Below are 88,756 nucleotides of genomic sequence, written 5' to 3' on the forward strand. Positions count from 1 at the left end.
TTTCGAACAGTCCGCCACCAGCGAGCAGCGGAACGATCGACAGCATCTTGGCGCTGGTGCCGAGTTCGAGGATCGGGAAAAGGTCGGTCAGGTAGTCACGCAGGACGTTACCGGTCACCGAGATGATGTCCTTGCCTTGGCGAATGCGCTCAACGGAGAACTTCATCGCATCGACCGGCGACAGGATCTTGATCTCGAGGCCGCTCGTGTCGTGGTTCTTCAGGTATTTCTCAACCTTGGCAATCACGTTCGCGTCGTGAGCACGATTCTTGTCGAGCCAGAACACGGCCGGCGCGCCGGTTGCACGGGCGCGATTGACCGCCAGCTTGACCCAGTCCTGGACGGGGATATCTTTAACGCGCGACATGCGCCAGATGTCGCCGGCGCCGACCTGATGCTCGATCAGCGTCTTGCCCGCGGCATCCACGACACGAACCGTACCGTCGGCCGGGATAACAAACGTCGTCGGGTGCGAACCGTATTCTTCGGCCTTCTGAGCCATCAAGCCGACGTTCGGCACCGAGCCCATGGTCGCAGGATTGTAGGCGCCGTTCTTCTTGCAGTCCTCGATCATCGCTTGGTACATCTGCGAGTAGCAGCGGTCGGGGACCATCGCCAGCGTTTCCTGCAGCTTGCCCTCCCGGTTCCACATCTTGCCGGAATCGCGAACGACGACTGGCATCGACGCATCCACGATGACGTCACTCGGCACGTGCAGGTTAGTAATGCCCTTGTCGGAATCGACCATGGCCAGCGCTGGGCGCTTGGCATACACGGCCTTGATGTCGGCTTCGATTTCGGCCTGCTTCGCTTCCGGCAGCGTCTTGATCTTGGCATAGAGGTCGCCCAAGCCCATGTTCGGATTGACACCGAGTTGCTTGAAGGTCTCGGCATGCTTGGCGAACACATCCTCGAAGAAGACGGAAACGGCGTGGCCGAAGAGCACCGGGTCGGACACCTTCATCATCGTCGCCTTCAAGTGCAGCGAAAGGAGCAGGCCTTCGCTCTTCGCCTTCTCGATCTGCTCGGCATAGAACTGACGGAGAGCTTTCTTGCTCATGAAGGTGCCGTCGACGATTTCGCCCGCCGATGCCTTCAGTTTGTCCTTGAGCACTTTCACCGCGCCGTCGGCGCCGACGAACTCGATCTTCATCTCGCTGGCTGCTTCAATGACGACGGACTTCTCGTTGCCGTAGAAATCGCCGTTCGACATGAAGACAACGCGCGCCTTCGAGTCGGCCGACCAAGGTCCAAGCTTGTGCGGATTCTTGCGCGCGAAGTTCTTCACGGAGAGCGGCGCGCGCCGGTCGGAGTTGCCTTCGCGCAGGACGGGATTGACGGCGGAGCCCAAGACCTTGGAGTACCGCGCGTTAATCTCCTTCTCCTCGTCGGTCTGGGGATTCTCGGGATAGTCCGGGACGTTGTAGCCCTTGCCCTGCAGTTCCTTGATCGCCTCTTTCAGTTGCGGGACCGAGGCGCTGATGTTCGGCAACTTGATGATGTTGGCTTCGGGACGGAGCGTTAATTCGCCGAGCTGCGTGAGATTGTCGGCAACGCGCTGCGCTTCGGTCAGTCTCTCGGGGAAGTTGGAAAGAATGCGACCGGCCAAGGAAATATCGCTGGTTTCGACCTCGACCCCGGTATTCTTCGTAAAGGCCTGCACGATGGGCAAGAACGAATAAGTCGCCAACGCCGGCGCTTCGTCGATCTTGGTCCAGATGATCTTTGTTTGTGTGGTCATGCTTTAGGTCTCCGAGATAATAAAGATTGCTTATTCGTGGTCGGCCGAACTGCCGCCCAATCGATTGCGATCGAACCGGCAGAGCAACGTCCGGGTTCTCTGACCAGCCGGCCCACGCTTAGTGCGACTCGGACGGATCATCGAAACCACGACCTCATTCTAAATCTTCCTCATACCGTACCGACGGCACGCCAATACGGTTTGCGAGGAACTCAAAAGAGCGCTTCGAGCCGCCACCCGCCTAAAGGCCGATACGTGGCAGTTCGGCATGCCGCCCCCCAAAACCGAGGCAAATTTTTGCAAGGATCACCCAGTGTCACAAACGATGGATTGGCATAAGGTTATGCAGGTTTGGAACGAACCAATCAATGCCAAAATTACGTTTTTGGCATACAAAAGGAAAAGAACGGCGCACCGCTCGCAGATCCATGAAACGCCGCGAGACCCTGCTGTGTCTAGGTTCCAGCCAACCCTCGTGCCACTCGGGATGCCATGGTAAAGACAGCGGGGGCTTCAGCGACGAGGGAGGTTCCTTGTGCGGAAAAAAGCGGCAGTTTCGTCTTCTCCGGAATGAGCACATTGACGGCTCAAAACTTCTGCGCGATATTCATACACTTCGCGCGACTATCGCGCACCCGGAGGGGAAATGACGGAAAAGCGGGAACTCGATAAACGCGACTGGATCGCTGGTCTCGACAAAGGCATCCGCATCATCGAAGCCTTTAACGACGCGCATCCTCGCCTAACTGCCTCGACAGCCGCCCGTCGCACCGGAATCACGCGGACGGCGGCACGCCGTTACCTGCGCACGCTGGAGCACCTCGGATACGTAGAAAGCGACGGCCAAATGTTCTGGCTAACGCCGCGTGTCCTCCGGCTCGGCTGGTCATACTTCGATTCAGCAAAACTCCCACGCGCCGTCCAGCCGTACCTGCAGCGCATCGCTGTTGCGCTCGGCGGGGCGACCTATTACGCCGTGCTCGACGAAACCGATGTCGTATTCGTGGCACGCGACGGATCGAGCCAAATACAGAATGTCGGCTTCGTACTCGGTGCCCGGGTGTCTGCCAACCTCGCCGCGGCCGGCATTGCGATGCTCGCGTACCGCCCCAAGGAAGAGGTCGACGCCTGGCTGGCCGGAAGAAAATTCGTTCCGTACACGCAGCACACGGCTACGACGGCCGACGCCGTGCGTGAGAACATCGACAATGCCCGCGTTCGTGGCTACGCGCTGCTCGAACAGCAACTAGCCCCCTCGGTGCGCGGTATTGCAGTCGCCATCCGCAAGCGCGACGGCACAATGGTTGGCTCGATCAGCGTCAGCTTGCCGATGGGCACCGAGACGTCCGAACGCGCCGTGGCCCGCTCGCTCCCTTATCTGCGCGAAGCCGAATACGCTCTGATGTCCGCTTTCTGACGCGTGCCACGCTGCCAATGGCCCGTGTCCCTTTTGCATCACCGGATGGTGATGCTATACGCCAGGACAATGCGTGCATCATTCCGTTGTTCTACCCGCCATTCCTTCGGTACCCCCCGATCCGGCCGCCTTTACGCGAGCACCGGCCCCTTTTCGCATCCGACGCTTCCGGTTAGGATTGCCGCATGGCTGAAAGAAAAATCCTCGTCGTAGATGACGACCGCCGGCTCCGCGATCTGCTCCAACGCTATCTTGGAGAGCAAGGGTTCGCCGTCAAGACGGCTGAAGCTGCGGAGGCAATGGACAAATGGTTGGCGCGCGAGAGCTTCGACCTGATCGTGCTTGACCTCATGCTACCCGGTGAGGATGGACTCTCGATCTGCCGCCGACTGCGAGCTGCCGAGCCGCTACAGGCAATCATCATGTTGACGGCCAAAGGCGACGAAATCGATCGCATCGTCGGGCTTGAAATGGGTGCCGACGACTATCTGCCCAAGCCATTCAATCCCCGCGAACTCGTTGCGCGCATCCAAGCCGTTTTGCGTCGGAGAGGAAGCTCGGTTCCCGGGGCACCGACATCCGAGGACAAAATCATCGTTTTTGGCGACGTCGAGGTCGACCTCGGAATTCGCACACTAAAGCGCAAAGGGGAAATCCAGCCCTTGACGACCGGCGAGTTCGCGGTGCTCAAAGCACTGCTCGAACACCCGCGTCAGCCGCTCTCGCGCGACCGGCTGATGACTCTGGCGCGGGGACGCGAGCAAGGGCCCTTCGACCGCGCCATCGACGTCCAGGTATCCCGGTTGCGCAAGCTCGTCGAACCCGAGCCATCGACCCCCCGCTACCTGCAAACCGTCTGGGGCTTCGGCTACGTCTTCATCCCCGACGGTCAGGTACAGACAAAGTAAGACTGGCCCGTCAAACGATTGCTCAAAACTTGTTCGTGATCTCCCTGCGCAGATTCGTCCCGAGGACTTTGCTGCTGCGGGCATTTTTGCTCCTCAGTCTGCTTCTCCTGATTTCGGTGGCTACATGGCTCACCTTGTTCAGCCTCGCGGAACAAGAACCGCGCGCACGCCAGGTGGGCGAACTGGCAGCAAGTGTGGTCAACCTCACGCACGCCGCGCTCGTCAATGCGCAGCCCGCAAAGCGTCTCAACCTGTTGCGCGATTTGGCGGAGAGCGAGGGGGTCCATATTTATCCCGCCGAGCAGGACGATGATGTGGACTCGCTGCCGGACACGTTCTTCTTCCGCATCGTGGCCGAAACCATCCGCGACCTCCTCGGTCCCGATACGCGGGTGGTTGGCACGGTGAACGGCCAATCAGGCATCTGGACGAGCTTTTCGATCGGCAACACCGCCGACGACGACTATTGGCTCATGCTCCCCGGCGAACGGGCGGAGACCGCTTTCCCCTGGCAATGGCTCGCCTGGGCGGCCGCCTCCCTGGCCCTGACGCTCGCTGTCGCCTGGGTGATCGTGTCGCATATCACGCGCCCTTTGCGCCGGCTCGTCGGCGCGGCACGCGAAGTCGGCCAAGGACGGCACCCCAAGCCGGTTCCCGAGGAAGGCGCGGCGGAATTATGCGAACTCGCCGAGGCCTTCAATCGCATGTCGGACAGCCTGCAGCGCATCGACGCAGAACGTGCCGAAGTCCTCGCCGGCATCTCGCACGATCTGCGCACCCCGCTCGCGCGATTGCGGCTGGAACTCGAACTGGCCATTTCGGACGACGACGCCCGCGAAGGAATCGCGCAAGACATCGAGCAGATGGACGCCATCATCCGGCAGTTCCTCATCTACGCGCGCGGCGAAGGCAAGGAGGCGCCGGAACGGCTTGACGTGAATGCGCTGATTACGCAGGTGGCAAGCGCGCAGGAACGAAGTGGTCAGCATCCCCAGCTTAACCTCGGGAAACTGCCGCCCGCGTCGGTGCACCGTCAGGCTCTGACACGCGCGGTCACCAACCTGATGGAAAACGCGCGGAAATACGGCGATGGAGAAATCCGGGTCGAAACGCGCCACGAGCAGGGCGACATTCTGATCGACGTACTCGATCGGGGTCCCGGGATTCCGGAGGACGAAGTCGAACGCTTGAAGCGACCGTTCACCCGACTTGAAAACGCGCGCTCGAACGCGAGTGGAACGGGTCTGGGGCTGGCGATCGTCGAACGGATAGCCCGCCTACATGGCGGCCGGCTGGAATTGCTCAATCGGGAAGGCGGCGGACTCATCGCACGCCTGCGTTTTCCTCGCCGTCCGTAGAGATAGCCTAAGCGCAAAAAAAAATCCGCCGACCGAAACGGCCGACGGATCTGCTGCCCCACAACGTCCAGCGCCTATCAGATGGCACTGGACGCCTTATTTGCTTACTTGTTGCTGATCGCTGCTTGCGCCGCCGCCAGACGCGCGATCGGCACACGGAACGGCGAGCAGCTCACGTAGTCGAGACCGACGCGATGGAAGAAATCGATCGACGCCGGGTCGCCGCCATGTTCGCCGCAGACACCGAGCTTGATGTTCGCACGCACCGAGCGGCCCTTCTGGGCAGCCATCTGTACCAACTGGCCGACGCCCTTCTGGTCGATCGACTGGAACGGGTCCTGCTCGTACATGCCGTCCTTCAGATACACCGGCAGGAACTTGCCAATGTCATCACGCGAGAAGCCGAGGGTCATCTGCGTCAGGTCGTTGGTACCGAACGAGAAGAACTCGGCCTGCTTGCCGATGCTGTCGGCGACGAGTGCGCCGCGCGGAGTTTCGATCATCGTGCCGACCATGAAGTCGATCGTCGCCTTACGCTCGGCAAATACCGCTTCCGCTGTACTCCGGATCACTTTTGCCTGGGCGTTGAATTCGCGCACCGTACCGACGAGCGGGATCATGATCTCGACCTTCGGGTTGATACCCTGGGCCTTGCAGTTGAGCGCGGCTTCGATAATTGCGCGAGCCTGCATTTCGGTGATTTCCGGATAGGTGATACCGAGGCGGCAGCCACGGTGTCCCATCATCGGATTGGCTTCGTGCAGATCATCGACGCGATTCTTGATCTCCTCGTACGAGAGGCCCATTTCCTTGGCCATCTCGCGCTGGTTGGTCTCATCATGCGGCAGGAATTCATGCAACGGCGGATCAAGCAGGCGAATGGTGACGGGCAGCCCGTCCATCGCCTTGAAGATGCCTTCGAAGTCGCCACGCTGCATCGGCAGCAGCTTGGCGAGCGCCTTGCGGCGCCCTGCTTCGTCTTGAGCAAGGATCATTTCGCGTACCGACTTGATCCGATCGCCCTCGAAGAACATGTGTTCGGTCCGGCAGAGGCCGATGCCCACGGCGCCGAAATTGCGTGCGACGCGCGCATCTTCAGGCGTATCCGCATTGGCGCGAACAGCGAGGCGCTTGTAACGCTCGGCGAGTTCCATCAGCTTGCCGAAGTCGCCCGAGAGATCCGCGTCCTTGGTCGGAACCTGGCCTTCGTAGACCTGTCCCGTCGACCCGTCGAGTGAAACCCAGTCGCCTTCCTTGTAGACCTTGCCGCCGACCGTCATCGTGCGCGCCTTAGGATCGACGCGTACCGAACCCGCACCGGAGACGCAGCACTTACCCATGCCGCGCGCGACAACCGCCGCGTGCGAAGTCATGCCACCACGCGCCGTCAGGATGCCTTTGGCGACCGCCATACCGCGCAGGTCTTCCGGAGAAGTTTCCTGGCGGACGAGAATCACGGTCTTGCCCTTGGCTACCCATTCTTCGGCTTCATCGGCGAAGAATACGATCTGGCCCGTGGCCGCGCCGGGAGAAGCCGGCAGTCCGTGCGCGATGCTGCGCGCGCTCTTCACGGCCTGGCGATCGAACACCGGATGCAGAAGCTCGTTCAAGCGATCCGGCGTAACACGCAGCAGCGCGGTCTTCTCGTCAATCAATCCCTGCTGCAGCATTTCCATCGCGGCACGCACCATGGCGGCGCCCGTGCGCTTCGCGGAGCGCGTCTGCAGCATCCAGAGCTTGCCTTCCTGGATCGTGAACTCGATGTCCTGCATGTCCTTGTAGTGATTTTCCAGCGCCGTCTCGGTCTTCAAGAGTTGCTGGTAAATCTCGGGCATCAGTTCTTCGAGCGAGGGGAACTTGCTGCGGCGGTCCTCTTCGCTGACCTGCGCCAGTTGCGCCCAGCGGCGTGATCCTTCGAGCGTAATCTGCTGCGGCGTGCGGATACCGGCGACGACGTCCTCGCCCTGAGCGTTGACCAGGAATTCACCATTGAAGATATCTTCGCCCGACGCCGCGTCGCGTGTGAAGGCAACGCCGGTACCGCTGTGGTCGCCCAGGTTGCCGAAGACCATCGACTGAACGTTGACGGCCGTTCCCCAGGAATCGGGGATATCGTTCATCTTGCGATAGAGCTTGGCACGATCGTTGTCCCAGCTCTGGAACACCGCCATGATGGCGCCCCACAGCTGGTCCCACGGATTGTTGGGGAACTCGCGGCCCAAGCGATTGCGGATCAGCGCCTTGAATTCGCTGACCATGTGCTTGAGATCGGCGACCTCGAGTTGAGTGTCGAGCTCAACGCCTTTCTTCTCCTTGATCTCGTCGATGATGACTTCGAACGGATCGTGGTCTTCCTTCGACTCCGGCTTCAAGCCCATGACCACGTCGCCGTACATCTGGATGAAACGGCGGTAGGAATCCCACGCAAAACGCTCGTTGCCAGACTTGTTCGTCAAACCGACGACCGCCTCGTCATTGAGACCGAGGTTGAGGATGGTGTCCATCATTCCAGGCATCGATGCACGCGAGCCTGAACGTACAGAAACCAGCAGCGGATCGGCCGCGTCGCCGAACTTCTTGCCCATTTCTTTCTCGACAAAGGCGACGCCCTGCAGCACTTCAGATTCGATCAGCTTGCGGACGGCATCGGCGCCTTGTTCGGTATATACCGTACACACCTCGGCGCTGATGGTGAGGCCTGGCGGCACCGAAATGCCCAGGCGACACATTTCGGCGAGGTTTGCGCCCTTGCCGCCCAGCCGGTCTTTCATATCGGCCGCGCCTTCAGTCTTCGAGGGGCCAAAGACATAAACGAATTTATTCGACATTTCTACCCCAATCTACGGTCAACAATCATAAAAACGGCAATACCGGGGGCCCTCCGCGAAGCGGCGCCCACCCGTCTTGCCAGCGGTCACTTCGTTCTTTTTTTGAGCCCGCGATTCTAGCAGAAAAACCCTGTGCCAGCCGGCCGCCTTGCCGTGTACCGCTTTGATTTGATTAGAAATTGGATAAGTGGCCAGACCAATTTTCACCTGCCGCTCGACTGATAACGGCTCGCAACAAGGAGAGAAGAAGTGCCTTACCGTATGCAGCGAAGCCGCCAGGAAGGTCAGCGATCGGGAAGCCCGCCTTCGATCAATGCCACGGCATCGCAGGAAATGCCCTCTTCACGACCAACGAAACCCAGGCGTTCGCCAGTTTTGGCTTTGATATTCACGCACCCATACGGAATGCCGAGATCCGCCGCGATGATCTCCACCATGGCGGGGATATGGGGCGCCATCTTCGGGCGCTGGGCATTGATCGTCGCGTCAAGATTGACCACATGCCAGCCCGCCTGTGCGAGCTTCTCACGCGTTGTACGCAAGAGCACGCGACTGTCGGCACCGCGATAACGTTCGTCGGTATCGGGAAAATGACGGCCGATGTCGCCTAGCCCAGCCGCCCCCAGCAAGGCATCGATGATCGCATGCAGCAGGACGTCTGCGTCCGAATGGCCGAGCAAGCCTTTCTCGTGGGCAATCTCGACACCGCCGATGATCAGTTTGCGCCCAGTCACCAGGGCGTGGATGTCCGAACCCTGCCCAACACGAATCATCGGCTTCTCCCGAGAAGGATCAGTTCTGCGAGCCGCAGATCTGCAGCGAAGGTTACCTTGAGGTTGGTGGCATCCGCACGTACGAGCTTCGGTCGAAACCCGGCCGACTCGACCGCGGACGCCTCATCGGTCACGCCGAGGTGCCCGGCCAGAGCATCACAAAGGAGGCCGTAGCGAAACATCTGCGGCGTTTGCGCCTGCCAGAGTCCTTCCCTGGGCTCGGTGGCAACGACGCGCCGCTCTTCGTCGCCACGCTTCAACGTGTCGGCAACCGGAACGGCAAGAAGTCCTCCGATTGGATCGTCGGCCAACTCATCGCACAGAGTATCGAGCATCTCCTGTGTCAAGCATGGGCGGGCCGCGTCGTGCACCAACACCCAGTCGTCATCGGATAGCGCTTCCCGTGCCGCGCACAAGCCGTTCACCACACTCTCCGCGCGCGTCATGCCGCCGCAGCGGACGGGATGCAGTTTGGGACCGAGGTCGTTCCAATCAAAGGTCTCCCACCACTCGTCGCCCCGCGAAAGAACCACCCAGACGCTGTCGATGCGGCGAGATGCGCAGAGAGTTGCCAGCGCGTGATGGATCAACGGCCGCCCCGCGACGGCGAGATACTGTTTGGGGATGTCGGCTCCGAAACGAGCGCCGCTACCTGCGGCGGGAACAATGGCGATATGACGGCGCATCGCGCCATTCTAGCGGAAACGATCCCAGGCGCGGCTCTTGCATTTGCTGGGTCCGTTCCCATAATGGACAGAAGGAGGAAACAGCCATGAGCCACACTGTTCGCCCCGCCGCCGTCGCCGGCAGCTTCTATCCGGATTCCGCGTCGGCACTCGACAGCCTCGTTTCCCACATGCTTGCCGAGGCACCCCGTAGCGCCTCCGCGATGCCCAAGGCGGTTATCGTTCCGCACGCCGGGTACATTTACTCGGGCCCCATCGCCGCGTCGATCTACGCCCCGCTACGGCGCCTTGAGGACATGGTGCGACGGGTCGTGCTCCTTGGTCCGACGCACCGTGTCGCCGTCGACGGCATCGCCGTACCGGCCAGCCGCGCGTTCGCAACGCCGCTCGGCGTAGTGCCCGTAGACGCCGAGGCGATTGCCGCCATCGCCGATCTGCCGCAAATCGTGGTGAGCGAGGCGGCTCATGAACAGGAGCATTCGCTGGAGGTCCAGCTTCCCTTCCTGCAAGTGGCGCTTGGCGACTTTGCGCTGGTGCCACTGGCCGTCGGACGCGTCTCGCCCGAGGCCGTCGCAGAAGTCATCGAGCGTCTGTGGGGCGGCGATGAGACGCTGATCGTCGTCAGTTCGGACCTGTCGCATTACCTGCCTTACAGCGAGGCACGGAGCGTAGACGCGCGTACCGCACAGGAAATCGTCGCCATGCGGCCGGACATCGAGCACCACGAGGCCTGCGGGGCGACACCAGTCAACGGCTTGTTGATCGCCGCCGCCCATCATGGCTTGCATGCAAGGTTGCTCGATCTACGCAATTCGGGCGATACGGCGGGCAACAAGACCCGTGTAGTGGGGTATGGCGCCTTTGCCTTCGACGAGGATGAAAAGCATGCCCATTGATCCACTTGGCTATGCCCTGTTGACGATCGCGCGCAAAGCAATCGAGAAGCGGTTCGGTGCTGCCGTACAGCAGAACGTGGCCTCGCACCCGGACCTCGCGCGCCCCGGTGCAACCTTTGTCACGCTGACGCAGGACGGTCAACTGCGCGGCTGCATCGGCAGCCTGGAAGCGCATCGCCCACTCGCTGCCGACGTCGCCGAGAACGCTGTGGCGGCGGCATTTCGCGACCCGCGCTTCCCACCGCTGCAGGCGGACGAACTGTCGCGGACCCGGGTCGAGGTCTCCCTGCTCGGGGTTTCGGAACCGATGGAATTCGTCGACGAAGCCGACGCGATCGGCCAGCTTCAACCGGGCGTTGATGGGCTGATCCTGTCGCACGGCAGCCGGCGCGCGACCTTTCTGCCGCAAGTTTGGGAATCGCTCCCCGATCCCCGGAACTTCGTCGCCAACCTCAAAGTCAAGGCCGGATTACCTGCCGATTTCTGGGACGACGACATTCGTCTCGCCCGTTACGGCGTTCAGAAATGGAAAGAGAAGTGAAAACCCCCGAATCGATCCATCCCGCGCAGTGGTGGCATACCTTGCCGGCAGAATCGGGCAAGGCGGAACGCATCCAATGCGATCTCTGCCCGCGCGACTGCAAGCTGCATGCGGGACAGCGCGGCGCCTGCTTCGTGCGCCAGAACCTCGGCGGTCATATGGTGCTGACCACGTACGGCCGCTCGTCCGGTTTTTGCATCGACCCGATCGAGAAGAAGCCCCTCAATCACTTCTATCCCGGCTCATCGGTCCTCTCATTCGGAACGGCGGGCTGCAATCTCGCTTGCAAGTTCTGTCAGAACTGGGACATCTCGAAGTCGAAGGACATGGACCGCCTGATGGACGCGGCAAGTCCCGACGGCATTGCCGCGGCGGCGGCGGCTTACGGAGCGGAATCGGTCGCCTTCACATACAACGACCCTGTGGTCTTTGCCGAGTATGCGATCGATACCGCGCTCGCCTGCCGTAAGCAGGGAGTGAAGACCGTGGCCGTGACGGCCGGGTACATTCATCCCGAACCGGCCAAGGTATTCTATGCCGCCATGGACGCCGCCAACGTCGACCTGAAGGGCTTCACCGACGATTTCTACGTCAAGCTTTGTGGCGGCCACCTTCGCCCGGTGCTCGACACACTGGTCTACATCCACCATGAAACGTCGTGCTGGCTGGAAATCACGACCCTGCTGATTCCCGGGCAGAACGACTCCACTGCCGAGATCAAGGCACTCTCCGACTGGGTCCGGCGCGAACTCGGCCCCGACGTCCCGCTACATTTCACCGCCTTCCACCCCGATTGGAAGATGGACGATTTGCCGAGTACGCCGGCCTCGACGCTCAGCCACGCCCGACGCATCGCCCTCGACGCAGGTCTGCACTATGTCTATACCGGCAATGTGCATGATTCCGAGGGAGGAACGACCTTCTGCCCCGCCTGCCACGCGGCGCTGATCGAACGGGATTGGCATACCATCCGGCATTACGACCTGCCCAATGATGGCCGCTGTCCGCATTGCCGGACCGTGATTGCCGGCCACTTCGGGCGTTTCGGCAAGCCGTTCGGCGCTCGCCGGATCCCGGTGCGGCTGGCGCGCCGATGATCGACTTCGCGTCGGACACGTTCGGCATCCCGCTTTCGGTCTCGTCCGAGCACGGCTTGCTGCATGGACGGCTGACCCTGATACCGGGTGCCCCAGGCCTTGTGGTGCTCGTCCATGCGGCATTGGCTCTCGACAAGCGCGACGAGAGGCTGGCGCACATTCTGCGCGATGCCGGACTGTCCACGCTGAACGTCGATCTGCTTGCCCATCAGGAAGAACATTTTCCCGACACGCACAACAACGTCCCACTGCTCGCCAAACGGCTGCTCGACTTCCTCGGACTCATCAAGACCCGCATGATCCTCGGCGAAATCCAGCCGCAACCGCTTGGCCTCTGCGCCGCCAATGCTACGTCCCCGGTCGCCGTGCGGGTGGCCGCATTGCGCGATCATGACATCGCCGGCGTGGTATGCCGAGGCGGGTTGATCGACCTTGCCGGTGTGCTGTATCTGCGTTCCCTCGAATCGCCGCTGCTCATGGTGGCGGAGGAGAACGACTTGCACCAGGTGGCAGCGAGCCGGCGCGCACTGCACGAGATCCCGGGTCTGACCGAGTTCCGCACAATCCCGGAAATCGGTTTGGACTACGCTACATCAGAAGGCTTCGACATCTTCGCTCACGAAGCCGCGCGTTGGTTCCTGAAACGCTTCGCTGCGGCCGCTTCAGGCATTCCGTAATCCAAGGTACTCGCCGGGCAATCTCCGCAACCCGCGTATGACCGAGACGGCCCGGCATTCCGCTATAATCGACTGTTTCCCCGAACCACTCCGAAACACTGCTCGTGCCTCAAAATACGCCCGTTTCAGAGCCCGCCGTCCTCGATGCATTAGCCGCCCTCCAGCATGGACTGCGGCTGCCGATACCGAAGTTCAGAAACGGCGAGCGCACCCAACTCCCTCCATTCGCGGGGTCCGCCGACGCGCTGTACATCGCGCAAATGGCGGACTCTCTCGGTGGACACATGCTGGCCGTACTCACCGCCACCGCCGGCGATGCGCAACGGCTGCTCGACGAGATTCCCTGGTTCGCACCGGGTCTGCGCGTCCGTCAGCTCCCCGACTGGGAAACCCTGCCGTACGATAGCTTCTCGCCCCACCACGACCTCATCTCCGAGCGGCTCGCAACCCTCTACGCCGTCACGCGCGGCGAGTGCGACGTACTGCTCGTGCCGGCGTCGACGGCCATGTACCGGATGGCGCCGCCGGCCTACCTCGCGGCCTACACCTTTTTCCTCAAGAACGGCGAGACACTGGACGCCGAGCGCTTTCGAGCGCAATTGACGCTCGCCGGGTATACGCATGTCACGCAGGTCGTTTCGCCGGGCGAGTACTCGATCCGCGGCGGACTCGTGGATTTGTTCCCGATGGGCTCGGCGCTGCCCTTCCGCCTCGATCTTTTCGGCGACGAAATCGAGAGTATCAAAACGTTCGACGTCGACACGCAGCGCACGCTCTATCCCGTGCCGGAAATCCGGCTGTTGCCAGCACGGGAGTTTCCGCTCGACGACAAAGGACGGGCGCGCTTCCGGCAACGCTTCCGCGAGCGCTTCGAGGGCGACCCGGCAAAGTCCGGGATCTACAAGGACATCTCCGCCGGCATCCCATCGGCGGGTATCGAATACTGGTTGCCGCTCTTCTTCGAAGAAACGGCGACGCTGTTCGATTACTTGCCGCCGGAGACCGTGCTCTGTCTCCATAACGACGTACCGGAGGCGATTCGCGCCTTCTGGAACGACGCCCGATCACGCTACGACATGCTCTCCGGGGAGCGCAGCCGGCCCTTGCTCTCCCCGGCCGAACTCTTTCTCGCGGAAGAACCGTTCTTCGTTGCCGCCAAGCCCTATACGCGGCTAGCCATCGGCGAAGGGGTCGGAGGAGCCACGGTGCCGATACCGGCGATCGCCGTCGACCGCCGCGCCGAAGATCCGTTGGCACGCTTGAAGAGCTTCATCGATACCTTTGATGGGCGAATACTTCTTCTTGCCGAATCGGCGGGTCGCCGCGAAACACTGGCCGAGCTGTTTTCCGAGTATGGCGTCAAAGCCGCGCCCAGCGCCGACATCGGCGGATTCATCGCCAGCGACGCGAAAATCGCCCTGGGTGTCGGTCCGTTGCATCGCGGTTTCGTGTTCGGCAACTTGGCGTTCGTCACCGAGGCCGAGCTGTATGCCGGTAGCCCGACCCGGCGCAGCCGCCAGGCGGCACAACGCAGAGCATCGCTCGACAATTGGCTGCGCGACCTTACCGAACTCAAGATCGGCGACCCGGTCGTCCACGAACAGCATGGCATCGCCCGCTACCAGGGGCTCGTCCACCTCGATCTTGGCGAAGGCGATATGGAGTTTCTCGAACTCCATTATGCAAACGAGGCCAAGCTTTACGTCCCGGTATCGCAGCTTCACGTCATCTCGCGCTATTCGGGCGCCGACCCTGAGGCCGCGCCGCTCCATGCGCTGGGGAGCCAGCAATGGGAGAAGGCCAAGCGCAAAGCCGCGCTGCAGGCGCGCGACACCGCGGCCGAATTGCTCTCCCTGTACGCCATGCGCGCCGCGCGTGAGGGGCATTCTTTCCAGTTCAAAACGCACGATTACGAAGCATTCGCCGACGGCTTCGGCTTTGAGGAAACGCCCGACCAGGCGGCAGCGATCGAAGCCGTAATCAACGACATGAAGTCCGGCAAGCCGATGGACCGCCTTGTGTGCGGCGACGTCGGCTTCGGCAAGACCGAGGTTGCCTTGCGTGCGGCGTTCTGTGCCGTGGCCGGCGGCAAGCAGGTGGCAGTGCTGTGCCCGACGACGCTGCTTTGCGAACAACACTTTCAGACCTTCAGCGATCGCTTTGCGCAGATCGCGCATGTGTGGCCGGTGAGGATCGTCGAGTTGTCGCGTTTCAAGACGGGCAAGGAGACGACGCAGGCACTGAAGGAACTCGCCGAGGGCAAGGTCGACATCGCGATCGGCACGCACAAGCTGCTGCAGAAGGATGTCGAATTCCCCCGCCTTGGGCTCGTCATCATCGATGAGGAACACCGTTTCGGCGTACGTCAGAAGGAGACGCTGAAGGCGCTACGCGCCGAGGTGGACGTGCTTACCCTGACGGCAACGCCGATCCCGCGCACGCTCGGCATGTCGCTCGAAGGCCTGCGCGACTTTTCAGTGATCGCTACGGCTCCGCAGAAGCGGCTGGCGATCAAGACCTTCGTTTCCGGGTACTCGGACGGCATTATCCGCGAGGCGCTGCTGCGCGAATTCAAGCGCGGCGGCCAGGTCTACTTCCTGCATAACGAAGTCGAGACCATCGAGAACATGCGTGACAAGCTCACCAAGTTGCTACCGGAGGCGCGCATCGTCGTCGGTCACGGCCAGATGAGCGAACGGGAGCTCGAGCGCGTGATGCGTGACTTCACGCAGCAGCGCGCCAACTTGCTGTTATGTACGACGATCATCGAAACCGGCATCGACAATCCGCACGCCAACACCATCGTCATCAACCGCGCCGACAAGTTCGGTCTTGCGCAGTTGCATCAGCTGCGCGGGCGCGTCGGGCGTTCGCACCACCAGGCCTACGCCTATCTCCTGACGCCGGGCGGTACCGAAGCCACCGCCGGCCTGAGCAAGCAGGCTCGCCAACGTCTCGATGCCATCCAAATGATGGATGAACTCGGGGCCGGCTTCTACCTCGCCATGCACGATCTCGAGATTCGTGGCGCCGGGGAAGTGCTCGGAGAAAACCAGTCGGGCGAGATGCAGGAAGTCGGCTTCAACCTCTATACCGAGATGCTCAACCGCGCCGTCTCCGCCCTGAAGCAGGGCAAGGAACCGGACCTCACGCAGCCGCTCGGCATTGCCACGGAAATCAATCTGCACATCCCGGCTCTGCTTCCCGACGCCTACGTGCCGGATGTGCACGAGCGGCTGACGCTCTACAAGCGTCTCGCCAATAGCGAGACGATGGACGACATCGCCGCGATGCAAGAGGAATTCGTCGACCGTTTCGGCGACCTGCCGCCGCAGGCGCAATCGCTGCTCGAGAGCCACCGTCTGCGCCTGCTCTGCAAGCCGCTCGGCATCGTCAAGATCGACGCCGGCCTTGAGAATATTCACCTACAGTTCGAACCGAATCCGCCGATCGAGCCGATCCGCATCATCAACCTAATTCAGAAAAACCGGAACTACCGGCTGGCTGGGCAAGATAAGCTCTCGCTCAAACGGCCCACCGCTACGTTGGCCGACCGGGTGGCGGCCATCAAGGATCTGATGCGCCAGCTAAAGGGATGACCCGCGCTCAAGCGGCCCTTGCCGTCGCTTTCCGCAGCATGTCCTTTGTTCCCACATCGCCCGCCGCACTCAACCACGGCGAGCGATGTAAAATCGTTTTCCTTCCACTGCCGACGACAGTCGGCCCCGCACTTTTCGAGGTTGACGCATGAACCATCCGGACAAGACGAACCTGGCCACACCCGATATCGAAAACGTCAACGTCATCGATTTCGAAGTGATGCCATCGCCGGAGGAAATCCACGAACGCGTTCCATTGACGTCCGAGGCCACCCGTACGGTGATGGCGGCACGCGAGACCCTGCGCAACATTCTAGACCGCCGGGACAACCGGCTCTTCGTCGTTCTGGGCCCCTGCTCGATCCACGACCCGGTGGCCGGCCTCGATTATGCGCGACGTTTGAAGAAGCTCGCGGAACAGGTCAGCGATACGCTCTTCCTCGTCATGCGCGTCTACTTCGAAAAGCCGCGCACGACAACGGGATGGAAGGGGTTTATCAACGATCCGGACATGGACGATTCGTTCCGCATCGACAAGGGCATGCAACAGGCGCGGCGCTTCCTGCGCGACGTGGCCGAACTCGGACTAGCCGCAGGCACCGAGGCCCTGGACCCCATCTCGCCGCAGTACCTGGGTGACCTGATCGCGTGGACCGCGATCGGTGCACGCACGACCGAATCGCAAACGCACCGGGAGATTTCGTCGGGACTCTCGACGCCGGTCGGCTTCAAGAACGGCACCAACGGTGACGTCGCGATCGCCATCAACGCGATTCTTTCGGCATCGCAACCGCACAGTTTCCTCGGCATCAACGGCCAGGGACACAGCGCCATCGTGCGCACGCGCGGCAACCGCTATGGACATCTCGTGCTGCGCGGCGGGGATGGACGGCCCAACTACGACACGGTAAGCGTCCAGATGGCCGAGCAGGCGCTGCGCAAAGCCGGGCTGACGCCGAACATCGTCGTCGATTGTTCGCACGCCAACAGTTACAAGAACCCCGAACTGCAGCCCCTCGTGATGGCTGACGTGGTCAACCAGGTGCGCTTCGGTAACCGCTCGCTGATCGGCATGATGATCGAATCGAACATCGTCGCCGGCAATCAAGCGATTCCGCAAGACCGCTCCCAGCTCAAATACGGCTGTTCGGTGACCGACGCTTGCATCGACTGGGATTCGACCGAAGCGATGATACGCAATGCGGCCGAGATCCTGCGCGCGGTCTTGCCGACACGGAACGCGTAAGAGTCACGGGCGGTCTGCCGTAGCTCGATAATCGATTATCACAACACTGCAAGGAGACTCGCTTGACTGCCGCCACCCCTCTGATCCGCCCCTTCACCGGCCTGCGGCCTCGTCCAGAACACGCGAACGCCGTCGCTGCTCCGCCCTACGATGTGCTCTCCAGCGACGAAGCGCGGCAGCGCGCCGCCGGCAAACCGTATTCTTTCCTGCATATTTCCAAGGCGGAAATCGACCTGCCGCCCGATGTCGACCATTACTCGCCCGAGGTGTACGCCAAATCGGCCGAGAACCTGAAAAAGATGATCGCCGGCGGTATCCTTATTCGCGATGCGAAGCCGTGCTATTACGCGTACCGTCTCGTCATGGGATCGCATACGCAGACCGGCCTGATCGCTGCCGCGTCGGTTGCCGCCTACGACGCCAACCGCATTCGCAAACACGAATTCACCCGCCCGGATAAGGAAGACGACCGTGTGCGCCAGATCGAGGCGCTGAATGCGCAAACGGGCCCGGTCCTGCTCGCTCATCCCGATAGCGACGAGGCGGAGCGCTTGATCGCCGCGGCCACGGCCGGCGAACCGATTGCCGATGTCACGGCCGACGACGGTATCCGACACACCGTGTGGCTGATCGACGACGCGACGAGTATCGATCGCATCAGTGTCGTGATCGGCGCCATGCCCAGCCTGTACATCGCTGACGGGCATCACCGCTCTGCCGCGGCCTCGCGGGTCGCTGCCGCCCGGCGCGGCAAAGGACGCCCGGACTCCGCGGAGTACTTCCTGGCCGTCATCTTCCCCGCCCGGCAAATGCGGATCATGGACTACAACCGGGTCGTCCGCGATCTCAATGGCCATAGCGTCGACTCCTTCCTCAAGGCCGTCGCCGAACGTTGCACCGTGACGCCGGCGGCGGATGCGGTCAGGCCCGAGCGAACGGGCACCTTCGGCATGTATCTCGACAAGCGCTGGTACCACCTAGCGATCCGGCCGGAACTCGTGCCAGCGCAAGACCCGGTACGCCGGCTTGATGTCTCGGTCCTCTCCGAACAGGTCCTTGGACCTGTCCTCGGCATCGCCGACCTGCGCCGCGATACGCGGATCGACTTCGTGGGCGGTATTCGCGGTCTCACCGAGCTCGAACGGCGTGTGAACAGCGGCGAGATGGCCGTCGCTTTCGCCATGTTCCCGACGCAAATGTCAGAGCTGATGTCGGTCGCCGACGCCGGGGAAGTCATGCCGCCGAAGTCGACCTGGTTCGAGCCGAAACTCGCCGACGGCATGGCTTCGCACGTACTCGACTGATCCTCGTTTTCTCAGGACGCTTCGGCGCCCTGCTCGATGCCGCGCCCACGCAGAACACCGCGCCGGCGCGGTGTTTGTATTTGCGGTGGCTGTCCTGAATTCGGCAGAACTTTGCCCCATCCGCTCGGTCGATGTTGGTTGCCAACCCATTCGCCGACGCACGACGCCCCTTGCTACGCGAGGCCCTTCCCGAACCGCGCGTGCGATCCTTACTATGCAAAAAGAGGCTACACGCGAAGTTCTGCGCCGTTACACCGACCTCCCGGCGTTGCTCTACATGCTGCGCCACAAAAAGCTGACCCTCGTCGATCCCAAGGACTGGGACGATACCAACGACTCCTACTATCTGCTCACGTACAAGGAGAAGCGGCAGTTGAAGTCTGTCCTCGCCTTGTGCCTGACCGAGTCCGAAGAGACCTACCATCACTGGCGCATCTTTGCGCCCGGGTCCGCGGGCGTCTGCGTGCATTTCGATCGCCCATCGCTCATCAAGGCGCTGGGCAGGGTGCGTGGCATCACGGTGCGTGCCGTCGATTATCAGAAGGTGCATGAGGCACGCCGGCGTCCGCGCCCCCCGAGGATCGACGAGCTGCCGTTTCTCAAGCGCGCCGGTTTCGTCGCCGAAGCCGAATACCGGGCCATCTATGCTTCTGAGGAACGCGAAGCTTCCTATCTCGACGTCCCGATTGCGATCGATTCCATTCTCAAGGTCACGTTGAGCCCCTGGCTCAATCGACGCCTGTCGACGTCTGTGCGCGAGGCGATCGCGGCCATTCCCGGGTGCGAGGATTTGACGGTCGTCCGCTCGACGATCGTCGGCAATGTGGAATGGAAAAAGCTCGGCGATGAGGCAACATAGGCGGCTCGCCGAGAAGACGTCCACAACCTCCCGGCAGTGTTTCCCTCCGCCACATGCTTGGAAGGAGTACGGTAAGTCGATGCCCCCCTATCGAGAGATCGGCCGAAATCCTAGCGACGATCTGCGGCTGAATGCACTTTGCCGCGCGCATCGCTAGCGACCAGTTCGCCGTCGGTACCGCCAGCCTGCTCCTGATTGGTTGGACCACGAACGCCTGATCATCCCTACGCCACTGATGTTGAACTTGCGGTGTAGACTGCGCGTTTTTCCATCCCACTTCTCCATCCCACCTTGGCGTCAGTTGCAGCCAAGGCCGCTAACGACGAGCAAGCAAATGGCGCTATCCCCCTTTCGTTCCGTCATGCCCCGTTTAGGCGACGGGGTTTTTGTCCATACGTCGGCGCAGGTCATCGGCGAGGTTGAGATCGGCGACGACAGTTCGGTTTGGTGCAACGCGGTGCTGCGCGGCGACGTCAATCACATTACGGTCGGGCGCTGTACGAACATTCAGGACCTCACCATGGGCCACGTGACGCACAAGAGCCCGAAGAAGCCCGCTGGATCACCGCTCGTCATCGGCAACTACGTGACCATCGGTCATTCGGTCGTCCTGCATGGATGCTCGATCGGGGACGAGTGTCTGGTCGGGATGGGATCGATCATCATGGACGACGTTGTCGTCGAAGACCACGTGATGATCGGCGCGGGAACGCTCGTACCGCCGGGCAAGCGCCTTGAAAGCGGCTTTCTGTACGTGGGGCAGCCCGCTCAGCCGCTGCGCCCGCTGACGGAGGCCGAACGCGCCTTTCTGCGCTACTCGGCCGAGCACTATGTGACGCTCAAGAAAGCCTATCTCGAAGCCGACGCCGACGACGTTTTGCCCTAAAACGTCTAGAGCATCACAAGGAGATGCGAATGAGTCACCCCTTCGACGAGAAGGTTGCAGCCGAACTTTGGGCTACCGTACGCGCCATGAACGACGCTTGGACCAAAGGCGATCCGGATCGTCTTCGCGACTATTTCCACGACGCCATGGTGGCCGTGACGCCCGTCGACCGGAACCGGCTCGAGGGCGGTGAGGCGTGCGTAGCCGGCTGGAAAAGATTCTGCGACGCGGCGCGCATTCACTACTGGCGGGAAATCGAGCCGTCGATCCAGATCTATGAGGACGCCGCCGTCGTCACCTATTACTTTGATATGTCGTTCGATATGGGCGGCAAGACGGTTCATAGCGAAGGGCGCGAGATGTACTTTTTCGTCCGGGAGAACGGTCGGTGGTGGGCCGTGGCCAACCAGTTCTCGCCCTACCCGGCAAAGTAAGGGCGAAGCAACTCCGTTCGATCCGCGATAGAGAAATCGGAGTATCCTCCCGCAACACTCGGCGACCGCCCCGTGCGGCGCCCATTTCTATTCGAAACGCGGCGTCTGCCGCCAATGGGGGGAAACGAATGGCATCAACAGCCCGTGACGGCTTTACCAGCACCTTCGGCGTCTTTCTTGCCACCGTGGGTTCCGCGGTCGGACTCGGCAACATCTGGAAATTCCCCTCCCTCACCGGCACTAACGGCGGCGCGGGGTTTCTCTTGGTTTATCTGCTCGCCACGCTGCTCGTCGGCCTGCCGGTGATGATCGTCGAGACAATGCTCGGGCGCGCGGCGCGCGCCAACGCGATCACGACCTTCGAACGCGAGGCCCCGAAAGGGCAATGGTGGTGGAAATCGATCGGCTGGATGGGCTTTGCCGCCGCCTTGTTCATCCTCGCCTTCTACTCCGACGTCGCAGGCTGGGTGTACGCCTACGTATTCAAGGCCGCATTCGGAGAGTTGACGACGACCGACCCGAAGGCGGCCGCGAGCATTTTCGGCGGCCTTGTGTCGAGCCCCGGTACCTCGGTGTTCTGGCAAGCGGTGGTGCTCGTGGTGACTGGGGCCATCATCATGCTCGGCGTCGCGCGCGGCATCGAAGCCGTCGCACGCAAACTGATGCCCCTGCTCTTCCTGCTTCTCCTCGTGCTCTGCGTGCGCAGCCTGACGCTGCCCGGCTCGGCCGAAGGACTCGCCTTCCTGTTCAGGCCGGATTTCTCGAAAATCACCCCCGGCGTCATCCTCACGGCACTCGGCCTCGCCTTCTTCAAATTGTCGGTCGGCATGGGGACGATGCTCACCTACGGCAGCTACTTCCGCGAAAACCAGAACATTCCCGGAACGACGGCTCGCGTCATGCTCGCCGACCTGTCGATCTCACTCCTGGCCGGGATTGCGATCTTCCCGGCCGTGTTCGCTTTCGGCTTCGAGCCCGCGTCCGGCCCATCGCTCGTCTTCATGACGATTCCCGCCGTATTCACCTCGATGCCCGGCGGCACGCTGTTCATGACCATCTTTTTCTTCCTGACGGCGATCGCCAGCGTCGGTGCCATGCTTTCACTGCTCGAGGTACCGGTAGCGATCCTCGCCGAACGTTATGGATTCGGCCGCAAGCAGGCCGCCTTATGCACGATTCTCGCGGTAGCCGTGTTCGGTATCCCGGCCGCGCTTTCGAACAGCGTCACCGCCGACCTGAAGCTGTTCGGCCTCAATCCGTTCGACCTCTTCGATTTCCTGAGTTCGAACGTGCTGCTTCCGCTCGGCGGCATCCTCATCTGTCTTTTCGTCGGCTGGATATACGGGCTGCCGCAACTCCGCGATCAGTTGAGCAACCACGGCGACCTCTCCAATGCCCCGGTGATCAACGCGGTTTTCTTCCTCGTCCGCTACGTCACGCCGCTTTCCATCGCCGTCGTCCTGCTGCATGGTTTGAAGGTCTTCTGAAGCGGCGAAATCGTCCCGACGGCGCGGCAGTTTTTGCCGCTTGCCGGCGGGGCCGACGGGTACTGAAGTCCCTTGCACGGACGGCTCACCGACTCCTCTCGTGGCGAAACGCAAGTCGGCTGGACGAGAGGTGTTTCTACACGGCTTCTGGCGCAGATATTGCAGATGAACGAAAGCCGGCAACTGCCGATAGCGCTTTCGGAGTTTCATCATGAATCTGACCTCTGCCCTGGGAATTGCGAGCACCTTATGGAAGCTGCTGCCGTCCGGCGATAGCACCACCGCCAGCCAGTCCAGCAGCGCCGCAAAATCCGCCGGTGACGGACAAAGCACGGATTTCTCGACCTCATTGGCCGTGCGCATGGCGGCACTTCAGGCGCAATCGGTCAACGCACTGCTGGGCTCGGTGGGCCAAACGGGGGCGGCCAATAGTTTCGATTTTCTGGGCAGTACTCAGAACGCGGCCAGTGGGTTGTCCGGCCTGAGCGGCCTGTCCGGTGGACGCAATCTCTCGTTGTTCGACCCCGAGTCGGCTTACCGCATGATGACCGTCGTCAACAACCGGGAAGTGAACTACAAGGCCCAGTACGCCGAGTTGACGGCCATGGGGCAAGGCGTCGCCACCATGGAAGATGCTGGCGAAGCGCTCAACGCGGCGGCCGGAACTGCAACCGTGGACGGCGCCACGATCAAGACTCAACTGCAATCCTTCGTCGATCAGTACAACGCCTGGATCAACCGCTTCGACAAGACAGTGCAAACCGGTGGCGTCCTGGACGGCACGCAGGCAGCGGAAGTGTCGCTCTACGAACTGGAGCAAAGCGTCAAGAACATCTTCAACGGCGCCAAGGACGGTTTTCACGGGCTGGCCGATCTCGGCGTGACAATCGACGACAGCACCAACCTGGCCTCGTTCGACGCCGCGAAATTCGACGCCGCCTTGAGCAAGAACTTCAACGGCGTGGTGAACACGGTCAAGGAGTTCAGCGCCAATTTCGACAAATCCGCCGAACTGCTCAACGCCGACAACAACTTCATCACGAACCGTCTGGCAAACCTCGACCGCGTGATCGATTACATTGGCGACAACAAGGCATCGCTGCAAAGCGAGTTTGGTATGGGGGACCAGGCGGCGATGAACTCGCAAGTACGGCTCGCTCTCGCCGCTTACGCGAAAATGGCCAAAGCCTGACGACGCGAACTTCCTTTACAGAGGCCGAACGCTGACTCCATAGCGTTCCAAACGCCTCGGAACATCGGTTTTCTGTCTGTTCCTTTTCCGCCTTTAGCCGCACGTCGGCCGGCGCTGATTTGCCCCTTGTGCCGGCTTCGCTGCAGCTTATAATCGCTCTCACAAAAACAAAGGGAGCATTCCACGCCACCGGCCACCAAGAGCTGAGGCACGGGATATATCGCGGCCATTGTCAATGCTATCGGCGTATGGCGCGACTGCGGGCAAGAACGAATCCGATGAACGCCCGCAGACAAGTTTCCGACTGAGTAAACGTCCGCATCGGCCACCCGATGAACACGCGGTGGTCATGTTGAAGAAGACCTTTTTCGGAGCCTGACCATGCGCACAGAGAGCCAGCCGGCCTTTCTCGAAAGCCGAACCTTCGACGAGATCAACATCGGCGAAAGCGCGACCCTGACACGAACGCTCGGGGCCGAAGACATTCAGCTGTTCGCCATCATGTCGGGCGACATCAACCCGGCGATCGTCGACCATGAATACGCGACGAGCGGCATGTTCAAGGAAGTCGTTGCTCACGGCATGTGGAGCGCGTCGCTGATCTCCACGACGCTCGGTACGCAGTATCCCGGCCCCGGCACCATTCTCGTTAGTCAGTCCCTGCGCTTCGTCAAACCAGTGACCGTGGGTGACACCATCACGATACGCGTCACCGCTAAAGAAAAGATTCCGCACAACCGGCACATCGTTTTCGATTGCGCCTGTACGAACCAGGCCGGTCAGGACGTTGTTCTCGGCACCGTCGAAGTGCTCGCGCCCAACGAGAAATCGAGAACCCGCCGCATGCAGCTTCCGAACGTGACGATCTCCGACAAGTATGGACGGCTACAGGCGCTCGTGGCACGCGCCAAGGGCTTGGCCGCGATCGACATGGCCGTCGTTCATCCCTGCGACAAGGAGTCGCTGCGTGGCGCGCTGATGGCCGCCGAGAGCAAGCTCATCGACCCGATTCTCATCGGACCGGAGGTGAAAATCCGCTCGGTCGCGGAAGAGAACAATTTCGACATTTCGAAATACCGCATCGTCAACGTCAAGCATAGCCACGAGTCGGCCGCCATGGCCGTTACGCTGATCCGCAACGGCGACGCCGAGGCGATCATGAAAGGCAGCCTGCATACCGACGAACTGATGGCCGAAGTCGTCTCGCGCGCAGCGGGTCTGCGCACCTCTCGCCGCATCAGCCACGTGTTCCTGATGGACGTGCCCACCTATCCGCGTCCGATCATGATTACCGACGCGGCGATCAATATCGCCCCGACGCTTGAAGAGAAAGCCGACATCATTCAGAACGCGATCGATCTCGCACACATCATCGGCATACCACAGCCGAAGGTAGCCATTCTCTCCGCCGTCGAGACGATCAACCCGAAGATCCAGTCCACGCTGGACGCCGCCGCGCTCTGCAAGATGGCCGACCGGCGCCAGATCAAAGGGGGCGTACTCGACGGCCCGCTCGCCTTCGACAATGCCGTGTCGATGGTGGCGGCCACGACAAAGGGAATCGACTCGCCGGTCGCGGGCCGCGCAGAAATCCTGGTTGTTCCGGATCTTGAGTCGGGGAACATGCTGGCCAAGCAGCTGGAGTACTTGGCGAACGCGCTGACAGCCGGCATCGTGCTCGGTGCCAAGGTGCCAATTGTCCTCACGAGCCGTGCGGATACCGCCGAAACACGTCTCGCGTCGTGCGTCATCGCCACGCTGATCGCGCACTACAACCGAACCCACGCGCCAGATTCGGAGTAAGAGCAAGCAACGGCAAAGCCAAAGAAACAAAGGCAGCCGCGGCCGCCTTTGTCATTGGAACCGCCTGAATTATTTGCCGACGATCTCTTTGGTATCGCGTGCGATCACGAGTTCTTCGTTGGTGGGGACAACGAGCACTTTGATCGCCGAATCCGCGGTCGAGATAATGGCCTCTTCTCCGCGCACGTTGTTCGCCGTGGCATTGAGCTTGATGCCAAGCGCGGTGAGGCGTTCGACCACCGAAGCGCGGAAGTCGATATCGTTCTCCCCGATACCGCCCGTGAAGACGATGGCATCGACCCGCCCCAGCTCAATGGCATAGGCTCCGATGTACTTGAGAACGCGGTGGCGCAGAACGTCGACCGCCAACTGAGCCCGCGCGTTGCCCTCGCTTGCCGCCTTGCGGATATCGCGCATGTCGGAGCTGATGCCGGAGATACCGAGCAGGCCGGACTTCTTGTTCAACGCATTATCGATATCCGCGAACGACATATTGACGTTGGCGGCGAGAAAGTTGGGGATGCCGGCGTCGATGTCGCCGCAACGCGTGCCCATGACGATTCCTTCGAGCGGCGTCATGCCCATGCTGGTGTCGTACGACTTGCCATCCTTCACCGCAGTAAACGACGACCCGTTGCCCATGTGGCACGTCACGCAATTGAAGCGGTCTTTTTGGATACCGAGAATCTGCGCCGCGCGCTCCGAGACAAAGCGATGCGACGTGCCGTGGAAGCCGTAGCGCCGCACATGGTGTTTCTCGTACCACTCGTAGGGGACGGCATAGATATACGATTCCGCTGGCATGGTGGCGTGGAACGCGGTGTCGAAAACGCCGACGTTCGGCACGCCAGGCATTGCCTTCATCATCGCCTCGATCCCCGTGATATTGGGCGGGTTGTGCAATGGCGCCAGCGGAATATTTTCCTTGAGCGCAGCAATCACTGCATCGGTGATCAGGACCGAGCCCGAAAACTTCTCCGCGCCGTGAACGACGCGGTGGCCGATCGCCGCGATATCGGAAAGCGACTTGATGACACCGACCTTGGCATCGACAAGCTTGCCGAGAACGCGCTTGATCGCCTCCTCGTGATTGGCAATATCCGCGGTCTCCTTGAGCTTTTCTCCACCAGCCGGCTCATAAGCGAGAACCGAGTCCTTCATGCCAATGCGTTCGACGAGGCCGACGGCCACACGACGTTCATTGGACATGTCAAGCAATTGGTATTTAAACGAGGAGCTGCCGCAATTCAGTACGAAGACAAACATGTTTATTCCTTGTATTCCTTATTTTGTGTTCGCGTCGCCTGCCACGCACTCACTTGTCATGAGTTCTCTCCCGCAGTATCGGCCGTCCGAGGACGGATTCCGGCAACGCCTCCGTCGGTACGTGGCGTCTGCCACGTCTTTGTTTCCGAACCCGCTCATTCTACCAGATCGGGCGCCAGCGGCCCGGAAACAATGCTAAATCGGTATTTTCGCTGCACGATCGATGCAAATCGACGATTTTAGCGACAAAAGAGAGGTTTTTCGCGTGTTTTATTGTTATCCGATGCGCCCTTCACCGCACCATACGGCTTGATCAAAGGAGCGGGAGAGAGGAAACAAGGGGAGTTGCCTGCCCGCGTCCAGCGCCGGTACGGGATTTTTCATCCTCGGCGCCAAGGCGGTGATTCCAAAGTGTTTTTTCGCCCTTAACCACAATGCGAAAACAACTATATATAGTAATCGGGTTGCCTACGACCACTATATGTAGTAGCTTAGAGCCTGATTCGCCGGTAAACGCCGGGCACGATCCATGCATTCCTTGCTGTCCGCGGCGCTCCCCAAAAGAGGTGTCGAAACCCCGGAACTTGCCGCCACGCAGCAACGTCACATCATCAGCAACCGCAACCGAATTGAAAGGCAGAACATGAGCCAGAACGCGCAACAGCTTTCCCTGACCGCCATCGCCGAAGTACCAGACGTGGTCCCGCTCTCCGAGCAGGAAATTTCCACCGAAGTGCTGGTGGAAAAATATGCCAAGGGAGCCGAAACCAACGTTCACGACGTGCGGCGGCGCGTCGCCCGCGCCTTGGCGGCGACCGAAGAGGAAAAGCTGCGCCCGAAATGGGAGGAACGTTTTCTCTGGGCTCAGGAAAACGGCTTCGTCCCGGCTGGGCGCATCAATTCGGCTGCCGGCACGCCGCTCGCTGCGACCCTGATCAACTGCTTCGTGCAACCCGTCGGCGACTCGATCGTGGAAACGGTCGATGGCAAGCCGGGCATTTACACGGCCCTCGCGCAAGCGGCCGAGACAATGCGCCGCGGTGGCGGAGTTGGCTACGATTTCTCGTCGATCCGTCCGGTCGGCGCGCTCGTCAAGGGCACGCAGTCGCGTGCATCAGGACCCGTCTCCTACATGCGCGTTTTCGATCGGTCGTGCGAAACCGTGGAATCGGCTGGCGCCCGCCGCGGTGCCCAGATGGGCGTGCTGCGCTGCGACCACCCGGACATCGAGGACTTCATCCACGCCAAGGATCACGGCGACCTCACAAACTTCAATATCTCGATCGGCGTAACCGACGCTTTCATGCAAGCCGTTGACGCCAACGAAGACGTCGAGCTCGTACATCGCGCCGAGCCGAACGCTGACATGAAGGCAAGCGGTGCCTATCAGCGCGACGATGGGCTTTGGGTCTACCGCAAGGTGCACGCCCGCGACCTGTGGGATCAGGTCATGAAATCCACCTACGACCATGCGGAGCCGGGCATCCTGTTCCTTGACCGCATGAATCGGGACAACAACCTCAACTACTGCGAGTTGATTGAGGCTACCAATCCGTGCGCCGAGCAACCCCTGCCGCCGTACGGTTGCTGCTGCCTTGGGTCGATCAACCTGACCCTGTTTGTCAAGCATCCGTTCACCGACCAAACCGAGTTCGACTTCGACGCTTTCGCTGAAGTGATCAAGGTTTCGGTGCGCATGCTGGACAACGTGCTCGACGTTACGGCGTGGCCGCTCGATCGCCAGAAGGAAGAAGCCGCCAACAAGCGTCGCGTCGGACTCGGTTACACCGGTCTCGGGGATGCCTTGTGCATGCTTCGCCTGCGTTACGACCGCCCAGAAGCGCGTGCGATGGCCGCCCGCATTTCGGAATTCATGCGTGACACCGCGTATCTGGCATCCTCGGAATTGGCCAAGGAACGCGGCGCGTTCCCGCTGTTCAACGCCGAACTGTATCTTTCCGGCGGCAACTTCGCATCGCGCCTGCCGGCAGACGTCAAGGCCGAGATTCGCAAGAACGGGCTGCGCAACTCGCACCTACTCTCCATCGCGCCTACCGGCACGATTTCGCTCGCCTTCGCCGACAACGCCAGCAACGGCATCGAGCCACCGTTCTCCTGGACCTACAGCCGTAAGAAGCGCATGGTCGACGGCACGATCAAGGAATACGCCGTCGAAGACTACGCTTGGCGGTTGTACAAGCACATGGGCGGTAACGTCGAGAACCTGCCTGACTACTTCGTCACCGCGCTCGAGATTTCCGCCCAGGCGCACAAAGACATGGTCGCCGCCGTCGCGCCCTACATCGACACATCGATCTCGAAGACGGTCAACGTCCCGGCCGACTATCCGTACGAAGACTTCCAGGGCCTCTATATGAGCGCCTGGAAATCCGGTCTGAAGGGACTGGCGACCTATCGTCCGAACAACGTGCTCGGCGCTGTGCTCTCCGTCGAACCGGCAAAGACAGAAACCAAGACGCCGCAAGACTTCGTGAACGGCGACGCCAACCGGCGGCTGTCGATCAAGAATCTGCCGGCGCCTGTGCTCTCGAGCCTGCGCTGGCCAGGCCGCCCGAACCTGCCCGAAGGCAATATGGCCTGGACCTACATGATCGAGCATGAGCTCGGCAAGTTCGCCCTGTTCGTCGGCCACGTCGACCAGGAAGGTCGTTCCTGGCCGTTCGAAGCCTGGGTCAATGGGCCCGCGCAGCCGCGCGGTCTCGGCGCCGTCGCCAAGACACTGTCAATGGATATGCGCGCCAACGATCACGGCTGGCTCAAGCTCAAGCTCGAATCGCTGGCCAAGACACCCGATGGCGAAGGTTTCGACATGCCCTTCCCGCCCCACGGCGAACGCAAGCGCATGCCGTCGGTCGTCTCCGCGATGGCACGCCTGATCGAATACCGGGTGGAACAGTTGGGCGCCTTCAAGAATGAAGGCCCGACCCCGGTGCTCGATGCGCTGTTCAGCCTCAAGGAGCCGAAGACCGGCACCGATGGGACGCTTTCCTGGACTGTCGACGTTTTCAACCCGGCAACCAACGAGGACTTCGTGCTCGGGCTCAAGGAAATCACTCTGCCGGACGGCGTCACGCGTCCGTATTCGGTATGGCTCTCGGGCAATTACCCGCGCGCTCTCGACGGCTTGACCAAGCTGCTCTCGCTCGATATGCGCGTGCTTGATCCGGCGTGGATCGGCATGAAGTTGCGGAAACTGCTCGATTATCCCGAGCCGCTCGGGGACTTCATGGCCTTCGTGCCCGGAACGCGCAAGCAGCAGACCTATCCCTCGACGGTCGCCTACATCGCCAATCTGATCATCCACCGCTACGCGATGCTGGGTATCCTCGACGAAAACGGCATGCCGCTGCAGCAGATGGGCATCCTCGAGCCGCCGGCCGGCAGCAAATCGGCCAAGCCGACCCCGGGCAAGCTCTGCAGCGAGTGCGGCAATTACACGATGATCCGGAAGGACGGCTGCGACTTCTGCACGGCCTGCGGGGCAGTCGGCACCTGCGGCTAAGCGGCAAACACGAGCGCATACGTTGGCCGGTGAAACCGAGCTGACTAACAAAGGCGTGTGTTGAGCAATCAACGCACGCCTTTTGTCTAGCTAACTGCACTTCCGGCGATCCAACAACCTCGCGCATTGGCCTTAACTTGCCAACAGCGCTCCAGTTATTTGATGTTAAAAAAGGCGTTCCTTTATCCGGCCCACCGTTCACTCACCCGACGACTTCCAAGACAGCAAGAAATACAAGGCCTGCCTAGGAGAACAACGCTTTAGAAACGCCTGACGAATCTCTAGAGACACAAGCCGACCCTTCAGGCTTGGCTGTGCACGATCAGTCGTTCCGTCATTTCCTTCAATGATTTCTGCCACGCCGATGCTGCTATGCGCCTTGGCCCTGCCCTCGCAGACGCGTGGCCATCCTCAGCGCAAATCCGAGCAGACCTCTCGCACATGCCGCCGAAGCCAGCGGTGCGCCGGGTCGGCGTCCTGCCTCGGATGCCACAACATGGATATCGTGAGTTCGGGGGTCTTGACCGGCAAAGTGAAACTGAACATACCGTCGCGTAGATTACCGGTGTGGCGTTCAGGGACGGAGGCAACCAAGTCGGAAGCACGCGCCAAAGCCAGTGCGGTCGAAAAGCCACCGACGATGGTAACCACTTTGCGCACCAGCCCAAGAGATTCGAGCGCTTCGTCGATCGGCCCGCGGTCCCGGCCGCGTCGCGAAACGTAGATATGCTTGCCGCCTGCATATCGAGCGGGCGTAATCTTGCCACGACTCAGTGGATGACCTGCGCGTACGGCGCCGATGAAGCGGTCGCGGAACAGGGACTGCGCGCGCAGCTCGGGCGCAGTCGATTGCTCCACAACGCCGGTTTCCAGATCGATGAGGCCGTCGCGCAGCGGCGCGCTGTCCTTGTCCGGTTTCTGCACGAAACAGAGCCGAACGCCCGGCGCTTCCTGGCCGATGCGAGCGATGAGCGGCGGGCCGAAGTTCTCGACGAATCCTTCGCTGGTACGCAAGGTAAAAGTCCGCACCAGGCGTCCGGGGTCGAGCACTTCCACCGGGCGTAGCACGGCTTTCCCTTCTTGAACGAGTTGGCCGACCCGCTCGCGCAGTTCGATGGCGCGCGGCGTCGGTACCAACCCGCGACCGGCTCGGACCAAGAGCGGATCGCCGGTCGTTTCCCGTAGCCGAGCCAACGCGCGGCTCATCGCCGAGGGGCTGAGGCGCAGGCGCCGTGCGGCACGAGCGACACTGCCTTCGGCGAGCAGCACGTCGAGCGTAACGAGCAGATTCAGATCGGGCATCGACATGTTTCCACCTTAGCACGCGGGGTTGAGATATGGCGTCAAACGCACGGATAAAGTGCAAACGTAGCGCCTTCCGCCATATTGCTGAGGCCCCTATGCTCTAGATGACGCTCGATTCGCGAGCCTTCTGATCAAGGAGTCTGAGTTGAACACCGAACTGAGCCAACCACCGACTTCCGTCCGTTGGGCCTTGTCCAGCCTGTCGTTGTGCATCCTGCTGGCTTCGCTGGGTATCAGCATCGCCAGCGTTGCTTTGCCTGAATTGATGTCGGCGTTCGACGCCACCTTTGCCGATGTGCAGTGGATCGTTCTGGCCTATCTGCTGGCTATCACTACCGTAATCATCAGCGTCGGACGGCTCGGCGACCTCGTCGGCCGGCGACGCCTGTTGTTGGCCGGGATCACGGTGTTCGCCGCCGCATCGACCCTGTGCGGGCTTGCCCCCTCGCTCGGCGTATTGATCGCCGCACGCGCGTTGCAGGGCGTCGGGGCGGCTAGCATGATGACTCTGGCCATGGCGGTGGTCGGTGAAACGGTCCCCAAGGAACGGACAGGCAGCGCGATCGGCCTGCTCGGGACGATGTCGGCGATCGGCACCGCGCTCGGTCCAACGCTGGGAGGCTTGCTGATCTCAGGGTTCGGCTGGCAGGCTATCTTCCTGATCAAAGTACCGTTAGGTGCGGCGGCATTGTTCCTGGTCCTGCGCTTTCTTCCGGCCACCCCGAATGGTGCCCCGTTGCGACACATTCGTTTCGACTACGCCGGCACGCTGCTGCTCGCGCTCAGTCTGGCCGCCTATGCGCTTGCGATGACTTTGGGGCACGGCCAATTCAGTACGGTCAACGGATTACTGTTGTTGGCTGCCGCCGGCGGCGCAGTGGTCTTCATGCGCGTCGAGGCAAAGGCGGTTTCGCCGCTGGTCCAACCCAAGATCTTCGCCGACCGCGCCTTGCGTTCAAACCTGGTGACAAACGCTTTAGTATCGACCGTGATCATGGCGACGTTGGTGGTCGGCCCGTTCTATCTGTCGCGTTCGCTTGGTCTGGACAGTGCGGCGACCGGTTTGGTCCTCTCGGTCGGTCCTCTGATGGCGGCGTTGACCGCTTTCCCAGCCGGGCGGCTGGTTGACCGAGTCGGCGCACCCCGCATGACGTTGATCGGCCTTGCCGGAATAACGAGCGGCTTTACCGCGCTGGCGGCGCTACCTACGGCCGCGGGGCTCGCGGGCTACCTCGCCCCCCTCGTTGTCGTCACCTCAAGCTACGCCTTGTTCCAGACGGCCAACAACACCGCCGTCATGAGCGGCGTCGAGACAGACCGGCGGGGCCTAGTCTCAGGCATGCTCAATCTTTCACGCAATCTAGGCTTGATCTCCGGAGCATCGTTCATGGGCACGGTATTCGCGCTGGCGTCCGCGAGCAGCGACTTTGCCAGCGCACCACCCGAAGCCGTGGCCGGGGGGATGCGGCTCACGTTCGCTGTCGCGGCGGCCTTAATCGTCATAGCCCTGAGCACGGTGGCGATTGCAGCCCGCACATGTCACGAGATAGCGAAGCGATCGCCGGCAACGGCGTCGGTACAGGAACCGATAAGTGAGCCATAGAGCGCGCTTGGGCATGATTAAGCGATTAGCATCTCGCATCGTCGCTACGTATCTGGTGCGGATCGACCACGTGCGCCAATTCCTCCGCCGATCGCCAAAAAAACAGGCAGGCTGGAGATCTCTTTTACCGACATCGGCTTAGCGAGCTTATCCAGGTCTTATCCACAGGAATGGCCCCAGATTCTGTGGGTAGCAATCGATACCACGGGCACCGTTCAGCGCCCAGACCACATATCAGAGCACCTCGCCCGCCGCCCACAAACGAAGCGTGTCGGCCGAATGACGCCGTACAGTGTAGAGCAAAGGCCGGATCCCGGCCTTGGGCTCACGCGGCCTCTGTGTGCCATCGCCCCATCGAGTAAACGGTGATGCCATCGGGAAGAAAGGCGCCGGTTGGTCCCATCGGCACGATAGGGTCACGTAGCCGTCCGGTTGCCTTCGTGCTATCGGTTACTCAACCTACACCGCGCCATGCAGCCTTCTCATCGAAAGCGAGGCCGGGCCACCGATTTGCAGCAACAAAACGATGTTGGCATCAGCTGCCGAAGCGACAACAACCACAAGGGGGCTTCAGCCGGTAGGTCTTCTTGACCTGTTTTTTTCCTCTGGGCGACGACAGGCGGCTCGGGTCGCGGTAGATGATTGCTTCGCTGATTCCTGCCCAACGACGTGCTTCGTCGCCAACCAAAGGCTCGGTCTCGTAGCCAAGTTTCTCGGACAATGCCGGAAGGAATACGTCGAAGGCCGCCTTCACCGTTTGCCCCCATTCGGAAGTGGCACCCAAGGCAAAGTAGTAGAACAAGATGGATAACAGCAGTCCGCTCGTCGGCAACCAGACCTCGCGGACATATCCGTGGTAAGCGCACAGCAAAGCGGCGGCATCGGCGAGGAGCAGCGATAACACCGAGAGATTCAGCCAAAGGTCGGCCCCTGTTTTCGCCGTTTCAATAACCTCCGCGTAGTCTTTGGGCAGGATGCACACGAGCCGGCTCCAACCTGGGATGCCGTCAAGACCGTACATGACGCGCGGGTACACCTCGAACGCGCGGATCCGGTTTCCCAGGCTTGTCGGGAGAAGGAAGCGCTCCGAATCAGGAAACTGCTCGGCCAGCTTAAGGTTAAGCGCGCTCCAGGTTCGCTGTTGTTCGTCGGTGAACTGTTCGCCTTGCCGCTCATAGGCTTCAGCAAGGGCCTTAACGGCCGTGTGGGTCGCCTCGAATCGGTATGTCTCTATGCGCTTCAATACCGACCAGGAAGCGATGCCGATGTACCCCTCGAAAAGCCGATAGATGAATCGATTGAAAGCAACCAGGATCGTCCCTACCAGCCACGAGAACAACGCGGCCATGCCTCCGAGCGTCGCGAGATCCTTGGTAATTGAATCCCAGCCAGGCAGGGTGAGGTGCAATACGTTCGTCGTCAGTGTGGCGGCCAAGCAGAACGCGAATCCCGGTAGCAGGAAGCCGACGACGAAGTTCTTGCCGAAGAGCTTTGGTATCTCGTTGAGCACGTTGGCTGCCCGTTCTAGCTCTTCACCGGTTTCATTTTGCGCGGCGGCGGCGCGTCGGTGGTTGGGTCCCCCGGTAGGCTGGCGTTGAGCAACTTCACCTCAAACGTTTTGCTCGGAGTGAATTGCACGATTCGCGGGGAGGCGGCTTTAGCACGCAGCCCGAAGTGCGGATCAAGAAGCAGGCGCAATCCGCGCTTCCTAACGGTAAAGGTACCGTACTCTTTCAACGTCACGGAACCCGTTTGAGTCAGCTGCTCAGCGACCGTCCCGAGGAGATCATCGAGGGGACCACCGGGTTCAATCCCCGTCAGCCTGATCTTCTTGCGCATCGCGCTGGCCACATGCTTCTTCGTAATCCTACTCATAGAGCCTCCTTCATCCGACTCCGTCGTCGCTCAATCTGGTCAGGAGACTCCTGGATAAGCGACTGCTTCAGACTACCCTTCCGAGGGCATCACACAACAAGCGAAAGGCGAAGTCAACACGCTGGCACACGACGTGTTCTTGAGCGGAGCTGGCGGACCGATCGCCGCCGACAGGCATACCCAAAGAACAGCATACGGAATGAAGTCGTGGAGGGCTTCAGAACGGGCCACAGTCTTTACAAAGAGTTTTCAGCAAAATCGAGATCATGGGACCGGAATTTACGAAATCTTGATGCACGCGCCTCGAGTCTTTCCAACGTTTTGACGCGCGTGTTCTTAGCATGATGGTGTCAATCAAGGAGAACCATCATGACAATCCGAAGCTACCTGATCCTCATTGCCACACACCCGCTGTTGTTGCGTCTGGCGATAGCAGCGCTAGCCGTTATGGCGATTGCCGTCGTCCACACCGTGGCCAAACGCCTGCTCACGCCTCCTCGGACACGCCGCGCCGAACGCGCAGCCTCCTCGGTACAAAACGAGCCTCGTCGAGTCATCGCGACGGTCTTTTTCTGATGCGACGCCCCCCGATTTTTACGGTTTCTTGATACGGGTAGCGCACATCTTTCGATCATTTTGACGACCAGCTTTATACGATGAATCCGTCGAAATAAAACAATGGAGTTCGCTCATGGATATCGCCTTTCTCGCGCTCATCGGACTGTTCTTCGTCCTGATGATCGGCTTTGCCGCCGGCTGTGCCCGGTTGGGAGGTGGCAGATGACCTGGCTTTACGTTCTCAGCGGCATCGTCGCCGCCGGCCTGCTCGTCTATCTGGTTGCAGCGCTGCTCAACCCGGAGGACTTTTCATGACCACGCATGCCTGGACGCTTCTTGGACTTTTCCTGGCCATCCTGTTGGTGACCGTCAAACCGATGGGTCTCTATCTCGCCAAGGTGATGGCAGGCGATTATGGATTCGTCCGCAAGACCGAAAGCCCCCTCTATCGGCTGTGTGGCGTGCAGGCGGACGAGGAGATGGTCTGGCTGAAATACGCCTTCGCCATCCTTCTGTTCAATGCGCTCGGCGTTCTTGCCGTGTACGCGCTGCAGCGCCTGCAGGCGTGGCTGCCGCTCAACCCGCAGGGCATGGCTAACGTCAGTCCGGACTCGGCGTTCAACACAGCGATCAGCTTCGTCTCGAACACCAACTGGCAGGGCTACGGCGGCGAGTCGACGATGAGCTACCTGACGCAGATGCTGGCGCTCACCGTGCAGAACTTCCTGTCCGCCGCCACCGGCATCGTCGTCGTCATCGCACTGATCCGCGGCTTCGCCCGCCACACCGCAGCGACGGTAGGCAATGCCTGGGTCGATCTCACGCGCGTCACACTGTACGTCCTGTTGCCGATCTCCATCGTCTATGCCGTCTTCCTGGTAGGCCAAGGGTCGATCCAGAACCTCGATGCGTACAAGGAAGTCACGACGCTGGAAGTCACCAAGTACGACGCACCCAAACTCGACGCCGACGGCCAGCCGGTCAAGGATGAAAAAGGCGCCGTGGTCAACGAACCCGCTGAAACGGCGACCCAGACGCTGGCCATGGGGCCGGTCGCCTCGCAGGAGGCGATCAAGATGCTCGGCACCAACGGCGGCGGCTTCTTCAACGCCAACTCGGCGCATCCCTACGAGAATCCGACGCCGCTGTCGAACTTCATCCAGATGCTGTCGATCTTCCTGATCCCCGGTGCGCTGTGCTTCACCTTCGGACGCATGGTCGGCGACACCCGCCAGGGCTGGGCCGTACTCGCCGTGATGACGGTGATGTTCGCCGGACTGGCAATCGCCGCCATGTATTTTGAACAGCAGGCCAACCCTCTGCTGACGCAACTCGGCGTCGATCCGACGTTCGGCAACATGGAAGGCAAGGAGACGCGTTTCGGTATCGCCGATTCCGGACTGTTCGCCACAATCACCACCGCCGCGTCCTGCGGCGCGGTAATCGCCATGCACGACTCGTTCATGCCGCTCGGCGGCCTGGTGCCGCTGGTCGACATGCAACTCGGAGAAGTGGTCTTCGGCGGCGTCGGCTCGGGCCTTTACGGCATGCTGGTGTTCGCCATCCTGGCGGTCTTCATTTCCGGCCTGATGATCGGCCGCACGCCGGAGTATCTCGGCAAGAAGATCGAGACCTACGAGATGAAGATGACCTCCATCGCCATCCTGGTCACTCCGCTGCTGGTGCTGGTCGGCACGGCCGTCGCCGTGATCACCGGCGACGGCCGTGCCGGCATCGCCAACCCCGGCGCGCACGGTTTCTCCGAGATCCTCTACGCCTTCTCCTCGGCGGCCAACAACAACGGCAGCGCGTTTGCCGGGCTTTCCGCCAATACGCCGTTCTACAACACCATGCTGGGGATCGCGATGTGGTTCGGACGCTTCGGCGTGATCGTGCCAGTGCTGGCCATGGCCGGCTCGCTGGCCGCCAAGAAGCGCCTGGCCGTCACCGAAGGCACGCTGCCGACCCATGGGCCGTTGTTCGTCGTCCTGCTGATCGGCGTCGTGTTGCTGGTCGGCCTGCTGAACTACGTTCCTGCGCTGGCACTTGGTCCGGTCATCGAGCAGTTGATGCTCTTCGCCACGTACTGATTGGAGAACAACAATGACCCGCAAGACATTTACGCTGTTCGACCCGACCCTGGCCGTTCCTGCCATAGCCGAATCGTTCAGGAAACTGAACCCGGCTGTGCAATGGCGCAACCCGGTGATGTTCGTCGTATATATCGGCAGCATCCTGACCACCATCCTCTGGGTGCAAGCCCTGGGTGGCCAGGGCGAAGCGCCGACCGGATTCATCCTGGCCGTGGCCCTGTGGTTGTGGTTCACCGTGCTCTTCGCCAACTTCGCAGAAGCACTGGCCGAAGGACGCAGCAAGGCGCAGGCGGCTTCGCTGCGCGGCCTGAAAAAGGAAACCTGGGCCAAGAAACTGTATGAGCCGCACATCAATGCCAAATGGCAGATGATTCCGGCCACCGACCTGCGCAAGGGCGACGTCATCCTGGTCGCCGCGCAAGAGTTCATTCCGGCCGACGGCGAGGTCATCGAAGGCGTCGCGTCGGTGGACGAGTCGGCGATCACCGGCGAATCGGCGCCGGTCATCCGCGAATCCGGCGGCGACTTTTCCTCGGTCACCGGCGGCACACGCGTGCTGTCCGACTGGATCATCGCGCGCGTCACGGTGAACCCCGGCGAGACCTTCGTCGACCGCATGATCGCCATGGTTGAAAACGCCAAGCGCCAGAAGACGCCGAACGAGATCGCACTGACCATCCTGCTCGTCGCGCTGACCATCGTCTTCCTGGCCGTGACGGTGACGCTGCTGCCGTACTCGTTGTTCAGTGTCGACGTTGCACAGTCGGGCACCCCGGTCAGCATCACCGTGCTAATCGCGCTGCTCGTCTGCCTGATCCCGACCACGATCGCCGGCCTCCTCTCGGCCATCGGCGTCGCCGGCATGAGCCGCATGATGCAAGCCAACGTCATCGCCACCTCCGGGCGCGCGGTCGAGGCGGCCGGCGACGTCGATGTGCTGCTGCTCGACAAGACCGGAACGATCACCCTCGGTAACCGTCAGGCCTCGACCTTCCTGCCGGCCGACGGGATCACCGAAGCCGAACTCGCCGACGCCGCGCAACTTGCCTCGCTGGCCGACGAGACGCCGGAAGGCCGCAGCATCGTCGTCCTCGCCAAGCAGCGCTTCAAACTGCGCGAACGCGACATCCATGCGCTCGACGCCCACTTCGTGCACTTCACCGCGCAGACGCGCATGAGCGGCGTCAACCTGGGCGAGCGGCAGATCCGCAAGGGCGCGGCGGAAGCCATCAAGGCCTTCGTCGAAGCCGAGGGCGGCCACTTTCCAAAGTCGGTGAGCGGCAAGGTCGACGACGTCGCCCGCCGCGGCAGCACGCCGCTGGTGGTCGCTGAAAGCGCAGGCGGCAAGGTACGCGTCCTCGGCGTGATCGAACTCAAGGACATCGTCAAGGGCGGCATCAAGGAACGCTTCGCCGAACTGCGCCAGATGGGCATCAAGACGGTGATGGTCACCGGCGACAACCGCGTGACGGCCGCGGCGATCGCCGCCGAAGCGGGCGTCGACGACTTCCTGGCCGAAGCCACGCCAGAAGCCAAACTCAAGCTGATCCGCCAGTACCAAACGGAGGGCCGTCTGGTGGCGATGACCGGCGACGGCACCAACGACGCCCCGGCGCTGGCCCAGGCCGACGTGGCCGTGGCCATGAACACCGGCACGCAGGCGGCCAAGGAGGCCGGCAACATGGTCGACCTCGACTCCAACCCGACCAAACTGATCGAGGTCGTCGAGACCGGCAAGCAAATGCTGATGACGCGCGGGTCGCTGACCACGTTTTCCATCGCCAACGACATCGCCAAGTACTTCGCCATCATCCCGGCAGCCTTCGTCAGCACCTACCCGCAGCTTTCGGCGCTCAACGTCATGGGCCTTGCGAGTCCGTCGTCGGCGATCCTCTCGGCGGTGATCTTCAACGCCCTGATCATCGTCTTCCTGATCCCGCTGGCCTTGAAGGGCGTCAAGTACCGCCCGCTCGGCGCGGCCACGCTGCTGCGCCAGAACCTGGCGGTCTACGGCCTCGGCGGCATCGTCGCCCCCTTCCTCGGCATCAAGCTGATCGACGTGCTGATCGCTGCGGCTGGTCTAGCCTGAACACAGGAGAACTCAATGAAAACCCTGCTACGCCCCGCCCTCAGCCTGTTCGTGCTGTTGAGCGTCATCACCGGCCTCGCCTATCCACTCCTCGTGACCGGCATTGCCAAGACCACCTTCCCGGTGGAAGCGGGCGGCAGCCTGATCGTCAAGGACGGCAAGACGATCGGCTCGCGCCTTATCGGGCAGAACTTCAGCGATCCTAGATACTTCTGGGGCCGCCCGTCGGCCACCACGCCGATGCCGTACAACGCGTCCGCGTCGGGCGGTTCGAATCTAGGGCCGCTCAATCCCGCCCTCATGGACGTGGTCAAAGGCCGAATAGACACGCTAAGGGCTGCCGATCCGGGCAATACATTACCGATACCCGCCGATCTGGTCACCGCCTCGGCCAGCGGCCTTGATCCGCACATCGGCATAGCGGCGGCGGCGTACCAAGCCGGCCGCATCGCCCGCGTGCGGGGGATCGAGCTCGCTGTCGTGGAAGGTCTCGTCGCTCAATACACAGAGAGCCGTCAATGGGGTATCTTCGGAGAGCCACGGGTCAACGTGCTGGCACTGAACTTGGCGCTCGATGGTTTACGCTAGGAAAGACAAGGAACAATAACGATGGACAGCGAGCGGCCTGACCCAGACAAGTTGCTGAGCCAGGTCCAGGCCGACGAGGCCAAGGCAAGGCGCGGCAAGCTGAAGATATTCTTCGGCGCCTCTGCCGGGGTCGGCAAGACCTACGCGATGCTCGGCGACGCCCGCCAGCAGTTGCTACAGGGCACCGATGTGGTAATCGGCGTGGTCGAGACACACGGACGCATGGAAACCGAGGTCATGGCCGACGGCATGGAACGGCTGCCTTTGCGCGACGTCCCTTACCGCCACCGCATCCTCAAGGAGTTCGATATCGACGGCGCGCTGGCGCGCAAGCCGGCGACCATTCTGATGGACGAACTAGCGCACTCGAACGTCGCCGGTTCGCGCCATCCGAAACGCTGGCAGGATGTGCAGGAACTGCTTGACGCCGGTATCGACGTCTATTCCACCATCAACGTGCAGCACCTTGAAAGCCTCAACGATATCGTCAGCGGCATCACCGGCATCCGTGTCTGGGAGACAGTGCCTGATCGCCTATTCGACGAGGCCGACGAGGTGGTCGTCGTCGACTTCCCGCCCGACGAACTAATCGAGCGCTTGCGCCAGGGCAAGGTTTATCTCCCCGAACAGGCAAAGCTCGCGTCGAAGAATTTCTTCCGAAAAGGTAATCTGCTGGCTCTGCGCGAATTGTCTCTGCGACGCGCGGCTAACCGCGTCGACGACGAGATGCAGGCTTACCGCAAACGTAGTTCGACAGCCCCCGTGTGGCCGACACGCGAATCGCTGCTGGCCTGTGTGGAGGGAGGTAAAGGCGGCGGCGAACGTGGCGAGAAGATCGTGCGCAGTTGCGCGCGCCTGGCGGCGCAATTCGACGTACCGTGGCATGCGGTGCATGTAGAAACCCGAAATTATGCGGATGAGCAACAGCACCAGGAGATGCTACGGGTGCTCAAGCTCGCACAGGATCTCGGCGCGACGACGGCCACCCTATCCGCACCGGCCATTGCCCCGGCGCTGGTGCGCTATGCCCGCGAACATAACCTGTCGCGCCTCGTGATGGGGCGCTCGCACCGGCGCTGGCGCTGGCCGTGGCAACAGACGATCGGTGAGGCCATTGAGGGCGAGGCCGGTGATCTGGACATCCTGCGCGTCGCGTTGCCGCGCAAAACAAGGGGGGGTAACGAAGGAGGGGGAAAATCGCGGCGAGGCGCCGCGCCGGTGCACTGGAAAGGCTATGCCGCTGCCATTGCCATATGCGGCGCCACCACGCTAGCGGCCACGCCGCTGCTGGGCCGCATCGAGCTGACCAACATCGTCATGCTGTTCCTGCTCGCCATCGTCGGCGTGGCGCTGGCGTTCGGACGTGGCCCGGCCGTGCTCGCTGCCTTCGTCGGCGTCGGGCTCTTCGACTTCTTCTTCGTCCCGCCGCGCTTCTCGTTCGCCGTCAGCGACATCCAATACCTGATCACCTTCGCCGTTATGCTCGTCGTCGCCCTCGTCGTCGGCCAGTTGACGGCCGGCCTGCGCGTGCAGGTGGCGGCAGTCACTGAGCGCGAGCGGCGCATCAGCGGGTTGTATGAAATGTCGCGCGAGCTGTCCGCGACACTGTTGCCCGAGCAGGTCGCCGAAATCGGCATCCGCTTCCTAGCCACGGAATTCGGCTTCAAGTCGGTGCTGCTCTTCGCCGACGACGAGGACAAGCTCCAGATCATGCCGGGAGCGACCACCGACGTCGACATGGGGGTCGCATCATGGGCCTTCGAGCGTGGCGTGGCCGCCGGACGCGGTACCGACACGCTGCCCGCCAGCAAATGCCTGGTGCTGCCGCTCAAGGCCACGATGCGCTTGCGCGGCGTGCTGGCCGTCGAACCAGGCGGCAGCGGCCTGCTCGATCCCGAACTGCGCCGCGTACTCGATACCTGCGCCTCCCTGCTCGCCATCTCGGTCGAACGCATCCATTACATCGACATCGCGCAGAAGACCACCGTGCAGATGGAATCGGAACGCCTGCGCAACTCGCTGCTCTCGGCGATCTCGCACGACCTGCGCACGCCGCTCGCTTCACTGGTCGGACTAGCTGATACCCTGCAGATGACCCGGCCGGTGCCGACCGGACAGCAGCTCGAAGTGATCCAGTCGATGCGCAACTCTGCGACGCGCATGAACACGCTGGTCGGCAACCTGCTCGACATGGCGCGGCTGGAATCGGGTGCAGTACAGCTCAATCGGCAGTGGCAACCGCTTGAGGAAGTGATCGGCACCGCGCTCGGCGCGTGCGCCTCGTTGCTGAATGGACGGCCGATCCGGACCGACCTGGCGGCGGACCTGCCGTTGCTGCATTTCGACGCAGTTCTGATCGAGCGCGTGCTGGTCAACGTGCTGGAGAACGCGAGCAAGTACACGCCGGCTGGCACGCCGATCGAAATTCGCGCACATGCGGAAACCGACGACGTGGTGCTGCGTATAGACGACCATGGCCCAGGTCTGCCACGCGGGCGTGAAGAGGCGATCTTCGAAAAATTCGAACGTGGCCGCCGCGAAAGCGCAACGCCCGGAGTTGGCTTAGGCCTTACCATCTGCCGCGCGATAATGCAGGCCCACGGCGGCACGATCCGTGGCGAAACACGCAAGGAAGGCGGCGCAAGTTTCGTCGTCACCCTGCCGCGCGGCAAACCGCCGGCCGACGATGGCGGCGAGGAACTGCCGGATACGCAATCATGAGTGAAAACAAGCCTCGAGTACTGATCGTCGAGGACGAAAGTGACATCCGCCGTTTTGTCCGTATGGCGCTGGAAAGCGAAGGGTATGAAGCTTATGAAGCCGACACGCTCAAAAGGGGCTTGATCGAAGCGGGCACCCGGCGGCCGGAACTCGTCATGCTCGACCTTGGTCTTCCCGATGGTGACGGCGTGGACTTCATCCGCGAACTGCGGGCCTGGACGGGAATTCCTGTCATCGTTCTCTCAGCGCGTGGCGCGGAGAGCGACAAGATCGGAGCGCTGGATGCTGGCGCCGACGACTATCTCGTGAAACCGTTCGGGGCCGGCGAACTGCTCGCCCGCGTGCGAGCTCAGTTCCGACGTCATGCTTACGCGGATTCGGGAGAATCTCTCGTCAGTTTCGGCGATGTCCGCATCGATCTGGCTCGCCGCTTGGTTGAACGGAATGGCCAACCGTTGCATCTCACGCCAATCGAATATCGCCTACTCACCTTTCTGGTCGCTCAACCGGACCGTGTCATCACCCATCGCCAACTGCTCACGAAGGTCTGGGGGCCGAGCCACCTGGAGGACTTGCACTATGTTCGGGTGCATATGGCCAACTTGCGCAAGAAGATCGAACGCGATCCTTCGATGCCGAAGCACGTTCTCACCGAATCAGGAATTGGTTATCGATTCGTGCTTTGAGCGCCGCCCCGAAAGGAAGAACGTCAGCCGCCGGTTTGGTGGACACGACCGGAAGGATACTTTTTGGGACGGAACGAGAAACTGCCATTTCCTCTTTGCATCAAGCGTCAAGAAGGACCGAATGGTCCCCTGGCTTTAGGGGGTTTTTCGATGGCCGGTTCCGCTGCGGAACGGAGATTACCTAATCGGTTTATGCCGTCGACAAGATGTGAATTGCCGGAAAACTTATCCGCCATTAATTCGGTAATCAACAGCCCCCCAATACCTAGGCTTGTCGCTATATTGCAGGGTTCAGTGACAGCAGCAGGTTCGTCCAACAGGAGGAGCTCCGCCCGCCATGAGCACATTGATCATTGCCGTCGCCGCCCTGCTGGCCTCCGCGCTTACGCTTTTCTCTGGCTTCGGACTCGGCACGTTGCTGATGCCGGTCGTCGCCTTGTTTTTCCCGGTTGACGTCGCGATCGCCATGACGGCGGTCGTGCATTTCGCCAACAACATCTTCAAACTCGGACTCGTCGGCCTGCACGCCGATCGCGGTGTCGTATTACGCTTCGGAATTCCGGCCGTGATCGCAGCGCTTCTCGGTGCACTGCTTCTCGGCGAGTTGACCCAACTCGCGCCTCTCGCCGAATACACCCTCGCCGGGATGACGATGCAAATGATGCCGGTCAAGCTGGTGGTCGGCATCGTCATCATCCTTTTCGTCGCACTCGAGTTTTCACCGCGTTTTTCGGCTATGACCTTCGAGCCGAAGTACCTGCCCTTTGGCGGCCTGATCAGCGGTTTTTTCGGTGGCCTCTCCGGACACCAAGGCGCTTTCCGCAGCTTATTCCTGATCAAGGCCGGCATCAGCAAGGAGCAATTCATCGCCACCGGCGTCGTCCTCGCCGTTCTCGTCGACCTGACGCGGATGGCGATCTATGGTTGGGAAGCGAGCCTGCAGCCGAAGAACGTCGACTGGATGCCCGTCGGCATTGCGACCCTCGCCGCCTTCGCCGGGGCGTTTATCGGCGCACGGATGATCAAGAAGCTGACGATCCGCTCGATCCAGATCATCGTTTCGGTACTGCTCGTCGTAGTAGGCGCTGGGCTGATCGCCGGCGTAATCTGAGCGTTGGCTTCGCCGACCCGTGCACCGCCGGTTCATGGCGCGAAAATAACGCGCGCCTTGCCTTCGACCATTTCGCCGATTACGGCTGCCTGAGCGAATCCTTCGGCTCCGAAAATGGCAAGCACGTCGTTGACGGCCTCGGAGGCGCAGGCAACGAGCAAACCGCCGCTCGTCTGCGGATCAGTCAGTAGGGCTTTCTCAGCGTCGTTGAAGCGCCCCTTGCCGAGTACAACGCGCTTACCGTAGCCCGCCCAGTTACGTGCCGAGGCGCCGGTCACACATCCCGTCGCAGCATAGTCGAGCCCGCGCGGGAGCACCGGCAGTGCACCGTAGTCGAGCACCGCCGTGGCGTTCGACGCCTTGCAGATCTCGACCAGATGGCCAAGCAGACCGAAGCCTGTAACATCCGTCATCGCGTGAACCGCCGCCACCCGGCCCAGTGCGGCACCGGGAGTGTTCAACTGCGTCGTCGTCTCGATCATTGCCGCATAATCCCGCCGCGCCAGCTTGCCCTTGCGTAGCGCAGCGCTATACAAGCCGACACCAAGCGGTTTGCCGAGGACGAGTTTGTCGCCCGGGTGCGCGCCGGCATTGCGCTTGAGGTTCTTTGGATCGACGAGCCCGATGGCGACGAGCCCGTAGATCGGCTCGGTGGAGTCGATCGTGTGCCCGCCCGCGATCGGGATGCCCGCCTTGGCGCACACGGCTTCTCCGCCCTTCAGGATGCGCCGGATCGTCGCCATCGGCAACGTGTTCACCGGCATACCGACGATCGCCAGCGCGAAGAGCGGCGTGCCGCCCATCGCGTAGACGTCGGAAAGCGCGTTGGTCGCCGCGATGCGTCCGAAGTCGAACGGGTCGTCGACGATCGGCATGAAAAAATCGGTCGTCGCAACGATCGCTTGGTGGTCGTTGATCTGATAAACCGCCGCGTCGTCACTCGTTTCGATACCGACGAGGAGCTGCGATGGAATCAGCGCGGGCGCGGACTTCGCCAGAATGCGTTCGAGAACGCCGGGCGCGATCTTGCAGCCACAACCCCCTCCGTGCGAGAGCGAGGTCAGCTTGACAGCGCCAGCTTGTCCCACCGATACCGCAGCTTTCACATCATTCATGGTTCATATCCCGTCGGCGGTCCGCCCGTGCCCAATTAAAGCGCGGCGTCGAATCCCGCGTCCTCGATCGCCTTCTTGAACCGCTCAGGTTCTACAAGCGTCTCGTCATAAACGACGCTGGCATTTCCCGAATCGAGCGACACATTGAGCTGTACGACGCCGGGCAGCTCCTGCAGCACGTCGCCGACGCTCTTCGCACATCCCTGACACGTCATGCCGCCGACACCGATGACCAGGCTCTTCACTCGTCAATCCTCGTTCAAGAAACGCTGCTGTCGCAACAACTCGGCGAAACCCTCCGCCGGCAGCGGCGCGCTGAAGTAATAACCCTGAACCTCGTCGCACCCTTGGCTTTCCAGCATCTCGAGTTGCTCGGCGTGCTCGACACCCTCCGCGATTACGCTCAGACGCAGGCTGTGCCCCATGCTGATCACCGCGGTAGCGATGGCCCAGTCGTCCGGATCGCCCACGATATCGCGCACGAACGATTGGTCGATCTTCAGCTTGTCGATCGGGAAACGCTTGAGGTACGACAAGCTCGAATAACCGGTGCCGAAATCGTCGATCGCCAGTTTGACACCGATCGAAGAAAGCCGTTGCAAGGTGTCGATCGTCTCGTTCGCCCCGCCCATGACGATGCCCTCGGTAAGCTCGAGTTCGAGCCATTCAGCCGCCAATGCCGTGTCGGCGAGGACGGTACGTACTGACTTCTCCAACTGCCCGCCCCGGAACTGCACGGAGGAGATGTTCACAGCGATGCGTATCGGCGGCAATCCTTCGTCCTGCCAGGCCTTGTTCTGCCGACAAGCTTCCCGCAAAACCCAGTCGCCGATAACGACAATGAGCCCGGACACCTCGGCTACGGGAATGAACTTGCCGGGCGGGACCATGCCGATCATCGGGTGTCGCCAACGCACGAGCGCCTCGGCGCCGACGATGCGGCCACTGCTCACCTCGACTTGTGGTTGATAGTAAAGCAGGAATTCGCCGCGCTCGATGCCTTGGCGCAGGCTGTTTTCCAGCGTCAGTCGTTCCAGTGCGGCGGCATTCATCTCGCTGGTAAAGAACTGGTACGCGTTCCGCCCCGACTCCTTGGCCCGATACATCGCCGCGTCGGCGTGTTTGAGCAGTGTCTCGAAATCAGTGCCATCCTGGGGGAAAACGCTGATGCCGACCGACGGTGTCACGCCCAATTCATGCTGATCAACCGGGTACGGCCGGGCCACCACGTCGAGGATCTTGCGCGCCACCTCCGCCGTTCCTTCGAGTGTTGCCTCGGTCAGCAGCACGACGAACTCGTCGCCGCCCAGCCGCGCCACGGTGTCCATGCGGCGCACCGAGGCACTCAGCCGGCGTGCCACTTCCCTCAAAAGCCGATCGCCGGCCGAATGCCCCAGCGAATCGTTGATCGTCTTGAAATGGTCGAGGTCGAGGAAAAGCAGAGCGAGTTGCTTGTGTTCCCGTTCGGCACTTGCCAGCGCCTGCTGCGCGCGGTCTTGCAGCATGCGCCGGTTCGGCAGGTTGGTGAGCGGGTCGAAATAGGCGAGTTGCCGGATTCGCTCCTGCGCCGCGAGACGTTCCGAGATATCGGTGGCCGTGCCGACATAATTGCGCACCTTGCCGCTCGCGTCCCGGTAAACACTGATGCGCAGCCAGACAGGGAACACCTCGCCGTTACGCCGCTGGTTCCACACCTCGCCTTGCCAATGGCCCGTGGCGTTGATCGTCTCCCACATCGCCGCGTAGAACTCGGGCGAGTGCCGGCCGGAACGCAGAATGCGCGGGGTCTGGCCGATGAGTTCGGCCGCCGAGTACCCGTTCATCTCCTGGCACACCCCGTTGACCGAGATGATGTTGCCGCGGGCATCGGTGACGAGAATTGATTCCTGGCTTGTTTCAAAAACCAGGGCAGCGAGTTTCTGTTCCTGCTCCGCCTGCTTTCGCTGCTGAATGTCGTGAAACACGCACTGCACCAAGTGCTGTCCCTTCGACGTTTCCATGGCATTGGCACCGGCCTCGACGGCGATCAGCGAGCCCTCCGCCGTCAGCACCTCCATTTCCAGAGGCGCTCCGTGTCCGTGCAAGGCACGCTCCAAGAGCGCCCTACGGAAAGCCTCCGATCGCTCGGGCGGGAATAGGCCAGATAATCGCCGCCCGACCATTTCCTCGTGCGGATGCCGGAACAGGAGTTCCGCCCCGACATTCGCGTCAATAAGCAGGTCGCTCTCGACATCAACGACGATGATCGCTTCATGCGCCCCCTCGAACAGCACCGAATAACGCTCCGTCGCGTCTTTGAGCGCCTGTTCGACGCTGCGCTGAACGCTCATGTCGATCACCGTCCCGACGGAGCCCGGTTGGCCGTCGAGCTCACTCGGCTCGCCAAGTATCATGATCGGGAATCGCGTCCCATCCTTACGTACGCCCGTGCTTTCGTATGGCCCTTCCCGCTCACCGGCGGCGCGGCGGCGAATCTTCTCGGCGGTGATGGCACGAAGTTCTGGCGCAACGGTGTCCGCCGGCTCCATACCGGAAAGCAGCTCGGCCTCGCTATAGCCGAACATCTCGCAGAGTTTCGGATTGACGAAGCAGAACTTGCCGTCCTGGATCATGAACACGCCGACCTGCAAGGCATCCATCGTTGCGCGGTATTTGCGCTCGCTTTCACGCAAGGCAAGTTCCGACTTGCGCCGTGCCGAAACATCGACCACGACGCCGCTGGCCAGCGTAGGTCTTCCGTCAGGACCGGAGACGACTGTCATCGAGTTCCGATACCAAACGATCTCTCCATATCGGTCGAACAGGCGATGGTCCAGGGCAACACGTACCGTTTGACCAGGCGTGCGGCGGCACAACTCTCGCACCCGCTGCCGGAAGGGTGCCACGTCGTCCGGGTGGAAATGCTTTTCGAGCAACAGCGCAAGACCGTGGTCCCGCAGGTCTTCCTCGCTGACGCCGAACGTCGTCGCGGCGATCGGGCTGATGTAGTCGAATCCGCCACGCACGAGGTCGAGCCGATAAAGGATGTGCTCGGGCGCGTCGAGCAGATCTCTCAGAAAGGCCTCACCTTGCGATGAACCCGTCGCCCCGATATCGTTTTCTGCAGGCACCCTCTCTCCCTCACCCGATACTGCACCTTACTGATCCAGTTTCCCCAAGACAGCCAACAGCGCGACGCTCCCTGTACCCAGCGAAAACACTCGGCGCCAGGGCATCTCAGTGCACACGCGAGACCTCTCCATGCATTGTAAACGATGGAAAACCAGTGGCTTGCGGCGAAAGAGGCTCCCATGCCATTTTGAAACTCCGGCGGCGAGTCCGCGCTTCTGTCGGGGGAAAGTTGCTGCCGAGAGTCCGCTGATTTCCTCTCTTTCAGGCCCTTTCAGCGGTACTCGCACTGGCACCGTTTGCCGTCCCCGGCGTTTTCCGGGAGGCCGTCACCATGGCATCGCTAATGCCGTTCATGCTCGCGTGCGCGTTTTCTCTTAAGCGACCTCGTTTCCGGAGGCAAAAGCGCTCCAGGAAAGCCAGTTCTGAGCAACCATGAAAAAGCCGGAGGGCTAAGCTAAAAACCCATCACCGTCCGCGTCACCCCGAGTAGTCCCCATACGCCAAACCCCGCGACGAGCAGCCCAGCCGCGAGGCGTACAGCAGGCTTGCCGGCATAAGCCCGTAACCGTGTAACAAGCAACCCGGCAAGAAGCAGGTTCGGCAGCGTGCCCGCCCCAAACGCGAGCATCAGCGCGGCCCCGCGCGCCGCCGAACCGCTGGTTAGCGCTGTAACGAGTGCGCTATACACCAACCCACACGGCAACCAGCCCCACAGCAAGCCCAGCGGGAACGCCTGCGAAACGTTCCGTGCAGGCAGAAAACGCCCGCCCAAAGGCTGCACATGCTTCCATAGCCGCTGGCCCGCCCGCTCGGCAAACGCGAGCACCTGCGTCGCTCCCATCAGGTACAGGCCAAGCGCTACGAGCATCAGGTTCGCCGCTGCGTAAAGAGCAAGGCGCATCGGCAACTGGTTGGCGAGAACAAGACTCGCTCCCCCGAGGGCTCCCGCGATGGCGCCGGCCACTCCATAACTCGCGATTCGTCCCGCGTTGTAGGCTAAATGCAGTGACAATCGTGCGCGACCGCCGAATGAGAGAGCACCGACGATCCCCCCGCACATGCCGACGCAATGTGTCCCGCCAAGCAGTCCGACGACGAACAGCGCTAGGAGACTGGATTCGGGCATTTGGTGGGGGCAAGATCCTGGGGAATGATGTAGCGGACGCAACGGGATGCGGCAGTCTAGCGCATGGGGACAATCGACGCCAAAGCAGGACACACAGCGTATAGCGGTTCGCGGTTGTCTGAAAGCGGCGGGGGAAACAACGGAGGGGGCCGCAGCCTTCTGGGTATGCTTTTTGGCTACAACACCGCCGCGTCAAATCACCTTCGAATAGCGTTTGTTTTCGCGGTCGGCACGCAGCCGCCGATCAAAGGCCATCGCGATCGCGCGCACGATCATGCGCCCCTTGGGCAGGACGATGATGCGCCGGTCCTCGACTCGAAGCAGGCCGGCCTCGCCCATTTCCCCAAGTGCAATAAGCTCGGGGGCGAAATAGCGTTTGAAGTCGATCCCGTACGTCGTTTCGACGGCATCCATCGAAAGCTCGAAATGGCACATGAGCGCCTGGATGATTGCGCGCCGGAGAACGTCGTCCGCATCGAGCCTGATGCCGCGAAAGGCCGGCAGGATACTGTCGTCCAGCCGTGCGTAGTACTCGTCGAGCGTTTTCACGTTCTGGTAATAGCTCGCCCCGACCTTGCTGATCGAAGAGATGCCGAAGGCAAGCATGTCGCAATCGGCATGCGTCGAGTAGCCCTGGAAATTGCGATGCAAGCGCCCTTCCCTCTGCGCGATCGCCAACTCGTCGTCCGGCTTGGCGAAGTGGTCCATGCCGATAAAGACATAACCGGCCTCGGTCAGCTTGGCGATGGCCATCGCCAATATCTGCAGGCGAGCGTCGGCGGTCGGCAGATCGGAATCGAGGATGCGCCGCTGCGGTTTGAAGAGACCGGGCAGATGCGCGTAGTTGTAGACCGAAAGCCGATCCGGGCTGACCGCGATGACACGCTCGAGCGTACGTTCGAAACCGCTCACCGTTTGCTTGGGTAAACCGTAGATGAGGTCGATACTGACCGATTTGAAACCGTTGGCACGCGCCGCCTCGATCACATCGAACGTTTCCTCCTCGCTCTGGATGCGATTCACCGCGCGCTGCACGTTCTCGTCAAAATCCTGAACGCCGATGCTCATGCGGTTGAAGCCGAGCTCGCCGAGCAATTGCACCGTCGCGCGGTCCACTTTGCGCGGATCGACCTCGATCGAAAACTCCCCGCCTTCAAGCAACCGGAAGTGCTTGCGCGTCGCCGCCATAAGTTGGCGCATTTCGTCGTGCGAAAGAAAGGTCGGTGTACCGCCGCCCCAATGTAGTTGCTCGACTTCGTTGTCTTCGGGAGTGAGAAAACCCGTCTGCAACGCCAACTCCCGCGCCAGGTATTTCAGGTACTTGGCCGAACGACCGTGGTCCTTGGTAATGATCTTGTTGCAGGCGCAGTAGTAGCAGATCGTGTTGCAGAACGGCAGATGAAAATACAGCGACAGTTGCCGGCGCCCGGCGCTGCCTGGCCCCGCTGTTTCCGTGCGGCGGTGGCGAAGCCAGTACGCCGCGTCTTGCGGCCCGAAATCGTCGGCAAAACGGTCGGCCGTCGGATAAGACGTGTAGCGCGGGCCATTGACGTCAAAGCGGCGAACGATCTGCGGGTCGAAAACGAGTGTATCGGAGAGTGCGGTCATAGCATCTGGGCAAAGCGCGTTGCGGCCTAGTTTAGAGCATTCCTTGGCGGCCCGTGTCGAGCACCTCAGGAAAATACGCCGAGCGGACTACGTGTCAGCGCCACCGAAACGATGTAGCCGAAGGTCAGCAAAGCGGCCACGAAGTAGCCAGCGCGCGCCGACTTGGTTCGTCCACGCCGCAGAGCCATCGCCCCAAGAATGACGTAGACCACGAGCGCGATTACCTTCGCGGTCAGCCAGTCGAGCGCCAAGGGATATTGATGGGTGAGAAGCGCCAGCCAGATTGCGCTGCCAAGGAGCACGGTGTCGACGATATGCGGCACGATACGTACCCAGCGCCGGTTGAGCCATGGAGAATCGGCGAGCATCCCCAAGCCACGGATGAAGAATCCCGTTCCGCTGAGAATGACGCAGGTGATATGGATATGACGTAGCGCGAGGTAGAGCATGGGGTTCGTATAGTTTCGACGTGGCCGTGGTGTCGCGCCCCGGCTTCAGGCGCGCAGCGATTCGATGTGGGATACCTGGCTGCGATAGAGCCGCACGGCAGCCGTTAGGTTCCACAAAAGCCAAGCATTGGCGACAACGAGACTGGCGCCCGCCGGATACGCAAACGTCGCCGGCCAGAGGGCCGCGAGCGCCACCAGTACGCAAGCAAGGACGTGCGCCGCGGACTGCCGTTCCATCGCCGCTTCTGAAATGATCTTCTTCATGTTCGGCGCCACGACCCGTCCCTGTCCAAGATTCTGCAGATGCAGCCAGACGAGGAAGGGAACGATCTTGTACAACATGCCGACGATGACCGACATGAACCCACCGGCGAGGACGAGCGCACCGAACAGAACCGGCCACTCCGCGCGCTCGGCGACCGTGGGCACGAACCGCCCCGCTCCCCACACAGCACAGGCCGCCAGCGCGCTCAGCATCGCGGCACGCCACAGATGCTGGGTCGCATCGAAGCGCGATCGTTTGCTCGTACGCTGTACTTTCAGCGTTACACCGGCGAAGCAGGCAACCGCCAAGACCACGACGAGCGCCAAAACGAGGGATATCGCTCCGGCATCCACCCACTCCGATATCGACCAGACGGCGAGGGCCCCAATCGTCGCGACGGCGAAAAACCGCTCAAAAACACGTGGGTAGGGGCGCGTGATCTGGAACATCGGCACGACCACATAGGCGACGGCGGCCAGCAGTACCGTTCCCCAAGCCACGAACCCCCACCCCAAGTGGATGTCCGCGAGTTGCATGAGTGGCCAATCGAGTGACCAGCCGAGGGCTGCGGTCAAGCCAACGCCAAGGGCCGCGGTGACCGTAAGGCCGGCAAGAGACAGCTTGAGACCGCCCACGGTCGGGCTCGTGGTCGGCACACCGCTGAATGCGCGTAGGGCGGAGACGATAAAGCACGCGATCCCAACCGTAAACAGCAGTGCCGCCACCTTGAAAGCGGCTGGCGAATAACTGAAAAACGCGGCGACGAGGAACACGGTACCGACAGAGATCGCTGCGTGAACAAGACCCGCGACACGCAAGGGCGAACCGATATTGGCTCCGGCGACCACGGGCAGAATCTGGATCAGCGCACCGAGCATCACCTGCAACATGAAGCCAACGGTTATGAGGTGAGTAAGCGCCAGGGTCGCCGGCGTCCAGCGCGAGGCGAATACCTCGGGATAGCAGAGAATCAACACGCCGCCGAGAATGCCGAACACCGGCGCGGTAAGAAAGAAACGAAACGGAGCCGCCAGCGGCGGCGATTGATCATAAGAGAGCAGCGTCTGCATCAGTCACTCTTGTTCTTGTTCCAGCCTTCGGGCCCACCCGATATGCAAGCGGCGCCGCCCGTGCGTACGGGCCGGAGGCCAACCCCCATTACGCGCTCGGCTTGTGCCAGATGAGGATTTCGAACGAGCCATCCCGAACCCGTTCGGTCTGCCAGGAGAAACCGTTCAGTTCCAGCGCACGGTAGAGAGGAAAAGGCTCGCGTCCGATACGCAGCATCACCTTCTGGCCTGGGCTTATCAGATCGATAGCTGCCATCGTGCGTTCGAACGGTTCCGGCGGCTCGAGATCGCGTCCGTCGACCACCACAATCTCCTCTGCGCCCATCAGACGCCTCCTCCCGCGGAAGCGGTACTCGCAATTCCGGCGCTCAGGATAGTCAGCAATCCGTCCCGATCAGCGCTCAGGTGTTGGTCGCACATCGGATAAAGGATGTTCTCCTCCTTCATGTTATGTTGTTGCGTCAGGATGAGTAGCGTTTCGGCGTTTCCGAGATACTCGTCGGCATCCCGCTGGGTCAGCGCCACCCCGGTCAGCGTGAGCAAGTCGCGCATCTGCGCATGTTCGTTGCGCATCACCTGCGTCGGCCCCATGCGCATTCCGGTCCGGTCTTCGAACGCTGGGAACAACACGTTTTCCTCGATATCCAGATGGCGTAGCACGGCATCCCGAAAACGCAGAAAAGCCGCTTCCGCCTTGTCCCATTCGCCTTTGCGCACAGCCTGTTCAACCTCGGCAAAGCCGTCGTCGCAGTGACGGTGGTCGTTGGCAAGTAATTCACGGATGCTGTTCATTCGAGGCCCTCGATCAAGAGATTTACCAATGAACCCATTGTGCAGGAACGCCCGCCCAATTCCCTTGACCGAAATCAAATCGGCCAAGGCCCTGGCGCGTCGCCGCCATCCAAAGAAGGATTAGCCGTCCTGTCCCGTGCTCCGGTAGAGTTTTTGACCGCGGGCGAGCAGGCGGATTCCTTTGTTCCTCGACCGATTTTGCGTCTATAGTGAAAGTGGGCTGTTAAGAACCCGCAACAAGAGGCAACGAAGCGCCACGTCAATGAAGCGTCGGCGACCAGCCATACGGCGATGCTCCAACAATGATGCGGCCTTTGCTCCCGATCGCAAGAAAGGAGTCATCATGTTCAAGCACATTCTGGTTCCGACCGACGGTTCCCCGTTCTCGCAAGAGACGGTTCGGCGTGCTGTTTCCTTCGCCAAGGAAGCGGGAGCGCGCATTACCGCGTTTTATGCCAAGCCGGAGTACCCCGTGACGTATTACGGCGAAGGCGCCTTGATCGACTCCACCTCGCCCGAACACTTCGCGAAGATGACCGAGGAACAGGCGGCACAGATCCTGGATCCGGTCGAGACGCTGTGCGCGAACGAGGGCGTCCCTTGCACGAAGCTCTCGCTGACCAACGACGTGGTCTATGAGGCAATCATCGAGGCGGCCACAAAGAGCGGTTGCGACCTCATCTTCATGGCGTCCCACGGTCGCCGGGGCTTCAGCGGGCTCCTGCTCGGCAGCGAAACGAACAAGGTGCTGACGCATACCCGGATTCCGGTGCTTGTGTATCGCTGAAAAGACGGCCGCCGCCCCAGGCTTGGGCGGGAGCATTCCGAATCGGCAGAGGGGGTCGGTGGTGGGTCGCGTGGTGGCCGACGACCGTTAGGCGTCGGCCCACAGCGCGGCTTGTTCAGTTCGCCGAGCGTTTCAGCAGTCGCGGTTCCTCGAAGAGCGAGTTGATCTCGACGCGTCCGATTTCGCGGTTGTCTGGCACGAGATAGAGGACCGGCGTGATCAGTTCCTCGAAAATGCCGCGCAGGCTGCGGGCTCCAGTCTTATATTCGATGGCGATTTCGGCGATCTGCTCAAAGACGCGCGGTCCCACCGCGAGTTCGACGCCTTCTGCGCGGAAAAGCTCGACGTATTGCCGATAGATCGCGTTCTTCGGCACGCTCATGATGCGCACGAGCATGTCCTTGCTCAAATCCTGGAAGTTGGCGACTACCGGCAGGCGGCCGGTGAATTCGGGAATCAACCCGTATTCGAACAAATCCGTCGGTTTGACCCGCTTGTTCAACCGATCGAGGATGCTCTTGTCGTCGGCGGCAGCGGTGGCGATGAAGCCGAAGCTATGCGTCTTCGCCATGATCTTGTCGAGCCCCACAAAGGCTCCGCCGCAAATGAAGAGCACGTTCGTCGTGTCGAGATACTGGCCGCCGGCGAGTCTGACGGGGACGCCTTCCATGATCTTGAGCAACGCGTGTTGAACGCCCTCCCCGGAGGTAACGCGTCCCTCCGTTCCCGATGCCTTCAGCTTGTCGATCTCGTCGATGAAGACGATGCCGAAACCCGCCCTGCGGGGATCCCCGGCGGCCTTGTCGACGAGGCGCTGCAGGATGGCCTCGATTTCCTCGTTGACGTACTTGGTCTGCGCCAGCGACGTCGCATTGCCGGTCGCGAAAGGCACGCCGAGCATCCGTGCCAGCGTTTCGCAGGTCAGCGTTTTTCCGGTTCCCGATGGCCCGACGAGCAGCACGTTGCTCTTGGTCAGGGCGCCATCTCCCTGCCCCAGCGTCGCGATCTTGCGGTAATGCGCATACACGGCGACGGCCAAGGTTTTTTTTGCCTCTTCCTGCCCGATGACATATTGGTCGAGGTAAGCGACGATGCGACTCGGCGTGACTTCCTTGCTCAGCACGATGATCTCCTGTGAATGGCCAACGGCGTATACCTGCGCCGTATGGCATGGACGCGCTATGGTAGTCCGATTCAGCTCCTGGGGCGCATGCACTGTGCGCCGATGATCGGTTATGCTTGTCGCACTCGATTCGCCTTCAGGGAAGAAGAATAATGTTCGAATGGTGGCATTGGATGGTCCTCGGCCTCGTCCTCGCCATGGCGGAACTCGCGGTCCCAGCATTCTTCATCATCTGGTTCGGTATCGGCGCCATTGGCGTCGGCTTGGTCCTGCTGTTCGCGCCGGACCTCGCCATCTCCACGCAGATGCTGCTCTGGGCGGCTTTGTCACTCGCCCTGGTCGCCGTCTGGTTCCGGCATTTCCGGCCGCGCACCGTGACGTCGGTCGGAACTTCGGCGGCGTCGGTGCCCGGGGAGACGGGCGTCCTCGTGAATGATCTCGCGCCGGAAACGCGCGGCCATGTGCGCTTCCAGCGCCCCATCCTGGGTTCCGACCTCTGGGAGTGCTACGCGGACACGAAGATCAAGGCGGGCGACCGCGTGCGCGTGGTCGCCGTCGAAGGAAATTTCATGAAAGTGGAGGAAGCGAAATGATCGGCATGACCGTCACCTCAGTCGTATTTCTCGTTTTCGTCATCGTGACGATCGCCAAAGGCGTCCGTATCGTGCCCCAGGGCGAGGAATGGATCGTGCAGCGGCTGGGTAAGTACCGCGTGACGCTCATGCCCGGGCTGCGTTTCATCATCCCCTACTTCGACACGGTGTCGTATAAGGTCACGACGAAGGACATCATCCTCGACGTTCAGGAGCAGGAAGTGATCACCCGCGACAATGCGGTGATCGTGGTCAACGCCATCGCCTTCATCAAGGTTACAGACCCGGTGAAGGCCGTCTACGGCGTCGAGAACTACTCCGAGGCGATTCGCAACATGATCATGACTACATTGCGCTCGATCGTCGGTGAAATGGAACTCGACCATGCGCTGTCCTCGCGCGACATGATCAAGACACGTTTGAAGGCCGGAGTTGCCGATGAAGCGCTCGACTGGGGACTGACCGTCAAGTCGGTCGAAATTCAGGACATCAAGCCCTCGCAATCGATGCAACGCGCAATGGAACTGCAGGCGGCCGCCGAGCGGGAACGGAAGGCGATGGTCACCCGCGCCGAGGGCGAGAAGCAATCGATGATTCTCTCCGCCGAGGCACGCCTGGAATCGGCAAAACGCGACGCCGAAGCGCAAGTCATGCTGGCCGACGCCTCGTCGCAAGCGATCACAAAGATCACGAGCGCTTTCGGCGAAAACGAATTGCCGATGTTCTACCTGCTCGGCGAGAAATACATTACCAGCCTGGGCAAGCTGGCCGAATCGCAGAACGCCAAGACGGTTCTGCTCCCGGGGGACCTGCAGGGTGCGCTACGCGGCTTGTTCCAGAAGATGCCCCAACCCTGACCCCGACTTGCCGAAGGACCACGTTTGACCGACCGGAAACAGCTCTACGAAGGCTATCTGGCTGCGACTGCCACGCTCGTCATGTGGGCGTGCTTTTCCCTCGTCTCCCGGATGGCGGGCAAGAGTCCGCTTACGCCCTACGACGTCTTCGCGCTGCGCCTGATCACCGCCGGGGTGGTGCTGCTCCCGTTCATCGGCAGCATGCCGAAGGACGCCTGGCGCGACGGCCGGCTGTGGTTGCTCACCTTCCTGTGCAGTGTGCTCTATTGCCCGTTGGCCTACGCCGGCTTCAAGTACGCGCCGGCGTCACATGGCGCGATCCTGCTTTCGGGCATGCAACCCTTTCTGGTGACTTTCGTCGCCTGGTTTATCGCGGGGACGCGACCGAACGCGATGCGTTGCCTCGGACTCGTGCTCATTGCCGTCGGCGTGGCTTGTGCCGCCATGCCGTACTTCAGCGACTGGTCAAGTGCCATGGTGTTCGGCGACCTGCTGATCTTTACCTCATCGGTACTGTGGGCTTTCTACGCGGTTCTCGGCTCTCGCTGGGGTTACTCGCCGTGGGTTCAGACGCGGGCCGTCGCCTTTGGCTCGTCGCTCGTCTATCTGCCGATCTATTTTTTGTGGCTGCCAAAGGCGCTCAGCGAGGCTACGATGACGATGATCGCGATCCAGGGGTTCTTCCAAGGCATCGTCGCCACCGTGCTCGCCATGCTCGCCTACCTGCGCGCCATCAAACTGCTCGGGCCAGAGCGCGCTTCGGCTTTTCTAGCGCTGGTTCCGATCGTTATCGGGGTTGTTGCCGTACCCCTGCTCGATGAGCCGCTCACCGGATGGCTAGCGAGCGGGATCGTTTTCGTTTCTCTGGGATCGTACGTTGCATCGCGGTATGGTTCCGCTCGTTTGAGGAGTTAATCGATGGAAAATTTCACGTTCTATAACCCCACCCGCATCCTGTTCGGCGCCGGTCGTATTGCTGATGTTGCCCGCGAAGTGCCAGCAGGCGCGCGGGTGCTCATCACCTACGGCGGCGGCAGCGTAGTCAAAACGGGCACGCTGGACGAAGTCAAAGCCGCGTTGAGCGGTTTCACCGTTCTTGAATTCGGCGGCATCGAGCCGAATCCGACTTACGAAACCTTGATGAAGGCTGTCGAACTGGCGCGTAAGGAAAAGGTGGACTTCCTGCTCGCCGTCGGCGGCGGCTCGGTGATCGACGGCACCAAGTTCATTGCCGGCGCCATCCCCTTCGACGGCGAGCCATGGGACATCCTCGCCAAACGAGCCCGGATCACGAGCGCCGTGCCGTTCGGCAGCGTGCTGACCCTGCCCGCCACCGGCTCCGAAATGAACAGCGGCGCGGTAATCACCAAGCGGGCGACCAATGACAAGTTGGCCTTCTTCAGCAACCTGCTGTACCCCCGCTTCTCGGTACTCGATCCGACCAAGACCTACACGTTGCCCGCGCGGCAGGTATCCAACGGCGTTGTTGACGCCTTCGTACACGTCGTCGAGCAATACCTAACGTACCCGGCCGACGCCAAGGTACAGGACCGGTTTGCCGAGGGCCTGCTGCTGACGTTGATCGAGGAAGGGCCGAAAGCCCTGCGCGAGCCGGAAAACTACGCCGTGCGCGCCAACCTGATGTGGACCGCGACGCTGGCCTTGAACGGCCTGATCGGGGTCGGCGTCCCGACCGACTGGGCGACCCACATGCTGGGACACGAAATCACTGCCTTGCACGGGCTCGATCATGCGCAGACGCTGGCCATCGTCCTGCCGGCGATGCTGCAGGTCCGGCGCGAGGAGAAACAGGCGAAGTTGCTGCAGTACGCCGAGCGCGTATGGGGCCTGACGCAAGGCGACGAAAAAGCGCGCATCGATGAGGCGATCGCCCGCACCCGCCAGTTCTTCGAATCGGTACAGGTAAAGACGCGGCTCTCCGATTACGGCATCGGCAAGGATGCCGTGCCCCCCCTGGTCGCTCAACTCGAACGCCACGGAATGAAGGCTCTTGGCGAGCATCAGAATCTGACGCTCGAAGGGTCGCGCCAGGTTTACGAACTGGCCGTCTAGCGCCAGCCCCTCACTGGACGCTCTGCGCGTCATCATTCACCTCGGCGCACGTAATGGTGTGCCGAGGACCGCCACACCGGAAATCGCAGCCGGCCGAATACTGCGGGCACGTTGAGGAACCGTATGCGCATCGAACATTTCATCGCCGGCAAGGACGCTTCTCTCGAAGCGTCGATCAACCGGATGCAGGCCGGACTCGCGCGCATCGGATTCCACGTCGAGGAACGCTCTTGGCTGAATCCGGTCGAGGGCGTCTGGTCGGTACATCTTGCCGACCGCGATTGTCCGCTGCTCTACACCAACGGCAAGGGCGGATCGCAGCTCGCGGCGCTCGCGAGCGCCCTCGGTGAGTTTTTCGAACGGTTGGCATGCAACCATTTCTGGAGCCATTACTACCTCGGTCCGCAACTGGCAGGCGAGCTTTTCACCCACCATCCGCAGGAACGCTGGTTCGCCATCGATGAGGAGGCCTGGCCCGCCGACTTGCTCACGCCGGAACTCCAGCAGCTCTACAACCCCGAGGACTCGATCCCGCCCGAGGCACTCGTGGACCGCAACTCCGGCAACTCGGAGCGCGGCATCTGTACCCTGCCCTTTGTGCGCCTGAGCGATAACGAGACGGTGTGGTTCCCGGTGAATATCATCGGCAATCTCTATGTCAGCAACGGCATGTCGGCGGGCAACAGCGTCAACGAAGCACGTGCGCAGGCTCTGTCCGAAATTGTCGAGCGCCACGTGAAGTTCCGCATCATTCGGGAAGGGCTCTGCCTGCCTGCCGTGCCAGCCGAGGTGATCGCGCGCTTTCCCAAGATCGAGGCCGGAATACGCAGCCTGCGCCAAGCCGGTTTCGGCGTCCTCGTGCGCGACGCGTCGCTTGGCGGGCAATACCCGGTCATGAACGTCACGCTGCTCAACCCTACCGATCAGGGTTGTTTCGCCAGTTTTGGCGCGCATCCGCGTTTCGAAGTCGCCCTCGAGCGGGCCTTGACCGAACTGCTGCAAGGCCGCGCGCTCGACGCGTTGAATGGGTTCCCCGAGCCGGGCTTCGACCTCGAAGAAGTAGGCAGCGCCCCGAACCTTGAAGTCCATTTCGTCGACTCAAGCGGCATCGTCAGCTGGAACTTCCTGGGCGACACGCCGGACTTCGAGTTCTGCGACTGGGATTTCAGCGAAACGACAGCCGAGGATTATGCCAGCCTGGTCGACATGATTCAGGGCGACGGCTATGACATCTATGTTGCCGATCGATCCCATCTCGGCGTATACGCATGCCACGTACTCGTCCCCGGGATGTCGGAGATCTACCCCATGGACGACCTCGAATACGAGAACAACAGCATGGGCAACGGCATCCGGGAACCGATCCTCTACCTGCCCGAACTCGACGACGAGGAATGCCGCGATCTGCTCGACGCGCTCAATGAGTCAGGCTTGGCCGACGACCGGCCGGTCGCCGGGATCATCGGGCTTGCGCCCGACCAAGGCTCGCTTTGGGAAGATCTGCGCGTTGGAGAATTGAAGACTCTGCTTGCACTCGCCATCGGCGACGAGGCGGCGACCCGCGAAGGGTGCGAATGGGTGCGTCATTTCGCGCAGATCGACGCCGACCGCCGCCGCGTCTATGGCTGCATCGAGACCTTGCTGCGGCTTGGTGACGACAGCGATTACAGACTCTACCGCGACGCGCTGCTCGGACTCTACGGGGGGCTCACCTTGAACCAGGCGGAAGCGCTGCTGAGTCGTGAAGACCGCTTTTTCGGCATGGACGCACCCAGCCTGGAACTCACGGGTTGCCAGACCCACAAACGCTTGCTCGATGCCTATGCCAAGGTGCGCGCGCAGTTCTCGGCGACCTCCTGAGATTCTCGGGCTACCGGCTCTACGGCGCGCCTGATCACCAACATCTCGTTCCCGCCGCGCTGAAATTCGTAGGCGACGCGCCGGGTCGAGACGGCAAACCCGCTCCGGCCCAACTCATCGATCATTGAATCGAGATGCGGCGAGCGGCGGCCGTCGAGCGTAAGCAGAGGAAAGACGCGCACTTCGCGGGCCACGCGCAGCATCTCCTGCAGCGACTCCAGATGGAACGTTTCGGATAAATGGTCACTGTACAGAAAGAGGAAGTGCGACGAGAGCGCGAGGTCGAAGGTGTCACTTGCAAACGGCAGCCGCGGTAATTCGCCGGCTACGTAACGGCCATCGCGCTTCCCGGCGGAGAAGTCCGCGAGAAAGTTCTCCATGGCCGACAAGCGCACGCGCCCGACCTCCTCGACCGATCTCATCATCCCCCAGACATAGTCCGCCTGATTCTGCCGCAATTGTTCGAGGACCTTTTCGTAGGTATCCGCAATCCGGCCACGAATCTGTGCTGCGTCGAACGCATAGACTGGATCAAATGAGACGACCCGCCCGCTTCGTTGCGTTAGCGTCGCGTTGAACGAAGCAGGGCTATCGCCGCAGCCGAGAATACTCTGTTCGAGATCCCTGGGTGAAAGATCGAACATGCCGACGTACTCGTCGTATGAGCGGCCCCACGGCACGACCTTGTCGAGTGTAAATCCCACATTAACATCCTGCGTCGAATACTTTCCATGCTGTATTGGAGATCGGACTTGCCCCAACGGCTAGCGGGTTGCCGCGCGTCATTCATGGGGCTTGCCGTAAGCCCGCTCAACGCGTGCCACCCTGACTTCGTAGTGTTCGTACCAGCGCTGTTTCCCGAGATCCTGTGCCGCGACATGGGACAGGTCCGCTTTCCACGCAGCAATCGCTTCCGTGGTTTCCCAATAGGAAATCGTGATGCCGAAACCTTCCGCATCGCGTGCACTCTCAATGCCCAGGAACCCCGGGCGTCCGGTGGCTAACGTTTCCATCCTGTCCGCCATCTTCCCATAGCCATAGTCGTCCTCCGTGCGGCGCGACGTGAATATGACCGCGTAATACGGCGGTTCTGGCGTCTTGGCAAAATGAGTTGAATTGCTCATCAGTCTGCTTTCAGAAAACCGGGGAGCCGTTTCGACGGCGAGCGTTCAGGCACATCACGGAGACCGCTCGGCTCACCGCTCGAGAACAACGGCGGTTCCGCTCGTGCACACCATCAGCATGCCGTTGTCCCGCCCGAGCACCTCGTAGTCCAAATCCACACCGACCACAGCGTCTGCCCCGAGCGCGGCGGCGCGTTCCTCAAGTTCCTTCATCGCGATATCGCGTGCCCGCTGCAGCTCACGTTCGTAGGTGGCGGAACGACCGCCGACGAAATCGCGAATCCCCGCAAAGAAATCCTTGATCACGTTGGCGCCCAGAATCGCTTCTCCGGCAACGATTCCACAGTACTTGGCGATACGACGGCCTTCGATGCCCGGTGTGGTAGTAATGATCATCCTTCTCTCCCCTGTTCTTCGGTTTTCTAGAGCGCCCTTCCGTCGAATTGCTTGACCGGAAGCGACGAGAAATCGACATCCTCAAGGCAGCGTACGTTGACGGCCGCCATGCGGTTTCCCGCCGGGTCGACGCCTTCGCCGAACGGGTGGATTCCGCATTTCGGGCAGAAGTGATGCTGGATAACGTGCTTGCCGAAGGTATAGGTGGCCATATCCGATTCTGGAGTAAGCAGGCGCAGGCTATCGCGCGGCACGAACCACATCAACGCTCCTTTGCGCGAACAGATAGAACAATTGCAGGCCATCACCTGCGTGAGTTCGCCGCTGACCTCGAATCTGATCTGCCCGCAGTGGCAACTGCCTTTGTAGTCCATGGCTGTCCTTTCATTGCTGTAGAGTTGAACGTCGGCAACGATCTATCTATTGGTCGTTTGAACAGCACGACCGTCACATTGCTTGGGCCGCGCGTGCTCCATCGTGGAATGACAGGAGATTTGAGTCTAGCCGTCAACGAGCCGGTCTGTAAATCGCTGCAGCAAGCAGGAGATACGTCGCGCCCCTCTCCCGCCCGAGTCCCCGCGCGCAAACCGCCCAGGGCACTCCGGGATGGAATCGGCGCAAGAACGCCCCGCATCCGCGTCGAGGCCGCGCACACTTGCTGTATCAGCCTGGCCTCTTCTCACAGAGTCCCTTGAGCCGCTGCAGCGCTTTCGGGAAGGCGTCCTGCATGTATTTCTCGAACTCCGGGGTCACGTCGATTGACACGATCAACTCGGTTCCATTCGGTGCCTGATTGAACCGGTAGTTCTCATAGGCAGGAGTCCAGGCTTTGACGGCATCGCTCATCGTGTCTTCCTTGCCCGCGACGATCATCCCGAGGTGCCGGATCGACACGTATTCATGCAGGCGGTTCTCGGCGATCTCCGAAATCAGGCCGTCGCCGCTCGGCGACATGAAGCGGATCTTTTCGCCCTGATGCCAGCTTCCCTCGAAAAACGACCCTTCGCAGAACTCGGCCGTCCATAACTTGTAGGTATCGGGACCGAGCATCGTGTCCCAAACCACTTTGCGGGGAGCCTCGATCAGAATCGGAAACTGAAGCGTCTTCTTCATGGCGGCCTCGTTCGACAGGATGGTGGGAATGTGGAAATGCGAGACGAGCGGCAATTCTGCCGCTCGCACCCAATAGACTGTCCGGCCGCCGTTTCGTTGCTTCTCGTAACCCAGGGGCGGGTCCCGGGTACCGTCACATCGTCGCGTCGCGCTCGGCAAACACGTCCTTGGCCGCAAACAGCCCGTTGAGTGCGGCGGGGAACCCGGCATACACGGCCATTTGCATGATGATCTCGACCACTTCCTCACGCGTGCAGCCCACGTTCAACGCTCCGTGAATATGCACCTTCAACTGCGGTGCGGCATTGCCCAATGCCGTCAAAGCGGCGACGACTCCGATCTCCCGGGTCTTGAGGTCAAGCTGTGGTCGCGAGTAGATGTCCCCGAACGGAAACTCGATCACGTATTTCGCGAAATCCGGGGCAATGTCGGCCAGTGAGGCAACAACGGCCTCTCCGGCACGGCCGTCGACCTCCTGAAGTTTTGCCCAACCGCGAGCGTAGCGGGTATTGTCGGTGGAGGACTGTGTCTGGTTCATTTGGTCACCTTTGCACGAGGCGCCCGCGCTTTGACGATCATCTTTCGATAGGTCGCAATCTTCTCGTCAAGCGCGCCGACGCATTTTGAAAGCTCGTCGATGCGTGTGACCAGGTGCTCACGATGGAGCTTGAGCATCGTCAGCCGCGGTTGCAACGTCACGTCCCCTTGCGCACGAAGGTCGGCGTACTGCCGGATCTCGGCGAGCGGCATCCCGGTGAGCTTCAGGCGAAGAACGAATTCAAGCCAAAGAACGTCTTCCCGGTTGTATTGGCGGTGGCCGCTATTGGCACGACCGGCCGGCCGCAGGATGCCTTGCTTTTCGTAAAAGCGCAGCGTGTGCGTCGACAAGCCGCACAACCGGGAAAGTTCTCCGATGGAAATAACGTTGCTGGTCACGGAACCCATGCTAGGACTTGAAGTGCACTCTAAGTCAAGAAGAGAATTGAGCCCCTTCGAGGACGAGTTGCTCAGGCGGTGCGTTGAAGCTCGCGCAAGACGTCGATGGCGCGTTCAGCCTGCGTTTCGGGCACAAATAGATGGTCATGATGCGCGCCGGCGACGACGTTACAGCTGATACCCGCCGCCCCCAAGGCGCCAGCAAATGCCGCCGTCAAACCGACGGCCTGCAAATCCGAATGAACCTGAAGCGTAATCCAACGCGCGCGAAAAACGGCGGTAAGCCCCGCACGTTGCGCTTCATCGGCCGCGAGGATAAGCGTCGTGCCTTCGCTTTCTCTTACCGTAGCGACAGGGGAAAGCTGCCCGAGGATAACGTCGTCAGCGACGACGCAATAGACATAAACGCCTTCATGAAGCAGAGGTTCCATCGAACGCAGCAGCTCGTTCAAATCTGAAACGGCGGGTACCATCGCTATCCTTCAGAAAAGAGGTTTGCTGTCTTACTTCAGTCGCCCTTCGTGGGCAGCGAGAATAGAGCGAGTTCCGTCCGTTCCTCGGCGGCGACAGCACGCCAGAATGCAGTACCTTCAGCATTGGCACGGAAGACAAACAGATGGCACTTGTCGATGCCGCGTGCGCGCAGCGCCCGCAGACCGGACTGCAGCAGCACCGTGGCAATACCCCGGCGACGATACGAGTCTGCCGTCGCGAGATGGTGGATCAGGCCGCGACGGCCATCATGGCCGCAGAGAACGGTACCAACGACGATGCGAGCGTCGGTCGCCACAAACGACGTCCCCGGATTGCGTTCCAGGTAGGTACGGATTCCCTCGGGTGAATCGGCGTCGCTGAGTCCGACGCCCGATGCTCTTTCCCAAAGCGCACGTGCCTGCGCATAGTCCTCGTACCCGAATACTCGATAGTTTATTGTCATTTCTTGGAACCACGAACGGCTGCAACTTCTCGGTAGTTATTCACATCCGAGTCCTGTTCATTTTTCTGTAATCTCAAAGTCATAAAATTGCAACATTCAAAATGCACCGAGCGCTTCATCGCCGACCGGGCGTTTTTTCCTTATTTCGCAGGGACTTTGCTTACAACTTCCCGCAGGTCTTCATCCGCAAGCGCGGCAAGCAGAATCAGTCCGGCGCGGACCAACTGGCTCTTCTTCACGGCGAGGCCCTGGTCGGCAAGGCGCCCCTTGAGGGCTTCGAGCCGGGCATATTCCGCTTTCGGCAGCGAGAATTTTTCGCGCACCACGCGTTCTTTTTTCCTCTGCTCATCAAGCGGGAGTGGGAAAGCCTTGGCCAGGCGCTTGCGCTTGATCGGCAGCGTGCCGCTCACACCGCTGGAGACTTTTGCACCTTCTACAGGCTTTGCCTTCGCTTCGGCAGAAACAGTCTTCGTCGCCATATTCTTCTCCTTCGTCATTGCAATTGCTTCGTCCGAAGTGTAGCCGAAGAACCGCTACGTCAACTACCGCGGAAACCCGGAAATGGAGGTAACTTACCAAATCAAATACGCATTGTCGGGTCGTTAACTGAAGGCCCCTCAGCCTAAGCGGAAACTCCCGCCTGGTCTTTGCATAGGGGAACGGCGTTTATGTCCCGCCCCGTATCTGAAGCGCTGAATATCCGCCCAAGGGTCCGCCCCCGAGCCGGAACCTCACCGGCAGCCAAAGGCTTACTGAAATAAAACCCCTGCAGCTCATCGCACCCAGCGGCCGCCAGTGCTTTCTCCTGCTCGGCGCTCTCAACGCCTTCGGCGACGACGCGCAAGCCGAGCGCGTGCCCAAGGCCGATGATCGCCTGCGTGATCGCCAGATCCTTTGGATCGTCGAGCATGTCACAGACGAACGACTGATCGATCTTGAGCCGGTCGATGGGAAAGCGATACAGATAATTGAGGCTCGAGTAGCCGGTTCCGAAGTCGTCGACGGAGAGAGAAATGCCGATGTCCTTGATCGCCTGCAGCAAGTCGATGGTATTGCTCATGTCTTCCATCAACAACGACTCGGTCAGCTCGAACTCGATATGCCGAGGATCGATCGCATGTACCTGCAGTGTCGTACGTACCGCTTCGAGCAAGCCGGCATCGCGAAACTGTGCCGGCGAGAGATTGACAGAAACCGGAACGACGCCGCTCCCTGCTTCCCGCCACTCGGCCTGCTGGCGACAGGCTTCGCCGAATATCCAATAGCCGATCGGCACGATCAGTCCGGTCTCCTCCGCCACCGGAATGAAGCGGCCTGGCGAAACCACGCCCCATTCCGGATGATTCCACCGTACGAGCGCCTCAACGCCGATGAGCCGGCCACTGCGGACATCGACACGCGGTTGATAAAGCAGAAACAGCTCGCCGCGTTCGGCAGCGCCGCGCAGGTCGCGTTCGATCTCCATACGTTCGCGAGCGTTGCGGTCGAGCTCGGCGGTAAAGAACTGTGCATTGTTACGGCCGGCCTGTTTGGCTTGATACATCGCTGCATCAGCATTCCTCATCAGCGTATCGACATCCCGACCATCTTCGGGATAAAGCGCGATGCCGACGCTGCACGAAACGCACAATTCCGCGCCGTCGACATCGTGCGGCCGGCGGATCGGTGGAATCAGCCGACGTTCGACGATGTGGCGCACCTCGTCGACATCCTTCACACCATTGAAGATGACGACGAACTCGTCACCTCCGTGACGGCTGACGGTATCTCCGGCTCGCACCGCATCGAGCAGGCGGCGCGCCACGGAACGTAGAAGCCCGTCGCCGATGTGGTGACCGAGCGAATCGTTGATGTTCTTGAAGCGGTCGAGGTCGATGAACAACACGCCAACGCGTTTGTTGTTGCGGTCAGCCTGTTGGATTGCCATGTTGAGGCGATCCAAACAGAGCGCCCGGTTGGGCAAATCGGTCAGCGTGTCGTGATGCGCGAGGTGACGAATGCGCCGCTCGTTCTCCTTGCGTTCACTGACATCGAGAAACGCCGCCACGTAATGAGTGATCAGCCCCTCGGCATCGCGCACCGCATTAAGCACAGCCCAGACGGGGAAGACCTCACCCGTCTTGCGCCGCAACCACAATTCGCCCTGCCAGGACCCACGCGCCGTCGCCGCCTTCCAGACTTGGTCAAAGTGTCCGTCGGAATAGTGGTCTGAACGCAGCAGATCCGGTGGATTACCGACGACTTCCGAGAGGTCGTAAGCGGTGCTGCGGCAGAACGCACGATTCACGGTCACCACCTCACGCTCGGCGTTCGTGATCATGATGCTCTCCGACGAAGCCTCGAAGACCTTCGCCCATAGTTCGAGTCCTGCTTCCATCTGCTTCAGGCGGCCGATGGGAGTGAACGCCGTGAGCACCGCGTCCTGATCCTGATAGCGCAGCCGCGTGGCCGAAAGCAGCATCCAGTGCTCATCTCCGCCGCCATGCCAAACCGCCTCGAACTCCCGGACCTCGTCGAAATCGGCCAATTGCTGAAAGAAACGGACCCGATGCGATGCGTCGAGTCCGCGCATCCAGGGATCGGTTTTCTGTCCATGCAGCCAAGCCGTTGCCGGATGGTTCGCGTGAAGTACTTCGTGACGCGGAATCGCGGTCACCATCAATGGAATCGGGATTGCTTCGAGCAGCTCGCGTTGTGCGAGCGCAGCACGCGCGTTGGCCGCGAGTTCCTGCTCGATGCGCCTGAAGCGGTCGAGTTGCCCAAGCATTTCATTGAAGGCATGCACCAGCCGGCCAATCTCGTCGCCAGACGACCACGTGGCACGTAGCGAGTAGTCTGCCGAAGCGCTGACACGTTCGGCGACCTCCGATAACCGCTTGATGGGCCGTGCGATCATGCGCGCGACATAGAAGACGACGGACAGAATCAGAAGCAAAAGCATCACCGCCGTTCCAAGGTGCCACCACATGCGCGTGAACAGGCCCTCGATGCGCAGGGCGAGCAGTTCGTCGAGCGATGTTCCTGTGCGCTCCCAAGCTTCGGCCAGGGCATCTCTCAACTCTGATGTCATTGCGTTGACCTCGCGCGCCGACGGCCGAAATCCTGCTTCCAGAGCCACTTGTCGCGTTTGTTCGCGCAATCCCTCAATAGCCGAAAGAAGACGTTCTCGGGATGGCGAAAGATGTGCGCGCAACCCGGCTTTACCTGCGTCGAGCGCTTCTTCGTAATCAGCGGAAATCCCGGAGGCAACGGCGTCGAGCCGTCCCTCCACGATGAGGTACTCGGTCTGCCGTTGCGCACGCGAGGCCGGCGTGCGTGCTTCACGTACCGCCAACGCCTTCTCGCCGATCTGGCCCACCAACCCATACAGTTCCGGGAAACGCAGGATCACCAACGACATCGCGTAGTAGCTGTCGAGGTCGGGGTCGAGAATCAGGTTCGAATGGTTGCCGACGCGGGTGATCAACGCCTGGGCCGCGGCGGCAGTAACAGCCCCGTAGCCCCCGACGCCCGGCGCATCTTGCTCCAACTGCCGCACCAACGCGGCGGACTGCTCGGCACTGCGCATGCCTTTTCCATAACGCCGCTCGGCGAATGCCACGCGCTCAGCGGGGCTATCCGCACTGGCGGGAACATTACTATCGGTGAAAATGGCCGCGCGCACCTGCGCTATGTAGGCGTTGCCCACGACTTCCTTGCGGGTGAAGTCGATGGCGATGTACTTCTCGTTGATCAGAATCGTCGAAACGAAAATGACTGCCGAGAGGTCGAGCACATAGATCAACGTCAGTTTACGGCTGACGCTGAGCCGCCCGATCAATCGATGGACGAATTGCCGCATTCCCCAACCTCCTTCCCGGAGGGCAGAGGACGCAATAACCGGGCCACGACGGCTCCCAGCTCGAAAGCGCGTAAAGCTTCGTACTAGCTCGGTCCGTGGGAAGTACAGCCAGCCGCGCGCACCAGCCCGGGGCACGTCGTCATATCCGCGACACGAACGCACCGCACAGGTGCATGGGAAAACGCATGGGCGACAGCGCGCAATTCAGGGCGAATAGCCCATTCTCAACGCTAGATGATCTAACCCGGCATCCGGCATTTGGCGAGTTTTCCACCTTGGTGGAGCTCGGAAAGCCATTGGGCAATTTGCCGACCCAGTTCGTCGCTCGCCTCAACAAGCGCACGCACACCGCCGTTGGCGTCCGGCGAAGGCGACGGGCGCTCGACGGCCATTGAGCGTTGGGCGAGCAGTGCCCGGCGCGTATCGACGAGACTCACATTCGTCTGCACGACCGCCCGGCTACGCCCCGGTGCGTCGAAGATTTGCGAGAACTCCTGCAGGTCGATCCTGATCAGGCAATCGGCCGTCGGCATACCGCCCGTCGCGACCGCACCGAGCTGCTGCCGTAGGCGCTGCGCGAGTAGCACGCCTGGAGGACCGGCCCAGCGGCTGCCGGCGTACTCTCGTTGCTTCAGCGGGTCGTCATACGCCAGCCGGTAATCGACATTGAGTGAATCGAACCATGCCGGTGATCTGACTTCGAGCGCAAGGGGAGTCATCCAGGGTTGGTCGGCGACGAGGCGGGCAACCGGAAGACCGAAGTCGTACACGGCGGACGGTCCGACATCTCGCCCAGTCGATACGCATCCTGCAATCACTCCGGCAAACACGAGCGCTGCGCTTCTCCCGATCATGGCTTCCCCCCTTTGTTGCCCGGTGCGACAAAACCCGTCTCGCCGGGCCCCGGGGGTATCTTTTGGCGCCCGAAGATCAGGCTCTGCGGCGATTCCTCCAGCATTTGCAGAACGCGATTCAGCCGCTGTGCGCTGGCGGCCAACTCGGTGCTTAGGTCGTTGAGTTTCGGCATCAAGGTCGCAGCGCCGCCGTCTGTCGATGTGCCGAGCGTCGCGTCCAGCTTCTGGCTGACGGACTGCAGGTTCGCGACAAGGCCGCGAGCCTCTTCAAAAAAAGGCGCCGCCTGGCCGACCGTACGCTCGGCATGGGCAAGCGTTGAACTCAGCGTCCGGATGTTCTCGGGCGTCAGCACCTGGCGCAACTGCGTCGTAGCTTCGGTCATATTGCGCGTGGTGGCTTCAAGGTTGGCCAGCATCTGCCCGATGTTCTGGCGATTCTCAGCGTTCATCACCTGATTCGCGCTGATCAGAAACTCGCGTGCCTGCCGCAACGTATCGCCACCGAGGTCGACAAATTCCTGCATCAGGGAATCCTGCATCGGGATACGCGGAGCTTCGCCACTCGCCAGATTTTCACCGGCTATTCCAAGCGGCGTCGTATCCGTACCGCGGTCCTCAAGCAGAATGTGCGCGATTCCGGTCAGTCCCTGGAATCCAAGTCGCGCCGTGGTTCCGCGCGTCACCGGGATGTCTTTGTGCACACTGATACGGATCAATGTGCTGCGTGAGTCGGAAGGGTCCAGCTTGATCGCTTCAACGCGACCGACGCGGATGCCACGGTAGCGCACCTGGCCCTGAACGCTCAAACCGGTAACGTTCCTGCGAGTCATGACAACGTACTCGTTGGTCGATTCGTCGTCACCGCCGAACCACCAGAGTGCGGCGATGGCGGAAAAACCGAGGAGTAGCGAGAACAGCCCGGCAATCAGAGCGTGCGAACGGTTTTCCATGGTTTAGGCCGGTCCTTTTCTCATGAGCGCGATCGCGTGCTCGGAACAGAAGAAATTCCGGATGAAAGGATGATCAACCTCGAGAACCTCCGCGGGCGTGCCGCATGCAATGATACGCTGGTCAGCCAGAACGGCGACCCGGGTGGCGAGACCAGCGAGCGTTTCCAGGTCGTGTGTCACCATGACAACGGTAAATCCGAGTTCCTTCTGCAACGTGCCGATCAGACGCACGAATCCTTCTGCAAGGTCGGGATCCAGCCCCGCCGTCGGCTCGTCAAGGACGAGCAGTTCTGGTTCCAGCGAGATCGCTCGCGCCAGCGCGACCCGCTTGATCATGCCGCCCGAGAGCTCGGCGGGCATGAGCAGCGCATGCCTGGGTTCGAGATCGACCATGCCGAGCTTGAGATAGACGAGTTCGCGGATGAGACCTTCATCAAGCACGCGCAATTCACGCAATGGAAAAGCGATGTTGTCATAGACCGAGAGGGCTGAGAACAATGCCCCTTGCTGAAAGAGCATGCCAAATCGGCGCCGGATATTGCGACGGACGATAGGATCGTCTGAAAACACCGATTCACCGAACAGTTCCACCGTTCCCTTGCGCGGTATGAGGAGACCGACAATTTCACGCAATAGTGTCGTCTTGCCGCTTCCCGATCCGCCGACCAGACCGAGAATCTCGCCCGCGGCGACATCGAGATCGATATCGCGATGGATCACCGCCTCTCCGAAACGGGTGTTGAGACCACGAATCCGGATCACCGGCGCGGGCTTCGGACCGCTCGATATCGAGGTAACGACAGGCGTCTCTGTCATACGCTGCCCGGAATCCCGATATTGCGGGTAACGATGGCGAATACCGCATCGACCACGATGACGGCGGTGATCGCCGTGACCACCGCGGTCGTCGTTTTCGAGGACAAGCTCTCCGTGTTGGGCCGGACCTTGAGACCGAAGTGACAGGCAAGGAGAGCAATCAGCATGCCAAAGAAAAAGCCTTTGCCGAGCCCGATCCACAAGTTGGCTACAGGGACGACTTTGGGCAGCGTATCGAGGAAGAAGCCATAGGCCAGCCCCATTTCCAGATTCGCCGAAACCATCCCCCCGAGGATACCCGCCGCCGCGCACCAAAGCACGAGCAGCGGCATGGCGACCGCAAGCGCAAGCACTTTGGGTAGAACGAGACGGACGCTACGCGAAACGCCCATCGTCGCCAACGCGTCGATCTCCTGCGTAACCCGCATCACCCCGATTTGCGCCGTCATTGCCGACCCTGACCGGCCAGCGACGAGAACGGCGACGATCACCGGCCCCAACTCGCGAATGATGCTGATACCGAGCAGATTCACGATGTACACGTCGGCGCCGAAGGTCTTGAGTTGCAATGACGAGAGATACGACAGGACGACGCCGATGAGGAAACCGACCAGCGCCGTCACCGGTAGCGCCAGCGCCCCGCTCTTGAACACATTCGCTGAAAACTCCCGCCACGGAATATCACGCGGGTGGATAGCTAGATAGACGATGTCGAGCAGCAGTTGCCCGATCAACGCCACGATGTCGAGAAGGTTCCGGCCGGCGGCGAAAACCAATCGCCCCAACGTTTCGATCGTTATCCACCGACGATACCGTGGAACTGAGCGGCGCTCGTGCCGAATGTTCGCGGCTCGTTCGAGCGCCGCCCGTTGCGGCGCCGTCGCGGCCAGCTCTGCCGGCCATCGATGCCCCCAGGCGCGCCAAAGCAGAATGGCGCCGACGCTGTCGATTCGGTCCACCCCTTCAAGGTCCCACTCTGCATCGCGCGCCGCGCAGTCGCGCAGTCTTGCCTCCATCGCCGCCACGGGGGTCGGCAGGTTAGCCAGGGTCCAATGGCCGGAAAGCGCCACTCGGATGCGCCCTTCGTACTCGGCGACGTCGATCGTAGCGGCTTTCATGCGTGCTCAAGCATGGATGGGGACACCAAGCCGCCGCTTCACGCGCAGCCCGAAGCCGACGCGCCGCCAGGCGGCAATTTCGTCATTGAGCGCGGCGGCCGTCAGCGGGTTGGCCGGAAGCCACGCTGCGGGAAGTTCGATCTGGAACGCCGACTCCGCTTGCCGTACCAGCACTTCCGGGAGCGGGTGATCGGAACGTGACCGGTGGAATAACGTGGCGAGGCGCAAACACAAAACGAGGCGCCACGCCGGATCCGAAGCCGTCATCGGCGGCAGTTTTTCCAGTTTTCCCCGCTGCGACAGGATCAGCAGCGCAAGTCGTTCCTGGTCTTTGCGCGAAAAGCCCGGCATATCAGAGTAAGTTGCGATGTAGGCACCGTGCTTATGAGAACCGCTGTGCGAAATCGACAGGCCGATCTCGTGCAGCGACGCCGCCCAGCGGAGAAAGCGAACGTCGGCCTCGTGTTCCGGAAGATCGACGCCGATCAACTGCTCAAGCAAACGGAGTGCCGTGCGCTCCACGCGCTCCTGCTGTACGGTATCCACCCCGTAACGCCGCATGAAGTGCTGGACGGTCGCGTCCCGCATGTCGTGGGCGTGGAAGCGGCCGAGCAGATCGTAAAGCACGCCCAAACGCAGGGCTCCCGCCGCATACACCATGCGCGAAATGCCCAAAGCGGAGAAAACTGCCGAAAGGATGGCCACACCACCGGGAAACACGGGCACACGGTCGACCGGCAGACCAGGAAGCTTGAAATCAGCCATCGAACCGGCGCGGATCAACGCCGCGCGCAGCTTTGCCAGCCCTTCCCGGGTAATTCCCGTACCGCCCCCGGGGTTGAGGCCATTATTCTCCAGCAAATCGGCGATTGCCCGAGCCGTGCCAGACGATGCCGCCGCTTCAGTCCACCCAACGCGGTGGAAATCTTCGGCGATTGCTTCGATTTCCCTCGCTGCAGCGACTTCCGCCTCCTGGAAACGCTTCTTGTCGATCTTCCCGTCGGGAAAGAAGCGCAAGGAGTAGCTGACGCACCCCATGTAAAGCGACTCCAACAACTCCGGGTTCATTCGTTTGCCGATGATGAACTCTGTGGAGCCGCCGCCGATATCGACGACCAGCCGTTTGTGCGGCGCCGCCGGCAGCGCATGGACCGCGCCGATGTAGATCAGCCGTGCCTCCTCGCGCCCCGCGATGACTTCGATCGGGAAACCGAGGATGGCTTCTGCGCGAGGGATGAAGGCCTTGGCGTTTTTGGCCACGCGCAGCGTGTTCGTCGCAACCGCGCGCACGGCATCCGGCTCGAACCCTCGCAAGCGCTCGGCGAAGCGGCCCAGCGTCTCGAGTGCCCTCGCCTGTGCCGCATCATCCAGGATTTTCCCTGGCGTCAGCCCCGAGGCAAGCCGTACCGGCTCCTTGAGCGTATCCAGGGGATAAATCTGATCGTCGACCACGCGGCCGATCTCCATGCGGAAGCTGTTCGAGCCAAGATCAACCGCCGCGATTTGTTCGTAAGCCATGGTCTACGTCTTATTTCCTCGCGCTAAGTCGAAAGGGATTCTAGCATTGAGGTAAGAATCCTTTTCCTGGAGCCGTCGCGGCGCCGGGTCCGCGGCGTGCCGATGTAATAAAACGGGAACCAAAACGAAAAAGAATCGACTCTTGTATCGCCCCCACAATCCTGCTCCAATTCCAACAATGACAGCTCGCATCGATCTTCCGCACACCGGAAACACCCATTACACCCCAGATAACTTCTTGAACCGGGAACTCGGCATCCTGGCGTTCAACAAGCGGGTTCTCCATCAGGCGAAAAATCCGCAAACGCCTCTGCTCGAACGGTTGCGCTTCATCTGCATTGTGAGCAGCAATCTCGACGAATTCTTCGAGATCCGGGTGGCTGGGCTCAAGGAACAGGTCAAACTGAACTCGGTGGTGGTCACAACCGACGGGCTCACGGCCCGCGCAGCGTACGAGCGCATCAGCCGAGAAGCACATGCCCTCGTTGAGGAACAGTACGCTCTACTGAACCATGAAATCCTCCCGCAGCTCGCCAAAGAGGGTATCCAATTTCTCCGGCGTTCGACCTGGACGGCCGAGCAAAGGGAGTGGATCAGGAGTTACTTCTTCCGCGACGTGATGCCGGTCCTCACTCCGATCGGACTTGATCCCTCGCACCCGTTCCCTCGTGTGCTCAACAAGAGCCTGAACTTTGCCGTCGAGCTCGACGGCAAAGACGCGTTCGGCCGCAGTTCCGGCGCCGCCATCGTGCAGGCGCCGCGGGTTTTACCGCGCGTCATCCGCCTGCCGCGCGAACTCTGTGATTGCGAGTACGCGTTCGTCTTCTTCTCGTCCGTGCTGCACGAATTCGTCGGTGAGCTGTTCGCCGGCATGGCGGTCCTCGGCTGCTATCAATTCCGCGTCACGCGCAACAGCGACCTGTTTGTCGACGAAGAGGAAGTCAAGAACCTGCGCACGAAGGTGCAGGGCGAACTCCCGCAACGCCATTTCGGCGACGGTGTCCGCCTGGAGGTCGCCGACAATTGCTCGGACAAGATGGCGCAGTTCCTGCTGGCCCAATTCAATCTGACGGAAACCGACCTGTACCGGGTCGTTGGGCCCGTTAATCTGGTTCGGCTGATGCAGATTCCCGATTGGGTCGCGCGCGACGACCTCAAGTACACGCCCTTCGTCCCCGGCCTTCCGAAGGCGCTGCAGAAAGGCCACAGCATTTTCGACGATATCCGAGCGGGCGACATCCTGCTGCATCATCCCTTTCAGAGTTTCTCGCCGGTCATCGCTCTAATCGACCAGGCGACCACAGATCCCCAGGTCGTCGCGATCAAGATGACGGTCTACCGCACCGGCACCGATTCCGTCCTGATGCAATCGCTGGTGCGCGCCGCGCAGAACGGCAAGGAAGTGACCGTCGTCGTCGAACTGATGGCACGCTTTGACGAAGAAGCGAACATCGGCTGGGCGACAAAGCTCGAGGAAGTCGGCGCGCACGTCGTCTACGGGGTGGTCGGCTACAAAACGCACGCCAAGATGCTGATGATCGTGCGCCGCGAAGAAAGCAAATCAGGCACCGCCCTACGCCGTTATGTGCATATCGGCACAGGCAACTATCACCCGAAGACCGCCCGTCTGTACACCGACTTCGGACTGCTGACGAGCAACGAAGAGCTTTGCGCCGACGTCAACGAAGTCTTCAAACAGCTCACTGGGCTTGGCCGCGCCCAAGCGCTCAAGCATCTCTGGCAGGCTCCGTTCTCGTTGCACCAGAACGTCCTCGCCGCGATTGGCGCCGAGGCCAAGGCAGCCCGCGCCGGAAAACGTTCGCGCATCATCGCCAAGATGAACTCTCTGCTGGAGCCGGAAACGATCAGCGCGCTCTACGACGCCTCACAGGCCGGAGTGAAGATCGACCTGATCGTCCGCGGGGTGTGTGCCTTGCGGCCTGGAATCAAGGGGTTGTCGGAGAACATTCGCGTGCGTTCGGTCGTCGGCCGCCTTCTCGAACATCACCGCGTGTTCTATTTCCACGCGGGCGGAGAAGAGATCGTTTATCTGTCCAGCGCCGACTGGATGGAACGCAACTTCTTCCGCCGCATCGAGCTCGCCTTCCCGTTGCTCGACAAGAAACTCAAGCGCCGGGTCATCGCGGAAGGCCTCAAGCCCTACCTCGCCGACAACGTCCAGGCTTGGGAAATGGACTCCCATGGCAGCTACCACCTGCGCCGAAACTCGCGCAGCAAGCCGTTCTGCGCGCAGACGGCGCTGATCGAGATGCTGAAACCCCAAGGCTGACGGCTTCGTTTTCGCTCGCTGGCGGTCGGTCGAATGTACCTGCCTGCCTGCGGGAACGGGAATCGACATGCCTGCCCAGCCCTGTCTTTCCATCATGGACCACGTACTGACCGCCGCTCTCGAGGACGCCATCAGCGCGTTCACGGGCAAACGGAGCACGCTATCACGAGCCACTCCGGTCGGCGGTGGCTCGATCTCGCATTCAATCGCTATCGAAGCCGGCAGCGCACGGTGGTTCGTGAAACTTAACAACGCCGAGCAGCACGAGCTGTTCGCCGCCGAAGCGGATGGCCTGCGCGCCCTTGCCCGCTGTCTGGCGGTCCGTGTGCCACAGGTCGTTGGCGATGGCATCGCTGGTGACCGCGCTTACCTTATCCTTGAATACCTCCCGCTCGCGCCGCTCGGCGATGACACGGCGGCCGAAAACGCCGGTCGTGCGCTCGCCGAGTTGCATCGCATGCGCAGCGAGCGTTTCGGTTGGCACCGCGACAATTTCATCGGTGCAACACGCCAGGAAAACACCGCCGAACAGGGATGGCCGCGCTTCTTCGCGCAACAGCGACTCAAACCCCAGCTTGAACTCGCCCGTCGCAATGGCGGCTCCGACCGGCTCTTTCGCGCCGGAAACCGCCTTCTCGACGCGGTGAGTGCCTTTTTCGCCGATCACCACACCGAGCCCAGCCTCCTGCACGGCGACCTATGGCAAGGCAACGCCGCGCTCGTCGGTGGCCAATTGGCGCTATTCGATCCGGCCGTCTATTTTGGCGATCGCGAGGCGGATCTGGCGATGACCGAGCTGTTTGGCGGCTTTCCGCACCGCTTCTACGCTGCGTACCGGGAAGCGTGGCCACTCGCCGCTGGTTATGAGCAACGTCGGACGCTCTACAACCTCTATCATGTGCTGAATCATTTCAATCTTTTCGGGGGCGGCTACTTGCGTCAGGCCGAAGGCATGGTCGACGCGCTGCTCGCTGAAATCACCTGAAGACCGGGGCCGCCCGTTGGGGCTTTCACTGCTTACTGAACCGCCGGCTCCCGGCATTCAAACGGATCGCCAGTCTCGAAGAACATGCCACCCGCCTGATAGTGGATCGTCTTCTGCTTGTCGTCGCGAAAATGCCAACGTCCTTCGGAGAATATCTCCGGATCGGCCCAAGCCGCCAGCACTTCGGCGATAAAGAGATCATAGCGCTTCTCGTTTGCCGGCTCGGGGAGCACCCGGCATTCGAGCCAAGCGGCGCACCCGGCAACGAGTGGCGCCGCGATCCGGCTGGCTGCAAAGGTCTCGAAGCCGATACGGGAAAATTTGTCGCTGCCGTCCAAGTCGCGCCCCGAAATGCTGCCGGCGGCAAGGGCTTTGTCAGCCAGAGCGCGGCACGGCAGGTTGAGCGCAAACTCGCCTGATGCGTCGATGAGCTGCCGCGTATAGGTCTGTCGGTCGACGACCAGCAACACCTTCGGCGGATCGAAGTCGAGCGGCATCGCCCACGACGCGGACATGACGTTTCGCCTTTCGCCGTGTGCGCTCGTCACCAGCGTTACCGGTCCATGGTTCAGTAATAGATAGCTTTTCGCCAGCGGCACTGGCTGCGGGGCTCTTTTCATTATGGATTCCTTCTGATTGGCGCCGTTGAAGCGCCGGGGGCGCTTCGCCGCAGCCGGGCATGCCGGTTGCGTACACAGTCTCGGCAGATTCGGGTCCTATTTTACGGGAGCCAGCGTGGAGATTCTTGGCATCGACATCGGTGGAACAGGCATCAAGGCAGGCATCGTGCAAACCTCCTCGGGAGAATTGTTGGGGGAACGCATACGCGTACCGACTCCTCAACCCGCGACACCCGACGCGATCGGCAATGCGGTTGAGGCGCTGATCGCGCAACATCAATGGCACGGACTGGTGGGTATCGGTTTTCCCGCCGCGCTCCAAGGCGGTATCGCACGCACGGCGAAGAACATCGACCGCGCGTTCCTCGGCGTACCGGTCGCCGACTTCCTCTCGCACCGCGCCGGTCGCCGTGTTCATGTCGTGAATGACACTGACGCGGCCGGCATTGCCGAAATGCGTTTCGGCGCCGGCAAGGACCACGCGGGTGTCGTGCTGATTATCACTATCGGTACCGGGATCGGCACGGCGTTGTTCACCGAGGGGCACCTGCTGCCCAACACCGAGCTGGGACACATCTACCTCGAAAACGGCGTGGAATCCGAGAAGTACGCTTCGCAGGCCGTGCGGACAGAGAAAAAGCTGACCTGGAAAGAATGGGGTGGGCGCTTCAATCTCTACCTGACAACGATGGAACACCATTTCTGGCCCGATCTGATCATCCTTGGAGGCGGCGCGAGCAAGAAGCTTCACAAGTTCGAGTCTGCCATCAACACTCAAGCGCCCTTTGTTGCCGCAACTTTCCTTAACCAAGCAGGCATCGTGGGCGCGGCGCTCTTTGCCGAGGACGAAGAGAAACGCCGGGGATAACCCAGCCGAGAGACGCCGAGGCCGCCGCCAGATAGGCGGTCGGAGGCGGGTCAGGCGCGCCGTGCGCCGACGACGCCCTGCACCTCGTGCAGTTGCGCCAAGGTGCGCTTGAGCTGACTCAGATTGCTGATCTCGGCGGTGAAGCGCATATGCGCCGCGCCCTGTTTCGATTGCGTGCTGACCGCGATCACGTTCAGCTTTTCCTTCGTCAACACCTCGGAAACGTCGCGCAGCAACCCTTGCCGGTCGTTCGCCTCGACGACAATATCGACGGCGAAGACGCCATCCGTTTCGCTGCCCCAGGCTGTCTCGATGACCCGCTCGGGCTGCATCGCTTCCATGTTGGCGAAATTGGGACAATCGGCGCGGTGAATCGACACGCCTTTGCCACGTGTCACAAAACCGACGATCGGATCGGGCGGCGCGGGTTTGCAGCAACCGGCAAGTTGGGTCAGGAGTTTGTCGACGCCGACGATCAGGATGCCTTTGTCCGCGTCGTCGCTGGCCTTGTGCTTGCGTACGGGCGGCTCGGCGGGAACCTTGTCCTCCGCGGCTTCATCCGTCCCGCGCACGGCGGTCTGCAGTTGCCGGGTACTCAGTTCGGCGCGGGCAACCGCGATGAACAGGTCGTCGCTCTTCGCGAAACCGAGCTTCGTCGCCAGTTCATCAAGTTTGGTGCTCGTTTCGCCCATGCGCTGCAGCTCGCGCGCGACGATGGCACGTCCGTCGGCGACGGATTGCTCCAGAGCCAGATTGGCGAACCACTGCCGCGCCTTCGCGCGGGCACGATGGGTGAAGAGATAGCCCAGCGACGAATTCAGCCAATCACGCGACGGGCCGCCCTGTTTCGCGGTGATGATCTCGACGCGCTGCCCTGTTTCCAGCGGCGTATTCAGGGTCACCAGAGCACCATCGACCTTCGCACCGCGGCAACGATGCCCAAGGTCCGTATGCACTCGATAGGCGAAGTCGATCGGGGTCGCGCCGCGTGGCAGGTCGACGACGCGACCCTGGGGCGTCATGACGTAAATCGTTTCGTCGAGAGCGGCTTCCTTGTAATGCTTAACCCAGTCCGACGAGTCCGAGACTTCGTCCTTCCAACTCAGCAACTGCCGCAGCCAGGCGATTTTCTCGTCGTAGTTGCTTCCTGCAGGCCGCTTGGCACCTTCTTTGTAACGCCAGTGCGCCGCCACGCCGAGCTCGGCGTGTTTGTGCATCTCGCGCGTGCGAATCTGGACTTCGAGGGCGCGCCCGTCCGGACAGCTGACGGCCGTATGCAGCGATCGGTAGTTGTTCCCCTTCGGATGCGAAATGTAGTCGTCGAACTCCTTCGGGATCGGCGACCAGAGGTTATGCACGATGCCGAGCACCGTGTAGCAGTCCTTCACTTCATCGACAATCACGCGCAGGGCGCGGATGTCGTACACCTCGGAGAATTCAACGCCCTTCTTCCGCATCTTGTTCCAGATGCTGTAGATGTGCTTCGGCCGCCCGTAGATTTCGGCGTTGCTGATGCCTGCAGCCGCCAACTCTTCACGCAAGCGCGCCACCGCGTCGGCGATAAATTGCTCGCGTTCGGCGCGTTTTTCGTCGAGCTGCTTGGCGATTTTCTTGTATACATCGGGGTAAAGGAAACGGAACGAGAGATCCTCGAGTTCCCATTTCAATTCCCAAACGCCAAGGCGGTTGGCGAGCGGCGAATACAACTCCAGCGTTTCGCGCGCCACCGGGACGCGCAGGTCGTCCGGCTCGGTCGCATAATGGCGCATGGTTTGCGTCCGCGACGCCAGGCGCAGCAAGACGACGCGGATATCCTCGACCATGGCCAGGAACATCTTGCGCAGAATCTCGATCTGCGCCTTCATTTCCGCTGGATTCTGCTCGCCGCTCTCGGCGGAATGCGCGACGAAACCACGTGTGATCGGACGCAGTTGATTCAATCGTGAAATTCCGCCGACCAATTGCGTTACGGCCTGCCCAAACCGCTCCTCGATATGGGTCAGACCTTCTTTTTCGTAAGTGGGTACGGCGAACAGCAACGCGGCCAGCCGGCAGTCGGCATCGAGCTTCAGTCCGACTAGAATCAACGCCATGCCGAGCGCATGGTGCCAGACACCCTCGCCGCTTCCGAGCTTTCGATCCTGATAGATCGACTGCGCGTATTCGGCCGCGCGATGGACCCTTTCCGATTCGTCTTCGGAAAGTCCTTCGCAGAGTGTTTTCAGGGAATGTTCGAGGCCGCTTTGCGCGGCCACGGAATGCACGACGGAGACCATGTCCCATTATAAGCCGCCAGGTTGCGGCCGTTCTGTTGAGTTTGGTAACGCCTCAGACAACGGAACAGGAAGGTCTGCTCCCGGAAGTTGGTGTTTCTTAATGATGGCAGATTAGGCGCGTATGCCGAACAACCGGTACTCCGGGCAACTCGCCCGCGCAACTCCCCTATAATCGCAGTTCTGCTCTCCCGGCCACCGCACGCTCAATCCGATGTTCGCCAGATTTCACCATCCGTATGTCCTGCTTACGCTAACCACCCTGTTCTGGTCTGGGAACATGGTGGTCGGACGCGCCATTCGGGGCGATGTGCCACCGTTCTCGCTCGCTTTCTGGCGCTGGGCGATCGCCGCTGCGCTCACGTTGCCCATGGCACTGCCGCATTTGCGTGCGCAGTGGCCTTTGCTCAAGCGAGGCTGGCGCCCCGTTCTCGTCCTCGGCCTGCTCGGCGTCGGCGGATACAACACGCTGGCTTACATTGCCCTGCAATATACGGCAGCGACCAACGCCCTTCTGCTCAACTCGTTCATTCCGGTAGCCACGATCGCGCTTTCCTGGGCGTTTCTCGGAAAACGACTGAGCCCTCTCGGATGGTTAGGCGTATTCATTTCACTTGCCGGTGTCACCACCATCGTCGCCCGCGGTGATGCCGCAACACTCGCTGGCTTGACGCTCAACCTCGGCGATCTCTGGATGCTCCTGGCCGTCTTCGTCTGGGCGCTGTACACCATCGGACTGCAGTGGCGGCCAACGGGCGTCCATCCCATGCTTCTGCTCGCCGCCTTCTCGATCGTCGGTCTCGTCGCGCTAGCACCTGCGTATGCTTGGGAGGTCTGGCAAGGCCGACTGATCCGTCCGACACCCGGCGCTCTGGCAGGAATTGCTTACATCGGCACCTTGCCGAGCTTCGTCGGCTACATCTTCTACAATCGGGCGGTAGGCGAAGTGGGTGCCAACAAAGCAAGTCTATTCATCCACCTGATGCCGGTATTCGGAACGGTTCTGTCCGCCGTCTTTCTCGATGAAATCCCGTACGTTTATCATTTGGTCGGCATTGGGCTGATCTTTGCCGGGATCTATCTCACCACCTCGCGCAAGGCACCCTGATGCCGTTCGGAAAGCTCGTCGATTGGTTGCGCGGGAAACGGCAAACGGCGCCATTGCCGAATGAACTGTGGCATCAAACGCTCACGGCGTTACCATTCATTGATCGTCTCCCTGTAACGGACAAAAGCCGCCTGCGCGAACTGGTGGAAACGTTCCTTGCCACTAAGGAATTCTCAAGTGCCGGCGGTCTGGAGCTGACAGACGCCATGTGCGTGTCGATCGCTGCTCAGGGCTGCCTACCGATCCTCAATCTCGGGCTGAGCTGCTACAAGAACTGGGTCGGTATTGTGGTTTATCCCGACGAGTTCGTCATTCCGCGCACGATCGAAGATGAGTTCGGCGTCGTCCACGAGTACGACGACGTCGCGTCGGGCGAGGCTTGGGATGGAGGCCCCTTGCTGATTTCGTGGCGGGATGCGCAGATGGCCGGCGAGGGATACAACGTCGTCATACACGAGTTCGCGCACAAACTCGACATGCTAAATGGTGATGCCGACGGAGTTCCGCCGCTTCCGCCAGGCCTTTCGCGCAACGAGTGGAGCTACACCCTGCTCGCAGCCTACGATGATTTCTGCGTACGCGTCGACAAAGCAGAGTTCGACGGCGACGAGGCGGTGGATTCGCTTGTCTTCGACCCCTACGCGAGCGAAAGCCCGGGTGAGTTTTTTGCAGTCATGAGCGAGGCATTCTTCGAGACACCCGAGCTTTTGCGCAATGAATACCCGGAACTCTATGCGTTGTTCTGTCGCTTCTATCGCCAAGATCCGTCGACCGGCCCCGAAAGCGGCGCGGGATAAACTCACCGCCACTTGCCATTGGTACGCTAGAAAGTCATTGAAGCGGCGATAACAAATCATGACTTCCACGGGATATATGAACGCTACAGCCCCCTCATCTATACACCGCGATCGGCGCGGCCCGGCGCTCTTGGCCGCGGCGGCCTTTATCGTCGGTTTACTCGTCTACACGGGCCTTTCACCCTACGACTTCACTACCTGGTTGCTGGAAGTGTTCCCCGTCGTCATTGCGCTTGTCGTCATGGCGTACACGTATCGGTGTTTCCCGCTGACGACACTGCTCTACGTGCTGATCGTCGCGCACGCCGTCGTCCTGATCGTGGGCGGCACTTACACGTATGCCCGCGTACCGCTTGGATTCGAGATTGCTGACCTATTCGGGATGCAGCGCAACCCTTACGACAAGATCGGTCACTTTTTCCAGGGCTTTGTCCCCGCGCTGGCAACCCGGGAAATCCTGACCCGCGGTCACCATGTACGGGGGCATCGCATGCTGAGTTTCTTGACGCTTTGCGTCGTTCTGGCGATCAGTGCGATGTACGAGCTGATCGAATGGGGTGCGGCAGAAATGCTTGGCCAGGGGGCAGATGAGTTCCTCGGAACGCAGGGCTATCAATGGGACACCCAGTCAGACATGCTGTTCGCATTGATTGGCGGTGTTGCAACGATCCTCTTCCTGGCGCGCTGGCATGATCGCCAAATTGCAGCCATCGCCAAGCACAGTGGAACGCCTGCGAGCGAGCCATAACGCAGGAACAGCCTCTATCTCAGAAACGCAATAGCCTTCCGGCTAGGCGTTTCTATCTACCACCGCCCCAGCAGCGCGGAACCTACAGGACCTTGCCGGGATTCATCAGTCCTTGAGGATCGAGGGCATTCTTGATTGCACGCATCATGCCTAGTTCGATCGAACTCTTGTAGCGCCGCATTTCGTCGCGCTTCAACTGCCCGATTCCGTGCTCGGCACTAATGCTTCCGCCGAGTTCATGAACCAGGTCGTGAACGATCTCGTTCACTCGCGGTTGCATGGCGATGAATTCGGTATTCTTCGCTGGGTCGGCGTTGGACTGGTTGTAGTGGAGGTTGCCATCGCCCACATGCCCGAACGCTACGATACGCACGTCGGGAAAAACGTCTTGCAGAGCGGCATCCGCCCGCTCCACGAATTCAGCGATACGCGAAACGGGCACGGAAACGTCGTGCTTGATGCTGACGCCCTCGATCTTCTGCGCCTCGCTGATGCTCTCGCGCAACGACCAAAGCCGGCGTGCCTGTTCGCCGCTCTGGGCCAGCACGGCGTCGCCGATCACGCCCTGCTCCAGCGCCGTGGCGAGAAAGCCCTCAAGCGCCGCACGCATGGGCGCTTCTTCGCCAGTGCCTGAAAGCTCGATCAGAAGGTACCAGGCACTCCGCCCAAGCGGCGGCTGGGCCCCTTCGATATGCTTGAGCACCATCCCAAGCGCTACATCAGATACGAGTTCGCAAGCGGTTAGCGCCGGCCCGAAAGCCGCTTGTAGCGCGTTGAGAAGGCTCACGGCGGCACGTGGCGAATCGATGGCGAGCCACGCTGTGGCCGTCGCCGCCGGCAAAGGGAAGAGTTTCAGTACGGCGGCGGTAATGATGCCTAGCGTGCCTTCGGCCCCGAGGAAAAGCTGCTTCAGGTCGTACCCGGTGTTGTCCTTGCGCAGCCCTCGCAAACCGTCCCATACGTCGCCATTGGGAAGCACCACTTCTAGCCCGAGAACGAGTTCGCGGGCGTTGCCGTAACGCAATACCTGCACCCCACCGGCGTTGGTCGAAAGGTTACCCCCTATTTCGCAACTGCCTTCCGCTGCAAGCGACAGAGGGAACAATCGCCCGGCGTCCGCCGCCGCTTCCTGGATGCGCTGCAGCACACACCCCGCTTCCACGATCATCGTGTTGTTGGCGGGATCGATGCTTCGGATTGTGTTCATCCGCGAGAGGCTGACCACCACAGCGTCACCGCTCGTATCCGGCACACTCGCGCCGCAATGACTTGTGTTACCTCCTTGAGGAACGATAGGTGCGTCGTGTTGCGCACAGACGCGAACAATCCCTGCCACCTCCTTGGTGCTTCCCGGACGTACGACACAACGCGCCTTTCCGCGATACCGACCGCGCCAATCACCCAGATAGGCGTGCATGTCATCCGGGCTCGTCAACACGTTGGACGCGCCAACGATTGAGGCAAACTCTTCAAGCAAAGTCACGCTCCGTCCTCATCTTTGTCTATGACTTCCGCATAAAGATCATGCTCATCCGCGTCCACCACGCGCACACGCAAGAAGTCCCCCGGTTCCGCATCGAAATAGTTGTCGATCAGAACGAGGCCGTCAATTTCAGGTGCATCGGCCGAAGACCGGGCAATCGTCCCTTCGTCGTCGACCGCATCCACGAGCACCTCAATCTCGCGATCGATCTTGGCGGCAAGCAGTTCGGCGGAAATGTCTTCCTGCACTTCCATCAACCGGCGACGGCGATCCTCACGCACCTCATCAGGAAGAGCACCCGGCAGGTCGTTGGCCGCAGCACCCTCGACCGGTGAGTACGAAAAGCAGCCGACACGGTCGATGCGTGCTTCTTCGAGAAACGTGAGTAGTTCCTCGAATTCCTCTTCGGTTTCGCCCGGGAACCCCGTGATGAAGGTGCTGCGCAACGTCAAATCCGGACAAATCGCGCGCCACGCCTTGATGCGTTCGAGATTGTTCTCGGCACTCGCCGGCCGCTTCATCGCCTTCAGGATGCGTGGGCTGGCATGCTGAAAAGGAACATCAAGGTAAGGCAGAATCTTGCCCTCGGCCATCAACGGCAAGAGGTCATCCACGCTTGGATACGGATACACATAATGCAAACGAACCCAAATGCCGAGTTCTCCAAGCGCTTCGCACAATTCCTTCAGTCGGGTCTTGACCGGACGACCGCCGAAAAACCCGGTCCGGTATTTCACATCGAGGCCGTAGGCACTCGTGTCTTGCGAAATCACCAACAACTCGCGGACACCCGCATCGGCCAGGTTTCTCGCTTCTTGCAACACGTCTCCGATCGGCCGACTGACCAGCGGACCGCGTAGCGAAGGGATGATGCAGAACGTGCAACTATGATTGCATCCTTCCGAGGTTTTTAGATACGCAAAATGGTCTGGCGTCAGCTTGACGCCTTGCGGGGGTATCAGGCTCGTAAACGGATCGTGGGGTTGAGGAAGGTGCGACCGGACGTGCAACATCACCTCATCCGCGGCATGCGGGCCTGTGATCGCCAGCACTTGCGGATGCGCGTTTCGAACCACGTCACCCTTAGCTCCCAGGCACCCGGTAACGATGACTTTCCCGTTCTCCGCGAGCGCTTCACCAATCGCTTCCAGCGACTCTTCCACCGCGGCATCAATGAATCCGCATGTATTAACGACAACGAGGTCGGCACCTTCGTACGAGGACGAAACGAGATAACCTTCAGCGCGCAGCTTGGTCAGGATTTGTTCTGAGTCGACAAGCGCCTTCGGGCAGCCGAGAGAGACGAATCCAACTTTCGGGAGAATGAGTTCGTTGTTCACAAGGAGATGGAGATTCTTCGAAATGACCTGCTAACGGTCGGGTGGTTCATGTGGCGTTCGTACGGTACAGGCTTTCAACAACAGGAGCCGAAACGTACGCAACTTCCGATCCTCGGCGAATTGTCTTCAGAACCCGTCAAGAATCATTCCTTCTTGGCTCGGATAGCTCTGGTGCGTGCTCCATTAGCCTCAATTCTGACTCGGAAAAGCACTCAAGACGTATCCCGGGCGAAATCTGTTCAAGCCGTATTAATTGGAGACAAAAAGGAAATGGCGAGCCTTACCCCGGCACTCACAGTAAATGGCTGTGGCTGCTTCCTTCCGGACCTGACCAGGTTCACCACCCTGCAATGCGGGGAGACCCGCCGGGATGAATAGTACCACACCTTACCCGCGCGCCTCGCTCTCAATAGCCACCTGCCTGGCCCGCCAACCAGTTAGTTGACGAAAACGCGAGCCAAACCCGCAACACACCGCCGACCACCAACCATCTGCATAAACAACCGCAAACATCGCTTGCTCCTAGACTGGGCGGGTAATCGCATTTGAGGCGACGGTATTTCGTGGGACGCATTTCGGGGGAAGGAGTGCAGATACTGGAGTGTTCTTCTAGCGAGGCGTTATGGTCGGCGTGGACCGCAGCGAAGGCAACTCTTTAGCGA

The 88,756-nt window shown here is 61.0% G+C and carries 76 protein-coding genes and 1 other RNA gene (1 of these 77 cut by a window edge); 38 read left to right on the top strand and 39 right to left on the bottom strand.

Annotated elements, in window-relative coordinates; all coding sequences use genetic code 11:
* Positions 1-1,741: the 5' portion of an NADP-dependent isocitrate dehydrogenase gene (locus tag NZ453_RS18135; protein WP_263772235.1), read on the bottom strand. It extends 485 nt beyond the left edge of the window; 1,741 of the gene's 2,226 nt are visible here — the first part of the coding sequence; the start codon lies at positions 1,739-1,741; its stop codon lies beyond the left edge, outside the window.
* A gap of 646 nt (positions 1,742-2,387) precedes the next feature.
* On the opposite strand from NZ453_RS18135, the gene NZ453_RS18140 reads away from it, so the two are divergent.
* The 3 genes from NZ453_RS18140 to NZ453_RS18150 all read left to right on the top strand — a co-directional run bounded on the left by NZ453_RS18140 (position 2,388) and on the right by NZ453_RS18150 (position 5,424).
* Positions 2,388-3,158 carry an IclR family transcriptional regulator domain-containing protein gene (locus NZ453_RS18140; RefSeq protein ID WP_263772236.1) on the top strand — a complete coding sequence of 257 codons (771 nt, stop codon included), beginning with the start codon at positions 2,388-2,390 and terminating at the stop codon, positions 3,156-3,158.
* Positions 3,159-3,343: 185 nt separating this feature from the next.
* On the top strand, positions 3,344-4,066 hold the full coding sequence (gene ompR / locus NZ453_RS18145) for an osmolarity response regulator transcription factor OmpR (RefSeq protein ID WP_263772237.1): 723 nt from the start codon (positions 3,344-3,346) through the stop codon (positions 4,064-4,066).
* 35 nt (positions 4,067-4,101) lie between these two features.
* Positions 4,102-5,424: an ATP-binding protein gene (locus NZ453_RS18150; RefSeq protein ID WP_263772239.1), complete on the top strand. Its 1,323-nt coding sequence runs from the start codon at positions 4,102-4,104 to the stop codon at positions 5,422-5,424.
* 104 nt (positions 5,425-5,528) lie between these two features.
* Here the strand turns inward: NZ453_RS18150 and ppdK are convergent, their stop codons facing one another.
* The 3 genes from ppdK to ispD form a co-directional block, all read right to left on the bottom strand.
* On the bottom strand, positions 5,529-8,252 hold the full coding sequence (ppdK, locus tag NZ453_RS18155) for a pyruvate, phosphate dikinase (RefSeq protein ID WP_263772240.1): 2,724 nt from the start codon (positions 8,250-8,252) through the stop codon (positions 5,529-5,531).
* A 284-nt stretch (positions 8,253-8,536) separates the two neighbouring features.
* A complete protein-coding gene (ispF, locus tag NZ453_RS18160; protein ID WP_263772241.1) occupies positions 8,537-9,025 on the bottom strand; it encodes a 2-C-methyl-D-erythritol 2,4-cyclodiphosphate synthase in 489 nt (162 codons plus the stop codon).
* Positions 9,022-9,711 carry a 2-C-methyl-D-erythritol 4-phosphate cytidylyltransferase gene (ispD, locus tag NZ453_RS18165; RefSeq protein ID WP_263772242.1) on the bottom strand — a complete coding sequence of 230 codons (690 nt, stop codon included), beginning with the start codon at positions 9,709-9,711 and terminating at the stop codon, positions 9,022-9,024. Before ispD ends, ispF begins: the two co-directional genes overlap by 4 nt.
* 86 nt (positions 9,712-9,797) lie before the next feature.
* Here ispD and amrB point away from each other — a divergent pair, with 86 nt between their 5' ends.
* From amrB to NZ453_RS18230, 13 genes are all read left to right on the top strand, one after another.
* On the top strand, positions 9,798-10,607 hold the full coding sequence (gene amrB, locus NZ453_RS18170) for an AmmeMemoRadiSam system protein B (RefSeq protein ID WP_263772243.1): 810 nt from the start codon (positions 9,798-9,800) through the stop codon (positions 10,605-10,607).
* Positions 10,597-11,148, top strand: a complete 552-nt coding sequence (gene amrA, locus NZ453_RS18175; RefSeq protein WP_263772245.1) for an AmmeMemoRadiSam system protein A — start codon at positions 10,597-10,599, stop codon at positions 11,146-11,148. The genes amrB and amrA overlap by 11 nt, the downstream gene beginning before the upstream one ends.
* Positions 11,145-12,245, top strand: coding sequence for an AmmeMemoRadiSam system radical SAM enzyme (amrS, locus tag NZ453_RS18180; RefSeq protein WP_263772246.1), 1,101 nt, complete (start codon positions 11,145-11,147; stop codon positions 12,243-12,245). Before amrA ends, amrS begins: the two co-directional genes overlap by 4 nt.
* A complete protein-coding gene (locus NZ453_RS18185; RefSeq protein WP_263772247.1) occupies positions 12,242-12,922 on the top strand; it encodes a dienelactone hydrolase family protein in 681 nt (226 codons plus the stop codon). The genes amrS and NZ453_RS18185 overlap by 4 nt, the downstream gene beginning before the upstream one ends.
* Before the next feature lie 104 nt (positions 12,923-13,026).
* On the top strand, positions 13,027-16,521 hold the full coding sequence (gene mfd / locus NZ453_RS18190; RefSeq protein ID WP_420851686.1) for a transcription-repair coupling factor: 3,495 nt from the start codon (positions 13,027-13,029) through the stop codon (positions 16,519-16,521).
* 148 nt (positions 16,522-16,669) lie between these two features.
* Positions 16,670-17,767 (top strand): 3-deoxy-7-phosphoheptulonate synthase, encoded by a 1,098-nt coding sequence (locus NZ453_RS18195; protein ID WP_263772249.1) that lies wholly within the window; start codon positions 16,670-16,672, stop codon positions 17,765-17,767.
* A gap of 62 nt (positions 17,768-17,829) precedes the next feature.
* Positions 17,830-19,071, top strand: coding sequence for a DUF1015 domain-containing protein (locus NZ453_RS18200; RefSeq protein WP_263772250.1), 1,242 nt, complete (start codon positions 17,830-17,832; stop codon positions 19,069-19,071).
* Positions 19,072-19,285: 214 nt separating this feature from the next.
* Complete coding sequence (locus NZ453_RS18205; protein ID WP_263772251.1) at positions 19,286-19,930, top strand: hypothetical protein; 645 nt, start codon at positions 19,286-19,288, stop codon at positions 19,928-19,930.
* A 334-nt stretch (positions 19,931-20,264) separates the two neighbouring features.
* On the top strand, positions 20,265-20,816 hold the full coding sequence (locus NZ453_RS18210; protein WP_263772252.1) for a gamma carbonic anhydrase family protein: 552 nt from the start codon (positions 20,265-20,267) through the stop codon (positions 20,814-20,816).
* 29 nt (positions 20,817-20,845) lie between these two features.
* A complete protein-coding gene (locus NZ453_RS18215; protein WP_263772253.1) occupies positions 20,846-21,250 on the top strand; it encodes a nuclear transport factor 2 family protein in 405 nt (134 codons plus the stop codon).
* A gap of 128 nt (positions 21,251-21,378) precedes the next feature.
* Positions 21,379-22,737, top strand: a complete 1,359-nt coding sequence (locus NZ453_RS18220) for a sodium-dependent transporter (RefSeq protein WP_263772254.1) — start codon at positions 21,379-21,381, stop codon at positions 22,735-22,737.
* Positions 22,738-22,948: 211 nt separating this feature from the next.
* The gene (gene fliD, locus NZ453_RS18225) at positions 22,949-23,929 is read left to right on the top strand and encodes a flagellar filament capping protein FliD (RefSeq protein ID WP_263772255.1); all 981 of its coding nucleotides are present in this window, start codon (positions 22,949-22,951) and stop codon (positions 23,927-23,929) included.
* 381 nt (positions 23,930-24,310) lie between these two features.
* Positions 24,311-25,732 carry a bifunctional enoyl-CoA hydratase/phosphate acetyltransferase gene (locus NZ453_RS18230; protein WP_263772256.1) on the top strand — a complete coding sequence of 474 codons (1,422 nt, stop codon included), beginning with the start codon at positions 24,311-24,313 and terminating at the stop codon, positions 25,730-25,732.
* A gap of 69 nt (positions 25,733-25,801) precedes the next feature.
* Here NZ453_RS18230 and NZ453_RS18235 read toward each other — a convergent pair whose 3' ends face one another.
* Positions 25,802-26,998, bottom strand: coding sequence for an acetate kinase (locus NZ453_RS18235; RefSeq protein ID WP_263772257.1), 1,197 nt, complete (start codon positions 26,996-26,998; stop codon positions 25,802-25,804).
* A gap of 643 nt (positions 26,999-27,641) precedes the next feature.
* On the opposite strand from NZ453_RS18235, the gene NZ453_RS18240 reads away from it, so the two are divergent.
* Complete coding sequence (locus tag NZ453_RS18240; RefSeq protein ID WP_263772329.1) at positions 27,642-30,521, top strand: adenosylcobalamin-dependent ribonucleoside-diphosphate reductase; 2,880 nt, start codon at positions 27,642-27,644, stop codon at positions 30,519-30,521.
* Positions 30,522-30,932: 411 nt separating this feature from the next.
* On the opposite strand, the gene NZ453_RS18245 is transcribed toward NZ453_RS18240, so the two are convergent.
* A complete protein-coding gene (locus NZ453_RS18245) occupies positions 30,933-31,823 on the bottom strand; it encodes a LysR family transcriptional regulator (protein WP_263772258.1) in 891 nt (296 codons plus the stop codon).
* A gap of 148 nt (positions 31,824-31,971) precedes the next feature.
* Between NZ453_RS18245 and NZ453_RS18250 the strand changes: the two genes are divergently transcribed.
* Positions 31,972-33,429 carry an MFS transporter gene (locus NZ453_RS18250; protein WP_263772259.1) on the top strand — a complete coding sequence of 486 codons (1,458 nt, stop codon included), beginning with the start codon at positions 31,972-31,974 and terminating at the stop codon, positions 33,427-33,429.
* Positions 33,430-33,964: 535 nt separating this feature from the next.
* On the opposite strand, the gene NZ453_RS18255 is transcribed toward NZ453_RS18250, so the two are convergent.
* Together NZ453_RS18255 and NZ453_RS18260 are read right to left on the bottom strand one after the other, a co-directional pair.
* On the bottom strand, positions 33,965-34,939 hold the full coding sequence (locus tag NZ453_RS18255; RefSeq protein WP_263772260.1) for a hypothetical protein: 975 nt from the start codon (positions 34,937-34,939) through the stop codon (positions 33,965-33,967).
* Between the two features lie 14 nt (positions 34,940-34,953).
* Entirely contained in the window at positions 34,954-35,304 is a 351-nt protein-coding gene (locus tag NZ453_RS18260) for an HU family DNA-binding protein (protein WP_263772262.1), read from the bottom strand.
* Positions 35,305-35,673: 369 nt separating this feature from the next.
* Here NZ453_RS18260 and NZ453_RS18265 point away from each other — a divergent pair, with 369 nt between their 5' ends.
* From NZ453_RS18265 to NZ453_RS18300, 8 genes are all read left to right on the top strand, one after another.
* Positions 35,674-35,880, top strand: a complete 207-nt coding sequence (locus tag NZ453_RS18265; protein ID WP_263772264.1) for a hypothetical protein — start codon at positions 35,674-35,676, stop codon at positions 35,878-35,880.
* A 204-nt stretch (positions 35,881-36,084) separates the two neighbouring features.
* The gene (kdpF, locus tag NZ453_RS18270) at positions 36,085-36,177 is read left to right on the top strand and encodes a K(+)-transporting ATPase subunit F (protein WP_263772265.1); all 93 of its coding nucleotides are present in this window, start codon (positions 36,085-36,087) and stop codon (positions 36,175-36,177) included.
* The gene (gene kdpA, locus NZ453_RS18275) at positions 36,174-37,952 is read left to right on the top strand and encodes a potassium-transporting ATPase subunit KdpA (protein ID WP_263772266.1); all 1,779 of its coding nucleotides are present in this window, start codon (positions 36,174-36,176) and stop codon (positions 37,950-37,952) included. Before kdpF ends, kdpA begins: the two co-directional genes overlap by 4 nt.
* Positions 37,953-37,965: 13 nt before the next feature.
* Positions 37,966-40,044, top strand: coding sequence for a potassium-transporting ATPase subunit KdpB (gene kdpB / locus NZ453_RS18280; RefSeq protein ID WP_263772267.1), 2,079 nt, complete (start codon positions 37,966-37,968; stop codon positions 40,042-40,044).
* Positions 40,045-40,059: 15 nt separating this feature from the next.
* Positions 40,060-40,632: a potassium-transporting ATPase subunit KdpC gene (kdpC, locus tag NZ453_RS18285; protein WP_263772268.1), complete on the top strand. Its 573-nt coding sequence runs from the start codon at positions 40,060-40,062 to the stop codon at positions 40,630-40,632.
* Positions 40,633-40,653: 21 nt separating this feature from the next.
* Positions 40,654-43,353 carry a DUF4118 domain-containing protein gene (locus tag NZ453_RS18290; protein WP_263772269.1) on the top strand — a complete coding sequence of 900 codons (2,700 nt, stop codon included), beginning with the start codon at positions 40,654-40,656 and terminating at the stop codon, positions 43,351-43,353.
* Positions 43,350-44,039: a two-component system response regulator KdpE gene (gene kdpE, locus NZ453_RS18295; RefSeq protein ID WP_263772270.1), complete on the top strand. Its 690-nt coding sequence runs from the start codon at positions 43,350-43,352 to the stop codon at positions 44,037-44,039. The genes NZ453_RS18290 and kdpE overlap by 4 nt, the downstream gene beginning before the upstream one ends.
* 337 nt (positions 44,040-44,376) lie before the next feature.
* A complete protein-coding gene (locus NZ453_RS18300) occupies positions 44,377-45,150 on the top strand; it encodes a TSUP family transporter (RefSeq protein WP_263772272.1) in 774 nt (257 codons plus the stop codon).
* A gap of 32 nt (positions 45,151-45,182) precedes the next feature.
* On the opposite strand, the gene selD is transcribed toward NZ453_RS18300, so the two are convergent.
* The 9 genes from selD to NZ453_RS18355 all read right to left on the bottom strand — a co-directional run bounded on the left by selD (position 45,183) and on the right by NZ453_RS18355 (position 54,686).
* The gene (gene selD, locus NZ453_RS18305) at positions 45,183-46,265 is read right to left on the bottom strand and encodes a selenide, water dikinase SelD (RefSeq protein ID WP_263772273.1); all 1,083 of its coding nucleotides are present in this window, start codon (positions 46,263-46,265) and stop codon (positions 45,183-45,185) included.
* 35 nt (positions 46,266-46,300) lie between these two features.
* Complete coding sequence (locus NZ453_RS18310) at positions 46,301-46,510, bottom strand: heavy-metal-associated domain-containing protein (RefSeq protein WP_263772274.1); 210 nt, start codon at positions 46,508-46,510, stop codon at positions 46,301-46,303.
* Positions 46,511-46,513: 3 nt separating this feature from the next.
* Entirely contained in the window at positions 46,514-49,375 is a 2,862-nt protein-coding gene (locus tag NZ453_RS22000; protein ID WP_338051185.1) for an EAL domain-containing protein, read from the bottom strand.
* Between the two features lie 455 nt (positions 49,376-49,830).
* Positions 49,831-50,502: a sulfite exporter TauE/SafE family protein gene (locus NZ453_RS18330; RefSeq protein ID WP_263772275.1), complete on the bottom strand. Its 672-nt coding sequence runs from the start codon at positions 50,500-50,502 to the stop codon at positions 49,831-49,833.
* A 192-nt stretch (positions 50,503-50,694) separates the two neighbouring features.
* Positions 50,695-52,110, bottom strand: coding sequence for an oxygen-independent coproporphyrinogen III oxidase (gene hemN / locus NZ453_RS18335; RefSeq protein ID WP_263772276.1), 1,416 nt, complete (start codon positions 52,108-52,110; stop codon positions 50,695-50,697).
* Between the two features lie 65 nt (positions 52,111-52,175).
* Positions 52,176-52,559, bottom strand: coding sequence for a SirB2 family protein (locus tag NZ453_RS18340; protein ID WP_263772277.1), 384 nt, complete (start codon positions 52,557-52,559; stop codon positions 52,176-52,178).
* Between the two features lie 45 nt (positions 52,560-52,604).
* Positions 52,605-53,894: a hypothetical protein gene (locus NZ453_RS18345; protein ID WP_263772278.1), complete on the bottom strand. Its 1,290-nt coding sequence runs from the start codon at positions 53,892-53,894 to the stop codon at positions 52,605-52,607.
* Positions 53,895-53,982: 88 nt separating this feature from the next.
* Positions 53,983-54,219, bottom strand: coding sequence for a DUF2249 domain-containing protein (locus tag NZ453_RS18350; protein WP_263772279.1), 237 nt, complete (start codon positions 54,217-54,219; stop codon positions 53,983-53,985).
* On the bottom strand, positions 54,219-54,686 hold the full coding sequence (locus tag NZ453_RS18355; RefSeq protein ID WP_263772280.1) for a hemerythrin domain-containing protein: 468 nt from the start codon (positions 54,684-54,686) through the stop codon (positions 54,219-54,221). Before NZ453_RS18355 ends, NZ453_RS18350 begins: the two co-directional genes overlap by 1 nt.
* A 343-nt stretch (positions 54,687-55,029) precedes the next feature.
* Here NZ453_RS18355 and NZ453_RS18360 point away from each other — a divergent pair, with 343 nt between their 5' ends.
* Positions 55,030-55,473 carry a universal stress protein gene (locus NZ453_RS18360; RefSeq protein ID WP_263772282.1) on the top strand — a complete coding sequence of 148 codons (444 nt, stop codon included), beginning with the start codon at positions 55,030-55,032 and terminating at the stop codon, positions 55,471-55,473.
* Positions 55,474-55,588: 115 nt separating this feature from the next.
* Here the strand turns inward: NZ453_RS18360 and NZ453_RS18365 are convergent, their stop codons facing one another.
* Complete coding sequence (locus NZ453_RS18365; protein ID WP_263772283.1) at positions 55,589-56,596, bottom strand: AAA family ATPase; 1,008 nt, start codon at positions 56,594-56,596, stop codon at positions 55,589-55,591.
* A gap of 152 nt (positions 56,597-56,748) precedes the next feature.
* Between NZ453_RS18365 and NZ453_RS18370 the strand changes: the two genes are divergently transcribed.
* The 5 genes from NZ453_RS18370 (at position 56,749) to ycaO (ending at position 61,979) form a co-directional block, all read left to right on the top strand.
* Positions 56,749-57,189 (top strand): NfeD family protein, encoded by a 441-nt coding sequence (locus NZ453_RS18370; RefSeq protein WP_263772284.1) that lies wholly within the window; start codon positions 56,749-56,751, stop codon positions 57,187-57,189.
* Positions 57,186-58,046 carry an SPFH domain-containing protein gene (locus NZ453_RS18375; protein ID WP_263772285.1) on the top strand — a complete coding sequence of 287 codons (861 nt, stop codon included), beginning with the start codon at positions 57,186-57,188 and terminating at the stop codon, positions 58,044-58,046. Before NZ453_RS18370 ends, NZ453_RS18375 begins: the two co-directional genes overlap by 4 nt.
* A gap of 24 nt (positions 58,047-58,070) precedes the next feature.
* Entirely contained in the window at positions 58,071-58,961 is an 891-nt protein-coding gene (locus tag NZ453_RS18380; RefSeq protein ID WP_263772286.1) for a DMT family transporter, read from the top strand.
* A 3-nt stretch (positions 58,962-58,964) separates the two neighbouring features.
* Complete coding sequence (yqhD, locus tag NZ453_RS18385; RefSeq protein ID WP_263772288.1) at positions 58,965-60,119, top strand: alcohol dehydrogenase; 1,155 nt, start codon at positions 58,965-58,967, stop codon at positions 60,117-60,119.
* A 123-nt stretch (positions 60,120-60,242) separates the two neighbouring features.
* On the top strand, positions 60,243-61,979 hold the full coding sequence (ycaO, locus tag NZ453_RS18390) for a 30S ribosomal protein S12 methylthiotransferase accessory factor YcaO (protein ID WP_263772289.1): 1,737 nt from the start codon (positions 60,243-60,245) through the stop codon (positions 61,977-61,979).
* Here ycaO and NZ453_RS18395 read toward each other — a convergent pair.
* The 16 genes from NZ453_RS18395 to ppx all read right to left on the bottom strand — a co-directional run bounded on the left by NZ453_RS18395 (position 61,940) and on the right by ppx (position 75,582).
* Complete coding sequence (locus NZ453_RS18395) at positions 61,940-62,683, bottom strand: class I SAM-dependent methyltransferase (RefSeq protein WP_263772290.1); 744 nt, start codon at positions 62,681-62,683, stop codon at positions 61,940-61,942. The genes ycaO and NZ453_RS18395 overlap by 40 nt on opposite strands.
* Before the next feature lie 78 nt (positions 62,684-62,761).
* On the bottom strand, positions 62,762-63,103 hold the full coding sequence (locus tag NZ453_RS18400) for an antibiotic biosynthesis monooxygenase family protein (protein ID WP_263772291.1): 342 nt from the start codon (positions 63,101-63,103) through the stop codon (positions 62,762-62,764).
* Between the two features lie 72 nt (positions 63,104-63,175).
* Positions 63,176-63,499 carry a heavy metal-binding domain-containing protein gene (locus tag NZ453_RS18405; RefSeq protein WP_263772292.1) on the bottom strand — a complete coding sequence of 108 codons (324 nt, stop codon included), beginning with the start codon at positions 63,497-63,499 and terminating at the stop codon, positions 63,176-63,178.
* A gap of 26 nt (positions 63,500-63,525) precedes the next feature.
* Complete coding sequence (locus tag NZ453_RS18410) at positions 63,526-63,873, bottom strand: GFA family protein (RefSeq protein WP_263772293.1); 348 nt, start codon at positions 63,871-63,873, stop codon at positions 63,526-63,528.
* A gap of 289 nt (positions 63,874-64,162) precedes the next feature.
* Positions 64,163-64,612 carry an SRPBCC domain-containing protein gene (locus tag NZ453_RS18415; RefSeq protein WP_263772294.1) on the bottom strand — a complete coding sequence of 150 codons (450 nt, stop codon included), beginning with the start codon at positions 64,610-64,612 and terminating at the stop codon, positions 64,163-64,165.
* 133 nt (positions 64,613-64,745) lie between these two features.
* Positions 64,746-65,150 carry a carboxymuconolactone decarboxylase family protein gene (locus NZ453_RS18420; RefSeq protein ID WP_263772295.1) on the bottom strand — a complete coding sequence of 135 codons (405 nt, stop codon included), beginning with the start codon at positions 65,148-65,150 and terminating at the stop codon, positions 64,746-64,748.
* A complete protein-coding gene (locus NZ453_RS18425; RefSeq protein ID WP_263772296.1) occupies positions 65,147-65,557 on the bottom strand; it encodes a MerR family transcriptional regulator in 411 nt (136 codons plus the stop codon). Before NZ453_RS18425 ends, NZ453_RS18420 begins: the two co-directional genes overlap by 4 nt.
* A 62-nt stretch (positions 65,558-65,619) precedes the next feature.
* Entirely contained in the window at positions 65,620-66,021 is a 402-nt protein-coding gene (locus tag NZ453_RS18430; protein WP_263772298.1) for an ACT domain-containing protein, read from the bottom strand.
* Positions 66,022-66,056: 35 nt separating this feature from the next.
* Entirely contained in the window at positions 66,057-66,485 is a 429-nt protein-coding gene (locus tag NZ453_RS18435; protein ID WP_263772300.1) for a GNAT family N-acetyltransferase, read from the bottom strand.
* Positions 66,486-66,625: 140 nt separating this feature from the next.
* Positions 66,626-66,964, bottom strand: a complete 339-nt coding sequence (locus NZ453_RS18440; RefSeq protein ID WP_263772302.1) for a hypothetical protein — start codon at positions 66,962-66,964, stop codon at positions 66,626-66,628.
* Positions 66,965-67,107: 143 nt separating this feature from the next.
* A complete protein-coding gene (locus NZ453_RS18445; protein WP_263772304.1) occupies positions 67,108-70,326 on the bottom strand; it encodes a bifunctional diguanylate cyclase/phosphodiesterase in 3,219 nt (1,072 codons plus the stop codon).
* A 239-nt stretch (positions 70,327-70,565) separates the two neighbouring features.
* Complete coding sequence (locus NZ453_RS18450) at positions 70,566-71,180, bottom strand: ABC-type transport auxiliary lipoprotein family protein (RefSeq protein WP_263772306.1); 615 nt, start codon at positions 71,178-71,180, stop codon at positions 70,566-70,568.
* Entirely contained in the window at positions 71,177-72,130 is a 954-nt protein-coding gene (locus NZ453_RS18455; RefSeq protein ID WP_263772309.1) for an MlaD family protein, read from the bottom strand. The genes NZ453_RS18450 and NZ453_RS18455 overlap by 4 nt, the downstream gene beginning before the upstream one ends.
* Positions 72,131-72,133: 3 nt before the next feature.
* Positions 72,134-72,946 (bottom strand): ABC transporter ATP-binding protein, encoded by an 813-nt coding sequence (locus NZ453_RS18460; protein ID WP_263772313.1) that lies wholly within the window; start codon positions 72,944-72,946, stop codon positions 72,134-72,136.
* Positions 72,943-74,064, bottom strand: a complete 1,122-nt coding sequence (locus tag NZ453_RS18465; RefSeq protein WP_263772315.1) for an ABC transporter permease — start codon at positions 74,062-74,064, stop codon at positions 72,943-72,945. Before NZ453_RS18465 ends, NZ453_RS18460 begins: the two co-directional genes overlap by 4 nt.
* Positions 74,065-74,070: 6 nt before the next feature.
* Positions 74,071-75,582, bottom strand: a complete 1,512-nt coding sequence (ppx, locus tag NZ453_RS18470; protein WP_263772316.1) for an exopolyphosphatase — start codon at positions 75,580-75,582, stop codon at positions 74,071-74,073.
* Positions 75,583-75,760: 178 nt separating this feature from the next.
* On the opposite strand from ppx, the gene ppk1 reads away from it, so the two are divergent.
* Complete coding sequence (gene ppk1, locus NZ453_RS18475) at positions 75,761-77,872, top strand: polyphosphate kinase 1 (RefSeq protein WP_263772318.1); 2,112 nt, start codon at positions 75,761-75,763, stop codon at positions 77,870-77,872.
* A 67-nt stretch (positions 77,873-77,939) separates the two neighbouring features.
* On the top strand, positions 77,940-78,857 hold the full coding sequence (locus NZ453_RS18480) for a fructosamine kinase family protein (protein ID WP_263772319.1): 918 nt from the start codon (positions 77,940-77,942) through the stop codon (positions 78,855-78,857).
* Between the two features lie 32 nt (positions 78,858-78,889).
* Here NZ453_RS18480 and NZ453_RS18485 read toward each other — a convergent pair whose 3' ends face one another.
* Entirely contained in the window at positions 78,890-79,477 is a 588-nt protein-coding gene (locus tag NZ453_RS18485; RefSeq protein ID WP_263772320.1) for a flavin reductase family protein, read from the bottom strand.
* A gap of 115 nt (positions 79,478-79,592) precedes the next feature.
* Between NZ453_RS18485 and ppgK the strand changes: the two genes are divergently transcribed.
* A complete protein-coding gene (ppgK, locus tag NZ453_RS18490; protein WP_263772321.1) occupies positions 79,593-80,345 on the top strand; it encodes a polyphosphate--glucose phosphotransferase in 753 nt (250 codons plus the stop codon).
* A 50-nt stretch (positions 80,346-80,395) separates the two neighbouring features.
* Here ppgK and NZ453_RS18495 read toward each other — a convergent pair whose 3' ends face one another.
* Positions 80,396-82,621, bottom strand: a complete 2,226-nt coding sequence (locus NZ453_RS18495) for a RelA/SpoT family protein (protein WP_263772322.1) — start codon at positions 82,619-82,621, stop codon at positions 80,396-80,398.
* A gap of 211 nt (positions 82,622-82,832) precedes the next feature.
* Here NZ453_RS18495 and NZ453_RS18500 point away from each other — a divergent pair, with 211 nt between their 5' ends.
* The 3 genes from NZ453_RS18500 to NZ453_RS18510 are packed head-to-tail and all read left to right on the top strand — an operon-like array spanning position 82,833 to position 85,271.
* Entirely contained in the window at positions 82,833-83,726 is an 894-nt protein-coding gene (locus NZ453_RS18500) for a DMT family transporter (RefSeq protein ID WP_263772324.1), read from the top strand.
* Entirely contained in the window at positions 83,726-84,523 is a 798-nt protein-coding gene (locus tag NZ453_RS18505) for a M90 family metallopeptidase (protein WP_263772325.1), read from the top strand. The genes NZ453_RS18500 and NZ453_RS18505 overlap by 1 nt, the downstream gene beginning before the upstream one ends.
* 58 nt (positions 84,524-84,581) lie before the next feature.
* Positions 84,582-85,271, top strand: a complete 690-nt coding sequence (locus NZ453_RS18510; RefSeq protein WP_263772326.1) for a DUF2238 domain-containing protein — start codon at positions 84,582-84,584, stop codon at positions 85,269-85,271.
* 82 nt (positions 85,272-85,353) lie between these two features.
* On the opposite strand, the gene NZ453_RS18515 is transcribed toward NZ453_RS18510, so the two are convergent.
* From NZ453_RS18515 to ffs, 3 genes are all read right to left on the bottom strand, one after another.
* Entirely contained in the window at positions 85,354-86,688 is a 1,335-nt protein-coding gene (locus tag NZ453_RS18515; protein ID WP_263772332.1) for an FAD-binding oxidoreductase, read from the bottom strand.
* A gap of 62 nt (positions 86,689-86,750) precedes the next feature.
* Complete coding sequence (gene rimO, locus NZ453_RS18520) at positions 86,751-88,094, bottom strand: 30S ribosomal protein S12 methylthiotransferase RimO (protein ID WP_263772327.1); 1,344 nt, start codon at positions 88,092-88,094, stop codon at positions 86,751-86,753.
* Between the two features lie 269 nt (positions 88,095-88,363).
* Positions 88,364-88,461: signal recognition particle sRNA small type (gene ffs, locus NZ453_RS18525), an RNA gene on the bottom strand.
* Between the last annotated feature and the right edge of the window lie 295 nt (positions 88,462-88,756).

This window comes from Propionivibrio soli, assembly GCF_025770765.1.
Lineage (GTDB): Bacteria > Pseudomonadota > Gammaproteobacteria > Burkholderiales > Rhodocyclaceae > Propionivibrio > Propionivibrio soli.

What these genes read in the sequence shown, in the direction of transcription:
- NZ453_RS18140 (WP_263772236.1), top strand. Translation starts at nt 2,388, where the DNA reads ATGACGGAAAAGCGGGAACTCGATAAACGCGACTGGATCGCTGGTCTC.
- ompR (WP_263772237.1), top strand. Translation starts at nt 3,344, where the DNA reads ATGGCTGAAAGAAAAATCCTCGTCGTAGATGACGACCGCCGGCTCCGC.
- ppdK (WP_263772240.1), bottom strand. Translation starts at nt 8,252, where the DNA reads ATGTCGAATAAATTCGTTTATGTCTTTGGCCCCTCGAAGACTGAAGGC.
- ispF (WP_263772241.1), bottom strand. Translation starts at nt 9,025, where the DNA reads ATGATTCGTGTTGGGCAGGGTTCGGACATCCACGCCCTGGTGACTGGG.
- ispD (WP_263772242.1), bottom strand. Translation starts at nt 9,711, where the DNA reads ATGCGCCGTCATATCGCCATTGTTCCCGCCGCAGGTAGCGGCGCTCGT.
- amrB (WP_263772243.1), top strand. Translation starts at nt 9,798, where the DNA reads ATGAGCCACACTGTTCGCCCCGCCGCCGTCGCCGGCAGCTTCTATCCG.
- amrA (WP_263772245.1), top strand. Translation starts at nt 10,597, where the DNA reads ATGCCCATTGATCCACTTGGCTATGCCCTGTTGACGATCGCGCGCAAA.
- NZ453_RS18185 (WP_263772247.1), top strand. Translation starts at nt 12,242, where the DNA reads ATGATCGACTTCGCGTCGGACACGTTCGGCATCCCGCTTTCGGTCTCG.
- NZ453_RS18195 (WP_263772249.1), top strand. Translation starts at nt 16,670, where the DNA reads ATGAACCATCCGGACAAGACGAACCTGGCCACACCCGATATCGAAAAC.
- NZ453_RS18205 (WP_263772251.1), top strand. Translation starts at nt 19,286, where the DNA reads ATGCAAAAAGAGGCTACACGCGAAGTTCTGCGCCGTTACACCGACCTC.
- NZ453_RS18210 (WP_263772252.1), top strand. Translation starts at nt 20,265, where the DNA reads ATGGCGCTATCCCCCTTTCGTTCCGTCATGCCCCGTTTAGGCGACGGG.
- NZ453_RS18215 (WP_263772253.1), top strand. Translation starts at nt 20,846, where the DNA reads ATGAGTCACCCCTTCGACGAGAAGGTTGCAGCCGAACTTTGGGCTACC.
- NZ453_RS18220 (WP_263772254.1), top strand. Translation starts at nt 21,379, where the DNA reads ATGGCATCAACAGCCCGTGACGGCTTTACCAGCACCTTCGGCGTCTTT.
- fliD (WP_263772255.1), top strand. Translation starts at nt 22,949, where the DNA reads ATGAATCTGACCTCTGCCCTGGGAATTGCGAGCACCTTATGGAAGCTG.
- NZ453_RS18230 (WP_263772256.1), top strand. Translation starts at nt 24,311, where the DNA reads ATGCGCACAGAGAGCCAGCCGGCCTTTCTCGAAAGCCGAACCTTCGAC.
- NZ453_RS18235 (WP_263772257.1), bottom strand. Translation starts at nt 26,998, where the DNA reads ATGTTTGTCTTCGTACTGAATTGCGGCAGCTCCTCGTTTAAATACCAA.
- NZ453_RS18240 (WP_263772329.1), top strand. Translation starts at nt 27,642, where the DNA reads ATGAGCCAGAACGCGCAACAGCTTTCCCTGACCGCCATCGCCGAAGTA.
- NZ453_RS18245 (WP_263772258.1), bottom strand. Translation starts at nt 31,823, where the DNA reads ATGCCCGATCTGAATCTGCTCGTTACGCTCGACGTGCTGCTCGCCGAA.
- NZ453_RS18260 (WP_263772262.1), bottom strand. Translation starts at nt 35,304, where the DNA reads ATGAGTAGGATTACGAAGAAGCATGTGGCCAGCGCGATGCGCAAGAAG.
- NZ453_RS18265 (WP_263772264.1), top strand. Translation starts at nt 35,674, where the DNA reads ATGACAATCCGAAGCTACCTGATCCTCATTGCCACACACCCGCTGTTG.
- kdpF (WP_263772265.1), top strand. Translation starts at nt 36,085, where the DNA reads ATGACCTGGCTTTACGTTCTCAGCGGCATCGTCGCCGCCGGCCTGCTC.
- kdpA (WP_263772266.1), top strand. Translation starts at nt 36,174, where the DNA reads ATGACCACGCATGCCTGGACGCTTCTTGGACTTTTCCTGGCCATCCTG.
- kdpB (WP_263772267.1), top strand. Translation starts at nt 37,966, where the DNA reads ATGACCCGCAAGACATTTACGCTGTTCGACCCGACCCTGGCCGTTCCT.
- kdpC (WP_263772268.1), top strand. Translation starts at nt 40,060, where the DNA reads ATGAAAACCCTGCTACGCCCCGCCCTCAGCCTGTTCGTGCTGTTGAGC.
- NZ453_RS18290 (WP_263772269.1), top strand. Translation starts at nt 40,654, where the DNA reads ATGGACAGCGAGCGGCCTGACCCAGACAAGTTGCTGAGCCAGGTCCAG.
- kdpE (WP_263772270.1), top strand. Translation starts at nt 43,350, where the DNA reads ATGAGTGAAAACAAGCCTCGAGTACTGATCGTCGAGGACGAAAGTGAC.
- NZ453_RS18300 (WP_263772272.1), top strand. Translation starts at nt 44,377, where the DNA reads ATGAGCACATTGATCATTGCCGTCGCCGCCCTGCTGGCCTCCGCGCTT.
- selD (WP_263772273.1), bottom strand. Translation starts at nt 46,265, where the DNA reads ATGAATGATGTGAAAGCTGCGGTATCGGTGGGACAAGCTGGCGCTGTC.
- NZ453_RS18330 (WP_263772275.1), bottom strand. Translation starts at nt 50,502, where the DNA reads ATGCCCGAATCCAGTCTCCTAGCGCTGTTCGTCGTCGGACTGCTTGGC.
- hemN (WP_263772276.1), bottom strand. Translation starts at nt 52,110, where the DNA reads ATGACCGCACTCTCCGATACACTCGTTTTCGACCCGCAGATCGTTCGC.
- NZ453_RS18340 (WP_263772277.1), bottom strand. Translation starts at nt 52,559, where the DNA reads ATGCTCTACCTCGCGCTACGTCATATCCATATCACCTGCGTCATTCTC.
- NZ453_RS18345 (WP_263772278.1), bottom strand. Translation starts at nt 53,894, where the DNA reads ATGCAGACGCTGCTCTCTTATGATCAATCGCCGCCGCTGGCGGCTCCG.
- NZ453_RS18350 (WP_263772279.1), bottom strand. Translation starts at nt 54,219, where the DNA reads ATGGGCGCAGAGGAGATTGTGGTGGTCGACGGACGCGATCTCGAGCCG.
- NZ453_RS18355 (WP_263772280.1), bottom strand. Translation starts at nt 54,686, where the DNA reads ATGAACAGCATCCGTGAATTACTTGCCAACGACCACCGTCACTGCGAC.
- NZ453_RS18360 (WP_263772282.1), top strand. Translation starts at nt 55,030, where the DNA reads ATGTTCAAGCACATTCTGGTTCCGACCGACGGTTCCCCGTTCTCGCAA.
- NZ453_RS18370 (WP_263772284.1), top strand. Translation starts at nt 56,749, where the DNA reads ATGTTCGAATGGTGGCATTGGATGGTCCTCGGCCTCGTCCTCGCCATG.
- NZ453_RS18375 (WP_263772285.1), top strand. Translation starts at nt 57,186, where the DNA reads ATGATCGGCATGACCGTCACCTCAGTCGTATTTCTCGTTTTCGTCATC.
- yqhD (WP_263772288.1), top strand. Translation starts at nt 58,965, where the DNA reads ATGGAAAATTTCACGTTCTATAACCCCACCCGCATCCTGTTCGGCGCC.
- ycaO (WP_263772289.1), top strand. Translation starts at nt 60,243, where the DNA reads ATGCGCATCGAACATTTCATCGCCGGCAAGGACGCTTCTCTCGAAGCG.
- NZ453_RS18400 (WP_263772291.1), bottom strand. Translation starts at nt 63,103, where the DNA reads ATGAGCAATTCAACTCATTTTGCCAAGACGCCAGAACCGCCGTATTAC.
- NZ453_RS18405 (WP_263772292.1), bottom strand. Translation starts at nt 63,499, where the DNA reads ATGATCATTACTACCACACCGGGCATCGAAGGCCGTCGTATCGCCAAG.
- NZ453_RS18410 (WP_263772293.1), bottom strand. Translation starts at nt 63,873, where the DNA reads ATGGACTACAAAGGCAGTTGCCACTGCGGGCAGATCAGATTCGAGGTC.
- NZ453_RS18415 (WP_263772294.1), bottom strand. Translation starts at nt 64,612, where the DNA reads ATGAAGAAGACGCTTCAGTTTCCGATTCTGATCGAGGCTCCCCGCAAA.
- NZ453_RS18420 (WP_263772295.1), bottom strand. Translation starts at nt 65,150, where the DNA reads ATGAACCAGACACAGTCCTCCACCGACAATACCCGCTACGCTCGCGGT.
- NZ453_RS18425 (WP_263772296.1), bottom strand. Translation starts at nt 65,557, where the DNA reads ATGGGTTCCGTGACCAGCAACGTTATTTCCATCGGAGAACTTTCCCGG.
- NZ453_RS18430 (WP_263772298.1), bottom strand. Translation starts at nt 66,021, where the DNA reads ATGGTACCCGCCGTTTCAGATTTGAACGAGCTGCTGCGTTCGATGGAA.
- NZ453_RS18435 (WP_263772300.1), bottom strand. Translation starts at nt 66,485, where the DNA reads ATGACAATAAACTATCGAGTATTCGGGTACGAGGACTATGCGCAGGCA.
- NZ453_RS18440 (WP_263772302.1), bottom strand. Translation starts at nt 66,964, where the DNA reads ATGGCGACGAAGACTGTTTCTGCCGAAGCGAAGGCAAAGCCTGTAGAA.
- NZ453_RS18445 (WP_263772304.1), bottom strand. Translation starts at nt 70,326, where the DNA reads ATGCGGCAATTCGTCCATCGATTGATCGGGCGGCTCAGCGTCAGCCGT.
- NZ453_RS18450 (WP_263772306.1), bottom strand. Translation starts at nt 71,180, where the DNA reads ATGATCGGGAGAAGCGCAGCGCTCGTGTTTGCCGGAGTGATTGCAGGA.
- NZ453_RS18455 (WP_263772309.1), bottom strand. Translation starts at nt 72,130, where the DNA reads ATGGAAAACCGTTCGCACGCTCTGATTGCCGGGCTGTTCTCGCTACTC.
- NZ453_RS18460 (WP_263772313.1), bottom strand. Translation starts at nt 72,946, where the DNA reads ATGACAGAGACGCCTGTCGTTACCTCGATATCGAGCGGTCCGAAGCCC.
- NZ453_RS18465 (WP_263772315.1), bottom strand. Translation starts at nt 74,064, where the DNA reads ATGAAAGCCGCTACGATCGACGTCGCCGAGTACGAAGGGCGCATCCGA.
- ppx (WP_263772316.1), bottom strand. Translation starts at nt 75,582, where the DNA reads ATGGCTTACGAACAAATCGCGGCGGTTGATCTTGGCTCGAACAGCTTC.
- ppk1 (WP_263772318.1), top strand. Translation starts at nt 75,761, where the DNA reads ATGACAGCTCGCATCGATCTTCCGCACACCGGAAACACCCATTACACC.
- NZ453_RS18480 (WP_263772319.1), top strand. Translation starts at nt 77,940, where the DNA reads ATGCCTGCCCAGCCCTGTCTTTCCATCATGGACCACGTACTGACCGCC.
- NZ453_RS18485 (WP_263772320.1), bottom strand. Translation starts at nt 79,477, where the DNA reads ATGAAAAGAGCCCCGCAGCCAGTGCCGCTGGCGAAAAGCTATCTATTA.
- NZ453_RS18495 (WP_263772322.1), bottom strand. Translation starts at nt 82,621, where the DNA reads ATGGTCTCCGTCGTGCATTCCGTGGCCGCGCAAAGCGGCCTCGAACAT.
- NZ453_RS18500 (WP_263772324.1), top strand. Translation starts at nt 82,833, where the DNA reads ATGTTCGCCAGATTTCACCATCCGTATGTCCTGCTTACGCTAACCACC.
- NZ453_RS18505 (WP_263772325.1), top strand. Translation starts at nt 83,726, where the DNA reads ATGCCGTTCGGAAAGCTCGTCGATTGGTTGCGCGGGAAACGGCAAACG.
- NZ453_RS18510 (WP_263772326.1), top strand. Translation starts at nt 84,582, where the DNA reads ATGACTTCCACGGGATATATGAACGCTACAGCCCCCTCATCTATACAC.
- NZ453_RS18515 (WP_263772332.1), bottom strand. Translation starts at nt 86,688, where the DNA reads ATGCACGCCTATCTGGGTGATTGGCGCGGTCGGTATCGCGGAAAGGCG.